At 69.2% G+C, this 107,506-nt stretch carries 128 protein-coding genes, 1 other RNA gene, 37 pseudogenes and 1 riboswitch (2 of these 167 only partly in view); of the genes and pseudogenes, 83 read left to right on the plus strand and 83 right to left on the minus strand.

Features of this window, described 5'->3' with window-relative positions:
- Positions 1-111, plus strand: partial view of a M17 family peptidase N-terminal domain-containing protein gene (locus G7085_RS23775; RefSeq protein WP_231979930.1) — the 3' portion only. The gene continues 285 nt to the left of window position 1, outside the view; 111 of the gene's 396 nt are visible here — the last part of the coding sequence; its start codon lies off the left edge, out of view; its stop codon occupies positions 109-111.
- Positions 104-1,052 (plus strand): annotated as a pseudogene (locus tag G7085_RS23780) (leucyl aminopeptidase); the annotation flags it as partial. The gene G7085_RS23775 and the pseudogene G7085_RS23780, both read left to right, overlap by 8 nt.
- Here the strand turns inward: G7085_RS23780 and G7085_RS03505 are convergent.
- Complete coding sequence (locus tag G7085_RS03505; protein WP_197509989.1) at positions 1,031-1,258, minus strand: hypothetical protein; 228 nt, start codon at positions 1,256-1,258, stop codon at positions 1,031-1,033. The pseudogene G7085_RS23780 and the gene G7085_RS03505 sit on opposite strands and share 22 nt — an antisense overlap.
- 175 nt (positions 1,259-1,433) lie before the next feature.
- On the opposite strand from G7085_RS03505, the gene G7085_RS29315 reads away from it, so the two are divergent.
- The 10 genes and pseudogenes from G7085_RS29315 (at position 1,434) to G7085_RS03545 (ending at position 9,686) form a co-directional block, all read left to right on the plus strand.
- Positions 1,434-1,874: an FAD-dependent oxidoreductase gene (locus tag G7085_RS29315; protein WP_269451757.1), complete on the plus strand. Its 441-nt coding sequence runs from the start codon at positions 1,434-1,436 to the stop codon at positions 1,872-1,874.
- Positions 1,871-2,410, plus strand: a complete 540-nt coding sequence (locus tag G7085_RS29320) for an FAD-dependent oxidoreductase (protein ID WP_331715448.1) — start codon at positions 1,871-1,873, stop codon at positions 2,408-2,410. Before G7085_RS29315 ends, G7085_RS29320 begins: the two co-directional genes overlap by 4 nt.
- Positions 2,411-2,474: 64 nt before the next feature.
- Positions 2,475-2,675, plus strand: a pseudogene (locus tag G7085_RS23785) (dihydrolipoyl dehydrogenase); the annotation flags it as partial.
- A gap of 211 nt (positions 2,676-2,886) precedes the next feature.
- A pseudogene (gene sucB / locus G7085_RS03520) lies at positions 2,887-4,643 on the plus strand (2-oxoglutarate dehydrogenase, E2 component, dihydrolipoamide succinyltransferase).
- 104 nt (positions 4,644-4,747) lie between these two features.
- Positions 4,748-5,404, plus strand: a complete 657-nt coding sequence (locus G7085_RS03525) for a DUF554 domain-containing protein (RefSeq protein WP_269451758.1) — start codon at positions 4,748-4,750, stop codon at positions 5,402-5,404.
- Complete coding sequence (locus G7085_RS29325) at positions 5,329-5,487, plus strand: DUF554 family protein (protein WP_269452013.1); 159 nt, start codon at positions 5,329-5,331, stop codon at positions 5,485-5,487. Before G7085_RS03525 ends, G7085_RS29325 begins: the two co-directional genes overlap by 76 nt.
- A 17-nt stretch (positions 5,488-5,504) precedes the next feature.
- Positions 5,505-6,171 (plus strand): annotated as a pseudogene (lipB, locus tag G7085_RS03530) (lipoyl(octanoyl) transferase LipB).
- 32 nt (positions 6,172-6,203) lie between these two features.
- Positions 6,204-7,134 (plus strand): annotated as a pseudogene (locus G7085_RS03535) (lipoyl synthase).
- 15 nt (positions 7,135-7,149) lie between these two features.
- Positions 7,150-7,921: pseudogene (locus G7085_RS31940) on the plus strand (DUF4191 domain-containing protein).
- A 51-nt stretch (positions 7,922-7,972) separates the two neighbouring features.
- Positions 7,973-9,686 (plus strand): annotated as a pseudogene (locus G7085_RS03545) (ABC-F family ATP-binding cassette domain-containing protein).
- Positions 9,687-9,692: 6 nt separating this feature from the next.
- Here G7085_RS03545 and G7085_RS03550 read toward each other — a convergent pair.
- The 5 genes and pseudogenes from G7085_RS03550 to G7085_RS03575 form a co-directional block, all read right to left on the minus strand.
- A complete protein-coding gene (locus tag G7085_RS03550; protein WP_197509990.1) occupies positions 9,693-10,346 on the minus strand; it encodes an aldehyde dehydrogenase family protein in 654 nt (217 codons plus the stop codon).
- Between the two features lie 35 nt (positions 10,347-10,381).
- Positions 10,382-10,629, minus strand: a pseudogene (locus G7085_RS03560) (aldehyde dehydrogenase family protein); the annotation flags it as partial.
- Positions 10,630-10,743: 114 nt separating this feature from the next.
- Positions 10,744-11,124, minus strand: coding sequence for an aldehyde dehydrogenase family protein (locus tag G7085_RS03565; RefSeq protein WP_197509991.1), 381 nt, complete (start codon positions 11,122-11,124; stop codon positions 10,744-10,746).
- Positions 11,057-11,287 (minus strand): hypothetical protein, encoded by a 231-nt coding sequence (locus G7085_RS03570; protein ID WP_197509992.1) that lies wholly within the window; start codon positions 11,285-11,287, stop codon positions 11,057-11,059. The genes G7085_RS03565 and G7085_RS03570 overlap by 68 nt, the downstream gene beginning before the upstream one ends.
- Positions 11,284-11,577, minus strand: a pseudogene (locus G7085_RS03575) (hypothetical protein); the annotation flags it as partial. The gene G7085_RS03570 and the pseudogene G7085_RS03575, both read right to left, overlap by 4 nt.
- A gap of 1 nt (position 11,578) precedes the next feature.
- Here G7085_RS03575 and G7085_RS03580 point away from each other — a divergent pair.
- The 4 genes and pseudogenes from G7085_RS03580 (at position 11,579) to G7085_RS23790 (ending at position 17,174) form a co-directional block, all read left to right on the plus strand.
- The gene (locus G7085_RS03580) at positions 11,579-13,198 is read left to right on the plus strand and encodes a glycoside hydrolase family 1 protein (RefSeq protein ID WP_197509994.1); all 1,620 of its coding nucleotides are present in this window, start codon (positions 11,579-11,581) and stop codon (positions 13,196-13,198) included.
- A gap of 56 nt (positions 13,199-13,254) precedes the next feature.
- The gene (locus G7085_RS03585; RefSeq protein WP_197509995.1) at positions 13,255-14,424 is read left to right on the plus strand and encodes an MFS transporter; all 1,170 of its coding nucleotides are present in this window, start codon (positions 13,255-13,257) and stop codon (positions 14,422-14,424) included.
- Positions 14,424-15,854, plus strand: a complete 1,431-nt coding sequence (locus G7085_RS03590; RefSeq protein WP_231979180.1) for an alanine racemase — start codon at positions 14,424-14,426, stop codon at positions 15,852-15,854. Before G7085_RS03585 ends, G7085_RS03590 begins: the two co-directional genes overlap by 1 nt.
- Positions 15,778-17,174: pseudogene (locus G7085_RS23790) on the plus strand (D-arabinono-1,4-lactone oxidase). The gene G7085_RS03590 and the pseudogene G7085_RS23790 overlap by 77 nt, the downstream one beginning before the upstream one ends.
- A 24-nt stretch (positions 17,175-17,198) precedes the next feature.
- Here G7085_RS23790 and G7085_RS03605 read toward each other — a convergent pair.
- Together G7085_RS03605 and G7085_RS33990 are read right to left on the minus strand one after the other, a co-directional pair.
- Complete coding sequence (locus tag G7085_RS03605) at positions 17,199-17,432, minus strand: hypothetical protein (RefSeq protein WP_197509998.1); 234 nt, start codon at positions 17,430-17,432, stop codon at positions 17,199-17,201.
- Between the two features lie 167 nt (positions 17,433-17,599).
- A pseudogene (locus G7085_RS33990) lies at positions 17,600-18,411 on the minus strand (aldo/keto reductase).
- A 468-nt stretch (positions 18,412-18,879) separates the two neighbouring features.
- On the opposite strand from G7085_RS33990, the gene G7085_RS03615 reads away from it, so the two are divergent.
- The 8 genes and pseudogenes from G7085_RS03615 (at position 18,880) to G7085_RS23815 (ending at position 21,906) form a co-directional block, all read left to right on the plus strand.
- Positions 18,880-19,485, plus strand: coding sequence for a histidine kinase (locus tag G7085_RS03615; protein WP_197509999.1), 606 nt, complete (start codon positions 18,880-18,882; stop codon positions 19,483-19,485).
- Between the two features lie 44 nt (positions 19,486-19,529).
- Positions 19,530-20,327: a response regulator gene (locus G7085_RS03620; RefSeq protein WP_197510000.1), complete on the plus strand. Its 798-nt coding sequence runs from the start codon at positions 19,530-19,532 to the stop codon at positions 20,325-20,327.
- Between the two features lie 41 nt (positions 20,328-20,368).
- Positions 20,369-20,563 (plus strand): LuxR C-terminal-related transcriptional regulator, encoded by a 195-nt coding sequence (locus G7085_RS03625; protein WP_231979182.1) that lies wholly within the window; start codon positions 20,369-20,371, stop codon positions 20,561-20,563.
- A complete protein-coding gene (locus tag G7085_RS03630; RefSeq protein ID WP_197510002.1) occupies positions 20,560-20,727 on the plus strand; it encodes a hypothetical protein in 168 nt (55 codons plus the stop codon). Before G7085_RS03625 ends, G7085_RS03630 begins: the two co-directional genes overlap by 4 nt.
- Before the next feature lie 39 nt (positions 20,728-20,766).
- A pseudogene (locus G7085_RS31945) lies at positions 20,767-20,904 on the plus strand (AAA family ATPase); the annotation flags it as partial.
- Positions 20,905-20,963: 59 nt separating this feature from the next.
- Complete coding sequence (locus G7085_RS23805; protein ID WP_231979183.1) at positions 20,964-21,167, plus strand: hypothetical protein; 204 nt, start codon at positions 20,964-20,966, stop codon at positions 21,165-21,167.
- A complete protein-coding gene (locus G7085_RS23810; RefSeq protein ID WP_231979184.1) occupies positions 21,149-21,613 on the plus strand; it encodes an AAA family ATPase in 465 nt (154 codons plus the stop codon). The genes G7085_RS23805 and G7085_RS23810 overlap by 19 nt, the downstream gene beginning before the upstream one ends.
- A complete protein-coding gene (locus tag G7085_RS23815) occupies positions 21,559-21,906 on the plus strand; it encodes an AAA family ATPase (RefSeq protein ID WP_231979185.1) in 348 nt (115 codons plus the stop codon). Before G7085_RS23810 ends, G7085_RS23815 begins: the two co-directional genes overlap by 55 nt.
- Positions 21,907-21,953: 47 nt before the next feature.
- Here the strand turns inward: G7085_RS23815 and G7085_RS31950 are convergent.
- A pseudogene (locus G7085_RS31950) lies at positions 21,954-22,381 on the minus strand (RDD family protein).
- Positions 22,382-22,715: 334 nt separating this feature from the next.
- Here G7085_RS31950 and G7085_RS03645 point away from each other — a divergent pair.
- Both G7085_RS03645 and G7085_RS33995 read left to right on the plus strand, forming a co-directional pair.
- Positions 22,716-23,681, plus strand: a complete 966-nt coding sequence (locus G7085_RS03645) for a dicarboxylate/amino acid:cation symporter (RefSeq protein ID WP_197510003.1) — start codon at positions 22,716-22,718, stop codon at positions 23,679-23,681.
- A pseudogene (locus G7085_RS33995) lies at positions 23,618-23,815 on the plus strand (cation:dicarboxylate symporter family transporter); the annotation flags it as partial. The gene G7085_RS03645 and the pseudogene G7085_RS33995, both read left to right, overlap by 64 nt.
- A gap of 226 nt (positions 23,816-24,041) precedes the next feature.
- Here G7085_RS33995 and G7085_RS03655 read toward each other — a convergent pair.
- A complete protein-coding gene (locus G7085_RS03655; RefSeq protein WP_197510004.1) occupies positions 24,042-24,191 on the minus strand; it encodes a hypothetical protein in 150 nt (49 codons plus the stop codon).
- Positions 24,192-24,294: 103 nt separating this feature from the next.
- A complete protein-coding gene (locus G7085_RS03660; RefSeq protein ID WP_197510005.1) occupies positions 24,295-24,453 on the minus strand; it encodes a hypothetical protein in 159 nt (52 codons plus the stop codon).
- An 89-nt stretch (positions 24,454-24,542) separates the two neighbouring features.
- Between G7085_RS03660 and G7085_RS03665 the strand changes: the two genes are divergently transcribed.
- The 20 genes and pseudogenes from G7085_RS03665 to G7085_RS03755 all read left to right on the plus strand — a co-directional run bounded on the left by G7085_RS03665 (position 24,543) and on the right by G7085_RS03755 (position 35,328).
- A complete protein-coding gene (locus G7085_RS03665) occupies positions 24,543-25,190 on the plus strand; it encodes an ABC transporter ATP-binding protein (RefSeq protein WP_231979187.1) in 648 nt (215 codons plus the stop codon).
- A gap of 67 nt (positions 25,191-25,257) precedes the next feature.
- A complete protein-coding gene (locus G7085_RS03670) occupies positions 25,258-25,626 on the plus strand; it encodes an ABC transporter permease (RefSeq protein ID WP_197510006.1) in 369 nt (122 codons plus the stop codon).
- Between the two features lie 172 nt (positions 25,627-25,798).
- Positions 25,799-25,900: a hypothetical protein gene (locus G7085_RS34000; RefSeq protein WP_408647172.1), complete on the plus strand. Its 102-nt coding sequence runs from the start codon at positions 25,799-25,801 to the stop codon at positions 25,898-25,900.
- Entirely contained in the window at positions 25,858-26,043 is a 186-nt protein-coding gene (locus G7085_RS03680) for an ABC transporter permease (protein WP_197513029.1), read from the plus strand. Before G7085_RS34000 ends, G7085_RS03680 begins: the two co-directional genes overlap by 43 nt.
- A 104-nt stretch (positions 26,044-26,147) precedes the next feature.
- Positions 26,148-27,568 (plus strand): annotated as a pseudogene (glnA, locus tag G7085_RS03685) (type I glutamate--ammonia ligase).
- Between the two features lie 256 nt (positions 27,569-27,824).
- Positions 27,825-28,037, plus strand: a complete 213-nt coding sequence (locus tag G7085_RS03690) for a hypothetical protein (protein WP_197510008.1) — start codon at positions 27,825-27,827, stop codon at positions 28,035-28,037.
- A gap of 104 nt (positions 28,038-28,141) precedes the next feature.
- On the plus strand, positions 28,142-28,576 hold the full coding sequence (locus G7085_RS03695; RefSeq protein ID WP_197510009.1) for a hypothetical protein: 435 nt from the start codon (positions 28,142-28,144) through the stop codon (positions 28,574-28,576).
- Positions 28,577-28,700: 124 nt separating this feature from the next.
- Positions 28,701-28,985 (plus strand): hypothetical protein, encoded by a 285-nt coding sequence (locus G7085_RS03700; protein WP_197510010.1) that lies wholly within the window; start codon positions 28,701-28,703, stop codon positions 28,983-28,985.
- A 153-nt stretch (positions 28,986-29,138) separates the two neighbouring features.
- A complete protein-coding gene (locus G7085_RS03705; RefSeq protein ID WP_197510011.1) occupies positions 29,139-29,354 on the plus strand; it encodes an HNH endonuclease in 216 nt (71 codons plus the stop codon).
- Positions 29,355-29,590: 236 nt separating this feature from the next.
- Positions 29,591-29,818, plus strand: coding sequence for a hypothetical protein (locus G7085_RS03710; protein ID WP_197510012.1), 228 nt, complete (start codon positions 29,591-29,593; stop codon positions 29,816-29,818).
- A gap of 32 nt (positions 29,819-29,850) precedes the next feature.
- Entirely contained in the window at positions 29,851-30,114 is a 264-nt protein-coding gene (locus G7085_RS03715) for a hypothetical protein (RefSeq protein ID WP_197510013.1), read from the plus strand.
- 116 nt (positions 30,115-30,230) lie between these two features.
- Positions 30,231-30,773 (plus strand): MMPL family transporter, encoded by a 543-nt coding sequence (locus G7085_RS31955; protein WP_331715450.1) that lies wholly within the window; start codon positions 30,231-30,233, stop codon positions 30,771-30,773.
- The gene (locus G7085_RS31960; protein ID WP_331715917.1) at positions 30,746-31,504 is read left to right on the plus strand and encodes an MMPL family transporter; all 759 of its coding nucleotides are present in this window, start codon (positions 30,746-30,748) and stop codon (positions 31,502-31,504) included. Before G7085_RS31955 ends, G7085_RS31960 begins: the two co-directional genes overlap by 28 nt.
- Positions 31,491-31,664 (plus strand): hypothetical protein, encoded by a 174-nt coding sequence (locus G7085_RS03725; protein WP_197510014.1) that lies wholly within the window; start codon positions 31,491-31,493, stop codon positions 31,662-31,664. Before G7085_RS31960 ends, G7085_RS03725 begins: the two co-directional genes overlap by 14 nt.
- 14 nt (positions 31,665-31,678) lie before the next feature.
- Positions 31,679-31,981: an MMPL family transporter gene (locus G7085_RS29335; protein WP_197510015.1), complete on the plus strand. Its 303-nt coding sequence runs from the start codon at positions 31,679-31,681 to the stop codon at positions 31,979-31,981.
- A gap of 22 nt (positions 31,982-32,003) precedes the next feature.
- Positions 32,004-32,840, plus strand: a complete 837-nt coding sequence (locus G7085_RS03735) for an MMPL family transporter (protein WP_197510016.1) — start codon at positions 32,004-32,006, stop codon at positions 32,838-32,840.
- Positions 32,837-33,145 carry a hypothetical protein gene (locus G7085_RS03740; RefSeq protein WP_197510017.1) on the plus strand — a complete coding sequence of 103 codons (309 nt, stop codon included), beginning with the start codon at positions 32,837-32,839 and terminating at the stop codon, positions 33,143-33,145. The genes G7085_RS03735 and G7085_RS03740 overlap by 4 nt, the downstream gene beginning before the upstream one ends.
- Positions 33,145-33,360 carry an MDR/zinc-dependent alcohol dehydrogenase-like family protein gene (locus G7085_RS03745; RefSeq protein ID WP_197510018.1) on the plus strand — a complete coding sequence of 72 codons (216 nt, stop codon included), beginning with the start codon at positions 33,145-33,147 and terminating at the stop codon, positions 33,358-33,360. The genes G7085_RS03740 and G7085_RS03745 overlap by 1 nt, the downstream gene beginning before the upstream one ends.
- A gap of 85 nt (positions 33,361-33,445) precedes the next feature.
- The gene (locus G7085_RS03750) at positions 33,446-33,865 is read left to right on the plus strand and encodes a Fur family transcriptional regulator (protein ID WP_331715451.1); all 420 of its coding nucleotides are present in this window, start codon (positions 33,446-33,448) and stop codon (positions 33,863-33,865) included.
- A 43-nt stretch (positions 33,866-33,908) separates the two neighbouring features.
- A pseudogene (locus tag G7085_RS03755) lies at positions 33,909-35,328 on the plus strand (catalase).
- Between the two features lie 105 nt (positions 35,329-35,433).
- On the opposite strand, the gene G7085_RS23830 reads toward G7085_RS03755, so the two are convergent.
- The 6 genes and pseudogenes from G7085_RS23830 to G7085_RS31965 form a co-directional block, all read right to left on the minus strand.
- Positions 35,434-36,243 (minus strand): alanine:cation symporter family protein, encoded by an 810-nt coding sequence (locus G7085_RS23830; RefSeq protein WP_231979188.1) that lies wholly within the window; start codon positions 36,241-36,243, stop codon positions 35,434-35,436.
- An 8-nt stretch (positions 36,244-36,251) separates the two neighbouring features.
- Positions 36,252-37,279: pseudogene (locus G7085_RS23835) on the minus strand (alanine/glycine:cation symporter family protein).
- A 17-nt stretch (positions 37,280-37,296) separates the two neighbouring features.
- Positions 37,297-37,932: an ABC transporter substrate-binding protein gene (locus G7085_RS03765; RefSeq protein ID WP_331715452.1), complete on the minus strand. Its 636-nt coding sequence runs from the start codon at positions 37,930-37,932 to the stop codon at positions 37,297-37,299.
- Entirely contained in the window at positions 37,878-38,291 is a 414-nt protein-coding gene (locus tag G7085_RS23845; RefSeq protein ID WP_231979191.1) for a substrate-binding domain-containing protein, read from the minus strand. The genes G7085_RS03765 and G7085_RS23845 overlap by 55 nt, the downstream gene beginning before the upstream one ends.
- The gene (locus G7085_RS03770) at positions 38,288-38,488 is read right to left on the minus strand and encodes a hypothetical protein (RefSeq protein ID WP_197510019.1); all 201 of its coding nucleotides are present in this window, start codon (positions 38,486-38,488) and stop codon (positions 38,288-38,290) included. Before G7085_RS03770 ends, G7085_RS23845 begins: the two co-directional genes overlap by 4 nt.
- Positions 38,485-39,075: an ABC transporter permease gene (locus G7085_RS31965; protein ID WP_197510020.1), complete on the minus strand. Its 591-nt coding sequence runs from the start codon at positions 39,073-39,075 to the stop codon at positions 38,485-38,487. The genes G7085_RS03770 and G7085_RS31965 overlap by 4 nt, the downstream gene beginning before the upstream one ends.
- Before the next feature lie 138 nt (positions 39,076-39,213).
- Positions 39,214-39,345: riboswitch (FMN riboswitch) on the minus strand.
- A 584-nt stretch (positions 39,346-39,929) separates the two neighbouring features.
- On the opposite strand from G7085_RS31965, the gene G7085_RS03780 reads away from it, so the two are divergent.
- A complete protein-coding gene (locus G7085_RS03780) occupies positions 39,930-40,532 on the plus strand; it encodes a hypothetical protein (RefSeq protein ID WP_231979192.1) in 603 nt (200 codons plus the stop codon).
- A gap of 45 nt (positions 40,533-40,577) precedes the next feature.
- On the opposite strand, the pseudogene G7085_RS34005 reads toward G7085_RS03780, so the two are convergent.
- Positions 40,578-43,458 (minus strand): annotated as a pseudogene (locus G7085_RS34005) (bifunctional [glutamine synthetase] adenylyltransferase/[glutamine synthetase]-adenylyl-L-tyrosine phosphorylase).
- 36 nt (positions 43,459-43,494) lie between these two features.
- Between G7085_RS34005 and G7085_RS29360 the strand changes: the two are divergent.
- The gene (locus G7085_RS29360) at positions 43,495-43,851 is read left to right on the plus strand and encodes a hypothetical protein (protein ID WP_269451760.1); all 357 of its coding nucleotides are present in this window, start codon (positions 43,495-43,497) and stop codon (positions 43,849-43,851) included.
- On the plus strand, positions 43,737-43,991 hold the full coding sequence (locus G7085_RS31980) for a hypothetical protein (RefSeq protein WP_331715918.1): 255 nt from the start codon (positions 43,737-43,739) through the stop codon (positions 43,989-43,991). Before G7085_RS29360 ends, G7085_RS31980 begins: the two co-directional genes overlap by 115 nt.
- On the opposite strand, the gene G7085_RS03810 is transcribed toward G7085_RS31980, so the two are convergent.
- Genes G7085_RS03810 through G7085_RS23875 form a run of 4 tightly spaced genes read right to left on the minus strand, consistent with a single transcriptional unit; the run spans position 43,942 to position 45,948 of the window.
- Positions 43,942-44,085 (minus strand): hypothetical protein, encoded by a 144-nt coding sequence (locus G7085_RS03810; protein WP_197510024.1) that lies wholly within the window; start codon positions 44,083-44,085, stop codon positions 43,942-43,944. The genes G7085_RS31980 and G7085_RS03810 overlap by 50 nt on opposite strands.
- Positions 44,086-44,117: 32 nt before the next feature.
- Entirely contained in the window at positions 44,118-44,936 is an 819-nt protein-coding gene (locus G7085_RS03815) for a sugar phosphate isomerase/epimerase family protein (protein WP_231979195.1), read from the minus strand.
- An 11-nt stretch (positions 44,937-44,947) separates the two neighbouring features.
- Positions 44,948-45,499: a Gfo/Idh/MocA family oxidoreductase gene (locus G7085_RS23870; RefSeq protein WP_231979944.1), complete on the minus strand. Its 552-nt coding sequence runs from the start codon at positions 45,497-45,499 to the stop codon at positions 44,948-44,950.
- Complete coding sequence (locus G7085_RS23875) at positions 45,391-45,948, minus strand: Gfo/Idh/MocA family oxidoreductase (RefSeq protein ID WP_231979196.1); 558 nt, start codon at positions 45,946-45,948, stop codon at positions 45,391-45,393. Before G7085_RS23875 ends, G7085_RS23870 begins: the two co-directional genes overlap by 109 nt.
- Before the next feature lie 152 nt (positions 45,949-46,100).
- On the opposite strand from G7085_RS23875, the gene G7085_RS03825 reads away from it, so the two are divergent.
- The gene (locus tag G7085_RS03825) at positions 46,101-47,075 is read left to right on the plus strand and encodes a LacI family DNA-binding transcriptional regulator (RefSeq protein WP_197510025.1); all 975 of its coding nucleotides are present in this window, start codon (positions 46,101-46,103) and stop codon (positions 47,073-47,075) included.
- Here the strand turns inward: G7085_RS03825 and G7085_RS03830 are convergent.
- Positions 47,068-48,358 (minus strand): annotated as a pseudogene (locus tag G7085_RS03830) (glutamine synthetase family protein). The gene G7085_RS03825 and the pseudogene G7085_RS03830 overlap by 8 nt on opposite strands.
- A gap of 116 nt (positions 48,359-48,474) precedes the next feature.
- Between G7085_RS03830 and G7085_RS03835 the strand changes: the two are divergent.
- The 4 genes from G7085_RS03835 to G7085_RS29365 all read left to right on the plus strand — a co-directional run bounded on the left by G7085_RS03835 (position 48,475) and on the right by G7085_RS29365 (position 50,938).
- On the plus strand, positions 48,475-49,317 hold the full coding sequence (locus G7085_RS03835; RefSeq protein ID WP_197510026.1) for a DUF2510 domain-containing protein: 843 nt from the start codon (positions 48,475-48,477) through the stop codon (positions 49,315-49,317).
- A 99-nt stretch (positions 49,318-49,416) separates the two neighbouring features.
- Positions 49,417-50,277: a type I methionyl aminopeptidase gene (gene map / locus G7085_RS03840; RefSeq protein ID WP_197510027.1), complete on the plus strand. Its 861-nt coding sequence runs from the start codon at positions 49,417-49,419 to the stop codon at positions 50,275-50,277.
- Positions 50,274-50,819: a SigE family RNA polymerase sigma factor gene (locus tag G7085_RS03845; protein ID WP_197510028.1), complete on the plus strand. Its 546-nt coding sequence runs from the start codon at positions 50,274-50,276 to the stop codon at positions 50,817-50,819. Before map (G7085_RS03840) ends, G7085_RS03845 begins: the two co-directional genes overlap by 4 nt.
- Positions 50,816-50,938 carry a hypothetical protein gene (locus G7085_RS29365; RefSeq protein WP_269451761.1) on the plus strand — a complete coding sequence of 41 codons (123 nt, stop codon included), beginning with the start codon at positions 50,816-50,818 and terminating at the stop codon, positions 50,936-50,938. The genes G7085_RS03845 and G7085_RS29365 overlap by 4 nt, the downstream gene beginning before the upstream one ends.
- Before the next feature lie 110 nt (positions 50,939-51,048).
- On the opposite strand, the gene G7085_RS03850 is transcribed toward G7085_RS29365, so the two are convergent.
- On the minus strand, positions 51,049-51,237 hold the full coding sequence (locus G7085_RS03850; protein ID WP_197510029.1) for a hypothetical protein: 189 nt from the start codon (positions 51,235-51,237) through the stop codon (positions 51,049-51,051).
- A 63-nt stretch (positions 51,238-51,300) separates the two neighbouring features.
- On the opposite strand from G7085_RS03850, the gene G7085_RS03855 reads away from it, so the two are divergent.
- From G7085_RS03855 to G7085_RS03865, 4 genes are read left to right on the plus strand one after another with little or no spacing between them, the layout of a single operon-like run.
- Positions 51,301-51,522: a hypothetical protein gene (locus tag G7085_RS03855; RefSeq protein ID WP_197510030.1), complete on the plus strand. Its 222-nt coding sequence runs from the start codon at positions 51,301-51,303 to the stop codon at positions 51,520-51,522.
- A 53-nt stretch (positions 51,523-51,575) separates the two neighbouring features.
- A complete protein-coding gene (locus G7085_RS29370) occupies positions 51,576-51,704 on the plus strand; it encodes a hypothetical protein (RefSeq protein ID WP_269451762.1) in 129 nt (42 codons plus the stop codon).
- A 33-nt stretch (positions 51,705-51,737) separates the two neighbouring features.
- Positions 51,738-52,097, plus strand: a complete 360-nt coding sequence (locus G7085_RS03860) for a hypothetical protein (protein ID WP_197510031.1) — start codon at positions 51,738-51,740, stop codon at positions 52,095-52,097.
- Positions 52,001-52,546, plus strand: coding sequence for a transglutaminase-like domain-containing protein (locus G7085_RS03865; RefSeq protein WP_197510032.1), 546 nt, complete (start codon positions 52,001-52,003; stop codon positions 52,544-52,546). The genes G7085_RS03860 and G7085_RS03865 overlap by 97 nt, the downstream gene beginning before the upstream one ends.
- An 81-nt stretch (positions 52,547-52,627) precedes the next feature.
- Here G7085_RS03865 and G7085_RS34010 read toward each other — a convergent pair whose 3' ends face one another.
- From G7085_RS34010 to G7085_RS29375, 5 genes and pseudogenes are all read right to left on the minus strand, one after another.
- The gene (locus tag G7085_RS34010) at positions 52,628-53,200 is read right to left on the minus strand and encodes a transglutaminase-like domain-containing protein (RefSeq protein ID WP_197512721.1); all 573 of its coding nucleotides are present in this window, start codon (positions 53,198-53,200) and stop codon (positions 52,628-52,630) included.
- Positions 53,201-53,723: 523 nt separating this feature from the next.
- A pseudogene (locus tag G7085_RS34015) lies at positions 53,724-54,299 on the minus strand (alpha-E domain-containing protein); the annotation flags it as partial.
- On the minus strand, positions 54,185-54,700 hold the full coding sequence (locus G7085_RS34020) for an alpha-E domain-containing protein (RefSeq protein ID WP_197510033.1): 516 nt from the start codon (positions 54,698-54,700) through the stop codon (positions 54,185-54,187). The gene G7085_RS34020 and the pseudogene G7085_RS34015, both read right to left, overlap by 115 nt.
- Positions 54,618-54,809: pseudogene (locus G7085_RS34025) on the minus strand (circularly permuted type 2 ATP-grasp protein); the annotation flags it as partial. The pseudogene G7085_RS34025 and the gene G7085_RS34020, both read right to left, overlap by 83 nt.
- Positions 54,806-55,964: pseudogene (locus G7085_RS29375) on the minus strand (circularly permuted type 2 ATP-grasp protein). The pseudogenes G7085_RS34025 and G7085_RS29375, both read right to left, overlap by 4 nt.
- A 57-nt stretch (positions 55,965-56,021) precedes the next feature.
- Here G7085_RS29375 and rnpB point away from each other — a divergent pair.
- An RNA gene (gene rnpB, locus G7085_RS03900) (RNase P RNA component class A) lies at positions 56,022-56,384 on the plus strand.
- Between the two features lie 465 nt (positions 56,385-56,849).
- Here rnpB and G7085_RS31985 read toward each other — a convergent pair.
- The 6 genes and pseudogenes from G7085_RS31985 to rplM all read right to left on the minus strand — a co-directional run bounded on the left by G7085_RS31985 (position 56,850) and on the right by rplM (position 61,575).
- The gene (locus G7085_RS31985; protein ID WP_331715454.1) at positions 56,850-57,719 is read right to left on the minus strand and encodes a hypothetical protein; all 870 of its coding nucleotides are present in this window, start codon (positions 57,717-57,719) and stop codon (positions 56,850-56,852) included.
- The gene (locus G7085_RS23890) at positions 57,608-58,339 is read right to left on the minus strand and encodes an RNB domain-containing ribonuclease (protein WP_331715455.1); all 732 of its coding nucleotides are present in this window, start codon (positions 58,337-58,339) and stop codon (positions 57,608-57,610) included. Before G7085_RS23890 ends, G7085_RS31985 begins: the two co-directional genes overlap by 112 nt.
- Positions 58,340-58,346: 7 nt before the next feature.
- Positions 58,347-59,087, minus strand: coding sequence for a zinc ribbon domain-containing protein (locus G7085_RS03910; protein ID WP_197510036.1), 741 nt, complete (start codon positions 59,085-59,087; stop codon positions 58,347-58,349).
- 63 nt (positions 59,088-59,150) lie between these two features.
- Positions 59,151-60,501 (minus strand): annotated as a pseudogene (glmM, locus tag G7085_RS29380) (phosphoglucosamine mutase).
- A gap of 101 nt (positions 60,502-60,602) precedes the next feature.
- A pseudogene (rpsI, locus tag G7085_RS03920) lies at positions 60,603-61,121 on the minus strand (30S ribosomal protein S9).
- Positions 61,122-61,132: 11 nt separating this feature from the next.
- A pseudogene (gene rplM, locus G7085_RS03925) lies at positions 61,133-61,575 on the minus strand (50S ribosomal protein L13).
- Positions 61,576-61,783: 208 nt separating this feature from the next.
- Between rplM and G7085_RS23910 the strand changes: the two are divergent.
- Genes G7085_RS23910 through G7085_RS23925 form a run of 4 tightly spaced genes read left to right on the plus strand, consistent with a single transcriptional unit; the run spans position 61,784 to position 63,859 of the window.
- Positions 61,784-62,239 carry a GTP-binding protein gene (locus G7085_RS23910; RefSeq protein ID WP_231979198.1) on the plus strand — a complete coding sequence of 152 codons (456 nt, stop codon included), beginning with the start codon at positions 61,784-61,786 and terminating at the stop codon, positions 62,237-62,239.
- Positions 62,128-62,622, plus strand: a complete 495-nt coding sequence (locus G7085_RS23915) for a hypothetical protein (protein WP_231979199.1) — start codon at positions 62,128-62,130, stop codon at positions 62,620-62,622. The genes G7085_RS23910 and G7085_RS23915 overlap by 112 nt, the downstream gene beginning before the upstream one ends.
- Entirely contained in the window at positions 62,619-62,930 is a 312-nt protein-coding gene (locus tag G7085_RS23920) for a hypothetical protein (RefSeq protein ID WP_231980812.1), read from the plus strand. Before G7085_RS23915 ends, G7085_RS23920 begins: the two co-directional genes overlap by 4 nt.
- A complete protein-coding gene (locus G7085_RS23925) occupies positions 62,927-63,859 on the plus strand; it encodes a hypothetical protein (protein WP_331715456.1) in 933 nt (310 codons plus the stop codon). The genes G7085_RS23920 and G7085_RS23925 overlap by 4 nt, the downstream gene beginning before the upstream one ends.
- Here the strand turns inward: G7085_RS23925 and G7085_RS36195 are convergent.
- Both G7085_RS36195 and G7085_RS36200 read right to left on the minus strand, forming a co-directional pair.
- Positions 63,820-64,490, minus strand: a pseudogene (locus tag G7085_RS36195) (phosphopantothenoylcysteine decarboxylase domain-containing protein). The gene G7085_RS23925 and the pseudogene G7085_RS36195 overlap by 40 nt on opposite strands.
- 8 nt (positions 64,491-64,498) lie before the next feature.
- Positions 64,499-64,921: a flavoprotein gene (locus tag G7085_RS36200; protein WP_331715458.1), complete on the minus strand. Its 423-nt coding sequence runs from the start codon at positions 64,919-64,921 to the stop codon at positions 64,499-64,501.
- 129 nt (positions 64,922-65,050) lie between these two features.
- On the opposite strand from G7085_RS36200, the gene G7085_RS03940 reads away from it, so the two are divergent.
- Positions 65,051-65,731 carry an NRDE family protein gene (locus tag G7085_RS03940; RefSeq protein WP_197510037.1) on the plus strand — a complete coding sequence of 227 codons (681 nt, stop codon included), beginning with the start codon at positions 65,051-65,053 and terminating at the stop codon, positions 65,729-65,731.
- 36 nt (positions 65,732-65,767) lie between these two features.
- Here the strand turns inward: G7085_RS03940 and G7085_RS03945 are convergent, their stop codons facing one another.
- A complete protein-coding gene (locus G7085_RS03945; protein WP_197510038.1) occupies positions 65,768-66,151 on the minus strand; it encodes a YccF domain-containing protein in 384 nt (127 codons plus the stop codon).
- 158 nt (positions 66,152-66,309) lie between these two features.
- On the opposite strand from G7085_RS03945, the pseudogene trmB reads away from it, so the two are divergent.
- From trmB to G7085_RS03965, 4 genes and pseudogenes are all read left to right on the plus strand, one after another.
- Positions 66,310-66,976: pseudogene (gene trmB, locus G7085_RS03950) on the plus strand (tRNA (guanosine(46)-N7)-methyltransferase TrmB).
- Positions 66,960-67,765 (plus strand): annotated as a pseudogene (gene truA / locus G7085_RS03955) (tRNA pseudouridine(38-40) synthase TruA). The pseudogenes trmB and truA overlap by 17 nt, the downstream one beginning before the upstream one ends.
- 167 nt (positions 67,766-67,932) lie before the next feature.
- On the plus strand, positions 67,933-68,352 hold the full coding sequence (locus tag G7085_RS03960; RefSeq protein ID WP_331715459.1) for a class I SAM-dependent methyltransferase: 420 nt from the start codon (positions 67,933-67,935) through the stop codon (positions 68,350-68,352).
- Between the two features lie 204 nt (positions 68,353-68,556).
- Positions 68,557-69,168, plus strand: a complete 612-nt coding sequence (locus tag G7085_RS03965; protein ID WP_197510039.1) for a superoxide dismutase — start codon at positions 68,557-68,559, stop codon at positions 69,166-69,168.
- On the opposite strand, the gene G7085_RS03970 is transcribed toward G7085_RS03965, so the two are convergent.
- From G7085_RS03970 to infA, 26 genes and pseudogenes are all read right to left on the minus strand, one after another.
- Complete coding sequence (locus G7085_RS03970; RefSeq protein WP_197510040.1) at positions 69,107-69,574, minus strand: acyltransferase; 468 nt, start codon at positions 69,572-69,574, stop codon at positions 69,107-69,109. The genes G7085_RS03965 and G7085_RS03970 overlap by 62 nt on opposite strands.
- Positions 69,575-69,609: 35 nt before the next feature.
- Positions 69,610-70,221: an SGNH hydrolase domain-containing protein gene (locus G7085_RS03975; RefSeq protein ID WP_197510041.1), complete on the minus strand. Its 612-nt coding sequence runs from the start codon at positions 70,219-70,221 to the stop codon at positions 69,610-69,612.
- 63 nt (positions 70,222-70,284) lie between these two features.
- Positions 70,285-70,524, minus strand: a complete 240-nt coding sequence (locus G7085_RS03980) for a hypothetical protein (RefSeq protein WP_197510042.1) — start codon at positions 70,522-70,524, stop codon at positions 70,285-70,287.
- A 407-nt stretch (positions 70,525-70,931) separates the two neighbouring features.
- Complete coding sequence (locus G7085_RS03985) at positions 70,932-71,186, minus strand: hypothetical protein (RefSeq protein WP_197510043.1); 255 nt, start codon at positions 71,184-71,186, stop codon at positions 70,932-70,934.
- Positions 71,186-71,518 (minus strand): acyltransferase family protein, encoded by a 333-nt coding sequence (locus G7085_RS03990; RefSeq protein WP_197510044.1) that lies wholly within the window; start codon positions 71,516-71,518, stop codon positions 71,186-71,188. Before G7085_RS03990 ends, G7085_RS03985 begins: the two co-directional genes overlap by 1 nt.
- 26 nt (positions 71,519-71,544) lie before the next feature.
- Positions 71,545-72,084 (minus strand): hypothetical protein, encoded by a 540-nt coding sequence (locus G7085_RS03995; RefSeq protein WP_197510045.1) that lies wholly within the window; start codon positions 72,082-72,084, stop codon positions 71,545-71,547.
- Between the two features lie 78 nt (positions 72,085-72,162).
- A complete protein-coding gene (locus tag G7085_RS04000) occupies positions 72,163-73,308 on the minus strand; it encodes a glycosyltransferase (protein WP_197510046.1) in 1,146 nt (381 codons plus the stop codon).
- A gap of 79 nt (positions 73,309-73,387) precedes the next feature.
- On the minus strand, positions 73,388-74,407 hold the full coding sequence (locus tag G7085_RS04005) for an ABC transporter permease (protein ID WP_197510047.1): 1,020 nt from the start codon (positions 74,405-74,407) through the stop codon (positions 73,388-73,390).
- Between the two features lie 94 nt (positions 74,408-74,501).
- Complete coding sequence (locus tag G7085_RS04010; RefSeq protein WP_197510048.1) at positions 74,502-75,269, minus strand: ABC transporter permease; 768 nt, start codon at positions 75,267-75,269, stop codon at positions 74,502-74,504.
- Positions 75,270-75,459: 190 nt separating this feature from the next.
- On the minus strand, positions 75,460-76,587 hold the full coding sequence (locus G7085_RS23940; RefSeq protein ID WP_269451764.1) for a sugar ABC transporter ATP-binding protein: 1,128 nt from the start codon (positions 76,585-76,587) through the stop codon (positions 75,460-75,462).
- A gap of 58 nt (positions 76,588-76,645) precedes the next feature.
- Positions 76,646-77,002, minus strand: coding sequence for an ATP-binding cassette domain-containing protein (locus G7085_RS23945; protein ID WP_269451765.1), 357 nt, complete (start codon positions 77,000-77,002; stop codon positions 76,646-76,648).
- A 209-nt stretch (positions 77,003-77,211) separates the two neighbouring features.
- The gene (locus G7085_RS04020) at positions 77,212-77,916 is read right to left on the minus strand and encodes a substrate-binding domain-containing protein (RefSeq protein ID WP_197512723.1); all 705 of its coding nucleotides are present in this window, start codon (positions 77,914-77,916) and stop codon (positions 77,212-77,214) included.
- Positions 77,877-78,104, minus strand: coding sequence for a hypothetical protein (locus G7085_RS04025; RefSeq protein WP_197510049.1), 228 nt, complete (start codon positions 78,102-78,104; stop codon positions 77,877-77,879). Before G7085_RS04025 ends, G7085_RS04020 begins: the two co-directional genes overlap by 40 nt.
- 195 nt (positions 78,105-78,299) lie before the next feature.
- Positions 78,300-79,235, minus strand: a complete 936-nt coding sequence (locus G7085_RS04030; RefSeq protein ID WP_197510050.1) for an ATP-binding cassette domain-containing protein — start codon at positions 79,233-79,235, stop codon at positions 78,300-78,302.
- A pseudogene (locus G7085_RS04035) lies at positions 79,190-79,716 on the minus strand (ATP-binding cassette domain-containing protein). Before G7085_RS04035 ends, G7085_RS04030 begins: the two are co-directional and overlap by 46 nt.
- A gap of 99 nt (positions 79,717-79,815) precedes the next feature.
- Complete coding sequence (locus G7085_RS04045) at positions 79,816-80,775, minus strand: LacI family DNA-binding transcriptional regulator (RefSeq protein ID WP_197512728.1); 960 nt, start codon at positions 80,773-80,775, stop codon at positions 79,816-79,818.
- A gap of 187 nt (positions 80,776-80,962) precedes the next feature.
- Positions 80,963-81,754 (minus strand): ABC transporter ATP-binding protein, encoded by a 792-nt coding sequence (locus tag G7085_RS23950; protein ID WP_231979201.1) that lies wholly within the window; start codon positions 81,752-81,754, stop codon positions 80,963-80,965.
- 94 nt (positions 81,755-81,848) lie between these two features.
- Positions 81,849-82,655 (minus strand): annotated as a pseudogene (locus tag G7085_RS23955) (ABC transporter permease); the annotation flags it as partial.
- 3 nt (positions 82,656-82,658) lie between these two features.
- Complete coding sequence (locus G7085_RS04060) at positions 82,659-83,633, minus strand: ABC transporter substrate-binding protein (protein WP_197510054.1); 975 nt, start codon at positions 83,631-83,633, stop codon at positions 82,659-82,661.
- Positions 83,634-83,800: 167 nt separating this feature from the next.
- A pseudogene (gene rplQ, locus G7085_RS04065) lies at positions 83,801-84,356 on the minus strand (50S ribosomal protein L17).
- A 40-nt stretch (positions 84,357-84,396) separates the two neighbouring features.
- On the minus strand, positions 84,397-85,416 hold the full coding sequence (locus tag G7085_RS04070; protein WP_197510055.1) for a DNA-directed RNA polymerase subunit alpha: 1,020 nt from the start codon (positions 85,414-85,416) through the stop codon (positions 84,397-84,399).
- Positions 85,417-85,528: 112 nt separating this feature from the next.
- Positions 85,529-86,132: pseudogene (gene rpsD / locus G7085_RS04075) on the minus strand (30S ribosomal protein S4).
- Between the two features lie 31 nt (positions 86,133-86,163).
- Positions 86,164-86,570, minus strand: a pseudogene (gene rpsK / locus G7085_RS04080) (30S ribosomal protein S11).
- 43 nt (positions 86,571-86,613) lie between these two features.
- The gene (gene rpsM / locus G7085_RS04085) at positions 86,614-86,988 is read right to left on the minus strand and encodes a 30S ribosomal protein S13 (protein ID WP_197510056.1); all 375 of its coding nucleotides are present in this window, start codon (positions 86,986-86,988) and stop codon (positions 86,614-86,616) included.
- Between the two features lie 251 nt (positions 86,989-87,239).
- Positions 87,240-87,353 (minus strand): 50S ribosomal protein L36, encoded by a 114-nt coding sequence (gene rpmJ / locus G7085_RS04090; protein ID WP_073187875.1) that lies wholly within the window; start codon positions 87,351-87,353, stop codon positions 87,240-87,242.
- 216 nt (positions 87,354-87,569) lie between these two features.
- Positions 87,570-87,791 (minus strand): translation initiation factor IF-1, encoded by a 222-nt coding sequence (gene infA / locus G7085_RS04095; RefSeq protein WP_068749455.1) that lies wholly within the window; start codon positions 87,789-87,791, stop codon positions 87,570-87,572.
- A 111-nt stretch (positions 87,792-87,902) separates the two neighbouring features.
- On the opposite strand from infA, the gene G7085_RS04100 reads away from it, so the two are divergent.
- The 15 genes from G7085_RS04100 to G7085_RS04160 all read left to right on the plus strand — a co-directional run bounded on the left by G7085_RS04100 (position 87,903) and on the right by G7085_RS04160 (position 95,526).
- Complete coding sequence (locus G7085_RS04100; protein ID WP_197510057.1) at positions 87,903-88,184, plus strand: YciI family protein; 282 nt, start codon at positions 87,903-87,905, stop codon at positions 88,182-88,184.
- Between the two features lie 4 nt (positions 88,185-88,188).
- A complete protein-coding gene (locus G7085_RS04105) occupies positions 88,189-88,437 on the plus strand; it encodes a LacI family DNA-binding transcriptional regulator (RefSeq protein ID WP_197510058.1) in 249 nt (82 codons plus the stop codon).
- Complete coding sequence (locus G7085_RS29385) at positions 88,434-88,811, plus strand: type 1 periplasmic-binding domain-containing protein (RefSeq protein ID WP_269452019.1); 378 nt, start codon at positions 88,434-88,436, stop codon at positions 88,809-88,811. The genes G7085_RS04105 and G7085_RS29385 overlap by 4 nt, the downstream gene beginning before the upstream one ends.
- Positions 88,784-89,182 (plus strand): substrate-binding domain-containing protein, encoded by a 399-nt coding sequence (locus G7085_RS29390; protein WP_197510059.1) that lies wholly within the window; start codon positions 88,784-88,786, stop codon positions 89,180-89,182. Before G7085_RS29385 ends, G7085_RS29390 begins: the two co-directional genes overlap by 28 nt.
- A gap of 145 nt (positions 89,183-89,327) precedes the next feature.
- Positions 89,328-90,155 (plus strand): extracellular solute-binding protein, encoded by an 828-nt coding sequence (locus G7085_RS04120; protein ID WP_197510060.1) that lies wholly within the window; start codon positions 89,328-89,330, stop codon positions 90,153-90,155.
- Positions 90,131-90,337 (plus strand): hypothetical protein, encoded by a 207-nt coding sequence (locus tag G7085_RS04125; protein WP_197510061.1) that lies wholly within the window; start codon positions 90,131-90,133, stop codon positions 90,335-90,337. The genes G7085_RS04120 and G7085_RS04125 overlap by 25 nt, the downstream gene beginning before the upstream one ends.
- Positions 90,262-90,615 (plus strand): extracellular solute-binding protein, encoded by a 354-nt coding sequence (locus tag G7085_RS04130; protein ID WP_331715920.1) that lies wholly within the window; start codon positions 90,262-90,264, stop codon positions 90,613-90,615. The genes G7085_RS04125 and G7085_RS04130 overlap by 76 nt, the downstream gene beginning before the upstream one ends.
- Before the next feature lie 64 nt (positions 90,616-90,679).
- The gene (locus tag G7085_RS04135; protein ID WP_331715460.1) at positions 90,680-91,477 is read left to right on the plus strand and encodes a carbohydrate ABC transporter permease; all 798 of its coding nucleotides are present in this window, start codon (positions 90,680-90,682) and stop codon (positions 91,475-91,477) included.
- A 54-nt stretch (positions 91,478-91,531) separates the two neighbouring features.
- Entirely contained in the window at positions 91,532-91,999 is a 468-nt protein-coding gene (locus tag G7085_RS23965) for a carbohydrate ABC transporter permease (RefSeq protein ID WP_231979202.1), read from the plus strand.
- Between the two features lie 34 nt (positions 92,000-92,033).
- Positions 92,034-92,261 carry an ABC transporter permease subunit gene (locus tag G7085_RS23970; protein ID WP_331715461.1) on the plus strand — a complete coding sequence of 76 codons (228 nt, stop codon included), beginning with the start codon at positions 92,034-92,036 and terminating at the stop codon, positions 92,259-92,261.
- Entirely contained in the window at positions 92,174-92,359 is a 186-nt protein-coding gene (locus G7085_RS23975) for an ABC transporter permease family protein (protein ID WP_231980813.1), read from the plus strand. The genes G7085_RS23970 and G7085_RS23975 overlap by 88 nt, the downstream gene beginning before the upstream one ends.
- 24 nt (positions 92,360-92,383) lie before the next feature.
- Positions 92,384-93,922, plus strand: a complete 1,539-nt coding sequence (locus G7085_RS04145; protein ID WP_197510063.1) for a glucoamylase family protein — start codon at positions 92,384-92,386, stop codon at positions 93,920-93,922.
- Between the two features lie 110 nt (positions 93,923-94,032).
- Positions 94,033-94,185 carry a hypothetical protein gene (locus G7085_RS04150; RefSeq protein WP_197510064.1) on the plus strand — a complete coding sequence of 51 codons (153 nt, stop codon included), beginning with the start codon at positions 94,033-94,035 and terminating at the stop codon, positions 94,183-94,185.
- Complete coding sequence (locus tag G7085_RS04155; protein WP_197510065.1) at positions 94,182-95,249, plus strand: glycoside hydrolase family 3 protein; 1,068 nt, start codon at positions 94,182-94,184, stop codon at positions 95,247-95,249. The genes G7085_RS04150 and G7085_RS04155 overlap by 4 nt, the downstream gene beginning before the upstream one ends.
- A gap of 43 nt (positions 95,250-95,292) precedes the next feature.
- Positions 95,293-95,526, plus strand: a complete 234-nt coding sequence (locus tag G7085_RS04160; protein ID WP_197510066.1) for a hypothetical protein — start codon at positions 95,293-95,295, stop codon at positions 95,524-95,526.
- A 206-nt stretch (positions 95,527-95,732) separates the two neighbouring features.
- Here G7085_RS04160 and G7085_RS04165 read toward each other — a convergent pair whose 3' ends face one another.
- The 19 genes and pseudogenes from G7085_RS04165 to G7085_RS04255 form a co-directional block, all read right to left on the minus strand.
- Positions 95,733-96,239 (minus strand): hypothetical protein, encoded by a 507-nt coding sequence (locus G7085_RS04165; RefSeq protein ID WP_197510067.1) that lies wholly within the window; start codon positions 96,237-96,239, stop codon positions 95,733-95,735.
- Positions 96,152-96,631: a hypothetical protein gene (locus tag G7085_RS04170; RefSeq protein ID WP_197510068.1), complete on the minus strand. Its 480-nt coding sequence runs from the start codon at positions 96,629-96,631 to the stop codon at positions 96,152-96,154. The genes G7085_RS04165 and G7085_RS04170 overlap by 88 nt, the downstream gene beginning before the upstream one ends.
- 481 nt (positions 96,632-97,112) lie before the next feature.
- Positions 97,113-97,304: a hypothetical protein gene (locus tag G7085_RS04175; RefSeq protein ID WP_197510069.1), complete on the minus strand. Its 192-nt coding sequence runs from the start codon at positions 97,302-97,304 to the stop codon at positions 97,113-97,115.
- A gap of 82 nt (positions 97,305-97,386) precedes the next feature.
- Entirely contained in the window at positions 97,387-97,680 is a 294-nt protein-coding gene (locus G7085_RS04180; protein ID WP_197510070.1) for a hypothetical protein, read from the minus strand.
- Between the two features lie 415 nt (positions 97,681-98,095).
- On the minus strand, positions 98,096-98,389 hold the full coding sequence (locus G7085_RS04185) for a DUF1707 SHOCT-like domain-containing protein (protein WP_197512732.1): 294 nt from the start codon (positions 98,387-98,389) through the stop codon (positions 98,096-98,098).
- An 89-nt stretch (positions 98,390-98,478) separates the two neighbouring features.
- Positions 98,479-99,213 (minus strand): annotated as a pseudogene (gene map, locus G7085_RS04190) (type I methionyl aminopeptidase); the annotation flags it as partial.
- A gap of 48 nt (positions 99,214-99,261) precedes the next feature.
- Positions 99,262-99,837: an adenylate kinase gene (locus G7085_RS04195; RefSeq protein WP_197510071.1), complete on the minus strand. Its 576-nt coding sequence runs from the start codon at positions 99,835-99,837 to the stop codon at positions 99,262-99,264.
- Positions 99,834-101,146, minus strand: a pseudogene (gene secY / locus G7085_RS04200) (preprotein translocase subunit SecY). Before secY ends, G7085_RS04195 begins: the two are co-directional and overlap by 4 nt.
- 176 nt (positions 101,147-101,322) lie before the next feature.
- Complete coding sequence (gene rplO, locus G7085_RS04205; protein WP_197510072.1) at positions 101,323-101,763, minus strand: 50S ribosomal protein L15; 441 nt, start codon at positions 101,761-101,763, stop codon at positions 101,323-101,325.
- Between the two features lie 2 nt (positions 101,764-101,765).
- A complete protein-coding gene (gene rpmD, locus G7085_RS04210) occupies positions 101,766-101,948 on the minus strand; it encodes a 50S ribosomal protein L30 (protein ID WP_197510073.1) in 183 nt (60 codons plus the stop codon).
- Positions 101,948-102,545, minus strand: a pseudogene (gene rpsE / locus G7085_RS04215) (30S ribosomal protein S5). The gene rpmD and the pseudogene rpsE overlap by 1 nt, the downstream one beginning before the upstream one ends.
- 27 nt (positions 102,546-102,572) lie before the next feature.
- On the minus strand, positions 102,573-102,956 hold the full coding sequence (gene rplR / locus G7085_RS04220; RefSeq protein ID WP_197510074.1) for a 50S ribosomal protein L18: 384 nt from the start codon (positions 102,954-102,956) through the stop codon (positions 102,573-102,575).
- Positions 102,956-103,497: pseudogene (rplF, locus tag G7085_RS04225) on the minus strand (50S ribosomal protein L6). Before rplF ends, rplR begins: the two are co-directional and overlap by 1 nt.
- Positions 103,498-103,524: 27 nt before the next feature.
- Positions 103,525-103,929: a 30S ribosomal protein S8 gene (rpsH, locus tag G7085_RS04230; RefSeq protein ID WP_197510075.1), complete on the minus strand. Its 405-nt coding sequence runs from the start codon at positions 103,927-103,929 to the stop codon at positions 103,525-103,527.
- Positions 103,930-104,004: 75 nt separating this feature from the next.
- Positions 104,005-104,190: a type Z 30S ribosomal protein S14 gene (locus G7085_RS04235; RefSeq protein WP_077347763.1), complete on the minus strand. Its 186-nt coding sequence runs from the start codon at positions 104,188-104,190 to the stop codon at positions 104,005-104,007.
- Between the two features lie 11 nt (positions 104,191-104,201).
- A complete protein-coding gene (rplE, locus tag G7085_RS04240; RefSeq protein ID WP_269451768.1) occupies positions 104,202-104,828 on the minus strand; it encodes a 50S ribosomal protein L5 in 627 nt (208 codons plus the stop codon).
- On the minus strand, positions 104,828-105,199 hold the full coding sequence (gene rplX, locus G7085_RS04245; RefSeq protein ID WP_231979204.1) for a 50S ribosomal protein L24: 372 nt from the start codon (positions 105,197-105,199) through the stop codon (positions 104,828-104,830). Before rplX ends, rplE begins: the two co-directional genes overlap by 1 nt.
- Before the next feature lies 1 nt (position 105,200).
- Entirely contained in the window at positions 105,201-105,569 is a 369-nt protein-coding gene (rplN, locus tag G7085_RS04250) for a 50S ribosomal protein L14 (protein ID WP_197510076.1), read from the minus strand.
- Positions 105,570-105,766: 197 nt separating this feature from the next.
- A protein-coding gene (locus G7085_RS04255) for an ABC transporter permease (protein ID WP_231979205.1) crosses the window boundary here: on the minus strand, positions 105,767-107,506 show its 3' portion. 798 nt of this gene lie beyond the right edge of the window; 1,740 of the gene's 2,538 nt are visible here — the last part of the coding sequence; its start codon lies beyond the right edge, outside the window — the gene reads right to left on this strand; its stop codon occupies positions 105,767-105,769.

A 107,506-nucleotide genomic window follows, 5' to 3' on the forward strand; every position in this document is an offset into this window, starting at 1 on the left:
GGGCAGCCCCGTCGCGGGCATCACGCTGGTCTCCACCACCGTCAGCGCCGTCCAGAAGGCGGCCGTGGCCGCCGCGACCATCACCGCGGCCGCCGTGAGCCAGGCGCGTGACTGGACCAACACCCCTCCGAACCTGCTGTACCCCGAGTCGTTCGCCGAGGCTGCCCGCGCCCACGTCAAGGACGCGAAGATCGCCGTCGAGATCCTCGACGAGAAGGCACTCGAGCGCGGCGGCTACGGCGGCATCCTCGCCGTCGGCGGAGGCTCGGCCCGCAAGCCCGCCTGGTGCGGCTGGCGTACTCCCCGCGCGGCGCCACCCGGCACCTCGTGCTGATCGGCAAGGGCATCACCTTCGATTCGGGCGGCCTCGACATCAAGCCCGCGGGCCAGATGGCCGGCATGAAGTGCGACATGTCCGGCGCCGCCGCCGTGATCGCCGCCATCCGGGCGATGGCCGACCTCGGGCTCAAGGTCAAGGTCACCGCCTACGCGGCGATGGCCGAGAACATGCCGTCCGGCAGCTCCTACCGCTCCAGCGACGTGCTGACGATGTTCGACGGGCAGACGGTCGAGAACTTCAACACCGACGCCGAGGGCAGGCTCGTGATGGCCGACGCGTTCGGCCGCGCCGCGCAGGACTCCCCCGACATGATCGTCGACGTGGCCACCCTGACGGGTGCCTGCATGGTGGCGCTCGGCATGCGCACCGCTGGCCTGATGACCAACGGTGAGGCCACCTCCGAGCGGGTGCTCGACGCAGCCGAGGTCGCGGGTGAGGACTTCTGGGAGCTTCCACTGACCGACCACATCCGCGGCCAGCTGAAGTCGCCGGTGGCCGACATGTCGTCTGGCTCCGGTAAGCGGTGGGGCGGCGCGCTGGTGGCGGGCGCCTTCCTGGAACGGTTCGTCCCGAGGGCGTGGAGTGGGCGCACCTGGACATCGCGGGCCCGGCCGACAGCGACGAGGCCTACGGCTACGTGCTCAAGGGCGGCACCGGAATGGGTGTCCGGACCCTGATCGCGCTCGCGGGTCAGCTGGCCGAGGGCGCCTGACCCTGCTTCGACGCACGCTTGGCGCGGAGCCCGTACTCACGCATCCGCTTCGGGTACGGGACCACGCCTGCGTCGTAGCACGGGAGGCTGTGGTCGTCGGCGAACTTGTAGCCGTACTCCGCGCTGGGTAGCCCGCGCCTCGTCGACTCGCCGTCGGCGGCGACGAGCAGGATCGACGGCGGGTTGAACGAGGTGGGCTGTTCCACCCACGCCTCGATCCCCGCCGGGTGGCGACGAAGTCGAGCAGGTGGTCGCGGACGGCGTCCGGCACCAGCTCGGCCTCCCTTGCCAGCTGGACCTGCTTCTTCCGACGGCCGAACCATCCCACGGCCCCATTATTGCCCAAGCGTCCCAGCCCCCGCATTCTGCGAGACTGTCCCCATGACCCGAGACTTCGACCTCGCCATCCTCGGCGCCGGTTCCGCCGGCTACGCCTGCGCCCTGAGGGCAGCCCAACTGGGGCTGCGCGTCGCCCTCGTCGACGACGGGGCCGTCGGTGGGACCTGCCTGCACCGCGGCTGCATCCCCACCAAGGCGTGGCTGCAGGCCGCGAAGGTGCGCCGCACCGTCGCGAAGGCCGCAGGCTTCGGGGTCGATGCGACTCTGCAGGGCGTGGACGCCGCCCGGGTCCGCGGCTACGCCGACGGCGTCGTCGGCCCTCTGTTCAAGGGGCTCACCGGCCTGATCGCCTCCCGCGGCATCACCGTCATCCCCGAACGCGGCACCGTGGTGGCAGACGACGGCCGCGGCCCCGGCATCGAGACCGGCGGCCGGGTGCACCGCGTCGGCGCCGTCGTCGTGGCCACCGGTGCGACCCCGTGACGCTCGGCCTGCCCGTGGACGGCACCCGGATCGTCACCAGCGAGGAGGCGCTGCGCCTCGGGTCGCTCCCGGAGCGCGCCGTCGTGCTCGGCGGAGGCGTGATCGGCGTCGAGTTCGCGTCGCTGTGGTCCGACCTCGGCGTCGCCGTCACCCTTGTCGAGGCCACCGACCGGCTGCTGCCTGCCGAGGAGCCCGGCCACTCGAAGATCCTGGCCCGCGAGCTCGCCAGGCGCGGCGTCGACATCCAGCTCGGCCGGCCCGTCACCGGCGCCACCGCCACCGACGACGGCGTGACCGTCACGCTCGGCGATCGCGAACTTGCCACCGATCTGCTGTTGGTTGCGGTCGGGCGCCGCCCGGCGAGCTCGGGGCTCGGCCTCGCGGAGGCGGGGATCGGGCTGACCGCCACGGGCCACGTCGTGGTCGACGACTCCCTGCAGACCGCGGCCCGGGCATCTACGCCGCGGGCGACCTGGTCGCCGGGCCGCAGCTCGCGCACCGAGGCTACGCGCACGGCATGTTCCTCGCGGAACTGATCGCCAGGAAGGCCGGACGGTTCGACGAGGTGCCGACGCTCCCCGCGACTCCGCCATCCCACGGGTGACCTACTCGAGCCCGCAGGTCGCCTCCGTCGGCCTGACGGCGGCCCAGGCAGGGGGCGACGCCGAGGTTGTCGACTACCACCTGACGGGCAACGGAAGGGCGCAGATCCTGCGGGGTCCGGGCGAACGCGAGACGGGCGTCGTGCGCCTGGTGCGGCGGGCCGGAGGCGAGATCGTCGGCGTGCACCTGATCGGCGAAGACGTCTCCGAGCTGATCGCGGAGGGCGCGCTGCTGGTCGGATGGGCGGCCACCCCGAGGACGTCGCGGGAATCGTCCACCCCCATCCGAGCCTCAGCGAGTCGATCGCCGAGGCAACCTGGGCCCTCGGCGGTCGTCCGCTGCACACACACTCCTGATTTGGCATATAGGCTGGGGTCCGTTCAAGCGGTAAGCGAAGGAGCCAACTCACATGTCAACCGAAGTCACACTCCCGGCACTGGGCGAATCCGTCACGGAGGGCACCATTTCCAGGTGGTTGAAGGCGGTCGGAGACACTGTCGAGGCCGACGAGCCGTTGCTCGAGGTCTCCACGGACAAGGTCGACACCGAGATTCCCAGCCCTGTTTCGGGCACCCTGCTCGAGATCAGGTTCAATGAGGACGACGTCGCCGAGGTCGGCGCCGTGCTCGCGGTCATCGGCGACGCGGGCGCAGCCCCGCTCCCGTGGCCCAGGAGGCCGCACCGGCCCCGCACCCACCCCGGCACCCGCGCCGGCACCCGCCCCTGCCGCTCCTGAAGCCCCGGCCCCGGCCGCCGCTCCCGCCGCCGGCCCTGCCTCCGGCACCGAGGTGACCCTCCCCGCCCTGGGCGAGTCCGTCACCGAGGGAACCATCTCCCGCTGGCTGAAGGCCGTCGGCGACAGCGTCGACGCCGACGAGCCGCTGCTCGAGGTCTCCACGGACAAGGTCGACACGGAGATCCCCAGCCCCGTGGCCGGCACCCTGCTCGAGATCAGGTTCAATGAGGACGACGTCGCCGAGGTCGGCGCCGTGCTCGCCATCGTCGGTGACGTGGCAGCCGCCCCGGCACCGGCTCCCGCAGCCCCCGCCCGGCTCCTGCCCCGGCTGCTCCGGCTCCTGCCCCGGCAGCTCCGGCTCCTGCCCGGCAGCTCCGGCGCCGGCTCCTGCTCCGGCACCCGTGGCCCCGGCTCCTGCCACCGCGCCGAAGGCCCACTCGTCGGCAGTGGCCGACGCCGTTGCCCGCCGCGCCTCCGAGGCATCCGCCGACGGCACCTACGTGACCCCGCTGGTGCGCAAGCTGGCCAAGGAACACGGCGTCGAGCTCACCGCCCTCAAGGGCACCGGTGTCGGCGGCCGCATCCGCAAGCAGGACGTCCTGGAGGCGGCCGAGGCCGCGAAGGCCGCTCCCGCTCCCGCCGCACCGGCCCCGGCCGCCGCTCCCGCCCCGGCCCCCAAGGCGACCCCGTCGCCCGAGGCCGCCGCCGTGCGTGGCACCACCGAGAAGCTCACCCGGCTCCGTAAGACCATCGCGACCCGCATGGTCGAGTCGCTGCAGGTCTCGGCCCAGCTCACCGCGACGGTCGAGGTCGACGTCACCGCGATCAGCCACCTGCGCGCGCAGGCCAAGGACGATTTCAAGAAGCGTGAGGGCGCCTCCCTGTCGTACCTGCCGTTCATCACCATGGCCGCGGTCGAGGCGCTCAAGCAGTTCCCGATCGTCAACGCCACGATGGACACCGAGGCCGGCACCGTCACCTACGCCGACTCCGAGAACATCGGCATCGCCGTCGACACGGAGAAGGGACTGCTGGTTCCCGTCATCAAGCACGCGGGCGACCTGAACCTCGCCGGCCTGGCCAAGAAGATCGGCGACCTCGCGGCGCGGACCCGCACCAACAAGGTCGCTCCCGACGAGCTGTCGGGCGGCACGTTCACCATCACGAACTACGGTTCGGCCGGCACGCTGTTCGACACGCCCATCATCAACCAGCCGCAGGTGGCCATCCTCGGCACCGGTGCGCTCGTGAAGCGGCCGGTCGTCGTGGAGGACCGTTTCGGCGCCGAGTCGATCGCGATCCGCCACATGATGTACCTGTCGATGAGCTACGACCACCGCCTCATCGACGGCGCGGTCGCCGCCCGCTTCCTCTCCGCGGTCAAGGACCGCCTCGAGGACGGCGACTTCACCGCAGAGCTCGGCCTCTGACCCGCCGTAACCAGCGTCAGATCCGGCCCGGGAGCATCCGCTCCCGGGCCGTTTCCGTCTCACCACCACCCACCGGGCCGGGGCCCGACATCCGATCTGCTTGGATGGCCCCCGTGATCATCGGGATGGGAACCATCGTCAACGTGGCCACCGTCGTCGTGGGCTCGCTGCTCGGGATCCTGCTCGGCAACCGGATCCGGGAACACACCAAGGAGACCATCACCTCCGTGCTCGGGCTCTTCACCATGGTGCTCGGCGGCATGTCCGTGGTGGCGATGAACTCCGAAGCCCTCGGCACGGTGGTCGGCAAGGCCGCCATGATCGTGGTGCTCGCCGCGCTCCTGATCGGCGCCGTCATCGGCACCACGCTGCGCATCGAGGACCGGTTGGAACAGGGAGCGACCTGGCTGCGGGGCAGGTTCTCCGGCGCGGGCGACGCGGCACGGTTCGTCGATGGCTTTGTGACGTCGACGCTCGTGTTCTGTGTCGGCCCGCTCGCCGTCCTCGGCTCGTTCTCCGACGGCCTCGGCCGCGGCGCCGAGCAGCTTTACATCAAGGCCATCCTCGACGGGTTCGCCGCGATGGCCTTCGCCTCCACCCTCGGCTGGGGCGTCCTCGCCTCCGCGGGGCGGTGGCCCTCATCCAGGGCTCGCTCACCGCGCTCGGCTACTTCGCCGGCGACGTGCTGTCTGCGGCCCAGATCGACGCGCTCACCGCCGCCGGCGGCGTCCTCCTCCTGGGGCTCGGCCTCCGGCTGCTGAACCTCAAGCAGGTGCCCGTCGGGGACCTGCTGCCCGCGCTGCTGCTCGCCCCCGCGTTCGTGCCGCTCGCCGCCCTGTTCTGAGGGGTAGGCTCGTCGACGTGCTGAGCTTCGAGTACCGCGGCCTGGGTGAGGACCCCCACACCTCCGACTACCAGGAGACCTGGGATTACCAACGCGAGGTGCACGCGGCGGTCGCCGACGGTGGGCGGGCCGACCACGCGATCTTCGTCGAGCACTCCCCCGTCTACACGGCGGGTCGCCGCACCAGGCCCGGCGACTACCCCCTGGACGGCACCCCGTCATCCCGGTCGACCGTGGCGGGAGATCACCTACCACGGGCCGGGCCAGCTGGTCGGCTATCCGATCATCCGGCTCACCGACGGCGTCGGCGTGGTCGACTACGTGCGGGCCCTCGAGTCCGCCGTGATCGCCCTGCTCGACGGGTACGGGATCGTCTCCGGGCGGGTCGAGGGTCGCACCGGCGTGTGGCTGTCGGCAACCGGGTCGCTCCCCGAGCGCAAGATCTGCGCCATCGGCGTGCGCGTCGCCCGCCGCACCACCATGCACGGCTTCGCGCTCAACGTGCTGAGCTCCGCGGAGCGGTTCGGCAACATCGTGCCCTGCGGCATCTCCGATGCGGGCGTCACCTCCATCATCGAGGAACTGCCCGGCTCCTGGAGCGTCGCGGGCGTTGCCCACGACCTGCAGCCCCACCTCGAGCGTGCCCTCGCGCCGTTGCGGGAGGCCGCCGTCGCCGTCGGGTAGGGCATGGGGCCCGAGTGGGTAGACTCAGCCGGGTGACCGCAGTGCAGCCCGACGGACGACGCCTCCTCCGCGTCGAAGCGAAGAATGCCCAGACACCGATCGAACGTAAGCCGAGCTGGATCAAGACCACGGCCAAGATGGGCCCCAACTACCGCGACCTGCAGGAGATCGTCAACACGGGCGACCTGCACACCGTCTGCCAGGAGGCGGGCTGCCCCAACATCTACGAGTGCTGGGAGGACCGCGAGTCCACCTTCCTCATCGGCGGGACAAGTGCACCAGGCGCTGCGACTTCTGCCAGATCGAGTCCGCCAAGCCGGACGGGTACGACCCGGCCGAACCGCTGCGGGTGGCCGCCTCCGTGAAGAAGATGGGGCTGCGCTACGCGACCATCACCGGCGTCTGCCGCGACGACCTCGAGGACGAGGGAGCCTGGCTGTATGCCGAGACCATCCGTCAGGTCCACTCCGTCAACCCCGGGTGGGCGTCGAGATGCTCGCCCCCGACTTCTCGGGACGACCCGAACTGCTGCAGCAGCTCTTCGACGCGCGCCCCGAGGTGTTCGCGCACAACGTCGAGACGGTGCCCCGCATCTTCAAGCGGATCCGCCCCGGCTTCCGCTACGCCCGTTCCCTCGAAGTGCTGACGATGTCGCGGGAGGCGGGCTCGTCACGAAGTCCAACCTGATCCTCGGCATGGGCGAGACCCGCGAGGAGATCTCGTCGGCCCTTCGTGACCTCCACGACGCGGGCACCGAGATCATCACCATCACGCAGTACCTGCGTCCCAACGCCACCCTGCACCCCATCGACCGGTGGGTCACCCCACAGAGTTCGAGGAGCTGGATGAGGAGGCACGCACGATCGGATACTCTGGCGTGCTGTCAGGCCCCTCGTCCGTTCCTCGTACCGGGCGGGACGTCTGTACCGCACGGCGATGGACGCCCGTAAGAAGAACGACTGAGAAGCAAAGCGAGCAATGGCAAAGTCCGAACGCGCAAAAGCACTTGAGGCCAGGCAGAAGGCTGAGGCCCGGGCCCTCAAGGAGCAGAAGAAGAACTCGACGGACCCGGCAGACTGGGGCCGCTGGCGTCAGATGCTCGAGACCTACAAGGTCACGGCCAAGCACGACAAGGCGCTGCCCTGGCTGATGCTCGGCGCGTTCCTCGTGCCGTTCCTGGTCGTGCTGATCCTCGGGATCTGGCTGGCGGGCGGAAGCCCCTCACCATCATCCTCTGGGTCGTGATGGCCATCATGCTCGGTTTCCTCGGCGCCATGGGCATCTTCGCCCTGCGCGCCAGGAGCGCCGTCTACAAGCGCTTCGAGGGCCAGGCCGGTTCCGGTGAGGTCGCCCTGCAGATGCTGCCGAAGAAGTGGTTCTCCGACCCGGTGATCGCCGTCACCCGCAGCATGGATGTCGTGCACCGCACCATCGGCCCCACCGGCCTGATCCTGATCGGCGAGGGCGAGCCCGGCCGGCTCAAGCCGCTGCTCGCGAGCGAGAAGCGCAAGCACGAGCAGGTGGCGTTCGGCGTCGACGTCAAGGTCATCCAGATGGGCAACAAGGAGGGCAGGTCCCCCTCGACAAGCTCGCCACCCACATCAAGAAGCTGCCGAAGGCGCTGACCGACGACAAGATCGCCGAGGTCCGCCAGAGGCTGCGCGCGCTCGACGCGATGCGCCCCAAGGCACCCATCCCGAAGGGCCCGATGTCGACCAAGGGCGCCCGCGCCGCCATGCGCGGCCGCTGACCGGTGGCCAACCTCGTCAACCTCGAATCCGTCACCCACGGGTTCGGGACGATGATCCTGCTCGACGGGATCTCGCTCGGCCTCGGCGCCGGTGACGTCATCGGCGTCGTCGGCCGCAACGGCGACGGCAAGACCACGCTGCTGCGCATCCTCACCGGCGACCTCGTGCCCGACAGCGGGCGCGTGACGATCGCCAACAACGCCTCCATCGGCGTCCTCACGCAGGCCAGCGTCGGCGACGACTCCCAGAGCGTGCGCGACTGGATCGTCGACGGCGAACCCGACCACGTGTGGGCCGCAGACGCCGGCCGTCGCGGCGTCGTCGAGGCGCTCCTGCCCGGCTTCGACCTCGACCGCCCACTCGGTGCCCTCTCCGGAGGCGAGCGGCGCCGCGTCGGGCTCGTGGCGGTCCTGCTCGGCCACCACGACCTGATCGTGCTGGACGAACCCACCAACCATCTCGACGTCGAGGCCGTCGCGTTCCTGGCCTCCTATCTGCAGGACCGGATCCGCGCGGGCCTCGCGATGCTCGTCGTCTCGCACGACCGCTGGTTCCTCGATGAGGTGTGCAACCGGATCTGGGAGGTCCACGACGGCATCGTGGATCCCTACGAGGGCGGCTACGCGGCCTACGTGCTCGCCCGCGTCGAACGCCAGCGTCAGGCGGCGGCCAACGAGGCGCGCCGCAGGAACCTCGCCACCAAGGAACTCGCCTGGCTGCGACGCGGCGCCCCGGCCCGCACCTCGAAGCCGAAGTTCCGGATCGAGGCCGCCAACGAACTGATCGCGGGCGAACCCGAGCCGCGCGACCGGTTCGCGCTCCAGCAGTTCTCCGTCACCAGGCTCGGCAAGGACGTCTTCGACCTCACCGACACGACCTACGCCATCGGGGACGCACCCTGCTCGACAAGGTCACCTGGTCGATCGGGCCAGGCGACCGGATCGGGCTGGTCGGGGTCAACGGCGCAGGCAAGACGAGCCTGCTCGACCTGCTCGCCGACCTCCGCCACCCCACCGCCGGCCGGATCAAGCGGGCAGGACGTTGCGGCTCGGCTACCTGACGCAGACCGTCGGCGAGCTCGACGACTCGGACCGCGTCCTGTCCTCCGTCAAGCGCCTCAAGGAGGAGACGCGGCTCGCGACCGGCCGCGAGGCCAGCGCCTCGTCGCTGCTCGAGGAGTTCGGCTTCACCGGGGACAGGCTCGTGGCACGGATCGGCGACCTGTCCGGCGGCGAGCGGCGCAGGCTGCAGTTCCTCCGGCTGCTGCTCACCGAACCCAACGTCCTGATCCTCGACGAGCCCACCAACGACCTCGACATCGACACCCTCACCGTCATCGAGGACTACCTCGACGGATGGCCGGGCACGCTGATCGTGGTGAGCCACGACCGGTACTTCCTGGAGCGCATCACCGACTACACGTACGCGCTGCTGGGTGACGGCAGCGTCGCGCTGCTGCCCGGCGGCGTCGAGGAGTACCTCGCCCGGCGGGCCGCGGGCCGCTCATCCGAGGCGGCCGCAGGGCCCGCGGCCGCTCCCGCCACCACGAAATCCGACGCGGCCGCCGAGCGGCAGCGGAAGAAGGATCTCGCCCGCATCGAGGGCCAACTCGAGAAGGTCGGCACCGAGATCGACCGGCTCCATGCCGCGATGGCGGCTGCCGCGTCCGACTTCGAACGACTCGGCTCCCTCGACGCCGAACTGCGCGACGCCGAGGCGCGTCTCTCGGAGCTCGAGGAGGCGTGGCTCGAGGCCGCGGACTGACGGCCCTCAGGCGGTCCCGTGGAACAGGCGCACGATCAGCCTGGTGCCCCAGCCGCGGTAGGGCGGGTACAGCAGCCGCGCCGTGTCGGGGTGCAGCGGCTTGTGCAGCACCGAGCGGTCGTGGCTGAACGTGTCGAAGGACCGCTCCCCGTGGTAGGCACCCATCCCGCTGGCCCCCACCCTCCGAACGGGAGCCCCGGGCACCCAGGTGCGCCGTCGGCAGGCCGAAGCACAGCGCGCCCGATGTGGTGTGGTGGGCGAAGGCCCTGCGCACCCTGCGGTCGTTGCTGAACACGTACAGCGCCAGCGGATGGGGTCGCTCCCCGATGAAGGCGATCGCCTCCCGCGCCGAGCCCACGTGCACGATGGCAGGATGGGGCCGAAGATCTCCTCACGCATGAGCGGTGAGTCGGGGTCGGCGCCCGGCACGATCGTCGGCGCGATGTGGCGCCCATCGACATCGACCGTGCCGCCGACCGCGACGGGCTGCCCCTCCAGCAGGCCGGCGAGGCGTTCCGCATGGCCGCGGGTGACGATCCTTCCGTAGTCGCCGTCGACGGCGGGGTCGGGCCCGTAGCTCTCGCGCACGGCGCGTTCCAGGTGGGGCAGCAGCGCCGCCGCCGTGGCGGGGTGGCGAGCAGGTAGTCGGGCGCGACGCACGTCTGACCGGAGTTGAGCAGTTTGCCCCACATGATGCGGCGGGCGGCCACGGCGAGGTCGACGGTGTCGTCGACGTACACGGGCGACTTGCCGCCCAACTCGAGCGTCACCGGGTGAGGCGCGCGGCCGCCGCCTCGGCGACGATGCGGCCGACCCGGCCGGAGCCGGTGAAGAAGATGTGGTCGAACCGCTGCCGCAGCAGGTCGCCGATCGCATCGGCCCCGCCCTCGACCACCGCGACGCCGCGCGGGTCGAGGTAGGCGGGGATGAGCTCGGCGAACAGGGCGCTCGTGGCGGGGCGAGTTCGCTCGGCTTGATCACAACGGCGTTGCCCGCGGCCAGGGCGCCCACGAGCGGGCGAACACCAGGTGCAGCGGGTAGTTCCACGGCCCGATGATCAGCACCACCCGAGTGGCTGCCGCACCCGGTGCGCGGTGGCCGGCAGGAACAGGTAGGGCAGCGGCACCGGCCGGGCGCGCATCCAGCGCCTCAGGCGGCGCAGGGCGTGGTCGATCTCGCCGAGCACCGGGCCCGTCTCGGTGATGACGACCTCGGCGGCCGGCTTGCCGAGATCGGCGTACAGCGCATCCTGGATCCGGCCGAGGTTGTCCGTGATCAGGGCCCGGAGGCCCGTGAGCTGTTGCCTCCGCCAGCGGTAGGTCGCGCTGACCCCGCGGTCGAAGAAGCCCTGAGTTCGGTTGTGACGTCGTTCACCGCGCCCCCACCTCCGTCTTCCGTTCCGGTCGGGCCAGTTCGGCCACGGCCCTTGCCGCCGCATCGATGACGCCGCGGGTGAGCGCGTCGTCGTGCGACACCAACCAGGTGAGGGTCAGCCCGTCGGTCAGCGTGATGAGCAGGGCGGCGGCCGTCTCCGCGGGCACCGTCCAACGCCACCCCGTCGCGGCGGCAGCGCGCTCGAGCGAGTCGAGCGCGATCCTCATGTACTGCTCGTACTGCCGCCTGGCCAGGGGCTGCCGGTGCGCAGGGCGTGCAGGGTGAGCTCGAGCATGGCGCGTTCCCGCACCGGGTCGCTCCTCAGGTGGTCCAGGTAACTGGTCAGCGATGAGGCGATCAGATCGGCAAGTGACGCGTCGGTGCCCACAGCGGGCAGCACGGCCTCCTCCTCGACGGCCAGCACCTCGGCCATCAGCGCCTCGATCAGCTGCTCGCGCGACTCGAAGGCGTAGTGGAAGCTGGCGAGCGACATACCGGCCTCGGCCACGATCGCTCGTGTGGAGGCCCCTCCAGCCCTCGCTCGGCGACCACGCGCAGCGCCGCCGCGACCAGCAGTCGCCGCCGCTCACCAACCGGAACCCGCGCCATGTCTCCCCTTCGAGGGCTCTGGAAACCCTTGCTCGTCACTGAGCCTGCCTTCTACACTACCCGGCAGTGGGACACCCGACCCACATCGCGGACACCCACCCGGACGACGCGGTCCGGAGTCTTGGAATGGACATGCCTCGCCCCGTACCGACGTTTCCGCCCGGCTTCGTGCTCGGCACCGCAACCGCGGCCCCCAGATCGAGGGTGCAACCACTCTGGGGCGTCGCACGCCCAGCGTCTGGGACGCGTTCAGCGCCGAGCCCGGCCGCATCCAGGACGGCAGCACGACCGCGGTGACGGCCGACCACATCAACCGGGTCTCCGAGGACGTGGCGCTGATGTCGGCCCTCGGGATCGACGCCTACCGGTTCTCGCTCGGCTGGACCCGGCTGCAGCCGGGCGGTTCGGGCCCGCTCGATCCTGCGGGAGTGGCGTTCTACGACCGGCTGCTCGACGAACTCCTCGCCGCGGGCATCTCGCCGTTCGTGACGATCACCCACTGGGACCTCCCGGTCGACTACACCGACGGCTGGCTCGACCGTGAAACGGCCTACCGGCTCGGCGAGTTCGCGGGCCTTGTCGGAGAGCGGTTCGGCGACCGGGTCGACGCCTGGGTCACCGTCAACGAGCCCGCCACCGTGACCCTCAACGGCTACGCACTCGGGCTGCACGCGCCCGGAGAGGCGCTGCTGTTCGACGCGCTGCCCACCGTCCACCACCAGCTCCTCGGCCACGGCCTCGCCGTCCGCGCGCTCCGCGCAGCTGGCGTGCGCGGCGAGATCGGCATCACCAACGTCCACTCCCCGTGCTCCCGCCGGACCCGGCCCGGAGGACGCGTTGATGACCGCGCTGTTCGACGTGATCCACAACCGGATCTTCGCCGACCCTGTGCTGCTGGGCCGCTTCCCGGACGTCCCGGAGGGGCTCGAGCCGATGTTCGCCGCCTTCGAGGGGTACCCGACGCCGACCTCACGACGATGAGTGAGCCGATCGACTTCTACGGCCTGAACTACTATCAGCCGCTGGTGGTGGCCGCAGGCGCCGGTTCGGGTGAGAGCCCGGACGGCACCAGCGAGGCGATGGCGGGGCTCCCCTTCCGGCTGGAGCAGCTCTCCGGCCACGAGACGACCGGCTTCGGCTGGCCGATCGCACCGGAATACCTCGGCCTCCTCCTCGGGGAGCTGCGGGACCGCTACGGCGACGCGCTCCCACCCGTCTACATCACCGAGAGCGGCGCCAGCTTCCCCGACGAGCCGGGCGCCGACGGCATCGTCCACGACTCCCGGCGGGTGTCCTACCTGGGCGACCACATCGGGGCGGCCCTCGCGGCCGTCAGCCCGGGCGGGGTCGCGGAGGGCATCGACCTGCGCGGCTACTTCGTGTGGTCGCTGCTCGACAACTGGGAATGGGCCGCGGGGTTCACGCAGCGCTTCGGCCTCGTGCACGTCGACTTCGCCACCGGGGCCCGCACCCCGAAGATGTCCTACCGCTGGCTGCAGGCCGCCCTGCGCAACCGGCACCGGAGCTGAGGATGTCGACCGAGGCGCGCCGGGACACGACCGCGACCCGCCCGCGCGTCACCTGGGTGTGGCTCACACTGTTCGCGCTCGCCTGGTTCGGCTACTGGATGCTGATCATGCTGCCCGGCCAGTTCCTCATCGTGAAGCTGGCGAGCGTGCTCGACCCCGACGACAAGGTCGGGATCGGGTCGCTCCTGATCATCCTGACGGCGATGGTCCTGGTGCTCGCGGTGCCCGTCATCGGCTGGCTCTGCGACCGCACCCGGACGCGTTTCGGGCGGCGCCGCACGTGGGCGTTGGCGGGCCTCGTCACGGCGACGGTGCCGTTCGCGTTCGTCGGTTTCCAGCACACCTGGCAGAGCGCGGCCGCGCTCCTGACGTTCGTCGGCCTCGGCGAGGCGGCCGTCCTCGTCTCCCTGTCTGCCGTCATCGCCGACCGGGTGCCGGAGGACCAGCGGGGCCGCGCGTCGGCCGCGATGGGGCTGCCGGAGGTGTTCGCGCTCGCCATCGGCATGGTGATCGTCACGGAACTGGTGCCCGAGGTGGGCCCGAGCTGGCTGGTGATCGCGATCATCGCCGCGCTGTGCCCGCTGCCGTTCCTGTTCACCTACCGCGAGCCGGCCGTGACGGCAGACGAACCGCGGCCCAGCCCCTTCAGGTGGCGGCCGGGCGCACTCACCGGCTACCGCGACCTCGGCTGGGCCGGGCTGTCGCGCGTGCTGGTCAACGTCGGCAACCTCGTCGGCACCACCTACCTGCTGTACTTCCTCTCCGACGAGCTGCGGGTGCCGGATCCTGACGGCGCACTGACCGTCCTGATCCTCGTGTACCTGGCCGGCTGCGCCATCGCCACGTGGGCGGGCGGCATCCTGACCGACCGCTGGCGCACGCGCCGGGTGCTGGTCGCCGTCTGTGCCGGCCTCCAGGCAGTCGCGGCCGTCCTCCTCGCCCTCGTGCCGACGTGGGGGTCGAGCCTGGTGGCCGCCGTCCTGCTGGGCGTCGGGTACGGTGCGTTCCTGTCGGTCGACCAGGCGCTGCTCACCGACGTGCTGCCCGACCAGGAGACCCGGGCCCGCGACCTCGGCATCGTGAACTCCGCGCAGCACCTGCCGATCGCCCCGGTGATCGGCTGGGCCGTGCTCTCGGTGGCCGGCTACTCCGAGCTGTACCTGGTGGCCGCCGTCATCATGGCGGTCGGCGGGTTGGTCGTGTTCCGGATCAGGTCGGTGCGCTGATGGCACGACCCGCGGGGCCGTGGGCCGACTGGTCGGCGGCCACCGCCGACCTGGACCCGCCGTTCGCCGTCCTCGACCGCGACGCGCTGCTCGCCAACGCGGCCGATCTGGTGCGCCGCGCCGCGGGCACCCCGGTGCGGATCGCGTCCAAGTCGCTTCGGGTGCGCGGCGTGCTCGAGGAGCTGTTGCGGCGCGACGGGTTCGCGGGCGTGCTGGCATTCACCCTCCCGGAGGCGCTGTGGCTGGCCCGCACCTGTCCCGACGTCGTGGTCGGCTACCCGACGGCCGACCGGGCCGCCATCGCGGAGCTCGCGGGCTCGGAGGCGGCCTGCCGAGTCGTCACGCTGATGATCGACGACGTCGCCCAACTCGACCTGATCGACTCCGTCGCCCCACCGGCGACCCGGCCCACGCTGCGCGTCTGCCTCGAACTGGATGCGTCCTGGAAGGGGCCGCCTCCGCTCGGGAGGCTGGGCGCGTGGCGCTCCCCGCTGTACACCCCGGACGCCGTGCGTTCGCTGGCCGTGGAGGTGGCGCGGAGGCCCGGATTCACCCTGGTCGGGTTGATGGCCTACGAGGCGCAGATCGCGGGCGTCAGCGACGCGCTGCCCGGCCGGGCGGTGATGAACGCCGTCGTGGCCTGGATGAAGTCCCGCTCGGAGGCCGAGCTGTCGGAGCGCCGCTCTCTCACGGTGGCGGCCGTCGCGGAGGTGGCACCGCTGGAGTTCGTCAACGGCGGCGGCACCGGGTCGATCGAGTCCACGATCCGCGACGGGTCGGTCACGGAGGTCGCCGCGGGCAGCGGGCTGTTCGCAGGCCACTACTTCGACTCCTATGCCGCGTTCACGCCGCGCCCGGCCACCGGGTTCGCGCTGTCGGTGGTGCGTAAGCCCCGGCCCGACTGCGTCACGGTGCTGGGCGGCGGGTGGATCGCCTCCGGGCCTCCCGGGCAGGACCGGCTTCCGTTGGTGGCCCATCCGGCGGGGCTGCGGATGCTCGCCCGAGAGGGCGCGGGCGAGGTGCAGACCCCACTCGAGGGTGACGCGGCGCGGACGCTCGGCGTCGGCGACCGCGTCTGGTTCCGGCACGCCAAGTCCGGCGAGCTGAGCGAGCGGATCAACGAGTTCGTGGTGGTCGGGGCGGCTTCGTCGTCGACCGGCTGCCGACCTATCGCGGCGAGGGAAAGGCATTCCTGTGAAGGCAGACGTATGGCGGAACTGGGGCGCACCATCCAGGTGCGGCCGGCACGGGTGGAGCGCCCGGGAGCGTCGAGGAGGTGGCCGCGCTCGTCCGTGGGCCGTGTCCGACGGCATCCCGCTCAAGGCGGTCGGCGCCGGACACAGCTTCAGCGCGATCGCCGAGGCCGACGGGGTGCAGATGAGCCTCGACGGCATCGCAGGCCTGATCTCGGTCGACCGGGCGACGCGTGAGGTGACCCTGGGTGCCGGCACCCGGCTGCGGCACATCCCCGCTCTGCTGGCTCCCTACGGCCTGGCGATGGAGAACCTGGGCGACATCGACGCCCAGTCGGTGGCGGGCGCCGTCTCCACCGGCACGCACGGCACCGGTGCGGCGTTCCGCGGGATCGCGGCACAGATCGTGGGCGCGGTGCTGGTGACGGGCACCGGCGAGGTCCTCAGGGTCGACCGCGACCACAACCCCGAACTGCTCCCCGCCGTCGCGCTCGGCCTGGGCGCGCTCGGCGTCCTCGTCGAGGTGACGCTGCGTTGCGTCGAGGCGTTCGACCTGCGCGCCATCGAGCGCCCGGAGCCCCTGGGAGCGGTGCTCGGATCGCTCGATGAGCGCGTCGAGGAGGCCGACCACTTCGAGTTCTTCTGGTTCCCCCACACCGACATCGCCATGACGAAGACGAACACCCGGGTGCCCGCGGGCGAGGCTCGCGCTCCCCTGTCCGCTGCGCGCCGCTGGTTCGACGACTCCTTCGTCTCCAACGACGTGTTCGGTGTCCTGTGCCGGCTCGGGCGGGCCCTCCCCGCCGCCGTGCCCCGATCAACCGGGCCGCGGTGAGGCTGACGGGCGACCGCTCGTTCTCCGACGTGTCGTCCAATGTGTTCACCACGCAGCGCCGGGTGCGGTTCACCGAGATGGAGTACGCGATCCCCGCCGACCGCGTGGTAGTGGCGTTCGACGAGGTGCGCCGCGCCATCGACCGGGAGGGGTGGCGCGTGTCGTTCCCGGTGGAGGTGCGCTTCGCAGCCGCCGACGAGCTGTGGCTGTCGACCGCGCACGGCAGGCCGACCGCCTACCTGGCCGTCCATCGCGCGCTCGGTGAAGACCCGGTGCCGTACTTCCGCGCGGTCGAGTCGATCATGCGCGGCCACGGGGGCCGTCCGCACTGGGGAAGATGCACTGGAGCACGGCGGGGATCTCGCCCCGTCTACCCCCGCTTCGACGACTTCCGCGCGCTGCGCGGCAGGCTCGACCCGGCAGGGTCTTCCTCAACCCCTATCTGCGCGGGGTGCTCGGGCGTAACTCAGCCGAGGATCGCGAGCCCCTTCCCCAGGAACAGCCCCGCCATCAGCACGAGCACGACCATCGAGATCGCCGTCAGGTTCGCCTCCAGCCAGTCGCGCGCCGCGGCGAGGGGCCCAGCACCCGGGGCCCGCCGACGAGCACGAGCAGTAGGGGCACGAACACGCCCAGCCCGGCCAGCGCGGCGAACGTCAGCAGGCCGGCCAGGGAAGACCCGGCTCCGAGCCGGGCCTCGGCGAAGGCGGCCCCTGCGCTGATCGCCAGGGGCAGGTTCTTGATCATCAGGAACCCTGAGCCAGCCCCAGCCCCAGGGATCCCGCCACGCCGGTCGACCCGACCCTGGCCAGCAGGGCCCCACCCTTGGAGTCCCGCTTCCGCCACGTCACGACGGCGAGCACGGCGAAAAGCACCCCGAAGATCAGTTGGGCGACGTCGACGCCCGCCTCCGTCGCCACGGGATCGACGCTCTCGGCGACGTCCACCAGGAGGAACGCCAACCCGGCCTGGATGAGCACCGCGGCCGACCAGCCGGTCCCGAAGAGCAGGGCGCGCGTCTTCCCCGGTGCCCCAGGTTGAGGATGATGCCGGTGACGAGCGCGAGCGGGCTCAGCGCCAGCGCCGTCGCGTACGGAAGGACCTCACCGAGAGTGGCCCACATGGCGTCCCCTCGCGGGCGACCGCCTCAGAAGCGGTCGTCCGGATGCGTGCCGGTGCGGATCCCCGACTCGAGGGCCGCCATCGCGGCCATGTCGGCCTCGGTGAGGGCGAACCCGTCCACCGCCAGGTTCTCGCGCAGCCGACCGGGATCGGTCGACTTGGGGATCAGCGTACCCCCGAGTTGCAGGTGCCATCTGATGATCGCCTGCGCGGGCGTCACGGCGTGCGCGGCCGCGATCCTGCCGACCACCGGATCGGCGAGCAGGCGTCCCCGGCCGAGCGGGCTCCACGCCTGCGTGACGATGCCGTGTGCCGCGTGGAACTCGCGCAGGCCGAGCTGCGGGAGCCACGGGTGCGACTCGACCTGGTTGATGGCGGGCGTCACCCCGGTCTCGTCGATGAGCCGCCTCACGTGCTCCTCGGTGAAGTTCGACACCCCGATGGTGCGGACCCTCCCTGCTGCTGCAGCTCGATCAGGGTGCGCCACACGTCGACGTAGCGGTTCCGCCTCGGCCGCGGCCAGTGGATCATGTACACGTCGATGTGGGTGCCGAGCGCCCTCTCCGAGGCGTCGAACGACCGGAGCACCGCGTCGCGTTCCTGGCTCTCCTCGCCCCAGAACTTCGAGGTGACGATCAGCCGGTCGCGCTCCACCCTGCGCAGCCCCGCGCCCACCTGTTCCTCGTTGTGGTAGAACTCGGCGCCGTCGACGAGGCGGTAACCCGCCTCCACCCCTGCGACGATGACGTCCTCCGTGACGTCGGGATCGACCTTGTAGAGCCCGAAACCGAGCGTCGGGATGCGGTTGCCGTCATTGAGCGAAACGTCGTTGGTCATGGCACCGATTGTGCCAGTACCCCCGTTAGACAGATAGGAGCGCCGGGGTACGGGTTTGTGCCCACGATTGTGGCCACAAACCCCTACCAGCCGCCTGTCGGTAGGGGGAGACCGACATGCGGCGCGGCAACTGGGTCATCTTCAGGCCAGTGCCGCCCGGCGCTTCTATACGTATAACTTGCCCGTTCCGCGTGGGGTCCGACCAGATCCGATCGTCTCGAACACCCAGTACTTTCGGTGCGAACAGGAGTACGTTCGCACTATGCGGTACGGTCGGCGCATGCGGCCGTCCCATTCGCCTGCCACGCGAGGCGGGTCATCTCAACCGGTCGAGCCGACGCGCCGTCGCGCCATCCTCGGCATGAGCGTGCTTGCCGCATCGCCCCTCCTGTTCCTCGCAGCCTACATCGCAGTCACCACCCCGCGGAGGAACGGTGGCCAGGGCTCTTCATCGAGGTCGCCATCTGCGTGGCGGCCGCGCTGAGCACCCGCTGGCCGGTGGTCGGATCCGTTGCCACCGGCGTCCTCCTCACCGTGCTCGCCTTCGGCACCGACGGCGAGGCGCGGATGAGCGCTTTCGCCGTGCTCGCACCGATCATCGCGACCGGCGCCCAGGGCCGTTGGCGGCTGACGCTCGGGATCACGTCGTGGTATCTGGTGGTCCTCGCCGTGCTCGAGTCGCCGAACCTGGAGCCGAACAACCTCGTGCACGCCGCTTGGACGTGGGCGCTCGTGCTGTGCATCGGGCTGCTGCTGGCCGCCGGCCTCGACCGCATCCGCGGACAACGACTCGCCTCGGAACGGCGCAGGGAGACCGAACTGTTGGAGCAGCGCCGCACGATCGCGCGGGAACTGCACGACACCATCTCCCACACCGCGACCCTTTCGCTGCTGCGGGCCACCGCCGCGCGTGAGCATCTGGACGATCCCGACCTGATCTCGACCGACCTCGACTACCTGACCGACGCCTGCCAGCAGATGACGGTGGACCTCCGGTCGCTGCTCACCGCGATCCGCGGCCCCAACGAGAACCCCGTCGCGGAGGCCCCCACATCGCCCCCAGCACCGCCCTGATCCGGGCACGGGCAACGCTCGAACGCGCCGGGTTCACGGTGTCGGTGCTCACCGACGGCGCCCTCGACGATCTGCCCGAACCCGCACGCCAGACCCTCGTGCGCACCGTCAGCGAGGCGGCCGAGAACATCACCCGCCACGGCGACCGCTCCAAGCCCTGCTCGCTCCTGTTCGAGCGGACCGAAGGCGGCGTCGAGTTCGTTGCGACAAACACGATCAGCGGGAGGCGTTCGGGCACGGCAACGGGTATGGTCTGCTCGGACTCGCCGAGCGGATCCGCTCTGTCGGCGGCGAACTCAACGTCTCCAGCAATCCCCGACCTGGGTGCTCCACGCCCGGATCCCACTGCACCACTCCACGGAGGTGACGCGTTCGTGACAAAGAACGAAGGCGACCCGATCCGCGTCCTGCTCGCCGACGACGACGCCATCGTCAGGTCGGCCCTGCGGGCCCACCTGTCGTCGAGCCCTGACATCCGCGTTGTCGCCGAGGCGATCACGGGCCAGGAGGCCCTCCGCCTCCTCGACTCGGGTCTCGACGTCGACGTGGTGCTGATGGATGTGCGGATGCCGGAGAAGGACGGCATCTCGGCGGCCGCCGAGATCGGCACCCGTTCCCGCAGCCGACCCCGCGTCCTGCTCGTGACGTCCTACGACACCGATGAGATCGTCGTGGAGGCCCTGCGGGCCCGCTCCAACGGACTCGTCCTCAAGTCGGCGGGGCCGAGGCGATGTCAGATGCCGTGCGCGCCGTCCACCGTGGGACCACGGTGTTCTCCGAGGGCCCCATCTCGAGACTTGCCGACTCGCAGCAGACCCAACCTCCGACCGACCTGCGGCTAACTCCACGGGAACTCGATACGCTTGAGTTGCTGTGTCGCGCCATGTCCAACGCCGAGATCGCCAAGGCTCTCCACCTGTCGGAATCACGCGTCAAGGCGCACATCTCGTCGATCATGGCGAGGTTGGGCGTCGACAGCCGACTGCGCGTCGTGGTGCGCGCTTTCGAACTCGGTTTAGTCACGCTAGATCGACCACATCAGGTCGCTCCCGCCCAAGGAAAGGTAATCGACAGATGATCAAGCGAATCCTCATCGCATCCCTCGCCGCCGCAGCCATGCTGCAGGCACCCGCCATGGCCTCCGCGGCCGACTTCAACGGCAACACCTCGTCGCCGAACTACACCCTGTGCAAGCTGCTCCCCTGGCTTCCCTCCTGCAAGCTCCTCTTCGCCGGAGAGTGACCAGCAGGCTTGTCTGACGCGGCGGCTAGGGTGCCGGGCATGTACCGCACCCTCGCCGTCTCCGGTTACCGGTCCCTGCGTGACGTCGCCGTCACGCTCGGCCGGGTGACCGTTGTCACCGGGCCGAACGGATCCGGTAAGTCAAGCCTCTACCGCTCGCTGCGGCTCCTCGCGGGCTGCGCGCTCGGCGACGCCATCGGCTCGCTGGCGCGTGAGGGCGGCCTCGGCTCGGTGCTGTGGGCGGGCCCGAGTCGCTCAAGGGCGCCAGGCGCACCGGCGTCGTCGAGGGCACCACCCGCTCCGGCCCCATCTCGCTCAGGCTCGGCATCGGCGCCGACGGCTACTCCTACCTCATCGATCTCGGCCTCCCGATCCCCAGCGACTCCGCCTTCTGCCGCGACCCGAGATCAAAAGAGAGGCCGTGTGGGCGGGCCCGGTGATGCGCAGCGGCACCCTGCTCGCCCGCAGGAAGCAGGCCCGCGTCGAGGTCCGCGACGACGGCCCCTGGGAGCAGTTGCCCTTCACGCTCCCCACCCACCGATCCATGCTCGCCGACGTCGCCGAGGCCCGCGCCCTGCGCGACGACCTGGCCGCCTGGCGCTTCTACGACGCGATGCGCACCGACGCCGACGCCCCCGCGCGGCAGCCGAGGGTCGGCACCCGCACCTTTGCCATGGCCAGCGACGGCTCGGACGTCGCGGCGGCGCTGCAGACCATCGTGGAGCGCGGCAAGGATCACGTGGATGAGCACCTCGAGGACGCCTTCCCCGGGAGCAGGCTGGCGATCCTGCAGCAGGGGGCCTCTTCGACGTCACGCTGCACCAGCACGGGATGCTCAGGGCGCTCTGCAGCGCCGAGCTCTCCGACGGGACCCTGCGCTACCTGATGTGGCTCGCCGCGCTGCTCGCCCCCGTCCGGCCTCCCCTGATGGCGATCAACGAGCCGGAGAACAGCCTGCATCCCACCCTGATCGAGCCGCTCGGGCGGTTGATCGCGGCCGCCTCGGCCGACACCCAGATCGTGGTCGTCACCCACTCGCGGCCGCTGGTCGATGCCCTGGCTTCGGCGCTCCCGGCCGACGACCTCGAGATCGTCGGGTTGGACAAGGACACCGGCGAGACGCTGGTTGCCGACCAGGGGCTTCTCACGCGCCCACGGTGGGAATGGGGATCCCGCTGACACGCCACCGGAAACCGGCCCGGATAACGTGCCGGTGAGTCGGGAGGCTACGCCTCGGCGCGACGGCTGACCACCACGGTGCCGAGCAGCAGGTCGGTCAGCGCCCTCCGCTCGGCCCCACCACCAGCATGGGGATCACGAGGCACTTGAGGGCGGTGCGCACGATGGGCCGCCACCAGCCCAGCGGGCCGCCGTCGAGCCGGATGATGCCGATGCGGGCGATCAACTGCCCGAAGGAGCCGCCGGTCAGCGCGGTGAGGATGCTCGCCTCGACGAAGTACACCGCCAGGATCATGAACGAGCGCCAGCCGGATCCGGTGAGGACCTCCGATCCGAAGAGCGCGAGCGCGACGATCATGCTGGCCGTCCAGTCGCCCAGGAGCGCGGCGACGCGCGCCCGCCACGAGGCCAGCGATCCGGGGCCCGAGGCGGGAAGCCCGATGCTCTGACCGGGGTACTGCACTGGCTCTGTCACGCGGCGCAGCCTACCAGCGCAACCCTTTCCGCCCTGGCGAACTGGCGCGGACCGGATGCCCCGGACCACCCCACGTGTGGCAGGGTATCCGGCATGGAGCAGTTCTTCTCTCGACCCTGGGTCGACCTGAGGCGTCAGGCCAGCGCCATGTGTTGTCGCTGAGCCCACACCTCCGACGCCCCACATCCCGCCCCAGAAAGCACTCCATGTCCCAGACACTCTCCGAGCGCCCCGTCGCGCCCGAATCCGGCCGGCCCGACTCCGCCCCGCGAAGTCGAAGCCCTTCTACACCCAACTGTCGTTCCAGATCGTCGTCGGTCTCATCGCGGGTCTCGTGCTCGGCCTCGCCGCCGTCGCGATCGGCCCCGTCGGCGAGGCCGAGGGCCCGAACTGGCTCACCACGCTGCTCACCGAGGTCGGCAAGGGCTACGTCTCGCTGCTGACCGTGCTGGTCATCCCGCTGGTGGTCACCGCGGTGATCTCCTCGGTGGCCCGCCTCCGCGAGGTGGCCAACGCCGCCAGACTCGCCGTCCAGACGCTGATCTGGTTCGCCGTCACCGCCCTCGCCTCCGTGGTGGTCGGGATCGGCGTCGGTCTCCTCTCGAAGCCCTGGCTCACCGCCGGGGTCAGCGCAGCCAACGCCGAGGAGCCCGGTCGAGTCGGCGAGTGGACCGCGTTCCTCACCGGCCTGGTGCCGTCCAACATCTTCGGCCTGACCGTGCGGGTCAGCCAGTCCGACGCCGGCGTCACCGCGAGCCCCAGCTTCTCGATCCTGCAGATCCTGCTCATCTCCATCGCGCTCGGCGTGGCCGCCCTCAAGGTCGGCCCCAAGGCCGACAGCTTCGTCGCGCTCGCCGAGTCGGCGCTGGCCGTGGTGCAGAAGGTGCTGTGGTGGATCATCCGCCTCGCGCCCATCGGCACCGCCGCGCTGATCGGCAAGGCCATCGTCACCTACGGCTGGTCGTCGCTCGCATCGCTCGGCGTGTTCGTGCTCGCGCTGTACCTCGGCCTCGTCGTCGTGTGGGTCGTCGTCTACCCGCTGGTGTTGAAGCTCCACGGCCTCGGCGTCGGGCAGTTCTACCGCAACGTGTGGCCCGTGATCTCGCTCGGCTTCGTCACCCGCTCCTCCATGGGCGTGATGCCCGTCACCGAGCAGGTCACCGAGCGCAACCTCGGGGTGCCCCGCGGCTACGCCTCGTTCGCCGTCCCGCTCGGCGCGACCACGAAGATGGACGGGTGCGCCGCGGTGTTCCCGCCCTCGCCGCGATCTTCATCGCCCAGTTCTACGGGATCGAGCTGAACCTGACGCACTACCTGCTGATCGCCTTCGTGGCCGTCATCGGCTCCGCGGCCACCGCGGGCACGACCGGGGCGACCGTGATGCTGACGCTGACGCTCTCGACCCTCGGGCTTCCGCTTGCCGGCGTCGGCCTGCTCCTCGCGGTCGAGCCGATCGTCGACATGGGCCGCACCGCGCTCAACGTGACGGGCAGGCCCTGGTGCCGACCATCGTCGCCAAGCGCGAGGGCGTGCTCGACGAGGACATCTACAACGCGAAGCCGAGCTTCGCCACCGTCTGAGCCGACACGGGTCGGGCAGACGGGTCGGGGCCCGGGCGATCGACCGCCCGGGCCCCGGAACCTGTTGTGGCGCGGGTCCCTCAGCCGCCGTAGCCCAGCCCGTGCCCGAACCGGAACAGCGGATCGGCGGTGTCGAACGGCACGTCCGGGTCGGAGGCCACGACGGCCTCCATCGAGGACGGCAGGTCGAACGGCAGCCTGCCCTGCGGCTCGTGAACGCCGGTCAGCACGTCGAGCAGCGCGTCCGCGCCGGCCCCCAGTTGACGGTGATCGCGGCCGCGATGCCCGTGAACGGGGTGAGGATGGCCGGTCGGTCGGCGAAGACGTCGAGGATCACCGGCACGTGGCCCGCCACCTCACGGACGTGCTCGACGACCTCGACGGGAAATCGAGGCTGCCCGCGTGGAAGAAATTCTCGAACACGGTGGCGCGCTGCTCGTAGGGCGCCTGGAGCCGGATGACGGCCACGTCGGCGTCCGCCGGATCGGTCACGACATCACCGTAGGCGGCGGCATCGTCCTGCGCGATGCCCTCGACGACGGGTCGCCCCGGCCGGGTGGTTCAGGAGTAGATTCCCAGCCATGGAGCAACCGGCCGCGCATGCCACCGGCCTCGTCGTGCGGCGCGGCAGGACGGAGATCCTGCACGGCCTCGACCTGAGCCTCCCTCCCGGTTCGGTCACCGGGCTGTTCGGGCCTTCGGGCTGCGGCAAGACGACGCTGATGCGGGCGATGGTCGGCGTCCAGAAGATCCGTTCCGGCTCACTCACGCTGCTCGGGCTCCCCGCCGGCGATCCGGCCCTGCGCCGTCGCGTTGCCTACACGAGCCAGTCGCTGAGCATCTACGGCGACATCTCCGTCAGGGCGAACGTCGCCTACTTCGGGCGGCTGCAGGGGGTCGGGCGCGCAGAGACCGATGCCGCCATCGGGTCCGTCGAGCTGGGCGCCCTCGCCGACCGCAGGGTGGAGACCCTCTCGGGAGGCGAGGCGAGCCGCGCGTCGCTTGCCTGCGCGCTGGTCGGGCGCCCTGACCTGTTGATCCTCGACGAGCCGACCGTCGGGCTCGACCCGCTGACGCGCGAGTCGCTCTGGGGTCATTTCAGATCACTCTCAGCCGCGGGCACGACACTGCTGGTGTCCAGCCATGTGATGGACGAGGCCACCCGCTGCGACTCCGTACTGCTGATGCGCGAGGGCGGTTCCTGGCCGACGGCCCGATGCCCGATCTGATGGAGCGCACGGGCACCGGGAGCCCCGAGTCCGCATTCCTGGCGCTGATCAGGCAGGAGATGCGACCATGACCGACTCCGCCGCCCGGCACGGCGCCACCGTCCGAAGGCGCAGGCCGTTCGCGACCTCGGCGCGGATTGCCGCGCAGCTGCGCTCCGATCACCGCACCGTCGCGATCATCCTCGTGATGCCCGTGATCCTGATCTCGCTTCTCTACTTCGTGCTGCGCGACTCTCCGGTGCCACCAGGGCAGGAACCCGCCTTTGATCGGATCGGCCCCACCATGCTCGCGGTGCTTCCGATGATGCTGATGTTCCTCGTCACGTCGATCGCGATGCTCCGGGAACGCACGACCGGCACCCTCGAGCGGCTCCTGACGACCCCGCTCAGCCGGTGGAACCTGCTCGCCTCCTACGGGCGGTGTTCGGGCTGCTAGGGGTCATCCAGGCTTCGGTGCTGGCCGCGTTCGTGCTCGGGGTGTTCGGGGTCGAGACCGACGGGCCGGTGCCGATGCTCCTCCTGCTGGCGCTGCTCGACGGGCTGGTCGGGTGGCTTTCGGGCTGCTCGCCTCCGCGTTCGCGCGCACCGAGTTCCAGGCCGTGCAGTTCATGCCCCTTTTCATCGGGCCCCAACTGTTCCTGTGTGGGTTGTTCGCCCGGTGGACACGTTGCCCGACTGGCTGGCGCCGGTGGCGAAGGTGCTCCCGATGACGTGGGCCACCGACGTGGTGACCGACCTGACGTCCAACGCAGAACCGTCGGGAGGAACCTGGGTGCGGCTCGGGCTGCTGGGCGTCCTCGTCTTCGCGATGCTGGTCGTCGCCGCCGCGTCGATGCCACGTCAGACTCGATGAAGGTATCCGGGGTTTCGTAACGCGGCTGAAACGAGCCGGCAACTGCCGGGCAAAGATCCCCCGTACGGTTCACTCGTAACCTCGAACAAGTAAGGACCCACGACATGTTCCAAGGCGCAGAAGATCTCCTGGCCTACCTCAAGGAAGAAGGCATCGAGACCGTCGATGTGCGCTTCTGCGATCTGCCGGGTGTCATGCAGCACTTCACCGTCCCCGCCGCCGCCTTCGGGCCGGAGGTCTTCGAAGACGGCCTCGGCTTCGACGGCTCCTCGATCACCGGCTTCCAGAAGATCCACGAGTCGGACATGTCGCTGTTCCCCGACCCGACCACCGCGTACGTCGATCCGTTCCGGCGCTCGAAGACGCTGAACGTGAACTTCTTCGTGCACGACCCGCTGACGAAGGAGCCGTACTCGCGCGATCCGCGCAACATCGCCCGCAAGGCGATGGCGTACCTGGCCTCCACCGGCGTCGGTGACACCGCCTACTTCGCGCCCGAGGCCGAGTTCTACGTGTTCGACGACATCCGCTTCGACACCTCCGCCAACTCGTCGTACTACCACATCGACTCCGAGGCGGGCGCCTGGAACACCGGCCGCGTCGAGGACGGCGGCAACCGCGGTTACAAGGTCAAGTTCAAGGGTGGCTACTTCCCCGTCGCTCCGGTCGACCACTTCGGTGACCTGCGCGACGACATCGTCCGCCACATGGGCAACGCCGGGCTCGAGGTTGAGCGGGCGCACCACGAGGTCGGCACCGCTGGCCAGGCCGAGATCAACTGGCGCTTCGACACGCTGCTCAAGGCGGCCGACGACGTGATGAAGTTCAAGTACCTGGTGAAGAACGCCGCCTGGGAGGCCGGCAAGACGGCCACCTTCATGCCCAAGCCGATCTTCGGCGACAACGGCTCCGGCATGCACTGCCACCAGTCGATCTGGGACAAGGGCGAGCCGCTGTTCTACGACGAGAACGGGTACGCCGGGCTCTCCGACATGGCCCGCTGGTACATCGGCGGCCTGCTGAAGCACGCCCCGCCCTGCTGGCTTTCACGAACCCGTCGGTGAACTCGTACCACCGCCTCGTCCCCGGCTTCGAGGCCCCCGTCAACCTGGTCTACTCGCAGCGCAACCGCTCGGCCTGCATCCGCATCCCGATCACGGGTTCGAATCCGAAGGCCAAGCGCATCGAGTTCCGCTGCCCCGACCCGTCGTCGAACCCGTACCTGGCGTTCGCGGCGATGCTGCTGGCCGGCCTCGACGGCATCCAGAACCGGATCGAGCCGATGGCCCCGATCGACAAGGACCTGTACGAGCTGCCCGCCGAGGAGCACGACCAGGTGCCGACCGTCCCGGGCAACCTGGGCGCCGTCCTCGAAGCGCTCGAGGCCGACCACGAGTTCCTGTTCGCCGGTGACGTGTTCACCCCCGACCTGATCGAGACGTGGATCGAGCTGAAGCGCGCGGAGATCCAGGCGATCGCGATGCGCCCGCACCCGCACGAGTTCGAGCTGTACTACGCCATCTGAGCCGACGCGCTCGAGCGAGGGCCCTGACCTGCAGACATGCAGGCCAGGGGCCCTTCTGCGTGGGCTTCGGAGGACGGGAGAGGCCGACTACGCCCTTGCCACGAGGTACGAAGCAGCCAGGGCCGAGTGGCTCCGTGTGCGCGCGGGCGGCGGCCAACCCCGATGGATTCACTGGCTCTGATCCAGGTGTACCAACGACTGTCGGTGCTGGTGGCGCAGCGCGAAACTGTCAGACCCGACTGGAATAGTTGGTTCCATGGACGGCAACGCAGTCGGTCAAGCCCGAGGAGTCTCCGACGAACTCCTCGCGTTCGACCGCATGCGCCGCGTTGCCGAGGCCGGAACCATCCGCGTCATCTGCGAGCTTGCGAGCCTCTACAACCTGCAGGAGGCCGAACTCGCAGAGGCGCTTGTCGAGCGCCGCATCCGCCCGGCGGCGAAGGCACCCCGACCGTTTCGGAGTTCCTGAGCCTCGAGCTGGCCGGGCTCCTGAGTTGCACTGCCACCGCCGCGGCGGGTCGGATCGCCGACGCCCTGAACCTGCAGTACCGCCACGCGCGCCTCTTCCAGGCGGTGCAGGACCTGGAGATCGACGCCGCCCGAGCTCTGAAGGCAGCAAGGCGCTGCGCGCTCCTGCACCCGATCCAGGCCGACGCGGTGACCACCGCATGGCTGCGCCAACAGGCGGGCAGAGGCTGGCAGGCGGCGTTCAACGCGCTCGACAAACTCATCATCTCGTCCGACACCGAACTGGCAGCGCAACAGGAACGCAAGGCGCGAGAAGACCGCGGTGTGTGGATATGGGGAGCCTACGAGGGTGTGATGAACCTCACCGGTCGCCTCGACGTGACCGACGCCCGGCTGGTGGACGACCGGCTCTCCTGGTTCGCTGACCTGATCGGGGCGACTTCCCCACGCTCACGCACGCGCAACTCCGCGCGAAGGCATTGGGGTTCTGACCGACCCGTATTACGCGGTCGCGTTGATGGAGGCCCATGGCCAGGCTGAACTTCCGCTCCACCATCAATGCTGCGGCTGCCACACCGCGAACGCCGAACCTGCCGGGCAGGAAGCCGGGCGGGCAGAGGTGCCGCCCACCGCGCCACAGACAAACGGGAGCCCGACAGAGGTCATGGAGGCGTACCTCGAGAAGTTGGCCTCCAGCCCACCACCACCCCGCTGGCCGCTGGCGTCCATCCGCTCCGGAAGGGCCGATTCGCCACCGCCGCACCCCGCTTCGGAGTCCTTCGGGAAAACCCCGGCCTGGATCGACGGGAGAACTCTGTCCTCACCGGCGAAGCATCGCCCGACACTGGTCCTGAACATCCACATCAACACCGACGCGCTGGGCAACAGCACCAAGGTTGCCCGGGTGGAGGGGCCGGACACATCACAACCCGGCTGCTGGCCGAGCTGACCGGGGAGATCCCGGTGTGAACCTCACGGTGCAGCCCGTGATCGACCTGCCGAACCTCGCCCCGGCCGACGCCTACGTGCCGAGCGACGTGATGCGACGAGCCACCATCCTGGCGTTCCCCATGAGCCGTTCCCGTTCTCGGATCGATGCTCCGTGGGCCTGGATCTGGACCACACGATCGCCTACCGACCGAGCCGTCGAGGCCAGACCAGGATCGGGAACCTCGCCCCGCTCACCAGGCGGGTTCATCGCGCGAAGACGGCGGGCTGGTGGGTCCTGGAACAACCCACTCCCGGCCAGGTCAGATGGACCAGCCCGCTCGGCTACCACTACGTCGTCACCCCGTCCGGGACCCTGGCCTTGGGCTGACAGCAGTTACGCGGATCACGCACCGGTCGACCGCGCTTCTGCTAACTGTTTGGGCGTGGCAACTCCGACCGCGGCGACGCAGCCCGCCCAGCCGAACCTCACCGACGCCTCCCGCCCGTGGCGGCTGGCCCTCTGCGCCTTCGGGGATTGTGGGCCCTCCTCACCCTCCCGCTCGTGGCAGGCGGCTGGGCTGGCGCTGGCAGGACCAGGTCAGCCAGACGCCGCTGTACCGTGCGTTGGCCGAGAAAGCGGGCGACCCGTACGTGGTGTTCGGCTGCCTCGGCGCGGTGTCGTTCCTTGCCATCGGCCTTTCCCTGCTGCCAGACATGCGCCGCGCGGGATTGGGAGGACGGCTGTTCGCGTGGCTCATCCTCCTCGGCGCCGGGGTCACCGTGATCAGCTACCTCGGGACCCCTACGACTCGCCGCTGCATCCGCTGTGGGGCGCGGAGGGGTACTGGCTGATCCTCATCGGGCTGGCGGGCATCGTGGCGGCGTTGACGGCCGGCCGCACATGGCGCCCCTGGACGCGGGTCGTCCTCGGCCTGAGCCTCCCGGTGCTCGCGGCGGGCACCCTGGCGCTGCAGTACTACCCGCACGGCTCGCTGGTTGCCCTCGCGACCGAGGCGGTGGTCCTCATCGCCGCGGCGCCCGCGCCGCCCTGCGGACACCCGGTTGGTAGCCGATTCCGATCGGTCGCGTCGGGAGAATCGCCACCCGGCGCGCACCGGGGCCCGGCCACCCCACCCGGTGGCCGATAGTTTCTTGCAGACCGACCAGAACAGGCCAGTGGCCGATTTTTCCGAGGAGATCGGCCGTCCCACTCCGGACGTGGGACCGCCCACCGCGGGCCGCCACCGCACCTAGACTCGTGACCATGATGACCTCCCGGAGGGCGCGGGTCCTCATCCCCGTGGCACTGATCCTGATCTGGCTCGTCGGTGCGGGGATCGGAGGCCCCTACTTTGGGCGCGTCGGCGAGGTGGCCCAGAACGACCAGTCGGCGTTCCTCCCCGCCTCCGCCGAGGCGACCATCGTCGGCCAGCGCTACCTCGACTTCGTGGGCGACGACGAGATCCCGGCCATCGCGATCTTCGCCGGCAAGGAGGCCCTCACCGACGAGCAACTGAGCGACCTGGGCGCGACCGTCAAGGACGTCGCCTCCACCGACGGCGTGGTCGGCGCCTCGCCGCTGATCCCGTCGGAGGACGGCCTCGCCGCCCAGGCGTTCATCGGCATCGACTCGGAGGCCGAGCTCGTCGACACGGTCACCGCCATCCGCACGGACATCTCCGACCAGCTGCCCGACGGCATCGAGTTCCACATCACCGGCCGGCCGGCTTCACCAGCGACCTCGTCGACGCGTTCAGCGGGATCGACGGTCTCCTCCTCATCGTGGCCCTCTCCCTGGTGCTCGTGATCCTGCTCGTCGTGTACCGCTCGGCGATCCTGCCGTTCGCCGTGCTCGCGACGAGCGTCTTCGCGCTCTGTGTCGCGCTGCTCACCAACTGGTGGCTCGCGAAGGCGGGCATCCTCACCCTCACCGGTCAGACCCAGGGCATCCTGTTCATCCTCGTGATCGGCGCCGCCACCGACTACTCGCTGCTCTACACCGCCCGGTACGCGGAGGAACTGCGTCGCCACCGCTCCCGGGCCGACGCCACCAGGGCCGCCCTGAAGGGCGTCGTCGAGCCGATCCTCGCCTCGGGTGGCACCGTCATCGCCGGCCTGTTGTGCCTCCTCCTGAGCGACCTCGGCTCCAACCGCTCGCTCGGCCCCGTTGCCTCCATCGGCATCGCGTTCGCGATGGCGTCGGCGCTGACGCTGCTGCCGAGCCTGCTCTACCTGCTGGGACGTGTCGCCTACTGGCCCCGCCGCCCGCGCTTCGACCCGACCGCACCGACGATCAGCAGACCCACACCGGCATCTACGCCCGCATCGGCGCCTTCGTGTCGCGTCGCCCGCGCACGGTGTGGATCGTCTGCACCATCCTGCTCGCCGCGGCGCCGCCTTCGTCCCGACGCTGCGGGCGGACGGCGTGCCGCCCAGCGAGTTCGTGCTCGGCACCTCCGACGCCCGCGACGGCCAGGCCCTCCTCGGCAAGCACTTCCCCGGCGGCTCGGGGTCCCCCGCCTACGTGCTGACCGATGAGGCGCGCCTCCAGGAGGTGGCCGACACCCTCCTCGCCCACGACGGCGTCGCCTCCGTCAGCGTCGTGGCCACCGACTCGCCGTCGGGTTCCGCGTCGGTGACGGCCGACGGCATCCAGCCGCTCGGCCCGCCCGGCACCCCCGCCCCGGCCCGACCGTGAGCGAGGGCCAGGTGATGCTGCTGGCCACCCTGGCCGACGCGGCCGACAGCGACGCGGCCATCGACACCATCGTCTCGCTGCGGGAGGATCTCGCGGGCACCGCGGAGTTCGGCGGCACCACCGCGACCGACCTCGACACCCGCACCACCTCGGAACGCGACCGGGCCGTCATCATCCCGCTGGTGCTGGCGGTGATCCTCGTCATCCTGATCTTCCTGCTGCGCGCGGTGCTGGCGCCGGTGCTGCTGATCGCCACGACCGCGCTGAGCTTCGGCACCGCCATGGCACGGCGGCGATCGTGTTCAACCACATCCTGAAGCTGCCCGGGCCGACCCGTCGGTGCCGCTCTACGGCTTCGTGTTCCTGGTCGCGCTCGGGATCGACTACAACATCTTCCTGATGACGCGCGTGCGCGAGGAGTCGGTGCGACACGGCACCCGCGAGGGCGTGCTGCGCGGGCTGGCCGTGACCGGCGGCGTCATCACGTCGGCCGGCATCGTGCTCGCCGCAACGTTCGCCGCCCTTGCGGTGCTCCCGATCCTGTTCCTCCTCCAGTTGGCGTTCATCGTCGCGTTCGGCGTGCTGCTCGACACGTTCGTGGTGCGGACGCTGCTCGTGCCCGCGCTGGTCTACGACATCGGCCCCGCCGTCTGGTGGCCGTCGCGGCTGAGCCGCAGCCACCCGAGGGGACCGACCCGACCCCGCGGCACGCCCGCCCGTAAGCTGGGCGCCATGATCAATGGCATCGTGGTGCGTGAATCCGGAGTCCAGCTCGAGACCTATGACGAGTCCTTCCTGGGCGACGGCGACGTCCTGGTCGACGTCGTCTACTCCGACCTGAACTTCAAGGACGCGCTCGCCGTCACCGGCCGGCCGGGCGTGGTGCGCACGACCCCCTGGTTGCCGGGATCGACCTGGTCGGCACCGTCGCGGAGTCTGACGACCCGCGGTGGAAGCCCGGCGACTGGATCGTCCAGAACGGCGCGGGACTCTCCGAGACCCGGCACGGCGGCTTCACCACCCGTGCCCGGATCGACGCGAAGCTGGCCGTCGCCCTCCCGAGGGCCTCTCCCCGTCTCCGTCGCCGCCCTCGGCACCGCCGGCTACACGGCGGCGCTGGCCGTGCTGAAGATCGTCGGCGAGGGCGTCGTGCCCGGCGACGGCCCGTGCTGGTGACCGGTGCGACCGGCGGGGTGGGATCCATCGCGACGCTGCTGCTCGCGACGGCGGGCTTCGACGTCGACGCCTCCACGGGCCGGATCGACCGGTTCGGCGACTACCTGAGCGACCTGGGCGCGACCACCCTGGTTCCCCGCGCCGAGCTCGAGGGCGGGGCCGCCCGCTGCAGAAGGCGCGCTACGCGGCCGTGGTCGACTCGGTCGGCGGCGAGGTACTGGCCAACGCCATCGCCCGCACCATCCCCGGCGGCACCGTCGCGGCCTGCGGCCTCGCGGGTTCGCACGACCTGCCGACCACGGTGATGCCCTTCATCCTGCGCGGTGTCACCCTGGCCGGGATCGACTCGGTGTGGGCCTCCCTCGACGACCGGGCCGACGCGTGGCGCCTCCTCGCAAAGGGCATCGACGAGGAGCGACTCGCCGCGATGACCACCCGCATCCCTCTGGCAGACGTCATCACCGCAGGTCAGCGACTGCTGGACGGCGAACTTCACGGGCGCACCCTCGTCGGGATCTGACGGCGCGGGCCACGACCGCCCCACACGACACCTGGACAAGATCCATAATTGGATTCTTTCCAGAAAGCCCACTAGGGTGGGGCGCATGAACGACTGGTCCACCGCGCTTCGCGACGCCGGCCTCCGCGTCACCGCGGGCCGGCTCGCCGTTCTCGCCGCGCTCGAGGAGCGCCAACACCTCGGTGTCGCCGAGGTCGCCACGGCCGTGCGCGAACGCGTGGGAAGCGCGTCCACCCAGGCCGTCTACGACATCCTGGGAGCCCTGCACGACGCCGGGATCATCCGACGCGTCGAACCCGCGGGGCAGCCGCCGCGCTTCGAGCTCCAGACCGGCGACAACCACCACCACCTGATGTGTCGCCGCTGCGGCGCGATGTTCGACGTCGCCTGCCACATCGGCCACGCCCCTGCCTGTCCCTACCGATGCGTTGGGCTTCGTCGTCGACGAGGCCGAGGTCATCTACTGGGGCATCTGTGCGAACTGCAACGAGAGGAAAGAAATTGACTGAGCACATCGGCCAGTACCGACCCACCGGGTCTCCACCCGCCTGAACGGCGCCCCACGGAGTCGGACGCCCACTCGCTCACCGTCGGCAACGACGGGCCCATCGTCCTGCATGACGTACACCTGGTCGAGCAGCTTGCCCACTTCAACCGCGAGCGCGTCGCTGAGCGCTCCCCCACGCGAAGGGCGCCGGCGCGTTCGGCACCTTCAAGGTGACCAACGACGTGACCGCCTACACGAAGGCGGCCCCGTTCCAGCCCGGAGCCGAGACGCGCATGCTGGTGCGCTTCTCCACCGTCGCGGGCGAGCAGGGCTCCCCGACACCTGGCGCGATGTGCGCGGCTTCTCCGTGCGCTTCTACTCCTCCGAGGGCAACCTCGACATCGTGGGCAACAACACGCCCGTGTTCTTCCTGCGTGACCCGCTGAAGTTCCCCAACTTCATCCGCTCGCAGAAGCGGATGCCGCACACCGGCCTGCGCGACGCCACCATGCAGTGGGACTTCTGGACCAACTCGCCCGAGTCGGCCCACCAGGTCACCTACCTGATGGGTGACCGCGGCCTCCCGCCACCTGGCGCCACATGCACGGCTTCTCCTCCCACACCTACCTGTGGGTCAACGCCGCGGGCGAGCGGTTCTGGGTGAAGTACCACTGGCGCTCCAACCAGGGCGAGGCCAACCTCACCAACGAGGTGGCCACCAAGCTCGCGGGTGAGAACGCCGACTACCACCGCCAGGATCTCTTCGAGGCGATCGCCAAGGGCGACTTCCCCTCGTGGACGCTCAACATGCAGGTGATGCCCTACGCCGATGCGAAGGACTACCGCTTCAACCCGTTCGACCTCACCAAGACGTGGTCGCACACCGACTACCCGCTCGTCGAGGTGGGCGTGATGGAGCTCAACGAGAACCCGACCAACTTCTACGCCCAGATCGAGCAGTCGGCCTTCTCACCGTCGAACATGATCCCGGCACCGGCATCTCGCCGGACAAGATGCTGATGGCCCGCGTGTTCGCCTACCCGGACGCCCAGCGCGCCCGCATCGGGGCGAACTTCCACCAGCTGCCCGTCAACCAGCCCGTCACCGCCGTGAACAACTACGCGGAACAGGGCCCGATGCAGTACCAGCACAGCGGCGCCGCACCCGTCCACACCTTCAACAGCTTCGGCAGGCACTACGCCGACGCCGAGGTCACGGTGGAGGACGGCTGGGAGTCCGACGGCGCGCTGGTGCGTGCCGCCGCCACCCTGCACGCCGAGGACGACGACTTCGGCCAGGCAGGCACCCTGGTGCGCGAGGTGTTCGACGACGCGCAGCGTGACCGCTTCGTCGCCACCGTCGCCGGAGCCCTCGCGGGCATCGACGAGCAGGTCCTCGCCCGCGCCTTCCAGTACTGGAGGAGCGTCGACGAGACCATCGGATGTCGCATCGAAGAGGCCGTGCTGAGCAACCAGGCCTGATTTCAGGTCGGACGGCTCCGGGTCGCATCCCACGATGGGGTGCGACCCGGATCCGTTTCGCCCACCGTGCCGGGCGGGGACGCCTACGATGGCGCCATGAGCGAGTCAGGTAACCGGCTGGTACGACGACTCGCCGGGGCCGTCCTTCTGTGGCTGCTTGTCCCGGCGGGCGCCCAGGTCGGCCTCTTCCTCCACGACGCGCTGAACCCGGGGGCTCCCCGACGACCCGTCCCCGCTCGCAGAGGCCTCGCTCGTGTTCGGCGTGGTCGGGCTCGTGATCGGGGTGGCGGCCGCCGTCGCCCTCAGCCAGTGGTTCAAGCTCGGGATCATCTGGTTCGGCGTCGCGCTGGTGGCGGCCGCGATCCTCAGCGCGCTCGCGTTCGTCCTGCCGCCCACTGCCGTGGTGATCCTCCTGCTGCTCGCGCCCCCGCTCCTGGGCGCGCTCGCACAGTGGGCCTTCGACGAGAGGCGCAAGAACTGACGCTCAGCGTCGGGCCTCCCACGCACCACCGGTGTGAGGGGGCCGGTGACGGTGCGCTCGTCCTCCCAGCATTGAATGCCCGACACCTCGGGCATCAGGTCGCGCGTGAACACCGGGTCCCTTCCCTCGCGACGCTGCCGGTTGTAGTCCTGCAGCAGCCGGAACGCGAGCCGCGACAGCAGCGCGATGGCGACCAGGTTGACCAGGGCCATGATGCCCATGATGCCGTCAGCGATGTTCCACACCAGGTCGGCTGTGGCCACCGAACCGACCAGCACGGCGATCACGGCGAAGACGCGGTAGGCCGTCAGCACCGTCGGGTTGCGCGTGATGAACTCGACGTTGGACTCGCCGTAGTAGTAGTTGCCGAGGATCGACGAGAACGCGAGCAGGAAGATGATGATGCTGAGCAGGATCGCCGACCAGTCACCCAACGTGCTTGTCAGGGCCCCCTGCGTGAGCGAGATCCCCTTCTGTGCCCCGCGAGGTCGGGCACCGACACGAGGATGATGAAGGCGGTGATCGAGCACACGAGGAACGTGTCGAAGTACACGCCCAGTGTCTGCACGAGGCCCTGCTTGACGGGGTGCGTCACGGCTGCGGAGGCGCCCGCGTTGGGGGCGGATCCGAGGCCCGCCTCGTTGGAGAACATGCCGCGCTTGACGCCGGTCAACACGATGTAGCCGAAGGCGGCACCGACCACCTCGTTGAGGCCCCACGCCTCGGTGAAGATCTGGGCGAACACCTCGGGGAGCCGCTCGATGTGCAGGACGACCACCACGAGACCGAGCAGCAGGTAGGTCAGCGCCATCACCGGCACGAGGAACTGCGTCACCGACGCGATGCGGCGCACGCCGCCGAACACGACGAGCGCGGTGAGGACGGCGGTGCCGATGCCGATCGCCCACGGCAACCAGGTTGCCGTGCTGCCCGCGGTGGCGGTGATCGTGGCGCTGATGGTGTTGGCCTGCAGCGAGCTGAACGCGAACGGGAAGCAGGCGATCAGGATGACGGAGAACGCGATGCCCATCCAGCGGGACTTCAGCCCGTTCTGCATGTAGTAGGCAGGCCCACCGCGGAACGAGCCACGGTCCCGGATCTTGAACAGCTGCGCCAGGGACGACTCGATGAAGCTGGACGCGCCGCCGATGAAGGCCATCAGCCACATCCAGAACACGGCTCCGGCCCACCGACTGCGATGGCCGTGCCGACGCCCGCGATGTTGCCGACCCCGACGCGTGAGGCCGCGGAGATGGTGAAGGCCTGGAAGGCCGAGACGGACTGGGGTTTCCCCGACTCGTCGCACGGAGTCTTGTCGGTCAGCGTCCGGAACATCTCCGGAACCATCCGGAACTGGACCACCCCGGACCTGACGGTGAACCAGATTCCCAGGGCGATGACGACCGGGAGGACGATCCACGTCCACAGGGCATCACCGGCGGCAAGCACCCAGTTGTTCAGAGATTCCATCGCCCCAGTATCGTGCCTCAGCTCAGATCGACGTATGGCTGCGACGGCGCGGCGTCAATGATGCCCGCCTCCTTCAGGAAGGCACCCATCCGTGTGAAGGCCTCGGGATCGACGGCGACGTCGACCTTGCCGTCCCGCAGCCACAGCCCGGTGGTGGCCGCCAGTACCTTCTCCGCGGACGCCCTCTGGACGGGGTCGGCCATGGCCGGCACCTCCTTGGCGGTGGCGTCGAGGGCGGCCTGCGGATCGGCGATGACGGCCTCCTGTGCCTCCCGCATCCCGTCGGCGAGCGCCCTGAGCACCTCGTCGGAGTTTCTGGTGTCCACCGTGACGAGGCTCGGGCCGACCAGAGTCGGAGTGCCGGGATCGAAGATCGGGATGACGGTGAGCCCCACACCCTGGCTCTCCAGTTGCACGAGCTCGTTGTTGGTGAAGCCCATGATGAAGTCGACCTTGCCTGCGGCGAGCGCGCTGGTGGCGGTGTAGCCGATGTCGACCAGTTCGACGTCTGCCTCGGTGAGGCCCGCCTCGTGGAGCGCGGCGAGCGCCGCGTAGTAGCTGGAGCCGAAGTGCCCGGGGATGCCGAGCGTGTGGCCCTTCAACACGCCGAGGCCGCCCATCGGGTCGACCGCGAGGTCGGAGCGGCCCAGCACCTCGATCGGGTAGGTCTGGTAGCTGACGGCGAACGTGCGGAGATCCTGCCCCGGCTGGCGGCAACCATCGCCTCGTCGGCGGAGGCGAACACGATGTCCTCCTGCCCGGCGAGCACCGCGCCGAACACGTCCTCCTGCTGGCCGTGGTGCCGAAGCGTCACGTCGAGGCCGCGACCGGAGAAGATGCCGGAGGCCACGCCGAGGTAGAACGCCGAGAACTGGACGTTGGGGATGTAGGTGAGCCCGACGGTGACGGTGCCCGCGGAGTGCTCCGGCGTGGCGGAGCCACAGGCGGAGAGGCCGGCGAGCGCGCCCGCGGTGGCGAGGCTGCCGAGCAGGACGGAGCGGCGGCTGATCATGAGGTTTCTCCCTGGAGTCGGTGAACGGCGGCGCGTTCGAGCAGTTGGACGGCGCCGTGGAAGGCGAGCGCCGTGAGGCTGATCCATGCGACGACGGCGAACACGGCGGCCGTGTCCGCCGCCTCCCGTGCGAGGGTGAGGAGGGTGCCGAGGCCCGCGCCGCCCATCACGAGCTCGCCGACGACGGCACCCGTCATCGCAAGCACCACTCCCCACGGACCCCGGCGAGGACGGCGGGCGCGGCCATCGGCCCCTCGACGTGGATGAGCCGCTGCCATGCGTCGGCACCGTCGAGCAGCGCGGTCTCGATGACCCGCATGTCGAGGGCGCGGAACCCGACGACGGTGGTGGTGACCATCGGGAAGAACGCGACGATGGCGCAGAGGATGGCGATGGGCACGGTGCCGTAGCCGATCCACAGGACGAGCAGGGGCGCGATCGCCACCAGCGGCACGGTCTGCGAGACGGCGATGAACGGCTCGACGACGGCGCCGAGGAGCCGGGAGTGGGTGGCAAGGTAGCCGAGCGGGAGGGCGATGAGGACGGCGAACGTCATGCCGAGCAGCGCGGCGGCGAGCGTGGGGGCCAGGTACTTCCAGGCCAGGCCCGACTGCACCTGGAACGCCATCCGCGCGACGACGTCTCCCGGCGGCGGCAGGTACAGGGGGTCGACGGCGCCGGCGGCCGTGACCGCCCACCAGGCGAGGAGCAGGAGGGCGGCGGTGACGAGGGAGGGATCAGCCTGAGCCGACCGGGGCGGGTGCGCCCCGGAAACGCGGACCACACGCCCATGCGGGAGAGGGTGAGTGCGTGTCGGCGCTCGTCGCGTGTCATGTTCCCCGTCCTGTTCAGGTTCCGGGGCGGCGCTCAAGGACGGCTCGGAGCGCACGCAGGGTAGCCTGCGGACGCGCCAACGCCGTGGCGCGTGTTCCTCCCATCCAGACTCTAACTGTCGGTCTCGGAATTTCACCGAGTCAACCCTCCGGCCCTGCTGGGCCTCGGGGTCGCGGACTGTCACCGCCGGTTCGGAATTGCACCGACCCCGGAACACTTATGTGCGGCCAGACTATCACGCGGCCCACCGCCGACCCCGACCCGATAGTGTCCGGTGCGTGCGTCTCGATCACCGCCATACGCTGGCCGCCTGCTACGTCGGATACGTGACCCAGGCCATCGTCAACAACCTCGGCCCGCTGCTGTTCATCATCTGGCACACAAGCTTCGGGTGTCGTTCTCCGCGCTGGGCGGGATCGTCGCCGTCAACTTCGGCCTGCAGCTGGTGGTCGACCTCGTCTCGCCCAAGGCGATCGACCGGGTCGGCTACCGCGTCTCGATGGTGGTGGCGCACGTGGCCGCCGCGCTCGGGTTGGTCGCGATGGGCGTGCTCCCGTTCGCGCTCTCCAACCCTCTGGTGGGTCTGATCCTCGCGATGGTGATCTGCGCGTTCGGAGGCGGGCTGCTCGAGGTGCTCGTCAGCCCGGTGGTGGAGGCCTGCCCGACGGAGAACAAGGCCTTCCACATGAGCCTCCTCCACTCCTTCTACTGCTGGGGCCACGTTGCGGTGGTGGGGCTCAGCACCGTCGGCTTCCTGCTGCTCGGCCAGGACCGGTGGCCCTCCTCTGCTTCGGGTGGGCGCTGGTGCCCGCCCTCAACGCCCTGCTGCTGCTGCGGGTGCCCTACTTCAGCCTGGTGCCCGACGGCGCTCCGATGCGCTACATCGACCTGGCGCGCCGCGGCCGGTTCTGGCTGTTCGTCGGCCTGATGCTGACGGCGGGCGCGTCCGAGCAGGCGATGAGCCAGTGGGCGAGCGCCTACGCCCAGGACGGGCTGGGGCTGAGCAAGACGGCGGGAGACCTGCTCGGCCCGCTGCTGTTCGCCGCGACCATGGGGCTCTCGAGGGTGGCGTTCGGGTCGCGGGCCAGCGTCGCGAACGTCCGCTCCATCATGACCGGCACCCTGGTGGCGTGCGTCGCGGCCTATGCGCTCGCGGCGTTCAGCCCGTTCCCCTGGCTGGGCCTGGTGGGGTCGCGCTCGGCGGGTTCTCCGTCGGCATGCTGTGGCCGGGCACCTTCACGCTCGGTTCCGCTTCGTTCCCGCGCGGCGGCACAGCACTGTTCGCGCTGCTCGCGCTGGGTGGCGACGCGGGGTGCGCGATCGGCCCCGCGGTGGTCGGGGCCGCGGCCGACGCGTTCGGGTCGATCCCGGAGGCGCTCGCGCTCGGCATGGTGTTCCCCGCTTTGATGCTCGGCGGTCTCGCTCTCCTGCGCCGCCGCCCCGCCTGAGCCGCTACCGCCAGAACAGGTCCTCGACCACCTCGTGGGCCCAGCGCAGCAGCCGCCGCGTCTCGTCGTCCAGCCGTGAGGCCTCCCGCGTCGGGTAGCCGAGCACGACGGCGACCGCCGCGAGCTCCCGCGCATCGGAGGGCACCGTGTCGCTGGCCCTCCCCCGCACCAGCATCACCGCATCGCGCAGCATGCTGGCCCGGCGCCACGCCTGCTCGAGCCGGGTGGCCTGGTCCTCACGCACGATGCCGAGGTTGGCAAGTTCGTGCAGCGCCTCGAGCGTCGAGGTGGTGCGGAGTTCAGGGAACGCCGCGGCGTGGCGCAGTTGGAGGAGTTGGACGCTCCATTCCACGTCGGACAGGCCGCCGGGGCCGAGCTTGAGGTGCCGCGCCCGGTCGATCCCACGTGGGATGCGCTCGGTCTCCATCCGCGCCTTCAGCTTGCGGATCTCGGTCGCCTGCGCGGCGCTGAGCCCGCCCTCCGGGTAGCGGAACCAGGCGGCGTCGTCGAGCACGGCCTGCGCGAGGCCGAGGTCGCCCGCGCCGGGTCGGCCCCTCAGCAGAGCCTGCGCCTCCCAGGTGGAGGCCCACTTCGTGTAGTAGGCGCCGTAGGAGGCGACGGTGCGCACCTGCGGCCCGCCCTTGCCCTCGGGGCGGAGGTCGGTGTCGATCACGAGCGCCGGGTCGGGGCCGGGCTTGCCCACGATCTCGGATGCGCGCCTGACCAGCGCCGTCGCCTGCGACAGCCGTTCTGCCTCGGCGCCGTCGGGCACCACGAACATGCAGTCGGCGTCCGAGGAGTAGCTCATCTCGCCGCCGCCCCAGCGGCCGAGCGCGACGACGCCGACGGCGGGGGCTTCGATCTCCCGGCGGGCGATGAGGAGGCCCGCGTCGATCGTGGCCGAGGCGAGGTCGCTCAGGCGCGGCCGACGACGGTGAGGTCGGCCAGCCCGAGCACGTCGGTGAGCGCGATGCGGCACAGCTCGGCACGCCGGAGCGCCCGCACCGAGGCGATGGCGGCGTCGATGTCGTCGTGCCTGGCCGCGGCGCGCGCCATGGCGGCCCCCAGCTCAGCCGCCGACCGCGGGCGGAGCTCGTCGTTGGAGCCGATCATCCGGATCATGTCGGGCGCGCGTCCCAGCAGGTCGACGACGTAGCGGCTCGAGGAGCAGATCCGGGCGAGCCGGTGGGCCATGTTGGCGTCGTCGCGCAGCGCACGCAGGTACCAGGAGGCGTCGCCGAGCACCTCGGAGAGCTGCCGGAACGCGAGCAGGCCGAAGTCGGGATTGGGGCCCTCCGCGAACCAGCCGAGCATGGCGGGCAGCAACTGGCGCTGGATCGCGGCTGCCCGGCCGGTGCCCTTCGTGAGCGCGCGGATGTGCCCGAGCGCGGAGCGCGGATCCTGGAAGCCGAGCGCGTGCATGCGTTCCTGGGCCGCTTCCGTGGTGAGCTTCAGCCCGTCGACCGGTACTGCGCTGACGGCGTCGAGCAGCGGCGAGAAGAAGATCCGCTGCTGCAGTTCCCGGACCCTGCGGGTCGACTTGCGCCAGTGCCTGATCAGGTGGTCCGCATCGGTGCGCATCGATCTCGCGATCTGCTCCCGCGCCGAGTCCTCCTCTGGGAGCAGATGCGTGCGGCGGAGCCTGCGGAGCTGCACCCGGTGCTCGAGCACCCGCTGGAAGCGATAGGCCTTCGCCATCTCCCCCCATCGGAGCGACCGATGTAGCCGAGATCGACGAGTTCCCGCAGGGCCTCGAAGGTGCCGCGGACCCGCAGGCGCTCGTCGGCGCGGCCGTGCACGAGCTGCAGCAGTTGAACGGAGAACTCGGTGTCGCGCAGGCCGCCCTTGCCCAGCTTGATCTCGTGGTCGGCCTGCTTGGCGGGATCAGCGAGATGACCCGCTCACGCATGGCGCGCACCTCGGCCAGGAACTCGGGTCGCTCCCCCGCCCGCCACACCATGGGCCACACCATGTCGACGAAGGCCTGCCCCAGCTCCCGGTCGCCGGCGGCGGGCCGCGCCTTGAGCATGGCCTGGAACTCCCAGTTCTTCGCCCACCTCTCGTAGTAGGTGCGGGAACTGGCCAGCGTCCGCACCAGCGGCCCCGCCTTACCCTCGGGGCGCAGCGCGGCGTCGAGCTGGAAGATGGTGCCCTCGGGGTGTGGGCCGAGCAGATCCGCGCCTGCGCGGCCGCGATCCGGGCCCCGACGGCGAGCGCGCGGTCCTGGCCCACGCCGTCGGCCGGCTCGGCGATGTAGACGACGTCGACGTCGGAGATGTAGTTGAGTTCCTGGGCCCCGGTCTTCCCGAGGGCGAGCACCGCGATGCGCACGCAGTCGGCGTCTGCGACCTCGGCGCGGGCGAACGCGAGCGAGACCTCCAGCACCGCGTCGGCTATGTGGGCCAGCTCGGCCGCCACGCTGTCGACGATCCCGACCGGGTCGTCGGCAGCGAGGTCGCGGGCTGCCACCTCGATGAGGGCCACGCGGTTGGCGAGGCGGAGATCGTCGGGGGTCTTCGAGCGCTCCTCGAAGAAGGTGCGCCATCCCCCTCGGCCCCGCGGGAACGGGCCTCGCGCAACACGCGCGCCTCCTCCGGGTGACGCAGCAGCGTCTGGGCCAGCACCGAGGAGCCTCCGAGCACGAGGAGCAGCCGCGCGAGCCAGCCCTCGTCGGCGGCGATCTCGTCGAAGACGCGTGCTGTGGAGAGCCGTTCGAGGCTGTCGAGGGCCTGGTCGCGGTCGGCCACCGGCCCGAACAGGGTCAGGTCCACCGGGGGTCGCCCGCCGAGTCGTTCCTCCCAGCGCTCCCAGACCCGGGCCGCCGTGGAGGCGGACTCGAACCCGCGCCGGGCGAACTCGGCTGTCGGGGACTGGTACCTGCTCACCGACCCAGATTATCGGTCCGGTTAGAGTGGGTCACGATGTTCAAGCCAACCGCAAAGGTCGTCGACGCGCTCAGGTCGCGGGTGGCGGCCGCCGACCTCGCCGCGGAACTCGATCGGCGCCGCCCCGATCTCACCGCGCTGCTGCTGCGCGCCGCCGCCGACGGCGACGCCCCGCTCGGCAGGGAGCTGACCGCGGCCGTCTGCCGGGCGGCCTGCGGCAGGCTGGGCGAGCTGCATCCGGGGCGAGCATCGAGGTGCGGGTGCCGCCGTTCGCGGCGGTGCAGATCGGCTTCGGGTCCGGGCCGCGGCACACCCGCGGCACACCACCCAACGTCGTCGAGGTGGCCCCGGGACGTTCATCGACCTGGTCGTGGGCCGGGTGGCATGGGATGACGCGGACGTCCGCGCGAGCGGAGTGCACGCCCACGAGGTCGCCCGCGTCTTCCCGCTGGCCTGACCCTCACTCCAGGCCCAGTGCCGCCTTCATCTCCTCGTCGTCGATGTTGTCCGGGTCACCCACAGGGACTCGGTGACGATCGTCTTCGCGCCGGGATCCTCGCCCTTGTGTGCGTTGACCAGGATCTCGACCGTCCTCCGCCCGATCTCGACCGGATTCTGTGCGACCACGCCCGCGATCTTGCCCTCCCGCAACTGCGTGTCTACTTGAGGGTTGAGAGTGGGCTCTTCTGACCCGTCACAGGTCGGTGAAGGTCGTGATGAACCGGTCGAGGGCAAGCTCGGAGGTCTCCGACGCGAAAGCCTCGAGACCGAGGGGCCGCGGTAGCCCATCCGGGCCAGCGCGATGGCGACGGCGCGGTAGTTGATCTCGCCGGTGCCCGGCTCACAGCGGCCGGGGACGTCGGCCACCTGGATCTCACCGACCCACGGCAGCGCCTCCCGGCACAGCTCGATGAGGTTCCCCTCCCGATCTGCGCGTGGTAGAGGTCGAGGTTGAGGCGCAGGTTGGGGTGGTCGACGGCGCGCACCAGGGCGAGGGTGTCGCGCGCGAGGGCGAACGGTGTGCCGGGTGGTCGACCGGCAGGTTCAGGTTCTCGAGGGTGAACACCCGGCCCGCCTCCTCCCGAGTCGGGCGAGTGACTCGAGGGTCCGCGCCGCGGCGAGCCAGTCAGCCCCGGTGACGACCTGGACCGGACGCACGGGCAGCCCCGGCCGTCGAGCCCGGTGCCGTGCAGGTTGAGACGCGGGCAGTCGATGATCCGCGACGCCTCGATCGACTCGCGGGCGGTGTCGAGCAGCCGGCGTGCGCCGTCGGGATCGACCAGTTCGCCCTCCACGTATCCGGTCATGGAGGTGATGGGTACCCCGACGGCGGCGAGCTCGTGGAGGTCGTGGTTGCGCCAGTTCCAGATCTCGGCCTCGAGCCCGCGGGCCCCGAGGGCGCGGAGCCGTTCGGGCACCGGCTTGTCGGTGAACAGGGTCTCGGCGCTGGCGGCCAGCACGAAGGGGGATGTGGTCATGGGAGCTCTCCTCAGATTTCGACGGGGCGGTTGGTGGCATGGGACTCGATGGCGGCGAGCGCCACCTGCAGCGCGGAGCGGGCATCGGCGCCGGTGGCCCCGGTCCGGGCGCCGCCGCGGACCGCCGCGGCGAAGGCCGCGAGTTCGTCGCGGTAGGACGGCCACAGGAGATCGGTGTCCGAGCGGGCGGTGTCGATGGCGATGCCCGCCGGGCCGTACAGCACGGAGTCGTCGACGCTCTGGTGGCCGGCGGTGACCAGACCGCCGGAGCCGAACACCTCGGCGCGCACGTCGTAGCCGTAGACGGCCTGGAAGGAGGCGTCGGCCATGGCCATGGCCCCGTTGGAGTACCGGATCGTGACCAGCGCGGTGTCGAGCAGCCCCGCATCGGCGAAGTCCGGGCGCACCAGGGCGCCCGCCTGCGCGTACACGCTGACCGGTGCAGCGCCCGGGTTCAGCCAGTTGAGCGTGTCGAAGTCGTGGATGAGGGTCTGGGTGAAGATCGTGCCCGACGGGATCCCGGTCGGATCGGCCAGCCTCGGGTCGCGGGTGTTCGAGCGCAGGAGCTGGACCGACCCGACCGCGCCGCGGTCGATCGCGGCCCGGGCCGCGGCGAAGCCGGGGGCGAACCGGCGGTTGAACCCGATCTGGAGGACCACCCCGCCTCCTCTGCGGCGGCGATGGCGCCGTCGAGCTCGACGAGATCCATCCCTGCGGGCTTCTCACAGAAGACCGCCCTGCCCGACGCGGCGGCCTGCGTGATCAGGGCCGAGTGCAGGACCGACGGGGCCGTGACCACGACCGCGTCCAGGTCGGCCTCAAGCAGCTCGTCCATGGACGAGACGGCCCGCACCCCGGCAAACCGTGCGGCAAGGTCCGACGCGGCGTCCAGCACCGGGTCGGCCACCGCGACGAGCCGTGCTCCCGGGATGTGTTCAGCGATGATGGCTGCGTGGTTGCGTCCGATCCTGCCGGTTCCGACCAGGCCGATGCGCGTTGGGTTCTCATTCATGAAAAGGCGCTACTTTCCGTCGGACTACCCCGTCCAACTAGATGGTTCTAGCTCAAACACTAGATCGTGCTAATCGAGGGTGTCAACCTGCTAGCCTGAGCAGCGTGATCAACGAGGAACCAGCCGGTGGCCGGCCCGGCAGGGCCCCGACCATGCAGGATGTCGCGGAGGCGGCCGGCGTCTCCCGCGCCCTGGTGTCCATCGTCATGCGTGGCGTGCCGGGGGCGAGCGATGACACCCGCGCCCACGTCACGGAGACGGCCCGGCGGCTCGGCTACGTCCCGGATGCCCGCGCCCGTGCCCTCCGGCAACAGGGCAGGCAGGCGATCGGGGTCGCGTTCCAGCCGGAGCGCTTCCACACCGCGCTGATCGACGGCATCTACGCGGCCGCCCAGGGAACCGGGCACCCCGTCGTGCTGTCGGCCGTCACGGACCTGCACGACGAGGACACGGCGCTGACCTCGCTGGTGGCCGACCGCTGCGGGGCGCTCATCACCCTCGGCGCCCGACTGGACGAGGAACGCCTCCGGGTGATCTCGTCGCGCGCGCCCGTCATCGCGGTGGCACGAACCCTCCGCTCCCCCGACCTCGAGTTTGTCGCCTCGGACGACCACGTCGGGTTGTCGATGGCCGTCGAGTACCTGGTCACCCTCGGCCACCGCAGGATCGCCTTCTGCGAGGCACCGGGCAGCAGCGGCAACCCCGAGCGATGCGCCGGCTACGTCGACGCCATGACCCGCCACGACCTGGCACCCCTGATCGACATCATCGCCTCGGGGGCCAATGAGGAGGCGGGGGCCGCCGCCGCTCTCAGCCTTCTTGCGCGCGACGAGTTGCCCGATGCCGTGATCGCGTTCAACGACGCCTGCGCGGCGGGCATCCAGGACGTGCTGGTGCGGGCAGGGATCGCGATCCCCGGGGACGTGTCGCTCGTGGGGTTCGACGACTCCGACATCTCGCGGATCTCCTACCGGAGGATCACCACCGTCAGGCAGGACATCGCCGCGCTGTCGCGGCTCGCCACCGAACGGGCATTGGCCCGGATGCGCGGCGAACCGGTGCACCCGGGCGGGCACATCGTGCCCACCGCGCTCGTGGTGCGCGACACAACCGGCCCGGTCACATGATCCGGATGTGGCGCTCCAGCTCCCACGGGGTGACCTGGCGGCGGTAGGCCGCGAACTCCTCGCGCTTGTTGCGCAGGAAGTAGTCGTAGACGTGTTCGCCGAGGGTCTCGGCCACCAGCTCCGACTCCTCCATCAGGTGGACGGCCTCGTCGAGGTTGTGCGGCAACTCGCGGACGCCGAGCGCCTTGCGCTCCCGGGCGCTGAGCCGCCATGCCTCCTGCTCCGACTCCTCGGGGAGCGGGTACTCCTCCTCGACGCCCTTGAGGCCCGCGTTGAGCAGCACCGCGTACGCGAGGTAGGGGTTGACGGCCGAATCGACGGCACGGTACTCGATGCGCGCCGAGCTCGTCTTGCCGGGCGTGAACTGCGGGATCCGGACGAGTGCTGACCGGTCGGCACGGCCCCAGCACGCGAACTGCGGGCCTCGGAGCCGCTGACCAGGCGCTTGTAGGAGTTGACCCACTGATTGGTGACGGCCGTGATCTCCGGTGCGTGTCGCAGCAGGCCAGCGACGAAGTGCTTCGCCGTCTTCGACAGGTTGTACGGGTCGCTCGCGTCGTAGAAGGCGTTGGTGTCGCCCTCGAACAGCGACATGTGCGTGTGCATCCCGCTTCCGGCGAAGTCGGTGAACGGCTTGGGCATGAAGGTGGCGTTGATGCCCTGGCTGACGGCGACCTCGCGCACGACGACCCGGAACGTCATCACGTTGTCGGCCATGGTGAGGGCGTCGGCGTAACGCAGGTCGATCTCGTGCTGCCCGGGCGCGGCCTCGTGGTGGCTGAACTCGACCGAGATGCCCATCTGTTCCAGCATCGTGATGGCGTCGCGCCGGAAGTCGGTGCCGTCTCCGAGCGTGGTGTGGTCGAAGTAGCCGCCCTCGTCGAGGGCTCCGGCGGCAGCAGGCTACGCAGCAGGAAGAACTCGATCTCGGGATGGATGTAGTAGGTGAACCCCATGTCGCTCGCCTTCTGCATCGCGCGCTTGAGCACGAAGCGGGGATCGGCGTAGCTGGGCGACCCGTCAGGCAGGTGGATGTCGCAGAACATGCGGGCGGTGGAGCGACCCGACTGGCGCCAGGGAAGCACCTGGTAGGTCGACGGGTCGGGGTGCGCGACCATGTCCGACTCGTAGACGCGGGCGAACCCCTCGATCGCGGAGCCGTCGAAGCCGACGCCCTCGGCGATGGCGCCCTCAACCTCGGCAGGGGCGATCGCGACCGACTTCAGGGAGCCCAGCACATCGGTGAACCAGAGCCGCACGAATCGGATCCCGCGCTCCTCCATGGAGCGTAGGACGAACTCAGTCTGCCTATCCATGGCGCCAAGTCTGCCCGCCGGATGTTACAGACGCGTGAACACGCGTCGCGGAGCCGCACCGCAGGTCGCCTAGACTTGCGCGCATGGCTCAGCCGGGTTGGTACGCGGATCCCACGGCGCCCGACGGGCGGCGCTACTGGGACGGTCAGCGTTGGCTGGAGCCGGTCGCCCCGAAGCGGTCCTCCGGGGCATGGCTGTGGCTCGGCATCGCGCTGGTGGTGGTGGCGAGCATCGTCGTGGCCATGGTGCTGTGGCCCAACAACGCCAGCCCGTTCGCCTCCGTGCGGGAGGACACCCGCAGTGCCCGCCCCACCGGGGAGCAGTGGAACGAGCGGAAGCCGAGCGAGACACCGTCCCCGACCCCCGTCGAGACGGGATTCGGCCAGTCCATCATCTGCCCCCACACCGACACCACGCCTCGCAGCGAGGTGAAGGGCGGGCGGCTGCACGGCGGCGGCCTGTCGATCGAGGCGCCGCGCGGCGAGTGGGTCGAGTCCCCCGCCTGGATCTCGTGGATGCACGAGGACAACTCGATGCTCCGCCCCATCGCGACCGGTTGGATCAGCAACGTCAACCTCGGCTACATTCTGGTCTCCGACGGGTTCTCCTCGTCGCTTCCGCAGGCGGCCGAGGAGTTCATGTCATGCATGGCGTCCTCCGGCATGTTCGACGGCTTCGAGCGACGCGACCTGCTGCGCAGCGAGGACTTCAATGTCGACGGCCGCATCGGCTGGCGGCTCACGTCGAACATCTACGTGTCGAACCAGCGCTACCAGGGCATCGAGGGTGACACCGTCGATCTGGTGCTCGTGCCCACCGGAAAAAAGGACAGGATCGCCGTCTACGTCACCTGCGCCACCATCGACAAGCAGGACAACCAGGCCGAGACGAAGAAGATGCTGGAGTCGCTGCGCTGGGAGGGATGATCCTTCCTGCCTGGGGTGAGCCGGCGTCACCGCGTCGCCACCGCGTCGCGACACTAGACTTGGGCCCGTGAACCCCGTTACCGCCCACACCGTCACCCCATGCGGGACGTCCCCCGTTCCATCGCACGCCCCGAGTACGTCGGCCGCAGCGGCCCGAAGCGCTACACCGGCTCCGATGTCCAGAGCGACGAGGTGATCGCCCTGATGCGGGAGGCGGGCCGGATCGGGCACAACGCGATGATGGAGGCCGCGAAGGCCATCGCCCCCGGCGTCACCACCGACGAACTCGACCGGATCGCCCACGAGTACATGCTCGACAACGGCGCCTACCCGTCCACCCTCGGCTACCGCGGCTACCCGAAGTCGATCTGCACCTCCGTCAACGAGGTGGTCTGCCACGGCATCCCCGACCTCCGGCCCCTCGAGGACGGCGACCTCGTCAAGATCGACTGCACCGCGTTCAAGGACGGCGTGCACGGCGACAACTGCGCCACCTTCTTCTGCGGCGACGTCGATGAGGATGCACGGTTGCTCGCCGAGCGCACGAAGGAGGCGATGGACCGCGCCATCCGCGCCGTGCGGCCGGGGCGCCCGATCTCCGTGATCGGCCGCGTGATCGAGTCGTACGCCAGGCGCTTCGGGTACGGCGTCGTGCGCGACTACACGGGCCACGGCGTGCACACGGCCTTCCACTCCGGGCTTGTGATCCTGCACTACGACGAGCCGCGCCTCGACACGACCATCCAGACGGGCATGACGTTCACCATCGAGCCCATGCTGACCCTCGGCACGCATGAGACCGACCTGTGGGACGACGACTGGACCGTCGTGACGGCCGACGGGTCGCGCTGCGCGCAGTTCGAGCAGACCATCGTGGTGCGACCCGACGGCGCGGAGATCCTCACCGCCCCTGATTCCGCTCAACCCCGGGGACCGCCAGTGCGTATGGGAGGGGTATGAAGGGCAACGAACCGGATGAGGCGTCCGTCGGCGAGCGCCTCGAGCACGGGTTCACTGAGTTCGTCGCGACGCACGGCGCGCAACTGCGCCGCACCGCCCACCTCCTCACCGGAGGAGCTTGCGGGGCGGACGACCTCGTGCAGGACACGCTCGTGAAGGCGTGGCTGGCGTGGCGCCGCATCGACCCGTCGACCGCGTCGGCCTATGTGCGCCGGATCATGGTCAACCTGGCCACCGACCGGTGGCGCAGGCGCCGCTACGAGTCGTTCCCTGGTGAGTTCGCCGGCCGCCCCGACGAGCGGTCCACCCGCGACTTCGAGGCGAGCGACGACCGGTCCTTCATCCTCGCTCAACTGGGCACCCTCAGCGCACGGGAACGCGCCATCATCGTGCTGCGCTACTACCACGACCTCACGGAGGCCGACGTGGCGGAGACCCTCGGTTGCTCCGTCGGCACCGTGAAGTCCACCGCCTCCAGGGCGCTCGCCCGCCTCCGTTCCCGGGCCGAGGCCGCGTCGTACACCACAAGGAGCACCCGATGATCGACGAGTCCGAGCTGCGCGACGAACTCTCCCGCGTCCACGTTCCCCACCCGACCGCGACCTGGCCGCCTCCGCCATCCGGGAGGGTCGCTCCATCCGGCGCCGCCGCACGAGGGTGATGCTGCTCGCCGTCTCGCTGCTCGCGGTCGGGGGATCGGCATCGCGATCGGCACGCTCCCGACGCGTGACGCCGTCCCCGCCGATCCGACCGGGACGCCGACCACGAGCATCACCCCCACCCGAGCATGTCCCCCGGGCCGACCCCGACCAGCAACCAGACCGGGAGCCCGGCCTTCTGGACGAGCGACACTCTGCTGCCCGGGAACTTCGGCGACACCTCGACGCTCACCCTCCCCCTTGACGCCGTGCAGCCCACCGACGAGGTGGAGATCGCTCCCGACCCGGGGCACGCGCTCATGTGCCGCGACCGGTCGCTCACCATCCCCGCGCTCCGCACGGTGGTGGCGGGCGCAACCTGCACATGCGGGCACCCACCAGCGTCGAGCGGCAGGCGATGCTGGTGTTCGGCTCAGAGGCCGACGCGATCCGGTTCATGGACCAGGTGCGTGACGCGGCCACGGCGTGCCGCGACGACGGGCCGACGGAGGCGTCCGAGCCGCCCCTCTCATACCGGTCGGTTCCGACGTTCACCCGGATCGACGCGCCCGGGAGGAGGCGTTCGCCTGGGGCGCCCACACCCTGATCTCCTCGGACGAGGGAGCGACCTGGAACAACGCCACCGACGCGGGCATCGACGTGCTCGCCCGCTCGGGATCGACGGTCGCGCTGGCCGGAATGAGCGGTGAGTACGCCGGGGACATCGCGGCGGACCCATGGGCGATGGCCCAGTTGAGCGGCTGGCTCGGCCTCATCCTCGGCCGCTGAACCCGCCCTGTCGGCATGCGTTAGTGTGTGCCGGTGCTCCACGCCACCCGCCACGTCTCCAGCCACCTCCAGGTCGAGGTCGCCCGGCCCGCAGACCTCATCTTCTCGGTGGCCGTCAGCGCCGACTACCCCGACGTCGAGGAGTCGCTCACCTTCACCGTGGGCGACCTCACCCTCGAGGCGGAAGAGGTGGTGGCACCCTCGGGAGCCGCCTCCACCGGATCCGGGAGACGCCCGTCGGGACCCTGCACGTCGACTACTCCGCCGTCGTGGCCTTCCCGGCCCCCGAGCCGACCATGGGCGGTTTCGACGAGATCCTCTACACCCGCCCGTCGCGCTACTGCGACTCAGACCGGCTCGCCCACCTCGCAGGCACCCACTTCGCCGGGTTGACCGGCATGGATCTGGTTGCCGCGGTCACCGACTGGGTCCACACGAAGATCGGTTATCTCCCCGGGTTCAGCCGCGGCATCGACGGGGCGCTGGACACGTACCTGACCCGTTCGGGCGTCTGCCGCGACTTCGCGCATCTGGTGGTCGCGTTCCTGCGCGGGAGGAACATGCCCGCACGGTTCGTCTCGGTGTACGCGCCCGGCCTGAGACCGATGGACTTCCACGCCGTCGCCGAGGTGTACGTCGACGGCAGGTGGCTGCTGCTGGACGCGACCGGCCTCGCATCCCGCGAAGCCATGGTGCGCATCTGCACCGGCCGCGACGCCTCCGACACAGCATTCATGACGACCCTGGCCGGCCGGACCCGCCTCACCGGGATGCGGGTGGATGCCCGGCTGGAGGGCGAGCTCCCCGAAGACGACCGCCTCAGCGCCGTCCAGCTCACCTGAACTGGTCGTCCCAGACCAGCTCGAGCCGGCTCACAGGCGGTAGAGCGTCGTCGGACATCGGCACGACGTCGACCCCGACGCTCAGCTTCGCGCCGGCCCCTCCGTCTCGACGATGCCCCGCAGCGGGCTCACGTCGCCGAAGTCCCTACCCCAGGCGGTGACGAGGTAGCGGGAGTCGGCGAACTGGCCGTTGGTGGGGTCGATGTCGATCCAGGTGCCGTCGGGCGCGAGCGCGGAGACCCAGGCGTGCGACGCGTCGGAACCCTCCAGCTTCTCCTTGCCGGGCGGCGGCACCGTCTCGATGTAGCCGGAAACGTAGCGGGCGGGCACCCCCAGGCTGCGGAGCACCGCGATGGCCAGGTGCGCGAAGTCCTGGCAGACCCCGGCCCGCAGCCCGAGCAACTCGTCGACCGTGGTGCGCACCGAGGTCGCTCCGGGCCGGTAGGCGAAGTCGCGCCGGATGCCCGCGTGAGCTCCGCCAGCGCCTGGCCGAACCCGAGGTCGGGGCCAGGATCGTGGCGGTGTAGTCGCCGAGGCCGGACGCGGCACCCACGTGCCTGCTGGGCAGGCCGAACATGGCGCGGTCCATCCGCATGGCCGGGTTGTCGCTGATGGCGCGCTGGGCGCTCCCGAGGCTCCACCGGTCGAGCCCATCGGTGTCGATCCGGGCCAGGCCACGTCGACGACGGACTCCTTGACCACCTCGAAGTGGGTGTGGGGTAGTGGATCTCGAAGTAGTGGCTGACGTTGCCGAACCGGTCGGCGTGCTCGGTGTGCAGCAGCGGCGAGGGCGTGATGCCCACGGCGTGTGCCACGACCCGCTGGCCCGGGGTCGGCCTCGGGGTGAGGAACCCCGCTCATGGCAGCGGGTCACCGCCTCCGGGTAGTCGTAGGTGGTGCGGTGCCGCACGAAGTAGCGGCGCGGTTCGAGGTTCCCGGGGTGCTGCTTCACGACTCGTTCCCGTCCAGCCGGTGACGACCGCGCGGCGTCTGCCCGCGCGCGCGAGATGCGTGCGGCCGAGCTCGTCGGCGATGTCACGCAGCCCGCGCCGGAGCCGTCCGAGCTCCGCAGCCAGCGAGGGCGGCCCTCGTCGAACAGCACGGGAAGGTCGAGCCCAGCGACCCCGCCCGCGAGGTCGGCGACGCGCAGCGCGAGCGCCTCGTCGCCGATGATGCGGAGGTCTTCGGCGAGGCGGTCGAGCTGGAACGCGACCGAGCGCGGGTTGGTGGCGTCGAGGACGAGCAGGTGGGTGACCGCCATGGCCGGCTGCCGCGCCGTCGAGCCGGACGCCGCGCGGCGGCGCTGGGTGATGAGCGACTCGCCGATCTCGGCGACCGCGTCGGCCAGTTGCGTCTCGACGATCGCGGCACGCTCCTGGCCGAAGGTCTTCTCGACGAGTCCGAGGGTGCGCTGGGCGCGCTCGGTGCGCACCCCGATGTCGATGAACGCCCAGGTCGCATCGCGGGTGAGGCTCTCCGCGTTGATGCCCGCCATGGCGAGGCAACTCACGACGAGCGCGTCGAGGACGCCCGCCAGGTCGCGGCGGCGGGTGGCGTCGTCGACGAGGTCCTCGAACCGGCTGAGGACGTGCCAGATGTCGTCGGACATGATGTCGGGCACCTCGTGCGCGGCCGCCGTCAGCATCCGGATGCTGTGCGCGACGGAACCGGTGAGCTCCGGGTCGGCGACCGCGGCCCGGATCGCCGCCTGCGCCTGCGCCGGGTCGGCGCTGCCGAGGGTGAGGCCGGTGATCCGCTCCCCCGCGAGGCCACGGCGGCGAGCACCTGCGCGCCACGCGTGCCAGGCCTGCGGCCGTAGTCGGAGGCCAGATCGAGGCAGCGGCGCAGGAGCCGGACGGTGTCCTCGGCCCGCTCCGAGTACCGGCCGAGCCACACGAGGTTGTCCGCGACGCGCGGGGCGACCGTGGCGGGACGCGCCAGCGTGAGGGCACCCCCGTCGAGGCCCGGCTGCCAGGCCTCGGCCGAGTCCTCGGGTCGAGGACCCAGACGTCCTTGGAGAGGGGCGCTGCGCGTGGCTGATGGCGAACCCGTCGCCCGTCGCCACGCGGGCGAGTCCGCCGGGGAGGAACTCGTGACCCGTGTCGACCCGCACCCCGAACGTGCGCAGCACCGTGCGACGCGGCACCAGGCCACGGTCGGTGACCATGGGTGCGGTGGACAGCTCCACAGCCTCCTGCACGCACCACGCCCAGGGCTGCGCCGTGATCCGGCCGGCGAGCCCGGCCCGCTGCTCCGAAGTCAGCTCCCAGCCGGGATCGTGGTGTCGCCTCCCGACCGGTCGATGCGCTTGATGAGGAGCCGCTCCAGATGGGTGAGGGCATGGCTCAGGCCCTCACCGTCACCGCACCACCAGGTGGCGGCCGACGGCAGGATCAGGTCCTCCCCAGCAGCTGGCGGGCGATGGTCGGCAGGAGGGCCATCAGGGCCGGGTTCTCGAGGACACCGGAGCCGAGCGGGTTGACGCACACCACATTGCCGAGCCGCGTGGCCTCGAGCAGCCCGGCGAGGCCCACCTCGGAGTCGCTGCGGAACTCGAGCGGGTCGGAGAGCTCGGAGGCGACCCGTCGGAGGATGACGTCGACCAGTTCGCGGCCGTCGGGCGAGTTGATCCACACCTGGCCGTCACGCAGCACCAGGTCCTCGGCCTGGACGAGCGAGTAGCCGAGCAGCGTGGCGATGAAGCCCTGTTCGTAGGCGGTGGGGTCGGTCGCGCCAGCGCGGAGCAGCACCCCGCGTGGCGTGTGGCCGGCCCGCGGCGCCAACCGCTGCATGGCCGCGCGCATCGCGGCGAAGTACGAGCGGAGCCGCGCGGGACGGGCGTCGTGGTGCAGGTCGCCCATGACGCGGGAGGTGAGCCGCCGGTTGGCCATCGCGTAGCCGGCGCCCGCCGGGGTGGCTGTGCGGTCGCTGAGCACCGTCCACCGGCCGGTGGCGTCGCGGCCCAGGTCGGTGGCGACCAGCGGAAGCCAGTCGTCCTGCCGCACACCGCAGGCCCGTTGCAGGAAGCCGGTGTGCCCCAGATGATCTCGGGTGGGATGGCGCCCGAGGAGAGGAGCCGCTGCTCGCCGTAGACGTCGGCGAGGATCAGGGAGAGGAGCCGGGCGCGCTGCCCGAGACCAGCCTCGAGTCGCTCCCATTCGGCGGCGCCGATGACGAGCGGAAGGGGGTCGATGATCCAGTTGCGGCCGGACTCGCCGTAGAGGATGCCCTCGTCGCGGACCAGGGACGCGAGTTCGCGCCGCGCCGCCGTCAGGCCTTCCAGGCCGAGCGAGCCGATGGCCTCGCCGAGCACCGCGTTGTCCTCCCGGAGCCCGGTCCGTGCGGTGAGCTCGTCCCAGCCGCTGACCCTGGCGCGGTAGGCGGCCAGTTCGTCGGTGGCGGTGGCCTCGGCTGTCACGCGGACAACCCTAGCGCTTCGACGTGGGGCGCAGACCGGGCTAGAATCGTGGGCGGACGAGACGGCCAGATGATCGCGGCTGGAAACAGCTGAGGAAAGTCCGGACTCCACAGAGCAGGGTGGTGGGTAACGCCCACCCGGGCAACCCGCGGGACAGTGCCACAGAAAACAGACCGCCTGGCGACAGGTAAGGGTGAAACGGTGGTGTAAGAGACCACCAGCACCCCAGGTGACTGGGTGGCTAGGTAAACCCCACTCGGAGCAAGACCAAGAAGGCCGACCCTAGGGTCGGCCGCGGACGCCGCTTGAGCGCTGCTCGCGCGAGGCGTTCGGGTAGGTTGCATGAGCCCATCGGCAACGGTGGGCCTCAGATAGATGATCATCCGTCGACAGAATCCGGCTTACCGGCCGTCTCGTCCCCCACTCCCGGCGCCGGCTCCCTGCTCTCCGCCCCCCCGGGACCCCTGGAAAAATCGGCCAGTGGCCCATTCTGGTCGGTCACGCTGGAAGTATCGGCCACCGACCCGACGCCCGGCCCCATCGCACCCCGGAAAAATCGGCCAGTAGCCCATTCTGGTCGGTCACGCTGAAAGTAACGGCCACCGTCCAGGCAGACCCAGGCGCACCGGCGTACCTACCCGTCACTCCGACGCGGCGCCCGGTCATGGTCGGCCAGTAACCCATTCCGGTCGGGCACCGCCGGAGAGATCAAGTCACCGCCCCTGGAGCAGCAGCCGGACGGACGCAACAGGGCACACCCTGTGGCGGAGAGCGGGAATGACGGGGTCAGTTGCCGATTCTTTCGGCCGGACCGACCAGAATGGGCTACTGGCCGATTTTTCCGGTTGGGTTCGGTGGTTCAGCGGCCGACACCCGTTCGACCCACTACTCCCGATCGGCTCGGCACCAGCGCACACCTCGGGGCACCCGGCGGCCCGCCTCAGACCGGTCAGTCGGCCCGCGAGACCTCGGCCCTGCCCTCAACCAGATCGACGGCGTCGATCCTGACCCGGACCTCCGTGCCGACGTCCTCGGCCCCGCCTCGACCCTCAACTCAACGGCCGGGTCGGCGATCTGGACCGTACCCGCCCCGTTCTTCGGGTTGACGTCCGTGATCACGCCGTCGAACACCTCACCCACCCGCGTCGACAGCACCAGTGCCTCTGCCAGGTCGACGACGCCGCGCTCGTAGGCGTTCGCGGAACGACTCGACTCCGCCATCTCCTCCGGCAGCACAGAAAGGCCGGCAACGGCCCAGTCCGGCACCGGCAGGCTGTTGAGCAGGCTGTGGCAGATCTCAAGCACGTAGCGATCCACCAGGCGCCGCAGCGGCGCCGTGGCATGCGCGTACGGCGCGGCGAGCGCGGCATGCTCGAGGTTTCCCTCGGGCAACTCGTGGTCAAAAGCCACATAGCCGGCGCCCCGGAAAAGCATGGTGCACTTCGTCAGCGCAGCGAGCTGGGCGGGCACCTCCGGGGAGAGCGACCGCACGAAGTCCGGGTAGCTCATCGCCTTCGGCCACTCGACTCCCAGCGCCCGCACGGAGCGACGCAGCTTGTCGATCGACCACTTCTCGGCCGGCGGCAGCGTGCGCAGGATCCCGACCCGCCCATCCAGCATCGTGCGGGCGGCGGCGAAGCCCGTCAGCAGCGAGATCTGCGCGTTCCAGGCCTCCACCGGGTCGAGCGACCTGAACGCCAGCTCCCAGGTGCCGTCACGTTCGACGATCTCCTGGTCGGGCAGGTTGAGCGACACGCCTCCCGCGCGATCTCCAGCCGCTCGCGCAGCCGCCCCACCTCGGGCAGCAATGCGATGCTGGGGTGCGCCGTCCCTTTGGTGAGGTCGTCCTGGGCACCCGCGTAGCTGAGCTTCGCCCGGCTCAGCACCATCGCCCGCGTGAGCGACACGTCGGCCAGCTCGCCCTCGGCGTCGAGGCGCAGCTCCCACAGCATGGCCGGGCGGGGTGTCCCGTCGGCGAGCAGGGAGGCGGCGCCCTCGCTCAGCACCTCTGGGTGCAGCGGGATCCGCGCGCCGGGTGCGTATTTCGTCTGGCCGCGACGGTGGGTCTCGGCCTCCAGCGCGGTGCCCGTCCGCACGAAGTGGCCGACGTCGGAGATCGCGTACCGCACAAGGTAACCGTCCCCGTCGCGTTCGATCTGCATCGCCTGATCGAGGTCGGTGGAGGCGGCGGGGTCGATCGTGACGAACTCGATGTCCGTCCGGTCGGTGTGGCCCGGCGCCGGGAGCGACGCCGCTTTCTGCGCGTCGGCCAGCACATCGGCGGGGAATGCCTTGGGCAGATCGAGCCGTTCCTGCAGCTGGCCCAGCCCCTCGCGGAGCTGCGTCGGCACGTCGTCCATCCCGATGTGTGCCACGGACATGTCAGAGACCCGACTCCGGGGTCCGCACCAGGATCCGGTCGCACTCGACGCAGCGCAGCACCTGGTTGGCCGGCGCGCGGCGGTAGGTGTCCAGGTCTGACGGCGTGAGCTGCAGCTGGCAGCCCCCGCAGCGGCCCGCCTTCAGCGGGGCCGCGCCGAGCCCGGACGAGGCCCGCATCTTCTCGTACAGCCTCACCAGGTCGGACGGCAGGCCTGCGGCGATCGGGCCGCGGGTCGTCACGAGGTCGGCCGACTCCCTGCGCAGCTTCTCGACGGCGACGTCACGGGCCGCGACCTCGTCACGCAGCCGCGTCTCCACCTCGGCCTTCTGCGTGGCGATCCTGTCGCGGTGCGACGTGGCCTCCTCGAGCTGGCCCATCACCTCGAGCTGGGCATCCTCCAGCTCGCCGATCCGACGGGTGAGGTGCGCAACCTCGTCGCTCAGCGAGCGCAGCACCTTCGGGTCGCTGATGGAGCCGTCGTCGACCCGCTGCTGGTCGCGCTCGAGCCGCGCCTTGACCGGGGCCAGGTCGGATTCTGCCTTATCCACCGCAACGGTCAGGTCGTCGACCTCGATGTTGGATGCGATCAGCTCGTCGGTGACGCCCTGCCGGGCCTCCATCAGAGCCGCGATCGCCTTGTGCTGGGGCAAGGTGCGGGCCGCGTGCTGCACCCGGGCGATCTCGGAATCGAGGTCGGCGAGGGTGAGCAGTGTGTGTTGAACTGCGGGTTCGGCGAGCATTCAGCAATCCTTTATCCAGTTGACGTGGGGACCACCCTACTAGCGCGCGGCGCCCTCACCGCATCAGAGCGCGAGACGGTCCTTCACCCGGGCAGCGAGCGACTCGGCGAGTTCCTGCGCCTTCTCCAGCGTGGGTGCCTCGACCATGACCCTGACGACCGGCTCCGTGCCCGATGGACGGAGCAGGACGCGTCCCCCGTTGCCGAGTTCCCGGGCCGCGGCGGTGACGGCCGACTGCACCTCGTTGTCGATGCCCGCCCGCAGCTTGTCGACGCCGCGCACGTTGATCACGACCTGCGGCAGCACCGTCATGACGGAGGCGAGGTCCTTCAGGGATCGCCCCGTGGAGAGCATCCGGGCGGCCAGGTGCAGGGCGGTCAGCGTGCCGTCGCCGGTGTTGGCGAACTCGGAGATGATGACGTGCCCCGACTGCTCGCCGCCGAGCGCGAAGCCGTTGGCATTCATCGACTCGAGAACGTACCGGTCACCGACCTTCGTCTGATCAACCCGGATGCCGTGTTCGCGCATCGCGTTGGTGAGGCCCAGGTTGCTCATCACGGTGGCGACCAACGTGTCGGAGTGCAGCCGGTGGTCCTCCTTCATGGCGATCGCCAGGATCGCGAGGATCTTGTCGCCGTCGACGAGGTGCCCCTCGGCGTCGACGGCGAGGCAGCGGTCGGCGTCGCCGTCGAGCGCGACACCGAGGTCGGCCCCTCCTGCACCACGCGCGCCTGGACCGCACCCATGTGGGTCGATCCGGCGTCGTCGTTGATGTTCCAGCCGTCGGGCTCGGCGTGGATCGCGATGATCTCTGCGCCGAGCGCCCGGAACGCCGCCAGAGCGGTGTCGTAGGCCGCGCCGTGTGCGCAGTCGACGACGACCTTGAGTCCCTCGAGCGTCGCGCCCTCACCGAGCGAGCCGACGAGGTGGTCCACGTACCGTGAGACGGCGGTGTAGTCGCTGCGCACCCGCCCGACCGCGCTGCCGGTGGGACGGTGCCACGTCTCGCCCATCCGGGCCTCGATGGCGTCCTCCAGGTAGTCGTCCAGCTTGACGCCGCCCTTGGAGAAGAACTTGATGCCGTTGTCCGGCATCGGGTTGTGGGACGCGGAAATCATCACGCCGAGGTCGGTCGCCAGGTCGTTGACGAGGTAGGCGACCGCGGGAGTGGGAACGACCCCGAGTCGGATCACGTCGACGCCTGCCGACGCGAGGCCTGCGACGACGGCGGCCTCCAGGAACTCGCCGCTCGCCCGCGGATCCCGCCCGACCACGGCCACGGGCCGGTGTCCGTTGAACGCGCCCGCCTCCCGAGGATGTGCGCCGCCGCAACCGAGAGGTTCAGCGCCAGTTCGGCGGTCAGTTCTTCATTCGCGACGCCACGGACGCCGTCGGTACCAAATAGTCGAGCCACGCACGCAACCATAGCCGAATCGCTCGCCCCGACTGAGCGGCCACATCCCCGGAAATGGCAAAAGCGCCCATCCGCGAACGGATGGGCGCCTCGGCCGAGGATCAGCGCTTGCTGTACTGCGGGCCTTGCGGGCCTTCTTGAGACCGGCCTTCTTACGCTCGATGATGCGGGCGTCACGGGTCAGCATGCCGGCCTTCTTGAGGGCGGCGCGCGAAGCGTCGGCGTCAACCTCGTTGAGGGCGCGGGCGACGCCGAGGCGAAGCGCACCGGCCTGGCCGGTCACGCCGCCACCGTCGATGCGGGCGATCACGTCGTAGGACCCGGCGACACCGGCGACCGCGAAGGGATCGCTCACGTGCTGCTGGTGCACCTTGTTCGGGAAGTAGTCCTCGAGGGTGCGGCCGTTGATCTTCCACGAACCGGAGCCCGGGACGATGCGGACGCGGGCGACGGCCTCCTTGCGGCGACCCGTGCCGTAGCCGGGGCCACGACGGCGGGCCGGACGTCCGCGCCGGCCGCAGCGGCCGGGTTGGAGTCGGAGCGGTAGGCGATCTCGCGGTCCTGGTCGTCGACGAAGGGGTGATCTCTTCTGCGACGGTCTCTTCGACGTTCTCAGTCATCTGGTTCTCACTCACTGGGCGATCTGGGTGATCTCGTAGGGCTGCGGCTTCTGCGCAGCGTGCGGGTGCTCAGGGCCGGCGTAGACCTTGAGCTTGCCGATCAGCTGACGGCTCAGCTTGTTCTTCGGCAGCATGCCCCACACGGCGCGCTCGACGGCCTTGCGAGGATCCTTCTCCAGCAGCTCACCGATGGAGATGGCCTTCAGACCACCCGGGCGACCCGAGTGCGAGTAACGCATCGACTTGGTGCTCTTGTTGCCGGTGACGGCAATCTTGGAGGCGTTGACGATGACGACGAAGTCGCCGCCGTCGATGTGGGGGCGTAGGTGGCCTTGTGCTTGCCCCGCAGCAGGGTCGCAGCGGCCACGGCGAGACGCCCGAGGACGATGTCCTCGGCGTCGATCACATGCCAGTTCCGGGCGATTTCGCCTGGCTTCGGGGTGTACGTAGACACGGAGGCAGACCAACTTCCATTCAATACAAAACAGTGTGCGATGCGCCGGAGGCGTCGACCGGGAGGTCGCACAGGCCACCCTGCGCGCAACAGCTACCTAGCTTAGTTCGGCATACGGCTCTGCGCAAAATCGACGGAGACCGCGGTAGCCCAGACAGATTATCGGAGGGTGGCCGCGGGGCGCAAAGTCGGAGCACTACGCTGAAGCATGGCCTCAAAGACGAGTTCCCAGATTGCCGTGACGTCGCCGGATGATGTACGCAACGTCGTACTCATCGGCGCCAGCGGCTCGGGCAAAACCACGCTGTTTGAACACCTCCTCCGAGCCCGCATCGAGGGCTACCGCGGGGAGAAAGACACCCCGGATCGCGGGGCGTCCCTGACCCTTGCGTCGATCCCGGCCATCGACGTGCAGATCAATCTCCTGGATGCGCCGGGGCATCCCGACTTCGTCGGCGAGCTCCGCGCGGGCCTCCGCGCGGCGGACGCGGCGATCTTTGTGATCGCGGCCGGCGACGACATCGACCCCACCACCGTCGCACTCTGGGAGGAATGCGGACAGGTGTCGATGCCCGCATCATCGCCATCACGAAGCTCGACCAGGGCCGCGCCACCTTCGACGACATGGTCGCCGCATGTGTCGCCACGTTCGGCGAGGGTGTGATCCCCGCCCTGATCCCGCTGGTGGACGACGGCGCCAACATCGGCAACCTCTCCCTGCTCAACAAGCGGGCACACGTCTACTCCAGCGGCACCCGCGTCGCCCGCGACGCGACGTCCGAGGAGATGGCCCTCATCGAGGAGAAGCGCGCGCCGCTCCTCGAGGCGATCATCACGGAGGTCCAGGACGACGACCTCATGGAGCGCTACCTCGAGGGCGAGGAGATCGCCGTCGACGAGGCCCATTCCGCCCTGCTGCGGGCCGTCACCGGCGCCCGCTTCTTCCCCGTGCTGCCCGCGCACACCACGAGCGACAAGGGCACCGAGGAACTGCTGCGCTGGATCGAGAAGGGCTTCCCTCCCCGTCCCTGCACCCCGTTCCGATGACCACCACCCCTGGCGGCGCCACCCTGCCGCAGGTCATGTGCGACCCCGACGCGCCTCTGGTCGCCCAGGTGATCCGCACCACATCCGACAGCTACGCGGGTAAGACGGCGCTTGTGCGCATCTTCGCCGGCCGGATCCGCCCGACGACGTCATCCACGTCTCAGGGCACCGCGAGCTGTTCGGCGCCGAACCCGATCCGTTGCACCCGGACCACGACGACGAAGAGCGGGTCGGACCGATCTCGGCGCCGGCCGGGCTGGAGTTCGTCACGCTGCGCGACGCCATCGCGGGCGAGATCGTCCTGGTGACGCGCCTCACCCGGGCCGAGACCGGCGACACGCTCTCTGCCCTCGATCGTCCCGCGCTGGTCGAGCCCTGGGAACTGCCCACCCCGCTGCTGCCGGTGGCGCTCACCGCCCCGACCCGGGCCGACTCGGACAAGCTGACGGCGGCGCTCCACAGGCTCTCGGTGGAGGATGCCACGATCCGCCTCGAGCGCAACGCCGAGACCGAGCAGCAGGTGCTGTGGGTGATGGGTCAGGCGCAGAAGGACCTCATCTTGTCGCACCTGCGCGACAAGTTGTCGCTCAAGGTCGTAGAGGAGGACGTGCGGGTCCCGCTCCGGGAGACCTTCCTCACGCCGGTCAAGGGCCTCGGCCGCAACGTCAAGCAGTCGGGCGGCCACGGCCAGTACGCGGTGTGCAACGTCGAGGTGACGCCGCTGGGGCGCGGGCCGGCTTCGAGTTCGTCGACAAGGTGGTGGGCGGGGCCGTGCCCGCGCCTACATCGCCTCTGTCGAGAAGGGCCTCACCCAGCAGATGGCGCACGGCACCCGCTTCGGCGTCCCACCGTCGACATCCGCGTCACGCTGTACGACGGCAAGTCCCACTCCGTCGACTCCTCCGACATGGCCTTCCAGGTCTCCGGGCAGCTGGCCCTGCGTGACGCCGCCGAGAAGGGCAGCGTCGGGGTCCTGGAGCCTGTCGACCGCGTGAAGGTGCGCATCGCGGACTCCTACCTGGGCGCCGTCCTGACCGACCTCGGCTCCCGCCGGGCCCAGGTCCAGGGGAGCGACCTCGACGGTGTCGGTCACGCGACCGTCGAGGCCCTCGTGCCGCAGATCGAGCTGGTCAGCTACCCGATCGATCTGCGCGGGCTCGCGCAGGGCACCGGGTCGTTCAGCCGCGAGTTCAGCGGCTACGAGCTGATGCCCGAGGAACTCTGGCCGGCCCGGTAGGCCAGGACGGCGTCGAGTAGCGCGTCCGCCACGACGCGCTTCGACCCCGCAGCGTCGGCAACCACCTCGTCGGATCGGTCGATCACGACGAGGTGGTTGTCGTCTGCCTCGAATCCCTTGTGCCAGCCGACCTCGTTGACGGCGAGCAGGTCGGAGCCCTTGCGACGACGCTTGCGACGACCCCGTTCGAGGAGCTCCTCCCCCTGCCCCGTCTCAGCGGCAAACCCGACGATGGTCTGGCCCTCGCGTCCCTGTTCGACGAGGCCCTTCAGGATGTCGGGGTTCTCCACGAGCGCGATCGAGGCGATGCCACCGTCCTCCTTCGTCAGCTTGCCGTCGGCCATGACGGCGGGGCGGAAGTCGGCGACGGCGGCCGCCATCACAACCACGTCCGCTTCGGCCGCGAACCGGCCCATGACCGCGGCGAGGTCCGCCGCGGTGGCGGCGGGTGTCACCTCGACGGCGCCGCCCGCGGCCGCCAGCACGGCGGCCTCGACATTCGACGCCGCCAGAAGCACGCGGGCCCGCGCGCGGCGGCGGCAGCGGCGATGGCGACGCCCTGCTTCCCGCTCGAGCGGTTGCCGAGGTAGCGCACCGGATCGATCGGTTCCCTGGTCCCGCCTGCCGACACGGCAACCGTCAGCCCGCCAGGTCGCCGGTGGTTCCCAGCAGTTCGCCGATCCGGGCGTGGATCGCCTCGGGCTCGCTCATCCTTCCCGGCCCGGAGTCCCCGCCGGTGAGCGGGCCGTCGTCCGGCCCGATGACGTGGACGCCGCGGGCCCTGAGCGTGGCCATGTTCGCCACGGTCGCCGGGTGGCCCCACATCTCGGTGTGCATGGCGGGCGCCACGAGCACGGGGGCGCGGGTGGCGAGCAGGGTGGTGCCGAGGAGGTCGGACGCGAGACCGGCGGCCATCGACGCGAGGGTGTTGGCGGTGGCCGGCGCGACGACGACGAGGTCGGCCTGCTGCCCCAGCGCCACGTGCCGTACGCGGGGCACGTCATCGTGCACCGACGTGGTGACGGGGTTGCGGCTGATCGCCTCCCAGGTGGGCTGCCCCACGAACCTCAGCGCGTCCCCGGTGGGACGACGTGTACCTCGTGTCCGTCCCGATCAGGAGCCGGACCAGCTGGACGGCCTTGTAGGCGGCGATGCCGCCGGTGACACCCACGACTATGAACATGGCCACGATTGTTGCACCGCGGTACGCTGCGCGGCATGTGCACCGTCGTACTTCGCGTCCCGGAACCCGGCCGGGGCGACGTCCGCATCCTCGCCCTACGCGACGAGGACCCGGACCGGCCGTGGCGGCCGCTCGGCGCGTGGTGGCCGGAGCGACCCGGGGTGCGCGGGGTCCTCGACGAGCTGGCCGGCGGCGCCTGGCTGGCGCACGACGACCGCAGGCTCGCCGTTCTGCTCAACAGGGCGGGCGGATCGACGGCGGCCGTGCCTGCCTCGCGCGGCTCGCTTGTGCTCGACTCGGTCGCCGGGCGGCCGCTGCCGGATCCGCTGACGACGCTCGGCTTCAACCTGGTGGCGGTCGACGCCACCTCCGTCGTCGTGACGTCGTGGGAGTCCGGTCAGCCGCGCAGGGTGACGCTGACGCCGGGCACCCACATGATCGCCCACGATGACGTCGATGACCCGCACACCGCGCGGGTCGCGGCCTGGCTCGATGCGTTCGCGGCCACGCCCACCGAGGGCGACACCTGGTGGGAGGGTGGCTCGACGTGCTCGAGGCCACCACCTCGGTCGGCAACCTCGACGACAGGGCGCTCGTGCGGGACAACCGCCCGCACGGGTTCCCGACGCAGACCCTGCTGGTGTGCCTCGCGAGCGTCGGTGCAGACGGCGCAACCGCCGAGATGGTGACGCTGGATCGACCCGGCGTCTGGAACGACCTGGGTCTCAGAGGACCCCGCCGGAGTTGACGATCTGCTTGCCGAACGGGAAGCAGGTCACGGGGATCATCTTCAGGCTCACCCACGCGTTGGCGATGCCGACGATGGTCAGCGTCTGCGCGAGCGCGGTCAGCACGTGGATCAGCGCGAGCCACCATCCGGCGATGACGAACCAGATGCCGTTCATGATCGCGGAGCCCGCTCCCGCATTGGGGCGCTTGACGACGGACTTGCCGAACGGCCACAGCACGTAACGGGCCATCCGGAATGACGCGATGCCCACCGGGATGGTGACCACCAGGATGCAGGCAAGGATGCCCGCCACGAAGTAGCCGAGCGCCAGCCAGAAGCCGCCGAGGACCACCCAGATCAGGTTGAGTACGGTTCGCATGTGTTTCGCCCTTCCCGAGAAACAACAGTGCCCAGTGTAGAGAGCGGCGCCAACACCCGGGCGACACCTCCCGACTTCCCCGTTACCCTGATGGGATGGATCCGCTCCCACCGCGCCTGCACCGCGATGTCGTCAGCTTCGTGCGGCGCAGCACCCGCATGAATGAGTCGCAGATGAAGGCCTGGGACCGCCACCACGACACCTTCGTGATCGAGGTTCCGCACGCCGAGCTCTCCACCTCCATCTCGCCTGACGCACGGGTCGACTGGGCCGCCGAGTTCGGCCGCACCGCGCCCCTGATCGTCGAGATCGGCTCCGGCGCCGGCGACTCCCTCGTCCCGATGGCGGAGGGCGCAGGGACGCCGACGTGATCGCCTTCGAGGTGTTCGAACCCGCGGTCGCCTCCACGCTCAGCAGGATCGCCCGACATGATCTCGACAACGTGCGCATCGTGGTGGCCGACGGCTCCCAGGGCCTCGCGCGGCTGTTCGACGACGGTGCCGTCTCCGAGCTCTGGACGTTCTTCGCCGACCCGTGGCACAAGAAGCGTCACCACAAGCGGCGCCTGATCGGGCACGACTTCGCAGACGTCGTCGCCGACAAGCTCGCGCCCGGCGGGCTGTGGCGGCTCGCGACCGACTGGGAGGATTACGCCCTCTGGATGCGTGAGCACCTCGACGCCGCTCCCAGGCTGGAGAACGTCCACGGCGGTTGGGCCCCCGGCTCGAGGAGCGCCCCGTCACCAAGTACGAGCGCCGCGGCCTCGACGCGGGCCGCACCGTCTACGACCTCACCTACCGGAGGGTCGATGCGCCTCAGGATTGACCTCGCCTATGACGGCACCGACTTCCACGGCTGGGCCACCCAGCCGGGGTTGCGCACCGTGCAGGGCGTTCTGGAGCAGTGGATCGGTCAGGTGCTGCGGCTCCCGGAGACCCGACGCTGGTGGTTGCCGGCCGCACCGACGCGGGCGTGCACGCGCGGGCTCAGGTGTGCCACGTCGACCTGGACGTCGACGCCGATCCATCGTCCGACCTCGAGCGGCGGCTGCGCCGGGTGTTGCCCCACGACGTCGCCGTCCGCGGGGTCGGCCTCGCCCCGAAGGGTTCGATGCCCGCTTCTCCGCCACCTGGCGGCGCTACTGCTACCGGCTGATCGAGGAGGGCGGCTTCCCCGATCCGCTGCTGCGCGGGCACATCGCGCGCCTACCGTTCCGGCTCGACCCCGCCACCCTCAACGCCGCCACCGCCACCGTCACCGGGCTGCGCGACTTCGCGCCCTTCTGCAAGCCGCGCGACGGCGCCACCACGATCCGGGAGCTGCGCGAGCTCGAGGCCGTGCGCCGACCCGACGGCGTCGTCGAGATCTGGCTGCAGGCCGACGCCTTCTGCCACTCGATGGTCCGTTCGCTGGTCGGGCCCTCACCGCCGTCGGTGGGGGCGCCGCGACCTGGCGTGGCTGGAGTCCGTGGCAGCCAGCCCGACCCGTCACTCCGATGTCCTGGTGATGCCCGCCAACGGCCTGACCCTCGAGGCCGTCGGATACCCCGCAGACGATCTGCTCGCCGAGCGCGCCGGGCAGGCCCGCAACGTTCGAACCCTGGAGGACACGTGAGTCACTACTTCGAGACCCCGACGATCCGCTCGTCACCGGCGAGTTCACGGCCACCATTTTCGGGCGGGAGCTGACGTTCACCACCGCCCCCGGGTGTTCTCCGGTTCCCGCCTCGATCTGGGTACCTCGGTGCTGCTGCGCGAGATCGACCCCCGGTCGGCGGCCGCGTGCTGGATCTCGGCTGCGGGGTCGGCACGATCGCCGTCGGGTTGGCGCTCGCGTCGCCCGAGGTGTGCGTCGACGCCGTCGACGTCAACGAGCGCGCCGTGCAGCTGACGAACCTGAACGCGGCCCGGCATGCCGTCGCCGACCGGGTCCACGCGCTGACGCCCGACGCGGTGCCCACCGACCGGCGCTACGACGAGATCTGGTCGAACCCACCGATCCGCATCGGCAAGGACGCGCTGCACGAACTCCTGCTCACGTGGCTGGCGCGGCTGAACCCCGGCGGCTGCGCGTACCTGGTGGTCGGAAGGAACCTGGGTGGCGACTCGCTGCAGCGGTGGCTGACCGATCAGGGCCATCCCACCGAGCGGTTGGCCTCGGCGAAGGGTTTCCGGGTCCTGCGGGCCAACAAGCTGAAGTAGTCGCCACTCCGCCAAGACCGGTCCGGTGTCTCCTCCGGCCCGGACGCGACCGTCACTCCGGTCACCCTGCGCGACGGTTCCCCGCGCCACTTCCCACGGCACGCGACGACCCCGCGAACAAGTTGAAGCAGTAACTATTTTGGGGCCTAGGATGGATGGGTCCGTGCGCCACGACCGGCGCGAGCCCATCAGAAGGAGTCAGCCATGACCTACACCCTCCCGGATCTCCCCTACGACTACAGCGCGCTCGCTCCCCACATCGCTCCCGAGATCATGGAGCTGCATCACAGCAAGCACCACGCCGCCTACGTCGCCGGCGCCAACGCCGCGCTGGAGCAGCTGGCGGAGGCCCGCGAGTCGGGCAACCTCGGCGCAGTCAACAAGCTGGAGAAGGATCTGGCCTTCCACCTCGGCGGCCATATCAACCACTCCGTGTTCTGGAAGAACATGTCGCCCGACGGCGGCGGCGAGCCCACCGGTGACGTCGCCGAGGCCATCGGCGAGTTCTTCGGCTCCTTCGACGGTTTCAAGAAGCAGTTCAACGCCGTCGCCAACGGCATCCAGGGCTCCGGCTGGTCCATGCTCGTCTGGGACACGCTGGGCCAGCGCCTGAACATCAACCAGCTGTTCGACCAGCAGGGCAACCTTCCCGTCGGTCAGCTGCCCATCCTGCAGCTCGACATGTGGGAGCACGCCTTCTACCTGCAGTACAAGAACGTGAAGGGCGACTACGTCAACGCTTGGTGGAACGTCGTCAACTGGGACGATGTCGCCGCGCGCCTCGCCGCTGCGAAGGCCTCCGGCCTGAGCTACTGAGCCGACCGATTGCGCGGGGCTCCCGGGAATTCCCGGGGCCCCGCTTCATGAAGTGCCAGTTGCCGAGGTAGATGGCGGTCCATGCCACGTCAGAGGCGGCGGCCGTGCGGCGGAACAGCGGCATGAAGACGGTGGCGTAGATCGGCACGCCGAGCAGCACGAGGGTCGCGGCAGGCAGCAGCCACTTGAAACTGCGCTGCCAGAACCGGGCGAACCGGGGCCTGCCGAGGCGTTGCGTGTCGCGCAGCAGGCCGGCGGTGACGAGGTAGCCCGAGAGGACGAGGAAGACGTCCACGCCCGCGAACCCGAGGCCGGTGTAGGGACGCTCAGGTGGAACGCGATGACCAGCCCGACGGCGATGGTGCGGAGCCCGTCGAGGTGGGCACCTGGCTGGGGGCTGCGGCACGCTGTGAGTCCATCCTCCGTGCGGTGGATCCCCCGTCAACGGTCTGCGGCGCGGAGGAGACCGCTGAGCACCCGCTGTGCCACCCGGTCGCCGTAGACGCGGATGTCGACGTGCGTCCCGTCCCAGCGGTAGGGACCGTCGACATCCACGTCGTTGCAGGCCGCCGGCCTGCCCGGCACGGTCGGTTCGGGGTCGAGGCACAGCAGTGGATCCATGTCGAGGGTCCGGACCCGGTCATCCTGCTCGGCGAGCCGGGTCACGATCTCGTTGCGGCGCCGCCGGTACTCGTCATGGTCCAACATCTGAGCGTGGATCTTGTAACAGTGCTCGGGCGTGCAGCGATCCACCAGGACTGATCCCGGGCGCTCGGTGAGCCCGATGACCAGGTGCGCCCCGCCGGCGGTCAGCCGGCCGACGGTGGAGGCCAGCTCCCGTTCGTAGACCTGCCAGAACTCGTCGGCATCGGGCCCGACCAGCCGCCCGTCGACCCAGCGCTGCTGCGTCTCGTAGCGGGACCACCAGAAGACGGTCTCGGGCTGGAACAGGTCGATCCGCTCCTGTTGGGTGGCTGCGAGGCTGCGACAGTCGCCGGGTCCCTCGTGGTCGGGGTTTCGGGGTCCTGCATCTCGATGGCAAGCGGTGGGCATCCGCCCGTGCGACGTGATCGATGGCCACGTCCTGCTGCCTGGCCGCCCGGTCGAGGGGCTCCATCAGTCCGAGGGCACCGAGTCCCCGACGACCAGGACGCGCCGGCCGTGGACCAGGGCGATGCTGTTGTGCAGCACGGCGGCCCAGGAGACGAAGAAGACCATGACCGCCAGCACCGCCGCGGCCACCCGGCGCGGGGTGAACCACGCGCTGAGGCCGCCCGAACGGATGGGCTGCTCGATCAGGTGGTAGCTGAGGATCGAACAGGCGAGCATGCCGATCAGTACGCCCACGGCCCGCACCGGGCGGAAGTCGTCATGGTGCGCGACGCCGAGCCAGACGGCCCACGGCCAATGCCACAGATAGAGGCCGTAGGAGATCCGGCCGAGGTAAGGCAGTGGCCCCCAGGCCAGGACTCCGCCGAGCAGGGCACCCGGGCTGGTTACCAGGACGCCGATCAGCAGGGCGGTGCCGATGCTGAGCAGCAGGGCACCTCCGAGGAAGTAGAACCGGCTCGGCCCCCGATCAGCGGCAGCATCCCGATGACCAGTACCGCGCCCAGCACGCTGAGGATGCGCTGGTGACGCGAGAACCAGCCCCGCGCCCGGGGCCGGTCAGGATGATGGCCAGCAGCGCCCCAGGAGAGGTTCGAAGGCCTTTGAGTCGGTGCCGAGGTAGGCGCGGTCGGTCGCTTCCGGGCGGTAGAGGATCACAAGCAGGCAGAGCGAGACGATGACGCAGGCGACCACCACGGCGCCGAGCAGCCGCCGGAACCCCAGCCGCCCGCAAACCTTCGCCCGGCGACCCAGGCCACTCCGCCCAGCAGCAGGGGCCACACGAGATAGAACTGCTCCTCCACCGCCAGCGACCACATGTGGAGCAGAGAGGAAGGCACGCCGTCAGAGTTGAAGTAACTGTCCGCCCCCATGAAATGCCAGTTGCCGAGGTAGAGGGCCGTCCACATCACGTCCTCCGCTGCGGCCGTGCGGCGGAAAAGGGCAGCACCGTCGAGTCATAGATCAGCACCACGAGCAGGACCACCGAGGCTGCCGGCAGCAACCGCCTGAACCGCCGCTGCCAGAACAACGTGAACCGGGGCCGCCCGTGGGTGTCGACGTCACGCAGAAGGCCGGCGGTGATGAGGTAGCCGGACAGCACGAAGAATATGTCGACCCCGGCGAACCCCGGTGCAAGGTACGGGACGCTCAGGTGGAACGCGACGACCAGACCCACCGCGAAGGTGCGCACACCGTCGAGGCTCGGGACAAAACTGGTGGGGTTGGCGCTGGATTCCATCCGGGCAGACTTTACCGCCGGCCCGGTCAGGCGGCCCCGGCGGCGGGGTTGACCCGCTCGTGGTAGACCCACCCTGCCACCGGGCGGCGACCCAGCCAGGCCCGCCAGGCCTCGACGACGACGAAGGGAACCAGCGCGGCCCCCACCGCCCACCGGGTGACGGCGCGCAACGGTAGCTCGGCGGTGACCGGCACGAAGGGCGGCGCGCCAGCGCGGCTGCCGAGGGAGGAGGCACAGGCGTCGAGCCAACGCCCGCCGAGGCTGACCTTCACCCAGCTGTGCCCGCTCAGCCACCACGGGAACCCGAAGCCGCGGACGCGGGCCGCATGCACCAGCCGGACCTCGAAGCCGAGCGCGGCCAGCACCTCGGCGAGCACGGTGTTGTACTGGTGCGACCAGCCGTGGTGGGCGCGCAGCGACGCGTGCGGCGTCCAGGCCAGGTGCCACAGTGAGTGGTAGGGGTAGGCGGCCGCGACGGTGCGCACGGCCTCGTCGGCCAGTTCCCGGCCGGTGGCCCCGTGGCCCGGCAGGCCTCGGCCAGCCCGCGACGGTGTCGGGCCCGGCAAGGCGAACGGCCCCCGGCCGCTTCACCCACAGCGGCAGCAGCGCCGCGGCCCCGAGCAGGGAGGTGAACAGGAGTCGCTTCATCGGGCAACCTTCCGTGGGTGGCGGACGAATCCGTTCAGCGACCGGTAGGGCACCTCGTCGGCGAGGCGTTCATGCAGCGCCAGCATCTGGTCGACGGTGCGGCGCCACGGGTACTGCTCGGCGCGCCGTCTGGCGGCGACACGTTGGTCGGGTCCGAGCCGAGGGATCAACGCCTCGACGGCGTCGGCCAGGGCGGCCGGGTTCGGATCCCCCGCGGCCCCCGCGCTCGCATCAACCAGTTCATGGGCGCCGCCCCGGTTGGACGTCACCACGGGCGTACCGCAGGCGAGCGCCTCGAGCACGGCGAGCCCGAAGGTCTCCGCGGGGCAGACCGACAAGGAGATGTCGGCCGCGGCTATCCCGGCGGCGACCTGCTCGCGGCCCGCGACGAAGCCTTGGAAGAACACGGGCGCGTCACCGGCGATGGCCTGGAGTTCGGCCTTGTCCGGGCCGGTGCCGTACAGGTCGAGCCGCACCCTGTGGCCGCGACGGTGCAGTTCGACGACTGTCGCGACGGCCAGCTGCGGGCTCTTCTCGTGGGAGAGCCGTCCGACGTAGCAGAACTTGAGGACCCCGTCGTCGACCGGTGCGCCCGCGTCGGGATGGAAGGTTGTGAGGTCCACGCCGAGCGGCACGAGGTTGAGGGAGGCACCTGTGTCGGCGAACTCGTCGGCCGCGTACCTGCTCGTCACCACCACCGAGTCGAAGCTCTTGGAGAGGCGCCGGTTGAGCGCGCCCACGGCGGTCTCGACACCGAACGAGCGGCGGGCCCACATGGCGAGCATGTCGGAGAGCCGTTCGTGGCTGAACAGCACCGATCCGACGCTGCGCTTCTTCGCCCACCGCGCCGCGGGCGACAGGGTCCACTTGTCGGAGACCTCAATGTTGGTGGGGCGGAAACGGTCGAGCACGTCGAGGACGCGCCACGGTTGGAAGATCATCCGGTACTGCTCGCTGACCTTCGGTGCCCTCACGGAGACGAGGATGCCTGCCTCCGTCTCGGTCACCTCGTCCCTGGCGCCGGGCGACACGAAGATCCTGGTGTGGCCCGCATCGACGTAGCCCCGGCCGAGGGTCTCGATGACCACCTTCATCCCGCCCGAGGTGGGGCCGACGAAGTTGGCCAGTTGGGCGATGCGCATGGCCCTATTCAACCAGAGCACAGAAAGGGTGCCGGGGTGGAGCCGCCCGCTCCACCCCGGCACGTCCGTGGGTATCCCGCTAGTCGCGCTGTTTCGCGAGCACAGCCCGCTGCAGCAGCACGAAGGCGAGCAGGATCGCGCCGGTGATGATCGTGGTCGCCTCGGGCGGCACGCTGCCGTCGCGGGTGATCAGCACGTTCATCAGGCCGAGCACGAGGGCTCCGATCACGGAGCCGAGCACGTAGCCGACGCCGCCGGTCAGGAGGGTGCCGCCGATGACGGTGGCCGCGATCGCGTCGAGCTCCCAGCCGATGCCGGTGATGTTCTGCGCAATGCCGAGGCGGGCCGTGTAGACCACGCTCGCGACGCCCGCGAGGAGGCCGCTGATCACGTAGACCCACATCTTGGTGGCGTGCACGGGCAGGCCCATCAGGGCGGCCGACGGCTCCGAGCCGCCGATCGCGTAGACGGTGCGGCCGGTGCGGGTGCGGTGCAGGACGAACCAGGCCACCGCGACCACGACGACGGCGATGATGACGCCGGGCGTGATCACCAGGTCGTTGACCTTCGGCCCGTCGACGAGCTTGAACTGGGTGGCGAGCACCCGGATCGGGGAATCATCGGCGAGCCGCTCAGGCACGGTGCTGAGCATGGAGGCCAGGCCGCGCGCCAGGAACATCATCGACAGGGTCGCGATGAAGGGCTGCACGTTGAAGTACTGGATCAGTACGCCTGAGACCAGGCCGAATGCGCCACCGATGAGAATCATCAGCACCACCACGAGCCAGGCGTTCCAGCCCGAGTTGATCAGCAACACACCCGCCACCGAGGTGAAGGCGATGACGGCTCCGACCGAGAGGTCGATGCCTCCGGTCAGGATCACGAACGTGAGGCCGACGGCGAGGATGATCAGGTGCGAGTTGTTGATGAGCAGGTTGGAGACGGTGTTCATCTGGACGATGCGCCCGTAGGCGACCTCGCCGTAGATCACCATGCCGATGAAGATGACGACGGCGGCGAGGGTGGGTAGTACGTCGAGCCGGAGCTTCATGCGGTCCAGGAACGAGGGCTTCATCTGTTCTGCGGTCGCGAGGCTCATGCTGCCACCTCTTCCTTCTTCTCCTGCGCGACCGGGGTCGCCTTCCTGCGCTTGAACGCCTCGCGGATCCGGTCCGACTGCAGCAGACACAGGATCACGATGACGATGGCCTTGAATGCGGGGTGGCGGAACTCGAGATGCCGAGGAACACGACCGTCTTGTCGAGCGTCGCGATCAGCAGTGCGCCGATCGTGGCGCCCGTGATGTTGAACTTGCCGCCTGCCAGCGACGTGCCGCCGATGACGACCGCCAGAATGGCGTCCATCTCGAGTTGGTCGCCCGTGCGGGAGATGTCGACCGTCATGACGCTCGCGGTGGCGAAGATGCCTGCGATGCCCGCCATCAGGCCGCTGATCGCGTAGACCGCCAGCAGCAGCCCACGCCGGTTGACGCCGGCCAGGCGCGCGGCCATCGGGTCCATGCCGATGGCCTCGATCATCAGGCCGAGCGCGCTGCGGCGCACCAGCAGCCCCACGACGATCACGATCGCCAACGCGATGAGGAACACGACCGGCAGGCCTAACACGTAGCCGTTGGCGATCCAGCGGAACGTGCCGTTCGTGGCGGCGGTGTTCTGGCCGCTGGTGATGACCTTCGCGATGCCGCGGCCGGCCATCATCATGACGAGCGTCGAGATGAACGGCTGGAGCCCCACCACGGAGACGAGGAATCCGTTGAAGAGGCCGAGCACGATGCTGATGGCCAGCGCGAGGACGAGCGCGGTCATGGCGGCGCCGAAGGTGTCGGGCGCGGTGGAGAGGAACTGCATCGCCACGGCGCCTGCCACCACCATGACGGATCCGACCGACAGGTCGATGCCGCTTGTCGCGATCACGATGCACATGCCCACGGCGATCATCATGATGGGGCAGCGGCCCGGAGGATGTCGATCACGTTGCCGACGAGGGCACCGTTGGTCGGGTTGTACGAGATGGCCAGGTAGGCCGGGTTCTTGATCGAGTTCACGATCAGCAGCAGGACGATCGCGACGATCCCCAGAAATACTGGCGGCGCACCAGATTGGCGAGCATGCCGCCACTGTTGACGCTCATTTACCTGACCTCCTCAGCGGTGGCGTGCGCCGGAACCGGCTCGCCGTGGGCCTCGAGGCCCTCCCGCGCGATGATGTTGACGATGGATTCCGCCGTGACATCCGGGCCGTTGACCAGCTCGGCGATCTTGCGGTGATCCTTGAGTACCACGATCCGGTCGCAGAGGCGGACGACTTCCTCAAGCTCGGACGAGATGAACACGACGCTGACCCCCGCGGCGGCGAGCTCGAGGACCCGCTCCTGGATCTCGGCCTTGGCGCCGATGTCGATGCCACGGGTCGGCTCGTCGAGGATCAGGATCTCCGGGCTGGTGGCGAGCCAGCGTCCGAGCAGCACCTTCTGCTGGTTGCCACCGGAGAGGTTGCGGATCGCCTTGTCGGGGTCCGCCGGGCGGACGTTGAGTTCGCTGATGTACTTGCTGACGAGCTCATCGACCTCCTTGCGCGGGAGCGGACGGGCCCAGCCACGCTTCGCCTGGACGCCGAGGATGATGTTCTCACGGACGGTGAGGTCGCGGATGATGCCCTCGTCGCGGCGGTTCTCGCTGGAGAAGGCGATGCGGTGCTTCAGACCAGCGGCGGGCGTCTTCACGTCGACGGCCGCACCGGCGATCGCCACCTCACCGGTCTCGGGCCTGTCCGCGCCGTAGATCAGGCGTGCGAGCTCGGTGCGGCCGGAGCCGAGCAGGCCCGCGATGCCGACAACCTCGCCACGACGCAACTCGAGATCGACCGGTTCGATGGCGCCCTTGCGGCCGATGCCGGTGGCCCGGTAGATCACCTCGGCGTCGCCGTGGCGGCGGGCCTCGCGGCCGGAGTCAAGGCTCTGCAGCGAGGCGATGTCCTTGCCGATCATCTTGGCGATCAGGCTTGCCCGGTCGAGGTCGCGGGTGAGGTACTCGCCCACGAAGCCGCCGTTGCGCAGCACCGTGAGGCGGTCGCTGATCGCATACACCTGGTCCAGGAAGTGGGAGACGAAGAGGATGGCGACACCCTCGTCGCGGAGGCGTCGCATGACCGTGAAGAGCTGCTCAACCTCGGCCGAGTCGAGGCTCGAGGTGGGCTCATCCAGGATCAGGACCTTGGCGTTTGTGACCATGGAGCGGCTGATGGCGACCAGTTGCTGCATCGCGAGCGAGAGCGACTTCAGCGGGCCTTCGGGTTCAGGTGCCCGAGGCCGAGCTTCCCTAGCGCCTCGCGGGCCTGCTCGTGGGTCGCCTTCCAGTTGATACCGATCGGCCCTTCACCTCGTGCCCGAGCATGACGTTCTCGCCGATGGTCAGGTTGGTGCAGAGGTTCACCTCCTGGTAGACCGTCGAGATGCCCGCGGCCTGCGCGTCGGCCGTGCCTCCGAGGTGGAGTTCCCGGCCGTTGATGAGGATCCGACCCTCATCGATCTTGTACACGCCCGTGAGCGCCTTGATCAGTGTCGATTTGCCGGCGCCATTCTCACCCATCAGGGTGTGAACCTCGCCCGGCAGAAGCCGGAAGTTCACGCCGTCGAGGGCCTTGACGCCGGGGAACGAGATCGAGATGTTCTCCATCTCGACCAGTGGTAGCGACTCCATCATCGCCGTCTCCCTAGCTGTGGTTGTGGTGGGTGGGCCGTCACGGCCCCACCCACCGCGATCTGCGTTAGCTGCGGATCAGAACTTGCGATCCGGAAGGGCGGTCTTGGCCGCCTCCGGGGAGTCGAACGTGGCGCTCGGCACGATGATGTAGGACTCGACGTCCTCGCCTGCGAGCGCCTTCTTCACGACATCGAGGGCCGTCTCACCGAAGAGCGGGTTGTACTCGGCGACGAAGCTGAGCTTGCCTGCGGCGAGGGCCTCGAGCGCGCCCTTGGTGCCGTCGATGGTGGCGATCTTGACGTCGACACCCGGGTCAGGCCGGCCTCCTCGACCGCCTGGACGGCGCCGAGGCCCATCTCGTCGTTCTGGGCGAACACGATCTGGACGTCGTTGTTGTTCGACTTGAGGACGGTCTCGAAGACGCTCTTGGCCTCCTCGGTCGACCAGTTGGCGGTCTGCGAGCCGAGGCTCTTGAAGGCGGCGTTGGCCGAGATGACCTCATTCCAACCCTCGTTGCGCTCGTTCACGACGGAGACGCCCGCCGGGCCCTCGAGGACGAAGAAGTTGCCGCCCTCGGGGAAGGTCTCAACGGCCCAGTTCGCAACGGAGGTCGAGACCTCCTTGTTGTTGGGGGCGATGCGGGTGACGTACAGGGAGCTGTCGTCGGGCTCGATGCCACGGTCGATCAGGATGACCGGGATCTCGGCCTCCTGCGCACGCTTCAGCGAGTCCTCCCAGCCGGAGCCCTCGGTGGCAGACAGCAGGATGACGTCAACGCCCTCGTCCACGAACGACGTGAAGGCATCGATCTGCGACTTCTGGTCGAGCTTGGCGGCGGGCGCGTACTTCAGATCGAAACCCGCATCCTTGGTGAAGGTGTCCTGGATGTTCTGCTCGTTGGCCTTGCGCCACGCACCCTCGGGCCGACGGCCACGAAGCCGATGGTGGTCAGGTCTCCCCCGGCGGTGCTCTCGCCACCACCGGTCTCACCCCCACCACAGGCGGTGAGACCCAGCGCAAGGGCGCTGGCGGCAAGGACGCCGAGGGACTGCGTGATACGACGCTTCACGGACATGTGTTCTCCTCCTCGAGATGCTGCCCGACGGCGGCGCCTACTGTCTGAGGAGGCTGCCCGGGCGGTGATGCAGTTGGACGCGTTATTGCGTTACGGAGGATGTTACCGGGAACATTTCCCGGTAACAAGCCGGGTCACCCAATCAACCCGTAACGATTTGGTCACGATGGGCGCTGGACCCTTCCCGAGGTGCGTCTAGTCGTCGTCTGCGCCGTCGGCGGCGATCATCTCGACGATGGAGTCGACCGAGACGCCGGGCCCGTTGCTGACCTCACCGATCTTGGCCCGGTCCTTCAGCACCACGATGCGGTCGCTCATCCGCACCACCTCGCTGAACTCCGACGAGATGAAGACCACGGCCATGCCCTGATCGACCAACGTCGCGATCTTGCGCTGGAGATCGACCTTTGCGGCGATGTCGATCCCCCGGGTCGGTTCATCGAGCACCATCACGAGCGGCCGGGTCGCGAACAGCCGCGCGAGCATCACCTTCTGCTGGGCCCCTCCCGACAGGTATCGGGCGGGCATGTTCACGGGCACGGCGCCTATCCCGAAGTTCTCCATCGACCAGGTGACCAGTTCCTGGCGCTCCCGCCTCGACACCGGGTGGCGCCACCCGCGAAGAGCCTGCAGCCCGATCACGATGTTGTCCGCGACGGACAGGTCACCGAGGATGCCCAACTCGGCCCGTTGCTCGGTCGAGGCGACGACCCGGTGCTGGAGCGCGTCTCCCGGCCCGGACAGCCGCACCGGTCTCCCCTCGATCAGCAGTTCACCGTCGTCGGGTCTGGCGATGCCTGTGATGAGGGCGGCCAGTTCGGTGCGCCCGGATCCCCGCAACCCGGCGAGGCCCACGATCTCACCGCGGTAGAGGCTCAGGTCGATGGGCTCGACGACGCCGTTCTGAGCCAGTTCCCGGGCCTCCAGCACGGGATCACCCTCCGGTTCCTGGTGGTGGGCGCGGCGCTCGGAGCCGATACGGCGCAGCGCCTCGACGTCACCGCCGAGCATCGTGGAGATCAACTCGGCCCGGTCGGTGTCGCCGGTCATGAACTCCCCCACCACGCGGCCGTCGCGTAGCACGGTCATCCGGTCGCTGATCGCGAAGGCCTGCTCGAGGAAGTGGGACACGAACACGATCGCGACACCACGCTCCCTGAGGCCCCTGATGATCCCGAAGAGCCGCTGCACATCGGCCTCGGCCAGACTCGAGGTCGGTTCGTCGAGGAGCAGCACGCGGGGTTGTCGACCATGGCCCTGGCGATCGCCACCAGTTGTTGGGCTGCGGGCTTCAGGGTGTCGAGCCGCACCTTGAGGTTGAGATCATCGAGCCCCAGGCTCGCAAGGATCCCGGCCGCCCGCTCCCGGGTGGCCGCCCAGTTGATGCCGAACCTCCCCCGCACCTCGTGGCCGAGCATCACATTCTCGACCACGTTGAGCTTGGGGCCGAGGTGGATGTCCTGGAACACGGTGGCGATGCCCGCAGCCTGACTCGCCGCCGGATTGGCGATGCTGATGGGGCTGCCGCCGAGCATCACCTCGCCCCGGTTGTGGGGCACACGCCGTTGAGCACCTTGATGACCGTCGACTTGCCCGCGCCGTTCTCTCCCATCAGGGCATGGACCTCGCCGGGTACAGCGCGACGTCAACCTCGTCGAGAGCCAGCACCCCGGGGAAGGCGACCGAGACGCCGCGCAACTCGATCAGGGGTTCACTCATGGGTGGGCCTTCCGGGCGGCCCGGACGACTCCCGAACCTTGAGCTCGACCGCGAGCTTGGTGCGCATCGGCACCTCGCGTCCCTCCACCGCCGCGATCAGCACGCTGACCGCCTTCGAGCCGAGGGCATGGAAGTCCTGCCGCACGGTGGTGAGCGGAGGCAGGAAGTGCGCGGTCAGCGGCAGGTCGTCGAAGCCGACGATGCTCAACTCATCGGGGACCCCGATCCCCCGCTTCGCAAAGCCGTGGATCAGCCCGAGCGCCATCTCGTCGTTGGCGGCGAAGATGGCCGTGTAGTCGGGGCGCCGCTTCAGCGAGATCGCGTAGTCGTAGGCGAAGTCCGCACTCCAGTCCCCCACCACGATGGGACGCTCACGCAGCCTCCATTCCTTGGCGCGGGCATGGAACGCGCGCTCACGCGCCCGGGCGTCGAGCCAGTCCAGCGGGCCCGAAAGATGCAGCACGTCGCGGTGCCCGAGCTCGGCGAGGTGGTCGACGACCATGGATGCACCCTGCTGCTGATCCACCGATGTGGTCAGGAAGTTCGCATCACCGTCGGCCTTGATGGCGAGCAGCGGAAGGCCCACGTTGAGTTGACGCAGCGCGGACAGGGACGACGACCGGGGTGCGATGACGCACAGCGCGTCGACGCCCTGTCCCTTGAGTTGGTCGACCGCCTCGCGGGTGTTGCCCTGCTCCTCCGAGTGGACGCTGACCGAGGTGATGGAGTAATCGACCTCGCCGGCGGCAAGCTCGATGCCACGGAGCGTGCTCGAGGGGCCGTATGCCGTGGACGCCTCGACGAGAACCCCGATGCGTCGGTTCCGCTGGGTGGCCAGTGCCCGGGCGGCGCTGTTCGGCCGGTAGTTGAGTTCCTCGATGACGGCGAGGACCTTGGCCCTCGTATCAGGCCTGATGTTGGGGTGGTTGTTCAGGACGCGCGAGACCGTCATATGTGAGACCCTGCGACGGACGCAACATGGCGGATGTTGGGTCGCTCGGGTACGTTCTCGGTCACGTCTGCCTACCTCCACCGCAGAGCATAGCGTCGCCGCGCCGCGTGGCGTGGCGCGGAGCGGCCCGCCACCGCTCGGGCAGGGCGCCGCTCACCCCGATCGGGTGCAGGCGGGTCGCCCCGGGTCAGTCGAGCAGGGTCCGGTCGGAGAGGCTCGCACCCTTGATGAGGGAGAACTCCTCCAGGAGCCGCTCGGCGGTGATGGTCTTCTTCGCCTCCGCGTCGACCTCGAGGACGATGCGCCCCTCGTGCATCATGATCAGCCGGTTGCCCAGCTCGATGGCCTGGTGCATGTTGTGGGTCACCATCAGGGAGGTCAGGTTGCCCCGCGCCACGGCCTCGCCCGTCAGTCGCGTGATGAGCTCGGCGCGCGACGGGTCGAGCGCCGCCGTGTGCTCGTCCAGGAGCAGGATCGACGGCTTGGCGTAGGTCGCCATCAGGAGGCTGAGCGCCTGGCGTTGGCCACCTGAGAGCATCCCGACGCGCATCTGCAGCCTGTTCTCCAGGCCGAGCTCCAGCGTGGTGAGGGCTTCACGGTAGACGTCCCTGCTCGCGCGGGTCACGGCCATGCCGAGGCCGCGGCTCTGGCCCCGTTGGAAGGCGATCGCGAGGTTCTCCTCGATCGTCAGGTGCGGCGAGGTGCCGGCCATCGGATCCTGGAAGACCCGCGCGACCCAGGCCGCACGCTTGTGTTCGGGCGCCTTCGTGACATCCCTGCCGTCGATCACCACCGATCCGCCATCGGTCGGGTACCTGCCCGAGATGACGTTGAGCATGGTGGACTTGCCCGCACCGTTGGACCCGATCACGGTCACGAAGTCGCCCTCGTTGAGGGTCAGGCTGAGCGAATCGAGCGCAACCCTCTCGTTGACGGTGCCAGGGAAGAACCGCTTGGTCACGTTGTCGAGCTTGAGCATCAGCTGGCCCCTCTGCGACGGCGCGGGAGGTCCTGCGCCGGATCCGCATCTGCTTGAACGGCTTGAGCTGCGGCACCACGAGGGCCGCCACCACGAGGATGGCCGAGATCAGCTTCATGTCGTTCGGGTTGAGACCGACCAGCAGGGCGGCCTGGATGACACCGCGGTAGATGATCGAGCCGAGAACGGCTGCCAGGATCGCCTGCCACACCGAGGTCATGCCGAAAATGGCCTGCCCGACGATGACCGAAGCGAGGCCGGCGACGATGATGCCGATACCCATCGAGATGTCCGCGAACCCCTGATACTGCACGATCAGAGCGCCGCAGAGCCCGACGAGGCCATTGGAGATCATCAGCCCCATGATCTTCGTGCCACCGGTGTTGATGCCCTGCGAGCGGGCCATCAGTTCGTTGTCGCCGGTCGCCCGCAGCGCCACGCCGTAGCTGGTGCCGAGGAACCAGTACAGCGCGGCGCCCACCACGAGGGCGATGGCCGCGAAGATCGCGACCGACACCCAGGTCCGTAGCAGGCCCTGGTCACGCAGCCAGGAGAACGCCGTGTCCGCGCGGAGCAGCGGGACGTTCGCCTTGTTCCCCATGATGCGCAGGTTGATCGAGTAGAGCGCGATCTGGGTGAGGATGCCCGCCAGTAGCGGATTGATGTTGCCCCAGACATGCAGCAGGCCGGTGATCGCACCCGCCAGCATGCCCGCGACGACACCTCCGAGCATCGCAATCGGCACCGGCAGCCCCGCCACGATCAGCATGGCGCAGGTGGCCGCGCCGGTCGTGAAGGAGCCGTCCACCGTCAGGTCGGGAAAGTCGAGTACCCGGTACGTGAGGTAGACGCCCAACGCCATGATGGCGTAGAGGAGTCCGAGCTCGAGAGCGATGATCATGGATCAGAACTGCTTCGTGGCGCGCGAGACGATCGCCTCGCTCAGCTCGAGACCCTGGGCCTTCGCCGCGGTCGGGTTGACGAAGAGGTCGAACTCCTTCTGCGTCTCGACCGGGAACTCGGAAGCCTTGGCACCTTCAAGGAGCTTGATCATGATGGTGGCCGCATCCTTGCCCTGCTGGGTGTAGTTCACCGAGAGGCCAGCGGCGGCGCCGCGCTCCATGGTCGACTCGTCGGAGGCGAACACGGGAATCTGCTTCTGCTCACCGATCTGGATGACGGACTCCGCGGCCGAGACCACCGTGTTGTCCGTGGGGATCAGGAACGCGTCGACGTCGAGCGACTCGGCGGCCTGCTGCACCTCGGAGGAGTTGGTGACGGTGGCCTTCCTGATCTCGATCCCGAACTCGCCCGCGGCCTTCTCAGCCTCGGCGACCTGGACCTCGGAGTTGACCTCACCTGAGGAGTAGACGATGCCGACTGTCTTGACGTCCGGCAGTGCCTCCTTGACGAGTTGCAGCTGCTCCTTCATCGGGTTGAGGTCGGAGACGCCCGTCATGTTGGCGTCAGGGGCGTCCCAGCTGGGGACGAGCTCTGCGGCCACGGGATCGGTGACGGCCGCGAAGACGATCGGCTTGTCGGTGATCGTGTTGGCCAGCGACTGGGCGGTCGGGGTTGCGATGGCGAGGAAGCCGTCGTTGTCCGACGCCGCGAAGGTCGATGCGATGTTGGTGAGCGTCGCCTGGTCACCCTGAGCGTTCTGCTCGTCGAAGGTCACGTCGATGCCTGCCTCGCTGAAGGCCTGCTTGAAGCCCTCCGCGACGGCGTCGAGCGCCGGGTGCGCGACGATCTGGGCGATACCGATCTTGTAGGACTTCTTGGCGCCGGGGTCCCCTGCGCCTTCCGACGTGGTGCCGCCACAAGCGGTCAGCGAGACGGCGGCGAGGATGCCGAGGGCGACAGCGGCCTTGAGCTTCATGGTTCTCCTATAGCAGTTTGTGCGGCTCACAGCCTAGGTAACGCTGGCCCCGACGCGCGGCCGCGTCCACGGGTCAATATGTGGCGATCCGACCTTGACACCCGTGTCCCGGCAGCAGGAAAGGGACCCCGGGAAAATCCCGGGGGTCCCTTTTCAGGTACGTCAGATCACTTCGACGCTTCGGTCTCCGCGACCTCGGCCTCCACGACCTCTTCGGCCTCGACCGAGGTTTCCTCGACCTCGACCGGGGTCTCCTCGACCTCGACCGGGGTCTCCTCGACCTCGACGGCCTTCTCCTCGGCCTTGGCGGCCTTGGCCGGCTTGGCCTTCGGGCCTCGGTGATGATCTCGATCACGGCCATCGGCGCGTTGTCACCCTTGCGGGGGCCGATCTTCGTGATGCGGGTGTAGCCACCCTCGCGACCCTCGAGAAGGGGGCGATGTCGTCGAACAGCTTCTTGACGAGCTTGTCCTTGGCCTTGACCGGCTTGCCCAGTTCCTGCTTCTTCTCGAAGAGGCTGGCGAGCACGAGACGACGCGAGTGCAGGTCGCCGCGCTTGGCCTTGGTGAGGATCTTCTCGGCGAAAGGCTGCACGCGGCGGGCCTTCGTCTCGGTGGTCGTGATCCGGCCGTGCTCGATGAGCTGGCTGGTCAGGTTGCGCAGAATCATGCGCTCGTGCGTGGGGCTGCCGCCCAGACGGGCACCCTTGGTTGGCTTGGGCATTGTTTGGATCTCCGTGAATGTTTAGGTGGCTAGTGCGCGATCAGTACTGCTCGGTCTCGGCGAAGTCCGTGTCCTCGGGCTCTTCGTCATAGCTGGCGATCGCCTGCAGCGGGTCGAAGCCCGGGTGCGAGTCCCGCAGCGCGAGGCCGAGGCCCGCGAGGGTCTCCTTGACCTCGTCGATCGACTTGGAGCCGAAGTTGCGGATGTCGAGCAGGTCCTCTTCACTGCGGGCGACGAGCTCACCCACGGTGTGGATGCCCTCACGCTTGAGGCAGTTGTAGGAACGCACCGACAGCTCGAGGTCCTCAACCGGAAGGCTCAGGGACTCGGCGATCTGCTCGTCCACCGGGGACGGGCCGATCTCGATACCCTCAGCGTCCACGTTCAACTCACGGGCGAGGCCGAACAGCTCCACCAGCGTGCGACCGGCCGAAGCGACGGCGTCGCGCGGGGCGATCGACGGCTTCGACTCGACATCGATGATCAGCCGATCGAAGTCGGTGCGCTGGGCGACACGGGTGGCCTCGACCTTGTAGGTGACCTTGAGAACCGGCGAGTAGATCGAGTCGACCGGGATGCGGCCGATCTCGGCGTCGGGGTTCTTGTTCTGCACGCTGGACACGTAGCCGCGTCCGCGCTCGACCACGAGCTCCATCTCGAGCTTGCCGTTGTCGTTCAGCGTGGCGATGTGCAGCTCCGGGTTGTGGATCTCCACACCGGCCGGAGGCTGGATGTCACCAGCGGTGACGGCGCCGGCGCCGGCCTTGCGCAGGTACATGACGACGGGCTCGTCCTCCTCGGAGGAGAGCACGAGGCCCTTGAGGTTGAGGATGATCTCGGTGACGTCCTCGACGACGCCCTCCAGGGTGGAGAACTCGTGCTGGTTGCCCTCGATCTTGATGCTGGTCACGGCCGCGCCCGGAATGGACGACAGCAGGGTGCGACGCAGCGAGTTGCCAAGCGTGTAGCCGAAGCCCGGCTCCAGCGGCTCGATGATGAACCGCGAACGGAAGTCGGAGACGACCTCCTCGGAGAGGGTGGGGCGCTGTGCGATAAGCATGGACTGTTCCTTCCCGCGTCAACCACCATTTGATGACGCGATATGAGGCGTGGTCACGGGCTGCGACCACATGTGTTGCGGTGGCCCGGAGGCCACCGCAACGTGGGTTGACTTACTTCGAGTAGAGCTCGACGATCATCTGCTCAGCAACGTCGACCACGATCTGCTCGCGGACGGGGAGCTGGTGCACCAGGATCCGCATGCGGTTCGGTCGGGCCTCGAGCCAGGCCGGAACCGCGCGCTCGCCGTGGGTCTCACGGGCGATCACGAACGGAGTGAGGTTGAGCGACTTCTCGGCGACATCGATGATGTCGTGAGCACGCACCCGGTAGGAGGGATGTTCACGCGCTGGCCATTCACCAGGAAGTGGCCGTGCACGACAAGCTGACGGGCCTGACGACGCGTGCCGGCGAAGCCGGAGCGGTAGACCACGTTGTCGAGACGGGACTCGAGGATCTGGAGCAGACGGTCACCGGTCTTGCCGGGGTGACGGTCGGCCTCTTCGTAGTAGCGACGGAACTGCTTCTCGAGCACGCCGTACGCGTAACGCGCCTTCTGCTTCTCCTTGAGCTGCAGCGAGTACTCGGAATCCTTGGTGCGACCGCGTCCGTGCACACCCGGGGGTACGGACGACGCTCGAACGCCTTGTCGTTGCCGACGAGGTCGGTCCCGAGACGACGGGACTTCTTGGTCATTGGGCCGGTGTAACGAGCCATTTTTTAGGTCCTTATCCTTTCTCGGGCCGAATCAGACGCGACGGCGCTTGGGCGGACGGGTGCCGTTGTGGGGCACGGGGTGACGTCCGAGATGGCGCCGACCTCGAGGCCGACAGCACCCAGCGAACGGATCGCGGTCTCACGGCCGGAGCCCGGACCCTTGACGAACACGTCGACGCGCTTCATGCCGTGCTCCATGGCGCGACGGCCTGCAGCCTCGGCTGCCATCTGAGCGGCGAACGGGGTCGACTTGCGGGAGCCCTTGAAACCGACGGTGCCGGCAGAGGCCCACGCGATCACGGCACCGGTGGGATCGGTGATCGAGATGATGGTGTTGTTGAAGGTGCTCTTGATGTGTGCCTGGCCGGCGAGCACATTCTTCTTTTCCTTGCGGCGCACCTTGGTCTTGGCGGCCGCCTTGCGGCTTGCAGTAGCCATAAAGTCTTTCTCCTTGAGTCCTTAAGAGGCGCTCACCCGAGGGTCAGCGAGCCTTCTTCTTGCCAGCGACGGCCTTCTTCTTGCCCTTACGGGTGCGCGCGTTCGTCCGGGTGCGCTGACCACGGACGGGGAGGCCGCTGCGGTGGCGACGACCCTGGTAGTTACCGATCTCGACCTTGCGGCGGATGTCGGCCGCGACGGAGCGGCGCAGGTCGCCCTCGATCTCGAAGTTGCCTTCGATGTGGTCGCGCAGAAGGACGAGCTGGTCGTCGGTGAGCTGGTGGACTCGGAGATCGCCGCTCACACCGGTGGCGGCGAGGGTCTCGGCGGCACGGGTCTTGCCGATGCCGAAGATGTAAGTGAGTGCGACCTCAAGGCGCTTGTCGCGCGGGAGGTCAACACCAACGAGGCGTGCCATCAGGCGGTACCTTTCCATGAAATTCGGTCCTGGTTCTCTCAAACCCGGTCGCGGACCGCGAAGGTGTGTGGCGCGACGCGTCCCGCCGCCTGTGACACCATTCTTCGGGTGTCGACGGGGCCTTGGCCTTCGTCCAAGGGTGGAACTCCCCGAGGGAGCCTTGCGTTCACGTTGTTTCAGTTGTTGTCGGCGGGGTGGGGACCAACCCTTTCCGCAATGATCTGCTCGGCCCCGGGCAGGCCGGCCAGGGATCAGCCCTGACGCTGCTTGTGCCTCGGGTTCTCGCAGATCACCATCACACGACCGTGCCGGCGGATGACCTTGCACTTGTCGCAGATCGTCTTGACGCTCGGCTGAACCTTCATTCGAGCAACCTTTCAATCGGCGACTGGGGAGCACCTGTGAGGGGGCCCAATCGGATGGTGAGTGGCCGAACAGCCCGGGCACGCGGATACGGTTCCGGGCATAGACGACCGACGAGACAGTCTAGGTCACGCCGCGCACGGATCCCAAATCCTGGGTAGACGAAAGCGCGCCCTTCCCGTAAGGGGTGGGCGCGCTCAGACGTGCGGTGGGGCGGTCTACTTGTGACGGTAGACGATGCGGCCGCGGGTCAGGTCATAGGGAGAAAGCTCCACGACGACGCGGTCGGCAGGCAGGATGCGGATGTAGTGCTGGCGCATCTTGCCACTGATGGTGGTGAGGACCTTGTGACCGTTGGCAAGCTCGACGCGGAACATCGCGTTGGGAAGCGCCTCGACCACGGTGCCCTCAAGCTCGAGGGCTCCTTCTTTCTTCGCCATGTACTCTCAATCGTTCAGGTCCGGCGGTTGCCGGATGATACTCCAATCGTGCAGTTTACGCTCACGCGCGCCTCCCCGCCAAATACCGGTCACGCACACTAGCCTTGCCCCATGCCGTACTTCGCCGTGAACTACACCTACGTCCCCGATTCCGACGCGCTGGATCTCGTCCGCCCCAGACACAGGGCCTTCCTCTCCTCGCTCGTCGGCGACCCTCTCGTCGCATCCGGCCCGTTCGTCGGCGCGGAGCAGCCGGGCGCCCTGCTGCTCTTCCGCTCCGACACGGCCGACACGGTCGTCTCGCACCTCAACTCCGACCCCTTCTGGCAGGAGGGACTCATCGCCGCGCGCACGGTGCAGGAGTGGAACCCTGTGATCGGCTCACTGGCCTGAGCTGATGGTCGCAGTCGGTAGGCACACCATCTACGAGGTGGCCGCCTTCGCAGGCGTGTCCATCGCGACGGTCTCGCGTGTTCTCACCAAGCCCGACGTCGTCGCGCCCGGCACGCGCGACAGGGTGCTTGCCGCCGTGCACGAACTCAACTACGTGCCCACCGGGCCGCGCGTTCCCTGGCCGCCCGCACCAACGAGGCATTCGGCCTTGCCCTGCCCGAGCTCAGCGGCCCCTACTATGCGGAACTGCTGAGCGGATTCGAGGCCGCGGCCGCCGACGGGGGTGCGAGCGTGATGCTCGTCCTCACGAGGGGAAGGGCCGACGCCGAGGGTCCGGTCCGGCGGCTCGCGGGCCGGGTCGACGCGATGGCGGTGATGGCGGGCACCGACGTCCACTCCTCCACGCTCGAGGCGCTCCGGAACAAGCTCCCGGTGGTGACCATCGCGGGAGGGAGCGGGCCCGATTCGTTCTCGACCGAGAACACGGCGAGCGCGGGGGAACTGACCGGGCATCTCATCGACGAGCACGGTCGCCGAAGGCTCGTGTTCCTCGGTGACCCGAGGAGGCCACCGACATCAACGAGCGTTACCTCGGCTTTGTGCGCGCCCACGGCGACCGTGGCCTGACGGCCGCCAGCGCGGTGCCGTGCGAGCCGACCGAGCGCGACGGCGAGCGCCTGGCCCGTGACTTCCTGATGGGACGACTCACCGCCGACGCGGTGGTGTGCGCGAACGACGAACTGGCGCTGGGACTGATGCTGACGCTCCGCGCCAACGGGGTCGAGGTTCCACGGGAGCTGTCCGTGACGGGCTGGGACGACGTCCTCGCCGCCCGTCACGTAACCCCTGCCCTCACCACGGTCAGGCAGCCCGTGCGCGAGCTCGGAGCCGTGGTCGTGCGGCGCATTGACCAACTCCTGGGCCGCGACGACCACACCCTGCTCCCCGGGCGACTGCCCACGACAGTGGTGCTGCGACAGTCCTGCGGCTGCGGCTGAGCCGGATTTCCCCAGACTCTTGTAACGGGTCCGGACGTTGTGTAGCGTCCGATGTAAGCGCTTTCGGTAAGCGCATACAGACCGGTCGAGGCCCAAGGGTGTTCCTCACGGAGACCCGCTCGGCCCCAACCCAAGGAGGCGGGACATGCGTCTCAGCCACAAGCTGATAGCCCTCGCGGCTGGCACGGCACTGGTTCTCACCGGGTGCGGCCGCGGCTCTGAAACCCCGGGTGGAGGGCAATCCCCCACCGGAGCGCCGATCGACACGGCGTCCGCGACCGGCACCCTTGAGGTGTGGGCCATGGGCGCGGAGGGCGAGAAACTGCCCGAACTCGTCAAGGAGTTCACCGCGGCGAACCCGGGTATCACCGTCAACGTGACTCCGGTGCCGTGGGACTCCGCCCACGACAAGTTCGTGAACTCGATCACCGCGGGCACCACGCCGGACGTGGCGATGGTCGGCACCACCTGGATGGGTGAGTTCGTGGGCATGGGTGCCCTCGACGCGACCCCGTCATCCATCCCGTTGGACGGCTTCTTCCCGGGCGCCGTCGACACCACGAAGGTGGACGGCACCTCCTATGCGGTTCCCTGGTATGTGGAGACCAGGATGGCGTTCTACCGCAGCGACATCGCGAAGGCCGCCGGATACGACGAGGCCCCTGCCACCCAGGACGAGTTCAAGAAGATGGCCGCGGCCATGAAGCAGCAGGAAGGCGTCAAGTGGGGCATCTCCCTGCAACCGGGCCGCACCGGCTCCTGGCAGACGGTCATTCCGCTCGCCTGGTCCAGCGGAGCCGAGATCGCCACCGCCGACGCGTACACCTTCGACACCCCGGAGATGGTGGCCGCCGTCGACTACTACGGCTCGTACTTCGCCGACGGGATCGCCAACCCCAACCCCCGGAAGGGCAGACCGAGGCCGACTTCACCAGCGGGGCCGTGCCGATGTTCATCTCCGGCCCGTGGATGATGAGCCTCGTCGAGGACATGGCCGCCCAGGACGGTGACACCGCCTTCGCGGACAAGTACGACGTCGCCCCATCCCCACCGCCAACGGTGCCCAGTCCTCGTCCTTCATCGGTGGCTCGAACCTGGCCGTGTTCAAGGACACGAAGAACCGGGACGCGGCGTGGACGCTGGTCGACTGGCTGAGCACGCCCGAAACCCAGATCAAGTGGTACGGCCTGACGAGCGACCTTCCCGCGGTGCAGTCCGCCTGGGACGACCAGTCGCTGGCCAAGGATGCCAAGCTCGCCAAGTTCGGAGAGGCGCTGAAGACCGCGAAGGTCCCGCCGACGTTCCCGAGCTTCGAGCAGGTCATCGAGTCGTTCGACAACGAGATCGAGAAGGTCGCCAAGCAGGGCCTCTCCGGCGCAGACGCCATGAAGGCGGCGCAGTCCCAGGCCGACTCCATCGGCACCGGGAGGTAGCCATGTCCGCGCCGACCGCCGCCGCAAGGCGCTCCGGCGGTGCCCGCCTGGAGGAGAGGGCGGGGTGGCTTCTCACCCTGCCTTCCTCCTGCTGTTCCTGATCTTCACGGCGTGGCCCGTCATCCAGTCGGTGTTCTTCTCGTTCACCGACATCCGTAACAAGGATCTCCGCACCCCGTTCGCCGTCGACTTCGTGTGGTTCGACCAGTACGCCAAGGCGTTGTCCGACCCGGTGTTCCAGCAGGCCGCCTTCAACACCGCCTACTTCGTCGTGGTGGGAGTGCCGCTGACCATCGTCGTCGCCCTCGCCGCCGCGGTCGCGCTCAACACCGGGATCACCCGGCTCAGGGGCTTCTTCCGGCTCGGGTTCTACACGCCCGTGGTCACGTCCATCGTGGCGGTGGCCGTGGTCTGGAGGTTCCTCCTCAATCCCGACACGGGGCTGGTGAACCACCTCCTGGGTCTCGTGGGCATCCACGGCCCCAACTGGCTCGGTTCGACCACGTGGGCGATGCCTTCCCTGATCGCCATGGCGGTGTGGCGCAACTTCGGCACCGGGATGATCATCTTCCTGGCCGGGCTCCAGGCCGTCCCGACGCAGCTGCTCGAGGCAGGAGCCATCGACGGCGCGAACGCCTGGCGGCGGTTCCGCCACATCGTGCTCCCGATCCTGCGGCCGACGCTGCTCTTCGTGTTGGTGACCACCACCATCGGCTACCTGCAGTTCTTCGAGGAACCGTTCGTGATGACGAAGGGCGGCCCCTCAACACCACCCTGTCGGCCTCGATGTACACCTACCAGCAGTTCAGCTTCGGCAATTACGGCTTCGCGGCCGCCCTCAGCTATCTCATCTTCATCGTGATCGCCATCATCACCGCGATCCAGTTCCGGTTCCTCTCCGAGAGGGGTGAGTGACATGGTGGGCACGGGAGGCCTACGGGGCCGGTGGTGGCTCTACCTGATCCTGAGCATCGCCCTGATCCTGGTGGTGACGCCGTTCGTGTGGATGGTCCTCGGCGCGTTCAAGACCTCGACCGAGCTGCGCCAGGTACCGCCCACGTGGTGGCCTGAGCACCCGACCACCGACAACTTCACGTCGCTGTTCAGCCGGCTCTCGTTCGGCACCTACTTCGTGAACTCGACGCTGGTCGCCGTCGCCGTCACAGCAGGCAACCTGTTGTTCTGCTCGATGGTCGGCTACGCGCTCGCGATGCTGAAGTTCCGCGGCAAGCGGCTCATCTTCGGCCTGATTCTCGCGACGTTGATGATCCCCGGCGTGGTCACATTCGTCCCCTGTTCGTGCTCGTCGCCAACATGGGGCTCGTCAACACGCTGCCCGGCCTCATCCTGCCGTTCCTGGTCGGCCCGTTCGGCGTGTTCCTGATGCGCCAGTTCATCATGGGGCTCCCCGCGACCTCGTGGAGGCGGCCAGGATCGACGGCGCGAGCGAGGTCGGGATCTTCCTACGGGTGATCCTCCCGCTGCTCGGCCCGGCGCTGGCCACGCTCGGCATCCTGACCTTCCTCGGGAGTTGGAACAACTTCCTGTGGCCCTCGTGGTGGCCCAGACCAACGACTCCTACACGCTCCCGGTGGCGCTCGCGCTCTACTCCACCGGCCAGAACCAGACCGAGTACGGCCTCCTGATGGCGGGAGCGACCATCGTCGTGGCCCCCGTGCTCATCGTCTTCATGATCTTCCAGCGGCGCTTCATCCAGGGCATCGCCACCACGGGCATCAAGTAGCCCTCCCGAACAAGGAGCAGAACCATGCACCGACCCGACCCTTCACAGTTCAGCAGGCGCACCGCGCTGACAGGCGGACTCACCGTCGCCGCGTTCACCGCCCTGCCACCGCTCGCCTCGGCTGACGCGGGGCCAACGCCCGCCGGTGGCCGTGGGGCGACCCTGATGCGCTGGGCGCGCGACACCTGGGCGTCCATGGTGGCGATGACCGACCCGGTCACGGGCCTCATCTCCGACAACATCACCGGCGATCTCGGCAACCGGGCCCACTACACGTCCCCGACCAACATCGGCGGCTACCTGTGGAGCACGATCGTGGCCCGCGACCTGCGCATCATCACGCCCGGCGAGGCCAACATCCGGATCCGCAGGACGCTCAGGACCCTTCGCGGGATGCAACACCATGATGCGGCCGGCATGTACTTCAACTGGTACGACCCGCGCGACGGCTCCGCCATTCTCGAGTGGCCTGACGACGGCAACCCCGTGGTGCCGTTCGTGAGCAGCGTCGACGCGGCCTGGCTGGGCGCGGCCCTGCTCGTCGTGCGCAACGGCGACCCGGGCAACTCCAAGGCGGCCGGAGAGCTGTTCTCCCGGATGCGCTTCGATGTGTTCGCCGACCCGACGTTCTCGAAGCCCTACCTGAACTACGGCGGCTACTACCTCGAGGAGCCGACCCGGCTGACCAGCCCGCCGCCCACGATCGCGCGCGACCTGATCGGTGAAGGCAGCGACGTCTGGTACACCCGCGACCACCACTACGACACCGTCGTCTCCGAGACCCGCATCACCACCTATCTCGGGATCGCGAAGGGGCAGATTCCGCCGGAGTCCTATTACCAGGCGTGGCGCACCTTCCCGCCGGACTGGGACTGGCAGGAGTCGATCCCTGTCGGCGAGTGGCACACCTACCTCGGCGTCGATGTCTACGAGGGGCATACGACTATCTGGGGCGCCAGACCGTTCCCGGTTGGGGTGGCTCGATGTTCGAGGAGCTCATGCCCAACGTGTTCGTGCCTGAGGAGACGTGGGCGCCTCGCTCCTGGGCCGCAACCATCCACGCCACGTGGCCGTGCAGAGGCTGCACGGCATGCAGGAGTACGGATACTGGGGCTTCTCCCCGCCAGCCACCCGGCGGGCGGGTACAGCGAGTGGGGAGTCGATGCCCTCGGGCTCAACCCCGACGGCTACTTCTCCGACATCGAGCGCACCAACTACTCGGCACGGACCAACCCCGCCCCGGACTTCGGCAATGGGGTGGTCACTCCGCACGCAGCGTTCCTCGCGATGCTGCACGATCCCGCAGAGGCATATGCCAACCTGACCCGCATCGAACACGACTTCGACTCCTACGGCGCCGGCGGCTTCTACGACGCCGTTGCGACGGCCACCGGCCAGGTGGCGAAGCGGCACCTCTCCCTCGATCAGGCCATGATCCTGGGCGCACTCGGCAATGTGCTCGCCGGCGGCAACCTGCGGCGGTACTTCACCCGCGGTGAGGTGGAGCGGCGGGTCCGCCCAGTCATCGCCCCGGAGATCTTCGCGCCGCTGGGAGGTGAATGAGTCATGCCGGCCACCTACCTGAGCGACGCTTCGGGCACGCGCTACCGCGACCTGAACCGCAACGGGCGGATGGACCCTTCGAGGATCCACGGCTTCCCGACGAGGAGCGCGTGGCGGACCTCATCGGCCGGCTCTCACTCCCGGAGAAGATCGGGCTGATGTTCCACACGGTCATCGAGGCCGGCGAGGACGGGTCGGTGAAGGAGGCGGCCGGCGACATCTCGAAGTCGGGAACGACCTCGGTGGTGCGGGAAGGTTCATGAACCACTTCAACGTGCACCGCCTCGGTGACGCCCGCTCTATCGTGCGGTGGCACAACGCCGTCCAGGCGATCGCCGAGCAGACCCCGCACGGCATCCCCGTCACCATCTCGACCGACCCGCGGCACTCGTTCTCAGAGAACTCCGGGGCCAGCTTCGCCGCCGGCAGCTTCTCCCAGTGGCCCGAGATGCTCGGCCTGGCAGCCCTGCGCGACCCCGGCCTGGTGCGCAGGTTCGCCGACATCGCCCGCCGCGAGTACGTGGCCGTCGGGATCAGGGCGGCGCTCCACCCGACGCTCGATCTGGCCACGGAGCCCCGTTGGGCGCGCCAGGCCCAGACGTTCGGGCAGGACCCCGACCTCGTGACGGCACTGGGGCTGGCCTACCTCGACGGGCTGCAGGGGCCCGGTCTGGGCAAGGGCAGCGTGGCGTGCACGGCGAAGCACTTCCCCGGCGGCGGGGCCGTGCGCGGCGGTGAGGACTCGCATTTCCCCTACGGCAAGGACGCGGTGTACCCGAGCGGAAGCCAGGAGTCGCATCTGGCGCCCTTTCCGGCCGCGGTCGATGCGGGCGTGAGCGCCGTGATGCCGTACTACTCCCGCCCGGTCGACCTGACGCTGCGCGGCATCGCCGCCGAGCCGGTGGGGTTCGGGTACAACCGCGCGATCGTGACCGACCTGCTGCGCGGCGAGTTGGGTTTCACTGGCGTGGTGCTGTCGGACTGGGAGTTGGTCAACGACAACCAGGTCGGCGACCAGGTGCTTCCCGCCCGGGCCTGGGGTGTGGAACATCTCGACCCTGCCGGCCGGATGCAACTGCTGCTCGAGGCGGGGTGCGACCAGTTCGGCGGCGAGGAGTGCGTCGAGGTGCTCGCGGATCTCGTCAGCAACGGTCGGGTTTCGCAGGAACGGATCGACGAGTCGGCCACGCGGCTGCTCACCGTCAAGTTCCAGCTCGGCCTCTTCGATGACCCGTATGTCGACGAGGAGCAGGCGGCCGTGGTGCTCGGCGAACCTGGCGCCGTCGCCGAGGGCTCAGGGCCCAGGCGGCCTCGGTCACGGTGCTGAAGGGCAGCCTCCCCGTCTCCCCGGCCGGGTCTATGTCGAGGGGATGTCGGCGGAGGCGGCGGAGCGACTCGGCGTGGTCACGGAGCGCCCCGAGGACGCGGAGCTTGCCGTCATCCGGCTCCGGGCGCCCTTCGAGCCGCGCGACGAGTTGTTCTTGGAGGCCTGGTTCCACCAGGGATCCCTCGACTTCCAGCCCGGGCTGCGGGTGCGCCTCGAGCGGATCGCGGAGCACTGCCCCGTCATCCTCGACGTGTTCCTCGACCGCCCGCGGTGCTGACTCCCCTGCTGGAACTCGCGGACGTGGTGGTGGCCAACTACGGGACCAGCGACTCGGCCCTCGTGGACGCGTTGACCGGTCGGGTCGAGGCGGTCGGGCGGCTCCCCTTCGACCTGCCCGTTCGATGGACGATGTACGGGCGCATCCGGAGGACCGGGTCGGGTTCGTCGATCCTCTGTTCCCCTGCGGCTTCCGGGCCTCCTGAGTCAGTCGACGTCGGCCGCGGCGGCCGTCCAGGTGTTGCAGTTGCCGAGATCGACGGAGTACAGGCCGCGGATCCCCAGTAGGCGAGCGAGTCGGGGATCCGTGGATGCCGTCTTCGATGGTCGCCCGCAGGTACATCTCGAAGTCCTCGAGCAGTGGCGCCCCGATCGGATACGACCGGTCGTGGGCCATCGTCGCGTACCCCATGCAGGTGGCCTGCAACTCGATCCGCCTGCTCGACTCGTTCCCGATGCCGACCCGGTACTCGGCCTCGAAGAAGCCCGCCTGCGCCTGAAGGTGGTGGCCGTACTCGTGGCCGGCGACGTCCTTGATGCCGAAGTCCATCCAACTGGCGCCGTTGAGGGCGTCCTCGCCGAAGTAGATGGCCCGCCCTGGGCCGAGCAGTACAGGGCCGGCGCCGTCACGTTCCCGCAGGGGGTGTCGACGCTGCTGCCCTCGTAGTAGTAGACGGGGATGTCCTCGGAGTTGTATCCGAGCGCCGTGAGCATCGGCTTGAACGCCGCCTGCAGGCACTCGAGTTGGCCCCCGCGAGGCGTTCGATGTCGCCCATGTCGGTCGCGATCTCCGCCGCAGGGCAGCCTTCCAGGACCGGCACCGGCTGCGCGTAGAGGACGCTCTGCTGCAGCGTCATCCAGTCGGGATCGCTCGAGTCGGCGGGCGGCAGGTCGTTCCACTGCCTCGGCGGGAGATTGGGGTTGACGGCACCCGGCTCGGGACCGACCGGATCCACCGGTGCCGGATCCACCGGTGCCGGATCGACCGGTGCGGGTTGGGTTCCCGGCCCGCCGGAGGGCTGGGCGACCGGGATCTCGGGGAGCGACCCGAAGATGTCACCGACGGCACGCAGGACATTGACGGCAACCACGAGGATGAACCCCACGACCACGAGCGTGACCAGCGTCTTGCCGAACCCGCCCGAGCGGCGGGCGGACGGCGCCCCGGCAGGCCCGGCTGGTGGCCGCCAGTCCACTGCGGGGCTGCCGCCACTGTTGAGGCTGTTGCCACTGCGGGGCCTGCGGCCACTGCCGGGGCGCCTGGTTCCATGCCTGCGTGTTCTGCCACGGCTGAGGGGCCGCTGCTGCGGAGGGAGATTCCACCCCGGCGCCGGTCTCTGCGGCACGGGGGCGGTTGCTGCCCGCCCGGCCAGTTGCCCTGCGTCACCGGTTCCTCCTCATGCGACGTCCTCTGCCGGGCGACCCACGTGTTGCACTGGCCCAGGGTCGCCGCGTACAGCCCCCGCATGCCCCAGTTGGTGAGCGACTCCCGGTTGCCATGCACGTTGTCGATCAGCATCGTCTGGAGCCTTCCCCGCCAGGAGTCGAGATCGGCGGCGCCGAACCCGAACGAACGGTTGTGGTAGGTCAGCATCGCCGACCAGCAGGTCGCCTGCAACTCGGAGCGACGCTCCAGTTCATTGCCCGCGGCAGCGCGAGCTTCGCCTCCGTGATCCCGGCGAGCTTCTGGAGGTGGTGTCCGTACTCGTGGTTGACCATCTCGTTGACGGACAGGTCCCAGGAGGCGGCCATCTCCATGTGCTCCTGCCCGAAGTACACCGTCCCGTCGCCGGCCGAACAGTAGAACGCGGGGCCGTCAGGTAGCCGCACTCGCTCTTGGAGCCCGCTCCCGGATAGAACATCACAGCGGGCTCGACGACCGACCAGCCGAGCCGCTCGTACAGGGCACCCACGCCAGGTGCACGCACGACCACTGGGCCCGCACTGCGGCCTTCCACTCCTCCTCGGTCGTCACGACCGCCGGCTCGGGGCAGCCGGTCAGTGTCACCGACGGCAGGTCGTCGAGGGCCGTCACCTGCAGGGGGTAGAGCACCGATGTCGGGTCGGGCACCGGCAGTTGCTTCCACGCGACCTCGGGCAGCGACCAGGAGCGACCGCCGGGCTCGGGGCTGACGGTGACGACGGGTGTGACCACGGGCGTCGGCGAGGCGCTCGGCGTGGGACGGGGACTACCCGGGGTGGGCCGGGGCGTCGGGCTCCTGACCGCGCCGTTGACCCGCGGCTGGGCGACGGACGTGCGGTCCCGACTCCCCACCGAGGAAGACGGCAACCGTGGCGAACGCGACGATGACGAGCACTGCCATGGCCGCGATCCCGATCCGCATCCAGATTCCGGGGCCCGGATCCGGTGGGGCAGCGTGCCAGGCGTGCCTCCGGAACTCGTCGGAGTCCGCCGGGCTCCACGGATCATCCGAGGCCTGCGGTGGCGGCGCCGACGGCGGCGGAGGGGTCCCTGATGTCCCCAGTTCTGCATCGCCCACCTCCTGCTAAGGCTCAGAGCCTAGACGCTCAGAAGATCAGGACCGCCACGAGAACGGCAAGGACCGCGATCAGCACGACGCCGACGATCCCGACCGCGATGGCGACGGGCGCCAGATCGCGCGAGGCAGTGACGTTGCCGGCAGGCGGGCCGCCTGGGTCACGATCGCCGGGATGTTGGCCGCTGCGGCAGGGAGCTTCTCGATGACAGGCACCAGGTCGCCGAGCGTGCGGGCGCCGTAGACGGTGTCCATGGCGGCCGCGTACTCGTCATGGCTGATCCGCCCGTCACCGAAGGCGTCATTGAGTCGGGCCGTCAGCGAATCGCGTTCGGCATCATCGACCGGGTCACCGGATCGTTGCAGGTACTTCGAGCTCGGGGCAGCGCCATGGGCCCCATCATAGGGGCGCGCTCAATCGGCGAGCGGGGCGAACATGTCGCCGAGGCGTTCGGCCCGCCGTCGGGCTCGGTGAGCACCCAGGTTCCCCGGGGTGATCGCGACGGTGTTCTCCCAGTGGGCGCCGCGGGAACCGTCGCGGCTGACGACGGTCCATTCGTCGTCGAGTTCGAGGGTGTCGTGCGTGCCGAGCGTCAGCATCGGCTCGATAGCGAGCGCCATCCCGACGCGCAGCCGGGGCGTGGGCCTCGTGCGGTGCCAGTTGGGCACGTCCGGAGCCATGTGCATCTCTGTGCCGATGCCGTGTCCTGTGTACTCACGCAGGGTGCCGTAGCGGCGTGGGAGGCGCTTCACGTAGCCCTCGATCGCCTTGGACACGTCGCCTACCCGGTTGCCCTCATGGGCGGCGGCCGCGCCGGCCCAGAAGGCCTCCCGGGTCGCGTCGATCAGTTCAAGGTCGTCACGGCCGGGATCTCCCACGATGACGGTGCGGGCGGCGTCGCCGTGCCAGCCTGAGAGGATCGCACCGAAGTCGATGGAGACGACGTCACCGTCGGCGAGCACGCGGGGCCCGGGATGCCGTGGACGAGTTCGTCGTTGACGGAGATGCATGCGACGGCCGGGAACGGGGCGCCGTACTCGGCGCCGTATCCGAGGAACGAGGAGGTGGCGCCGTTGCGGGAGAGGACCTCGCGGCCCACGGCGTCGATTTCTCGGGTGGTGACGCCGACCGCGGCGGCTGCGCACATGGCGTGCAGGCCCTCCGCAACCACCAACCCGGCCCGCCTCATGAGCTTCAGCTCATCGATGGACTTGATTTCGACGAGGGCCACTTCGGCTCAGGCCTTGACGCGGGCGTCGACCATCGAGAACATCCGCTGGCGGACCTCCTCGACGGTGCCGGTGCCGTCGACATCGACCAGCAGGCCCTTGTTCTCGTAGTGGAACAGGAGCGGCGCCGTCTGGCCGGCGTAGACCTCCATCCGGCGACGGATGGTGTCCTCGTTGTCGTCGGCACGCCCCTCGATCTCGGCGCGGGCCAGGAGCCGCTGCACGAGCGCCTCAGGCTCGACCATGAGCGACACGACGGCGTCGATCTGCTCGGAGCGCTCCGCAAGGTGCCGGTCGAGGAAGTGCACCTGGTGCATGGTGCGAGGGAATCCGTCCAGCAGGAAGCCGGGCTCGCAGTCCGGCTCCGTCAGGCGGGACGCGACGATCTCCTCGGTGACGTCGTCGGGGACGTACTCCCCGGCGTCGATGATCGCCTTCACCTTCACGCCGAGCGGCGTCTGGTTCTTGATGTTGTACCGGAAGATGTCGCCGGTGGAGATGGCGGGCACACCGTAACGCTCGGCCAGTGCCGTCGCCTGGGTGCCTTTGCCCGCACCCGGTGCTCCCATGATCAGAAGCTTCACTTCAGGAAACCCTCGTAATTCCGCTGCTGGAGTTGGCTCTCGATCTTCTTGACCGTGTCAAGGCCGACGCCGACGATGATCAGGATCGAGGTGCCGCCGAAGGGAAGTTCTGCTGCGCGCCGACGGCCATGAACGCAATGGTCGGGATCAGTGCGATCACGGCCAGGTACAGCGAACCCGGCGCGGTGAGCCGCGACAGGACGTATGCCAGGTACTTCTCGGTGGGCTTGCCCGCACGGATACCCGGGATGAAGCCTCCGTACTTCTTCATGTTGTCCGACACCTCTTCAGGGTTGAAGGTGATGGAAACGTAGAAGTAGCAGAAGGCGATGATGAGGACGAACTGGATGAGGCTGTAGGTCCAGGAGTAGACACCGTTGCCTGTGAAGTTGGCGCTGATCCACTGCGACGCGGCACTCTCGGGGCGGAACGTCGCCCACAGCACCGGCAGGTACATGATCGAGGAGGCGAAGATGACAGGGATGACGCCGGACTGGTTGACCTTCAGCGGGATGTAGGTGGTGGAGCCGCCGACGAGGCGGCGACCGACCATGCGCTTGGCGTACTGCACCGGGATCCGACGCTGTCCCTGCTCGACCCAGATGACGCCGAGCATCACGAGCAGGCCGATCGCGATGACGACGAAGAAGAGCACCCAGCCGGTCACGCCTTCGTGACCCTGCTTGATGGACCAGACGCCTGCGGGGAAGCTGGCGACGATCTGGGTGAAGATCATGATGGACATGCCGTTTCCGACGCCGCGTTCGGTGATGAGCTCACCCATCCACATGATGAGGCCGGTGCCCGCGGTCATGATGAGGACCATGACGACGAGCGGGAAGATCTCATCGGAGTACAGCAGGCCGGTGCAGCCGGGAAGCAGCTGCCCGGTGCGCGCGAGCGTCACGAACGCGGAAGCGTTGAGGACGGCGAGCACCAGCGTCAGGTACCGGGTGTACTCGGTGATCTTCGCCTGCCCTGAGGCACCCTCCTTCTTCAGCGCCTCGAGCCGCGGGATCACCACGGTCAGCAGTTGAAGAATGATGGAGCTGGTGATGTAGGGCATGATGCCGAGCGCGAAGATCGTCAGCTGCAGCAGCGCCCCGCCCGAGAACAGGTTGATGATGTTGTAGATGCCCGCATTCGTGCCGGTGGTGGCCGCCGCCAGACACTCGTCGATGCGTCCCATGTTGACGTTCGGCGTGGGGATGGTCGACCCCAGGCGGAACACCGCGATGATGCCCAGTGTGAACAGGAGCTTCTTGCGAAGGTCCGGTGTCTTCAACGCGTTTGCGAGAGCGGAGAGCATCCAGATCTACTTTCAACTAAAGACAGTGGCTTGGCGCGCCCGGAGGCACGGCAACCATGGCAGCCTACCAAGCGGTGCCCCACCACCAAAACTCCAGGCCATCAGATGAGCGGTCGGGCGAAAAGCAAAGGGTGGCCCCGGCGAACCGGGACCACCCTCAGGGCGTTCTATGGACGTCAGAGCTCGTTGGCGGAGCCGCCAGCGGCCTCCAACTTCGCCTTGGCCGAGCCGGAGAACGCGTTGGCGCTCACCTTCAGGGCCACCTGGACGTCGCCGTTGCCGAGAACCTTGACGAGCGAGCCCTCACGGACCGCGCCGGCCGACACGAGGTCGGCGACGGTCACGTCGCCTCCCTGCGGGAACAGCTCGGCGAGACGGCCTACGTTGACGACCTGGAACTCGACCCGGAACGGGTTCTTGAAGCCCTTGAGCTTCGGCAGGCGCATGTGCAGCGGCATCTGGCCGCCCTCGAAGTTCTCAGGAACGTTCTTGCGCGCGCCGGTGCCCTTGGTGCCGCGGCCAGCGGTCTTACCCTTCGAGCCCTCACCACGGCCGACACGAGTCTTCTCGGTCTTGGCTCCGGGTGCGGGACGCAGGTGATGAAGCTTGAGCGACATGGTCACTTCACCTCTTCCACGGTAACGAGGTGGGCGACAGTGCGGATCATGCCGAGCACCTCGGGGCGATCCTCACGCGTCACGGAATCACCGATCCGCTTGAGGCCCAGGGTGCGAAGCGTGTCGCGCTGGTACTGCTTTCCGCCCACCGCAGACTTTGCCTGGGTGATCTTGAGCTCTGCCATTACTTGGCCGCCCCTTCCTTGGCGGCGCGCAGCATCGCGGCCGGAGCCACGTCCTCGACGGGGAGCCCGCGGCGCGAAGCGACGGCCTCCGGCGTCTCGAGCTGCTTGAGCGCCTCGACGGTCGCGTGGACCACGTTGATCGCGTTGGACGAGCCAAGCGACTTGGACAGCACATCGTGGATGCCTGCGCACTCGAGCACCGCGCGGGCCGAACCACCGGCAATCACACCGGTACCGGGGAAGCCGGACGCAGCAGCACAACGCCGCCGGCCTTCTCACCCTGGACGGGTGCGGGATGCTGCGCTGGATCATCGGAACGCGGAAGAAGTGCTTCTTGGCCTCTTCAACGCCCTTGGCGATGGCGGCCGGCACCTCCTTCGCCTTGCCGTAGCCGACGCCGACCATGCCCTCGCCGTCACCGACGACGACCAGTGCGGTGAAGCTGAAGCGCCGACCACCCTGGACGACCTTGGCGACGCGGTTGATGGTAACCACGCGCTCGAGGTACTTGTTCTCTTCCTTCTGTGCCTGGCCACGACGATCGTCACGGCCACGACGCTCACCCGCGCCGGATCGGCGCTGCTGGGTTTCACTCATCGTAAAAACCTTTCTTATCGTCTGTGGTTAGAAGCCGAGCCCAGCCTCACGGGCGGCGTCGGCAAGAGCCGCGAGCCGTCCGTGGTACTGGTTGCCCGCACGGTCGAAAACGACGTTCTCGATGCCGGCTGCCTTGGCGCGTTCGGCGATGAGGGAGCCGACCTTGCGGGCCTTCTCCGACTTGTCGCCTTCGGCCGCACGCAGGTCTGCCTCCATGGTGGAGGCCGAGGCCAGCGTCCTGCCCTGGACGTCGTCGATCACCTGAACGAACAGGTGGCGGGACGAGCGGGTGACCACGAGGCGGGGGCGTTCGGCCGAGCCGTTGATCTTCTTGCGGACACGCAGCTGACGGCGTGCGCGCGAAGCGCTCTTGGGAGCAAGCGACTTGTTCTGCTTGATCGAGATGGCCATTACTTACCAGCCTTTCCGGCCTTGCGGCGGATGTGCTCGCCCGCGTAGCGGACGCCCTTGCCCTTGTACGGCTCGGGCTTGCGGAGCTTGCGGATGTTTGCCGCGACCTCGCCGACGAGCTGCTTGTCGATGCCCTTGATCGTGAGACGGGTGGGGTTTCGACAATGAACTCGATGCCCTCGGGCGCGTCGATGATCACCGGGTGGGAGAAGCCGAGCGCGAACTCGAGCTGCTTCGGACCCTTGGAGATCACGCGGTAACCGACGCCGACGATCTCGAGCTTCTTCTCGTAGCCCTCGGTGACGCCGATCATCATGTTGTTGACCAATGTGCGGGTCAGGCCGTGCAGCGAGCGCGATTCGCGCTCGTCGTTCGGACGCGAGACCTGCAGCTGACCGTCATCGCCCTTGTCGATGGTGATGGGTTCCGCGATGTTGAGCGTCAGGGTGCCCTTCGGGCCCTTCACGTCGATCTGTCGGCCGTCGAGCTTGACGTCCACACCGGACGGAACGGCGATGGGGAGCCTGCCAATTCGTGACATATTGTTTTTCTCCTTACCTTCGCCGGGTCACCAGACGTAGGCGAGAACTTCGCCGCCCACGGACTTGGACTTGGCGTCGCGGTCGGTCAGAAGACCCTGCGACGTCGAGATGATCGCGATGCCGAGACCTCCGAGCACCTTGGGGAGCTCGGTCGACTTCGCGTAAACGCGAAGGCCCGGCTTGCTGATACGACGGAGTCCGACGATCGAGCGCTCGCGCGACTCGCCGTACTTGAGGGTGACGGTGAGGATCTTGCCCACCTGACCCTCGACCTCGGACAGTTCGTAACCAGCGATGTAACCGTTCTTCTTGAGGATCTCGGCGATGCCCACCTTGATCTTCGACGACGGCATGGACGTGGAATCCAGGAACGCCTGGTTGGCGTTGCGCACACGCGTGAGCATGTCTGCGATCGGATCAGTCATCGTCATGACTAGTTGCCTCTTATCTACACCGGTTTCCGGATACCCGGACCTGGTGTCGGTTGTGTGGAATGTGGAGTCAGGTCACCAGGACGACTTGGTCACGCCGGGGAGTTCCCCCGCGTGGGCCATGTCGCGAAGGCAGATGCGGCACAGGCCGAACTTGCGGTAGACCGAGTGGGGTCGTCCGCACTTCTGGCAACGGGTGTACGCGCGCACGCCGAACTTGGGCTTGCGGGACTGCTTGACCTTGAGTGCTGTCTTAGCCATTGCGTATCAGCTCACTTCTTCTTCTTGGCGTAGAAGGCGGGGCCGCGCTTGGCCGTCGGCTTCTTCGGGTCGTCGACAGCCTTGAACGGGAAGCCCAGGTGCTTGAGCAGCGCCCGACCCTCTTCGTCGGTGTTGGCCGACGTCACGAAGGTGATGTCCATGCCACGCACGCGGTCGATCTTGTCCTGATCGATCTCGAGGAACATGACCTGCTCGTTGAGACCGAAGGTGTAGTTGCCGTTGCCGTCGAACTGGCGACCGTTGAGGCCACGGAAGTCACGGATTCGGGGAAGCGCGAGCGTCAGGAGACGGTCGGCGAACTCCCACATGCGGTCGCCACGCAGCGTGACGTGGCAGCCGATGGGCATGCCTTCACGGAGCTTGAACTGGGCGATCGACTTGCGGGCCTTCGTCACGGACGGCTTCTGGCCGGTGATCGCGGTGAGGTCCTTGATGGCGCCATCGATGATCTTCGAGTCGCGCGCGGCCTCGCCGACACCCATATTGACCACGATCTTCACGAGACCGGGGATCTGCATGACGTTGTCGAAGTTGAACTCCTGCTGCAGGGCAGGAACGATCGTCTCGCGGTACTTGGCCTTGAGACGGGGCATGGTGCTGGTCACGGTCTCGGACATCAGATCTCCTCACCGGTCTTGCGGGCGATGCGCACGGAGCGCTGACCCTTGTAGGTGGAACCGTCTGCGCGACGCTTCTCCACCTCGACGCGCTTGAACCCGATGCGGGTCGGAACGTCCTTGCCGTCGACCTGGACCAGGAGCTGCACGTTGGAGACGTGCACCGGGGCCTCGACGTTGATGATGCCACCCTCGACGCGGCGGCCGTTGGCCGTCTGCGACTCGCGGCGGTGCTTCTTGACCAGGTTCACGCCCTGGACCGTGACGCGCTGACCCTCGATGTCAACGGCGATGACCTCACCCTTGGCACCCTTGTCGTTGCCCGAGATGACAAGGACGCGGTCGCCCTTCTTGATGTTCAGGCCTGCCATGTCAGATCACCTCCGGCGCGAGCGAGACGATGCGCATGAACTTCTTCTCGCGAAGCTCACGAGCGACGGGGCCGAAGATGCGGGTGCCGCGGGGCTCCCCGTCGTTCTTCAGGATCACGGCCGCGTTCTCATCGAACTTGATGTAGGAACCGTCGGCGCGGCGACGCTCCTTCTTCGAGCGGACGAGGACGGCCTTGACGATGTCGCCCTTCTTGACGTTGCCGCCGGGGATCGCATCCTTGACGGTGGCGACAAAAGTGTCACCGAGGTAGGCATAGCGGCGCTTCGAGCCACCGAGAACACGGATGCAGAGGACTTCCTTCGCACCAGTGTTGTCGGCGACCTTCAGCCGCGACTCCTGCTGGATCATTACTTCTCCTTGCTCCACCGGTTCCGTTAGGCCTTGTGAAACTCGAAACGAACCACCTGGATTTTGCCAGGTGGCAGCCCCCAGCTCGAGGGAGAGAGGGCCGTGGTCGCTGTCTGGGAGAGGTCCCCCGGAGGGGCACAGACCCAAGACAACTTGCACAGTCTATCGCAGTGTGCCTGAGCGTGAAAATCGGCGCACTACTCGCTCCGCAGGGCCTCCACCGGGTCCCTCCTGGAGGCCGCCGTCGCCGGGATCAGGCCGGCGAGCGCCGTCAGTCCCATGGAGATGGCCACCAGGATGAGGGCGGCCTGCCAGGGCAGTTGCGCCACGTTGGCGACGTCGAAGTTCGCGTAGACGATCGCGTTGGCCGGGATGGTGAGCAGGAAGGTGATCGCCACGCCGAGGGCGCCCGCGACGAAGCCGACGATGAGGGTCTCCGCATTGAAAACCGTGCGGATGTCACCCTTGCTCGCACCGATGGAGCGGAGGATGCCGATCTCCTTCTTGCGTTCGAGCACGGAGATGTAGGTGATGACGCCGATCATGATGGAGCTGACGATCAGCGAGATCGCGACGAACGCGACGAGCACGTAGCTGACCATGTTGATGATGTCGGTGACCGAACCCATCAGGGCTCCGACGATGTCGGTGTAGGTGATCACGCGGGCCTCGTCGTTGTCGCTGCGGGCCTTCTCGTTGTAGCCGTCGAGGATCGAGATGACCTGGCCCTTGGACTCGAAGTCGATCGGGTAGATCGAGATGTCGGATGGCTCGTCCAGGCTCGCATAGCCGAGCGTACGGAGGTTCGACTCGTAGGAGACCTGCCGCGACGTCGCCATCGACATGAGCAGCTGGGTGAGCTCCTCCTGGTTCTTGTTGAGCTTGAACGCGTCCGTGAAGGCGTCCTGGTCGATGCTCATCGCCGACGACATCTGCTCGGTGAGCTGCCCCATCGCCCCCTCGAGCGTCGAGGTGATCTGGCTACGCAGGGCATCACCCAGCTGGGCGCCGATCTGCTGGCTGTAGGTGGCCATCACCTGCGACAGGTAGTCGCCGAGCACGCCCTGGAGCTGCCTCTGGAGGGAGTCGGTGTCGATCAGCCCCATGGCCGAGGCCTGCAGCGCTTCTCCCTGGTCGGACGCGAGGAAGCCCTCGAGGCTGCCCGCGATGTCGGCGGGGTCGATCCCGTGCTCGGCCGCGTAGCCGAGGAATCCCGTGACGAGCTGCGTGACGATGCCCGGGTCATCGGTGCCGACGAGCAGCGCCTTCGCCTCATCGGAGGCGAGGAAGGCAGGCAACGCGACGTCGACAGCGGTGGGGTCGAGATTGTTGGCGGTGGTCCAGGCGACGTAGGACTCGGCGAGCCCGGTGACGACGCCGCCCGCGCGGCCGACATCGGCGTCCAGATTGTCGGGGATCTTCACCAGGGTCGTGAGGTCGAGGTCGCCGAGCACCGCGGCGAGATCGAGCGGCGGGAGGTCGGCGGGGTCGAGGTCCAGCTCCGGCATGCTCAGGTTGTCGAGCCCGCCGAGGTCGAGCTGAAGCTTCGACTGGTCGAAGGTGAACGCGTTCTTGATCGCGTCCTCATCGATGGTGACCAACGATGAGAGGTCGAGCTCCTGGGGCCCGCCGCGTCCTCGGTGAAGCCCTTCCCGAGAAGACGTCCGTGTCGCGGTGGGCGAGCTGCCCTTCACGATCTCGCTCGCGGCCGCCTCGTCCATCAGGTGACGGGTGAGCTCGGAGGTGTAGTAGATGCCCGGTTGCAGCACCGAGTTGTCGCCCGAGGGCTTGACGACGCCGACGACCCGGAGCGTCTCGCCCGCGTCCACCAGCGTGCGCATGTACGCCTCGTCACCTCGGCGGTCGGTCCAGACGCCGTAGTCGGCGTCGTAGGTGTAGCGGTCGGCGGCGGGAACCACGCGGAAGGTGACGCCCAT

Origin of the sequence: Tessaracoccus coleopterorum (assembly GCF_011174705.1) — a bacterium.
Lineage (GTDB): Bacteria > Actinomycetota > Actinomycetes > Propionibacteriales > Propionibacteriaceae > Arachnia > Arachnia coleopterorum.

Bases quoted from the DNA above. Each gene is read 5' to 3' on its own strand.
- G7085_RS29315 (WP_269451757.1), top strand. From the start codon at position 1,434: ATGACCCGAGACTTCGACCTCGCCATCCTCGGCGCCGGTTCCGCCGGC.
- G7085_RS03525 (WP_269451758.1), top strand. From the start codon at position 4,748: ATGGCCCCCGTGATCATCGGGATGGGAACCATCGTCAACGTGGCCACC.
- G7085_RS03565 (WP_197509991.1), bottom strand. From the start codon at position 11,124: ATGCGGCGGCAAGGGCCGTGGCCGAACTGGCCCGACCGGAACGGAAGA.
- G7085_RS03570 (WP_197509992.1), bottom strand. From the start codon at position 11,287: ATGAGGATCGCGCTCGACTCGCTCGAGCGCGCTGCCGCCGCGACGGGG.
- G7085_RS03590 (WP_231979180.1), top strand. From the start codon at position 14,424: ATGGCACGACCCGCGGGGCCGTGGGCCGACTGGTCGGCGGCCACCGCC.
- G7085_RS03625 (WP_231979182.1), top strand. From the start codon at position 20,369: ATGTCCAACGCCGAGATCGCCAAGGCTCTCCACCTGTCGGAATCACGC.
- G7085_RS03630 (WP_197510002.1), top strand. From the start codon at position 20,560: ATGATCAAGCGAATCCTCATCGCATCCCTCGCCGCCGCAGCCATGCTG.
- G7085_RS23815 (WP_231979185.1), top strand. From the start codon at position 21,559: ATGCTCAGGGCGCTCTGCAGCGCCGAGCTCTCCGACGGGACCCTGCGC.
- G7085_RS03665 (WP_231979187.1), top strand. From the start codon at position 24,543: ATGGAGCAACCGGCCGCGCATGCCACCGGCCTCGTCGTGCGGCGCGGC.
- G7085_RS03670 (WP_197510006.1), top strand. From the start codon at position 25,258: ATGACCGACTCCGCCGCCCGGCACGGCGCCACCGTCCGAAGGCGCAGG.
- G7085_RS34000 (WP_408647172.1), top strand. From the start codon at position 25,799: ATGCCCCTTTTCATCGGGCCCCAACTGTTCCTGTGTGGGTTGTTCGCC.
- G7085_RS03690 (WP_197510008.1), top strand. From the start codon at position 27,825: ATGGACGGCAACGCAGTCGGTCAAGCCCGAGGAGTCTCCGACGAACTC.
- G7085_RS03700 (WP_197510010.1), top strand. From the start codon at position 28,701: ATGGAGGCGTACCTCGAGAAGTTGGCCTCCAGCCCACCACCACCCCGC.
- G7085_RS31955 (WP_331715450.1), top strand. From the start codon at position 30,231: ATGATGACCTCCCGGAGGGCGCGGGTCCTCATCCCCGTGGCACTGATC.
- G7085_RS29335 (WP_197510015.1), top strand. From the start codon at position 31,679: ATGCTGCTGGCCACCCTGGCCGACGCGGCCGACAGCGACGCGGCCATC.
- G7085_RS03745 (WP_197510018.1), top strand. From the start codon at position 33,145: ATGCCCTTCATCCTGCGCGGTGTCACCCTGGCCGGGATCGACTCGGTG.
- G7085_RS03750 (WP_331715451.1), top strand. From the start codon at position 33,446: ATGAACGACTGGTCCACCGCGCTTCGCGACGCCGGCCTCCGCGTCACC.
- G7085_RS23845 (WP_231979191.1), bottom strand. From the start codon at position 38,291: ATGATCAGCCGCCGCTCCGTCCTGCTCGGCAGCCTCGCCACCGCGGGC.
- G7085_RS03770 (WP_197510019.1), bottom strand. From the start codon at position 38,488: ATGACGGGTGCCGTCGTCGGCGAGCTCGTGATGGGCGGCGCGGGCCTC.
- G7085_RS29360 (WP_269451760.1), top strand. From the start codon at position 43,495: ATGTTCAAGCCAACCGCAAAGGTCGTCGACGCGCTCAGGTCGCGGGTG.
- G7085_RS03815 (WP_231979195.1), bottom strand. From the start codon at position 44,936: ATGACCACATCCCCCTTCGTGCTGGCCGCCAGCGCCGAGACCCTGTTC.
- G7085_RS23875 (WP_231979196.1), bottom strand. From the start codon at position 45,948: ATGAATGAGAACCCAACGCGCATCGGCCTGGTCGGAACCGGCAGGATC.
- G7085_RS03825 (WP_197510025.1), top strand. From the start codon at position 46,101: ATGCAGGATGTCGCGGAGGCGGCCGGCGTCTCCCGCGCCCTGGTGTCC.
- G7085_RS03835 (WP_197510026.1), top strand. From the start codon at position 48,475: ATGGCTCAGCCGGGTTGGTACGCGGATCCCACGGCGCCCGACGGGCGG.
- map (WP_197510027.1), top strand. From the start codon at position 49,417: ATGCGGGACGTCCCCCGTTCCATCGCACGCCCCGAGTACGTCGGCCGC.
- G7085_RS03845 (WP_197510028.1), top strand. From the start codon at position 50,274: ATGAAGGGCAACGAACCGGATGAGGCGTCCGTCGGCGAGCGCCTCGAG.
- G7085_RS29365 (WP_269451761.1), top strand. From the start codon at position 50,816: ATGATCGACGAGTCCGAGCTGCGCGACGAACTCTCCCGCGTCCACGTT.
- G7085_RS03850 (WP_197510029.1), bottom strand. From the start codon at position 51,237: ATGAGCGCGTGCCCCGGGTCGGGAGCGATCTCCACCTCGTCGGTGGGC.
- G7085_RS03855 (WP_197510030.1), top strand. From the start codon at position 51,301: ATGCGGGCACCCACCAGCGTCGAGCGGCAGGCGATGCTGGTGTTCGGC.
- G7085_RS03865 (WP_197510032.1), top strand. From the start codon at position 52,001: ATGGGCGGTTTCGACGAGATCCTCTACACCCGCCCGTCGCGCTACTGC.
- G7085_RS34010 (WP_197512721.1), bottom strand. From the start codon at position 53,200: ATGGGCTCGACCGGTGGAGCCTCGGGAGCGCCCAGCGCGCCATCAGCG.
- G7085_RS03910 (WP_197510036.1), bottom strand. From the start codon at position 59,087: ATGCTCGCCGAACCCGCAGTTCAACACACACTGCTCACCCTCGCCGAC.
- G7085_RS23910 (WP_231979198.1), top strand. From the start codon at position 61,784: ATGGCCTCAAAGACGAGTTCCCAGATTGCCGTGACGTCGCCGGATGAT.
- G7085_RS23915 (WP_231979199.1), top strand. From the start codon at position 62,128: ATGCGGACAGGTGTCGATGCCCGCATCATCGCCATCACGAAGCTCGAC.
- G7085_RS23920 (WP_231980812.1), top strand. From the start codon at position 62,619: ATGACCACCACCCCTGGCGGCGCCACCCTGCCGCAGGTCATGTGCGAC.
- G7085_RS03945 (WP_197510038.1), bottom strand. From the start codon at position 66,151: ATGCGAACCGTACTCAACCTGATCTGGGTGGTCCTCGGCGGCTTCTGG.
- G7085_RS03965 (WP_197510039.1), top strand. From the start codon at position 68,557: ATGACCTACACCCTCCCGGATCTCCCCTACGACTACAGCGCGCTCGCT.
- G7085_RS03975 (WP_197510041.1), bottom strand. From the start codon at position 70,221: ATGCCCACCGCTTGCCATCGAGATGCAGGACCCCGAAACCCCGACCAC.
- G7085_RS03985 (WP_197510043.1), bottom strand. From the start codon at position 71,186: ATGTGGACGGCCCTCTACCTCGGCAACTGGCATTTCATGGGGGCGGAC.
- G7085_RS03990 (WP_197510044.1), bottom strand. From the start codon at position 71,518: ATGGAATCCAGCGCCAACCCCACCAGTTTTGTCCCGAGCCTCGACGGT.
- G7085_RS04000 (WP_197510046.1), bottom strand. From the start codon at position 73,308: ATGCGCATCGCCCAACTGGCCAACTTCGTCGGCCCCACCTCGGGCGGG.
- G7085_RS04005 (WP_197510047.1), bottom strand. From the start codon at position 74,407: ATGAGCCTCGCGACCGCAGAACAGATGAAGCCCTCGTTCCTGGACCGC.
- G7085_RS04010 (WP_197510048.1), bottom strand. From the start codon at position 75,269: ATGATGATCGCCGTGGGCATGTGCATCGTGATCGCGACAAGCGGCATC.
- G7085_RS23940 (WP_269451764.1), bottom strand. From the start codon at position 76,587: ATGCAGCAACTGGTCGCCATCAGCCGCTCCATGGTCACAAACGCCAAG.
- G7085_RS23945 (WP_269451765.1), bottom strand. From the start codon at position 77,002: ATGGAGAACATCTCGATCTCGTTCCCCGGCGTCAAGGCCCTCGACGGC.
- G7085_RS04025 (WP_197510049.1), bottom strand. From the start codon at position 78,104: ATGTCCGTGAAGCGTCGTATCACGCAGTCCCTCGGCGTCCTTGCCGCC.
- G7085_RS04045 (WP_197512728.1), bottom strand. From the start codon at position 80,775: ATGACGGTCTCGCGCGTCCTGAACAACCACCCCAACATCAGGCCTGAT.
- G7085_RS23950 (WP_231979201.1), bottom strand. From the start codon at position 81,754: ATGCTCAAGCTCGACAACGTGACCAAGCGGTTCTTCCCTGGCACCGTC.
- G7085_RS04060 (WP_197510054.1), bottom strand. From the start codon at position 83,633: ATGAAGCTCAAGGCCGCTGTCGCCCTCGGCATCCTCGCCGCCGTCTCG.
- G7085_RS04070 (WP_197510055.1), bottom strand. From the start codon at position 85,416: ATGCTTATCGCACAGCGCCCCACCCTCTCCGAGGAGGTCGTCTCCGAC.
- rpsM (WP_197510056.1), bottom strand. From the start codon at position 86,988: ATGGCACGCCTCGTTGGTGTTGACCTCCCGCGCGACAAGCGCCTTGAG.
- rpmJ (WP_073187875.1), bottom strand. From the start codon at position 87,353: ATGAAGGTTCAGCCGAGCGTCAAGACGATCTGCGACAAGTGCAAGGTC.
- infA (WP_068749455.1), bottom strand. From the start codon at position 87,791: ATGGCGAAGAAAGAAGGAGCCCTCGAGCTTGAGGGCACCGTGGTCGAG.
- G7085_RS04100 (WP_197510057.1), top strand. From the start codon at position 87,903: ATGCCGTACTTCGCCGTGAACTACACCTACGTCCCCGATTCCGACGCG.
- G7085_RS04105 (WP_197510058.1), top strand. From the start codon at position 88,189: ATGGTCGCAGTCGGTAGGCACACCATCTACGAGGTGGCCGCCTTCGCA.
- G7085_RS04120 (WP_197510060.1), top strand. From the start codon at position 89,328: ATGCGTCTCAGCCACAAGCTGATAGCCCTCGCGGCTGGCACGGCACTG.
- G7085_RS04125 (WP_197510061.1), top strand. From the start codon at position 90,131: ATGTTCATCTCCGGCCCGTGGATGATGAGCCTCGTCGAGGACATGGCC.
- G7085_RS23965 (WP_231979202.1), top strand. From the start codon at position 91,532: ATGGTGGGCACGGGAGGCCTACGGGGCCGGTGGTGGCTCTACCTGATC.
- G7085_RS04145 (WP_197510063.1), top strand. From the start codon at position 92,384: ATGCACCGACCCGACCCTTCACAGTTCAGCAGGCGCACCGCGCTGACA.
- G7085_RS04155 (WP_197510065.1), top strand. From the start codon at position 94,182: ATGAACCACTTCAACGTGCACCGCCTCGGTGACGCCCGCTCTATCGTG.
- G7085_RS04160 (WP_197510066.1), top strand. From the start codon at position 95,293: ATGTCGGCGGAGGCGGCGGAGCGACTCGGCGTGGTCACGGAGCGCCCC.
- G7085_RS04165 (WP_197510067.1), bottom strand. From the start codon at position 96,239: ATGCTCACGGCGCTCGGATACAACTCCGAGGACATCCCCGTCTACTAC.
- rplO (WP_197510072.1), bottom strand. From the start codon at position 101,763: ATGTCGCTCAAGCTTCATCACCTGCGTCCCGCACCCGGAGCCAAGACC.
- rpmD (WP_197510073.1), bottom strand. From the start codon at position 101,948: ATGGCAGAGCTCAAGATCACCCAGGCAAAGTCTGCGGTGGGCGGAAAG.
- rplR (WP_197510074.1), bottom strand. From the start codon at position 102,956: ATGGCCATCTCGATCAAGCAGAACAAGTCGCTTGCTCCCAAGAGCGCT.
- rpsH (WP_197510075.1), bottom strand. From the start codon at position 103,929: ATGACGATGACTGATCCGATCGCAGACATGCTCACGCGTGTGCGCAAC.
- G7085_RS04235 (WP_077347763.1), bottom strand. From the start codon at position 104,190: ATGGCTAAGACAGCACTCAAGGTCAAGCAGTCCCGCAAGCCCAAGTTC.
- rplE (WP_269451768.1), bottom strand. From the start codon at position 104,828: ATGTCCGAGACCGTGACCAGCACCATGCCCCGTCTCAAGGCCAAGTAC.
- rplX (WP_231979204.1), bottom strand. From the start codon at position 105,199: ATGGCAGGCCTGAACATCAAGAAGGGCGACCGCGTCCTTGTCATCTCG.
- rplN (WP_197510076.1), bottom strand. From the start codon at position 105,569: ATGATCCAGCAGGAGTCGCGGCTGAAGGTCGCCGACAACACTGGTGCG.